At 46.8% G+C, this 115,343-nt stretch carries 98 protein-coding genes, 8 tRNA genes, 1 rRNA gene and 2 pseudogenes (2 of these 109 cut by a window edge); 93 read left to right on the forward strand and 16 right to left on the reverse strand.

All coding sequences use genetic code 11. The features are described 5' to 3' along the window. The 9 genes from NQ534_RS16935 to NQ534_RS16975 all read left to right on the forward strand — a co-directional run. A 23S ribosomal RNA gene (locus tag NQ534_RS16935) occupies positions 1-1,319 on the forward strand; it begins 1,565 nt to the left of the window's first position. 112 nt (positions 1,320-1,431) lie between these two features. After that, positions 1,432-1,503, forward strand: a tRNA-Asn gene (locus NQ534_RS16940). A gap of 62 nt (positions 1,504-1,565) precedes the next feature. Then, positions 1,566-1,637 (forward strand) — tRNA-Glu (locus NQ534_RS16945). Between the two features lie 55 nt (positions 1,638-1,692). Continuing rightward, a tRNA-Thr gene (locus tag NQ534_RS16950) sits at positions 1,693-1,765 on the forward strand. 4 nt (positions 1,766-1,769) lie between these two features. Further along, a tRNA-Ile gene (locus NQ534_RS16955) sits at positions 1,770-1,843 on the forward strand. 21 nt (positions 1,844-1,864) lie between these two features. Next, a tRNA-Asp gene (locus tag NQ534_RS16960) sits at positions 1,865-1,938 on the forward strand. 32 nt (positions 1,939-1,970) lie between these two features. After that, positions 1,971-2,043 (forward strand) — tRNA-Val (locus tag NQ534_RS16965). Between the two features lie 75 nt (positions 2,044-2,118). Next, positions 2,119-2,202: transfer RNA gene (locus NQ534_RS16970), tRNA-Leu, on the forward strand. A 113-nt stretch (positions 2,203-2,315) separates the two neighbouring features. Continuing rightward, positions 2,316-3,626, forward strand: coding sequence for a phenylacetate--CoA ligase family protein (locus NQ534_RS16975; RefSeq protein WP_006863969.1), 1,311 nt, complete (start codon positions 2,316-2,318; stop codon positions 3,624-3,626). Between the two features lie 98 nt (positions 3,627-3,724). Here the strand turns inward: NQ534_RS16975 and htpG are convergent, their stop codons facing one another. Next, complete coding sequence (htpG, locus tag NQ534_RS16980; protein WP_006863970.1) at positions 3,725-5,878, reverse strand: molecular chaperone HtpG; 2,154 nt, start codon at positions 5,876-5,878, stop codon at positions 3,725-3,727. 107 nt (positions 5,879-5,985) lie between these two features. After that, a complete protein-coding gene (locus tag NQ534_RS16985) occupies positions 5,986-6,447 on the reverse strand; it encodes a DUF5721 family protein (RefSeq protein ID WP_143115832.1) in 462 nt (153 codons plus the stop codon). A gap of 249 nt (positions 6,448-6,696) precedes the next feature. On the opposite strand from NQ534_RS16985, the gene NQ534_RS16990 reads away from it, so the two are divergent. The 5 genes from NQ534_RS16990 to NQ534_RS17010 all read left to right on the forward strand — a co-directional run bounded on the left by NQ534_RS16990 (position 6,697) and on the right by NQ534_RS17010 (position 12,242). Next, positions 6,697-7,536 (forward strand): DegV family protein, encoded by an 840-nt coding sequence (locus NQ534_RS16990; RefSeq protein WP_040785011.1) that lies wholly within the window; start codon positions 6,697-6,699, stop codon positions 7,534-7,536. A gap of 121 nt (positions 7,537-7,657) precedes the next feature. Beyond that, entirely contained in the window at positions 7,658-8,131 is a 474-nt protein-coding gene (locus NQ534_RS16995) for a hypothetical protein (RefSeq protein WP_006863973.1), read from the forward strand. A gap of 68 nt (positions 8,132-8,199) precedes the next feature. Then, positions 8,200-9,108: a leucine-rich repeat protein gene (locus NQ534_RS17000; protein WP_006863974.1), complete on the forward strand. Its 909-nt coding sequence runs from the start codon at positions 8,200-8,202 to the stop codon at positions 9,106-9,108. Positions 9,109-9,334: 226 nt separating this feature from the next. Next, positions 9,335-10,654, forward strand: coding sequence for a vWA domain-containing protein (locus NQ534_RS17005; RefSeq protein WP_040785079.1), 1,320 nt, complete (start codon positions 9,335-9,337; stop codon positions 10,652-10,654). 55 nt (positions 10,655-10,709) lie between these two features. Further along, positions 10,710-12,242 (forward strand): AAA family ATPase, encoded by a 1,533-nt coding sequence (locus NQ534_RS17010; protein ID WP_006863976.1) that lies wholly within the window; start codon positions 10,710-10,712, stop codon positions 12,240-12,242. 197 nt (positions 12,243-12,439) lie between these two features. Here the strand turns inward: NQ534_RS17010 and pyk are convergent, their stop codons facing one another. From pyk to NQ534_RS17025, 3 genes are read right to left on the reverse strand one after another with little or no spacing between them, the layout of a single operon-like run. Continuing rightward, the gene (pyk, locus tag NQ534_RS17015; RefSeq protein WP_006863977.1) at positions 12,440-13,873 is read right to left on the reverse strand and encodes a pyruvate kinase; all 1,434 of its coding nucleotides are present in this window, start codon (positions 13,871-13,873) and stop codon (positions 12,440-12,442) included. Positions 13,874-13,875: 2 nt separating this feature from the next. Further along, positions 13,876-14,709 (reverse strand): Cof-type HAD-IIB family hydrolase, encoded by an 834-nt coding sequence (locus tag NQ534_RS17020; protein WP_006863978.1) that lies wholly within the window; start codon positions 14,707-14,709, stop codon positions 13,876-13,878. Next, positions 14,706-15,554 (reverse strand): PHP domain-containing protein, encoded by an 849-nt coding sequence (locus NQ534_RS17025; RefSeq protein ID WP_040785013.1) that lies wholly within the window; start codon positions 15,552-15,554, stop codon positions 14,706-14,708. The genes NQ534_RS17020 and NQ534_RS17025 overlap by 4 nt, the downstream gene beginning before the upstream one ends. Positions 15,555-15,786: 232 nt before the next feature. On the opposite strand from NQ534_RS17025, the gene NQ534_RS17030 reads away from it, so the two are divergent. From NQ534_RS17030 to NQ534_RS17050, 5 genes are all read left to right on the forward strand, one after another. Continuing rightward, the gene (locus NQ534_RS17030) at positions 15,787-17,859 is read left to right on the forward strand and encodes a YobI family P-loop NTPase (protein ID WP_040785015.1); all 2,073 of its coding nucleotides are present in this window, start codon (positions 15,787-15,789) and stop codon (positions 17,857-17,859) included. A 60-nt stretch (positions 17,860-17,919) separates the two neighbouring features. After that, a complete protein-coding gene (locus NQ534_RS17035; protein ID WP_040785017.1) occupies positions 17,920-18,969 on the forward strand; it encodes a hypothetical protein in 1,050 nt (349 codons plus the stop codon). Continuing rightward, a complete protein-coding gene (locus tag NQ534_RS17040) occupies positions 18,966-20,549 on the forward strand; it encodes a type IV secretory system conjugative DNA transfer family protein (RefSeq protein ID WP_040785019.1) in 1,584 nt (527 codons plus the stop codon). Before NQ534_RS17035 ends, NQ534_RS17040 begins: the two co-directional genes overlap by 4 nt. Positions 20,550-20,591: 42 nt before the next feature. Then, positions 20,592-21,551 carry a tetratricopeptide repeat protein gene (locus tag NQ534_RS17045; protein WP_040785021.1) on the forward strand — a complete coding sequence of 320 codons (960 nt, stop codon included), beginning with the start codon at positions 20,592-20,594 and terminating at the stop codon, positions 21,549-21,551. Positions 21,552-21,757: 206 nt separating this feature from the next. After that, positions 21,758-22,060, forward strand: coding sequence for a hypothetical protein (locus NQ534_RS17050; protein ID WP_006863984.1), 303 nt, complete (start codon positions 21,758-21,760; stop codon positions 22,058-22,060). An 803-nt stretch (positions 22,061-22,863) separates the two neighbouring features. Here the strand turns inward: NQ534_RS17050 and NQ534_RS17055 are convergent. Further along, positions 22,864-23,289: a hypothetical protein gene (locus NQ534_RS17055; protein WP_006863987.1), complete on the reverse strand. Its 426-nt coding sequence runs from the start codon at positions 23,287-23,289 to the stop codon at positions 22,864-22,866. Between the two features lie 554 nt (positions 23,290-23,843). Between NQ534_RS17055 and NQ534_RS17060 the strand changes: the two genes are divergently transcribed. Next, positions 23,844-23,915: transfer RNA gene (locus NQ534_RS17060), tRNA-Glu, on the forward strand. A 303-nt stretch (positions 23,916-24,218) separates the two neighbouring features. Here NQ534_RS17060 and NQ534_RS17065 read toward each other — a convergent pair. Together NQ534_RS17065 and NQ534_RS17070 are read right to left on the reverse strand one after the other, a co-directional pair. Beyond that, positions 24,219-25,517, reverse strand: coding sequence for a sensor histidine kinase (locus NQ534_RS17065; protein WP_040785023.1), 1,299 nt, complete (start codon positions 25,515-25,517; stop codon positions 24,219-24,221). Next, entirely contained in the window at positions 25,510-26,190 is a 681-nt protein-coding gene (locus NQ534_RS17070) for a response regulator transcription factor (RefSeq protein WP_040785025.1), read from the reverse strand. The genes NQ534_RS17065 and NQ534_RS17070 overlap by 8 nt, the downstream gene beginning before the upstream one ends. A 172-nt stretch (positions 26,191-26,362) precedes the next feature. Between NQ534_RS17070 and NQ534_RS17075 the strand changes: the two genes are divergently transcribed. The 10 genes from NQ534_RS17075 (at position 26,363) to NQ534_RS17120 (ending at position 38,540) form a co-directional block, all read left to right on the forward strand. Then, positions 26,363-29,080, forward strand: coding sequence for an ABC transporter substrate-binding protein (locus tag NQ534_RS17075; RefSeq protein ID WP_040785027.1), 2,718 nt, complete (start codon positions 26,363-26,365; stop codon positions 29,078-29,080). Between the two features lie 4 nt (positions 29,081-29,084). Further along, entirely contained in the window at positions 29,085-29,975 is an 891-nt protein-coding gene (locus NQ534_RS17080) for a carbohydrate ABC transporter permease (protein ID WP_006863992.1), read from the forward strand. Positions 29,976-29,982: 7 nt separating this feature from the next. After that, on the forward strand, positions 29,983-30,822 hold the full coding sequence (locus tag NQ534_RS17085) for a carbohydrate ABC transporter permease (RefSeq protein ID WP_006863993.1): 840 nt from the start codon (positions 29,983-29,985) through the stop codon (positions 30,820-30,822). Positions 30,823-30,833: 11 nt separating this feature from the next. After that, complete coding sequence (locus tag NQ534_RS17090) at positions 30,834-32,975, forward strand: biotin/lipoyl-binding protein (protein ID WP_006863994.1); 2,142 nt, start codon at positions 30,834-30,836, stop codon at positions 32,973-32,975. Between the two features lies 1 nt (position 32,976). Then, on the forward strand, positions 32,977-33,966 hold the full coding sequence (locus NQ534_RS17095; RefSeq protein ID WP_006863995.1) for an ABC transporter permease: 990 nt from the start codon (positions 32,977-32,979) through the stop codon (positions 33,964-33,966). A gap of 33 nt (positions 33,967-33,999) precedes the next feature. Then, positions 34,000-34,497 carry an ATP-binding protein gene (locus NQ534_RS17100; RefSeq protein ID WP_006863996.1) on the forward strand — a complete coding sequence of 166 codons (498 nt, stop codon included), beginning with the start codon at positions 34,000-34,002 and terminating at the stop codon, positions 34,495-34,497. Between the two features lie 32 nt (positions 34,498-34,529). Beyond that, positions 34,530-35,429, forward strand: a complete 900-nt coding sequence (locus tag NQ534_RS17105; protein ID WP_006863997.1) for a helix-turn-helix domain-containing protein — start codon at positions 34,530-34,532, stop codon at positions 35,427-35,429. A gap of 106 nt (positions 35,430-35,535) precedes the next feature. Further along, positions 35,536-35,946, forward strand: coding sequence for a GlcG/HbpS family heme-binding protein (locus NQ534_RS17110; protein WP_198140205.1), 411 nt, complete (start codon positions 35,536-35,538; stop codon positions 35,944-35,946). Between the two features lie 304 nt (positions 35,947-36,250). Next, complete coding sequence (locus NQ534_RS17115) at positions 36,251-36,907, forward strand: PBECR4 domain-containing protein (protein ID WP_040785029.1); 657 nt, start codon at positions 36,251-36,253, stop codon at positions 36,905-36,907. Positions 36,908-37,400: 493 nt separating this feature from the next. Next, positions 37,401-38,540 carry a sodium ion-translocating decarboxylase subunit beta gene (locus NQ534_RS17120; protein WP_040785031.1) on the forward strand — a complete coding sequence of 380 codons (1,140 nt, stop codon included), beginning with the start codon at positions 37,401-37,403 and terminating at the stop codon, positions 38,538-38,540. A gap of 268 nt (positions 38,541-38,808) precedes the next feature. Here NQ534_RS17120 and NQ534_RS17125 read toward each other — a convergent pair whose 3' ends face one another. After that, positions 38,809-39,465 carry a GntR family transcriptional regulator gene (locus NQ534_RS17125; RefSeq protein WP_006864002.1) on the reverse strand — a complete coding sequence of 219 codons (657 nt, stop codon included), beginning with the start codon at positions 39,463-39,465 and terminating at the stop codon, positions 38,809-38,811. Positions 39,466-39,807: 342 nt separating this feature from the next. Here NQ534_RS17125 and NQ534_RS17130 point away from each other — a divergent pair, with 342 nt between their 5' ends. The 8 genes from NQ534_RS17130 (at position 39,808) to NQ534_RS17165 (ending at position 49,151) form a co-directional block, all read left to right on the forward strand. After that, the gene (locus tag NQ534_RS17130; protein WP_040785033.1) at positions 39,808-40,872 is read left to right on the forward strand and encodes a zinc-binding alcohol dehydrogenase family protein; all 1,065 of its coding nucleotides are present in this window, start codon (positions 39,808-39,810) and stop codon (positions 40,870-40,872) included. A gap of 141 nt (positions 40,873-41,013) precedes the next feature. Next, on the forward strand, positions 41,014-42,018 hold the full coding sequence (locus NQ534_RS17135) for a C4-dicarboxylate TRAP transporter substrate-binding protein (RefSeq protein WP_006864005.1): 1,005 nt from the start codon (positions 41,014-41,016) through the stop codon (positions 42,016-42,018). A 274-nt stretch (positions 42,019-42,292) separates the two neighbouring features. Beyond that, positions 42,293-42,784, forward strand: coding sequence for a TRAP transporter small permease (locus NQ534_RS17140; RefSeq protein WP_006864006.1), 492 nt, complete (start codon positions 42,293-42,295; stop codon positions 42,782-42,784). Continuing rightward, entirely contained in the window at positions 42,784-44,076 is a 1,293-nt protein-coding gene (locus tag NQ534_RS17145) for a TRAP transporter large permease (RefSeq protein WP_006864007.1), read from the forward strand. The genes NQ534_RS17140 and NQ534_RS17145 overlap by 1 nt, the downstream gene beginning before the upstream one ends. A gap of 32 nt (positions 44,077-44,108) precedes the next feature. Beyond that, complete coding sequence (locus NQ534_RS17150) at positions 44,109-45,590, forward strand: UxaA family hydrolase (RefSeq protein WP_006864008.1); 1,482 nt, start codon at positions 44,109-44,111, stop codon at positions 45,588-45,590. An 82-nt stretch (positions 45,591-45,672) separates the two neighbouring features. Then, the gene (locus NQ534_RS17155; RefSeq protein WP_006864009.1) at positions 45,673-47,160 is read left to right on the forward strand and encodes a tagaturonate reductase; all 1,488 of its coding nucleotides are present in this window, start codon (positions 45,673-45,675) and stop codon (positions 47,158-47,160) included. Positions 47,161-47,305: 145 nt separating this feature from the next. Continuing rightward, positions 47,306-47,944: a bifunctional 4-hydroxy-2-oxoglutarate aldolase/2-dehydro-3-deoxy-phosphogluconate aldolase gene (locus tag NQ534_RS17160; RefSeq protein ID WP_006864010.1), complete on the forward strand. Its 639-nt coding sequence runs from the start codon at positions 47,306-47,308 to the stop codon at positions 47,942-47,944. Positions 47,945-48,224: 280 nt separating this feature from the next. Continuing rightward, positions 48,225-49,151, forward strand: a complete 927-nt coding sequence (locus tag NQ534_RS17165) for a DMT family transporter (RefSeq protein ID WP_040785065.1) — start codon at positions 48,225-48,227, stop codon at positions 49,149-49,151. On the opposite strand, the gene NQ534_RS17170 is transcribed toward NQ534_RS17165, so the two are convergent. Continuing rightward, a complete protein-coding gene (locus NQ534_RS17170; protein WP_006864013.1) occupies positions 49,081-49,836 on the reverse strand; it encodes a hypothetical protein in 756 nt (251 codons plus the stop codon). The genes NQ534_RS17165 and NQ534_RS17170 overlap by 71 nt on opposite strands. Positions 49,837-49,981: 145 nt before the next feature. Between NQ534_RS17170 and pyrH the strand changes: the two genes are divergently transcribed. The 6 genes from pyrH (at position 49,982) to rseP (ending at position 55,053) form a co-directional block, all read left to right on the forward strand. After that, positions 49,982-50,677: a UMP kinase gene (gene pyrH / locus NQ534_RS17175; RefSeq protein ID WP_006864014.1), complete on the forward strand. Its 696-nt coding sequence runs from the start codon at positions 49,982-49,984 to the stop codon at positions 50,675-50,677. Between the two features lie 34 nt (positions 50,678-50,711). Continuing rightward, on the forward strand, positions 50,712-51,263 hold the full coding sequence (gene frr / locus NQ534_RS17180) for a ribosome recycling factor (RefSeq protein WP_006864015.1): 552 nt from the start codon (positions 50,712-50,714) through the stop codon (positions 51,261-51,263). A 4-nt stretch (positions 51,264-51,267) separates the two neighbouring features. After that, on the forward strand, positions 51,268-51,993 hold the full coding sequence (gene uppS, locus NQ534_RS17185; protein WP_006864016.1) for an undecaprenyl pyrophosphate synthase: 726 nt from the start codon (positions 51,268-51,270) through the stop codon (positions 51,991-51,993). A 15-nt stretch (positions 51,994-52,008) separates the two neighbouring features. Next, positions 52,009-52,815, forward strand: coding sequence for a phosphatidate cytidylyltransferase (locus tag NQ534_RS17190; RefSeq protein ID WP_006864017.1), 807 nt, complete (start codon positions 52,009-52,011; stop codon positions 52,813-52,815). A gap of 65 nt (positions 52,816-52,880) precedes the next feature. Beyond that, entirely contained in the window at positions 52,881-54,023 is a 1,143-nt protein-coding gene (locus NQ534_RS17195; protein WP_040785085.1) for a 1-deoxy-D-xylulose-5-phosphate reductoisomerase, read from the forward strand. Between the two features lies 1 nt (position 54,024). After that, the gene (rseP, locus tag NQ534_RS17200; protein WP_040785068.1) at positions 54,025-55,053 is read left to right on the forward strand and encodes an RIP metalloprotease RseP; all 1,029 of its coding nucleotides are present in this window, start codon (positions 54,025-54,027) and stop codon (positions 55,051-55,053) included. 286 nt (positions 55,054-55,339) lie between these two features. Here the strand turns inward: rseP and NQ534_RS17205 are convergent, their stop codons facing one another. After that, on the reverse strand, positions 55,340-56,581 hold the full coding sequence (locus NQ534_RS17205; RefSeq protein ID WP_006864021.1) for a peptidoglycan-binding protein: 1,242 nt from the start codon (positions 56,579-56,581) through the stop codon (positions 55,340-55,342). 397 nt (positions 56,582-56,978) lie between these two features. Between NQ534_RS17205 and NQ534_RS17210 the strand changes: the two genes are divergently transcribed. The 3 genes from NQ534_RS17210 to NQ534_RS17220 all read left to right on the forward strand — a co-directional run bounded on the left by NQ534_RS17210 (position 56,979) and on the right by NQ534_RS17220 (position 62,074). Next, positions 56,979-58,052 carry a carbamoyl phosphate synthase small subunit gene (locus NQ534_RS17210; protein ID WP_040785070.1) on the forward strand — a complete coding sequence of 358 codons (1,074 nt, stop codon included), beginning with the start codon at positions 56,979-56,981 and terminating at the stop codon, positions 58,050-58,052. Further along, positions 58,052-61,249 (forward strand): carbamoyl-phosphate synthase large subunit, encoded by a 3,198-nt coding sequence (gene carB, locus NQ534_RS17215; protein WP_006864023.1) that lies wholly within the window; start codon positions 58,052-58,054, stop codon positions 61,247-61,249. Before NQ534_RS17210 ends, carB begins: the two co-directional genes overlap by 1 nt. Before the next feature lie 243 nt (positions 61,250-61,492). Then, positions 61,493-62,074 (forward strand): zinc dependent phospholipase C family protein, encoded by a 582-nt coding sequence (locus NQ534_RS17220; RefSeq protein ID WP_006864025.1) that lies wholly within the window; start codon positions 61,493-61,495, stop codon positions 62,072-62,074. An 87-nt stretch (positions 62,075-62,161) separates the two neighbouring features. Here NQ534_RS17220 and NQ534_RS17225 read toward each other — a convergent pair whose 3' ends face one another. Together NQ534_RS17225 and NQ534_RS17230 are read right to left on the reverse strand one after the other, a co-directional pair. Further along, positions 62,162-63,181, reverse strand: a complete 1,020-nt coding sequence (locus NQ534_RS17225; protein WP_006864026.1) for a hypothetical protein — start codon at positions 63,179-63,181, stop codon at positions 62,162-62,164. Positions 63,182-63,516: 335 nt separating this feature from the next. Continuing rightward, entirely contained in the window at positions 63,517-65,154 is a 1,638-nt protein-coding gene (locus tag NQ534_RS17230; protein WP_006864027.1) for an ABC-F family ATP-binding cassette domain-containing protein, read from the reverse strand. 337 nt (positions 65,155-65,491) lie between these two features. Between NQ534_RS17230 and NQ534_RS17235 the strand changes: the two genes are divergently transcribed. The 27 genes from NQ534_RS17235 (at position 65,492) to NQ534_RS17370 (ending at position 93,046) form a co-directional block, all read left to right on the forward strand. Further along, positions 65,492-66,517 carry an LCP family protein gene (locus NQ534_RS17235; RefSeq protein ID WP_006864029.1) on the forward strand — a complete coding sequence of 342 codons (1,026 nt, stop codon included), beginning with the start codon at positions 65,492-65,494 and terminating at the stop codon, positions 66,515-66,517. Between the two features lie 682 nt (positions 66,518-67,199). After that, positions 67,200-67,856, forward strand: a complete 657-nt coding sequence (locus NQ534_RS17240) for a CpsB/CapC family capsule biosynthesis tyrosine phosphatase (protein WP_143115836.1) — start codon at positions 67,200-67,202, stop codon at positions 67,854-67,856. Between the two features lie 8 nt (positions 67,857-67,864). After that, positions 67,865-68,608, forward strand: a complete 744-nt coding sequence (locus tag NQ534_RS17245; RefSeq protein ID WP_006864033.1) for a YveK family protein — start codon at positions 67,865-67,867, stop codon at positions 68,606-68,608. A gap of 3 nt (positions 68,609-68,611) precedes the next feature. Then, on the forward strand, positions 68,612-69,412 hold the full coding sequence (locus tag NQ534_RS17250) for a CpsD/CapB family tyrosine-protein kinase (protein WP_006864034.1): 801 nt from the start codon (positions 68,612-68,614) through the stop codon (positions 69,410-69,412). Further along, on the forward strand, positions 69,309-70,400 hold the full coding sequence (locus tag NQ534_RS17255) for an LCP family protein (RefSeq protein ID WP_081455632.1): 1,092 nt from the start codon (positions 69,309-69,311) through the stop codon (positions 70,398-70,400). Before NQ534_RS17250 ends, NQ534_RS17255 begins: the two co-directional genes overlap by 104 nt. Before the next feature lie 78 nt (positions 70,401-70,478). Continuing rightward, on the forward strand, positions 70,479-71,093 hold the full coding sequence (locus tag NQ534_RS17260) for a hypothetical protein (protein ID WP_040785073.1): 615 nt from the start codon (positions 70,479-70,481) through the stop codon (positions 71,091-71,093). A 149-nt stretch (positions 71,094-71,242) separates the two neighbouring features. Continuing rightward, complete coding sequence (locus NQ534_RS17265; protein WP_157200762.1) at positions 71,243-71,869, forward strand: LytR C-terminal domain-containing protein; 627 nt, start codon at positions 71,243-71,245, stop codon at positions 71,867-71,869. Positions 71,870-72,053: 184 nt separating this feature from the next. Next, positions 72,054-74,201, forward strand: coding sequence for a nucleoside-diphosphate sugar epimerase/dehydratase (locus NQ534_RS17270; RefSeq protein WP_260042808.1), 2,148 nt, complete (start codon positions 72,054-72,056; stop codon positions 74,199-74,201). Positions 74,202-74,296: 95 nt separating this feature from the next. Further along, entirely contained in the window at positions 74,297-74,848 is a 552-nt protein-coding gene (gene loaP, locus NQ534_RS17275) for an antiterminator LoaP (RefSeq protein ID WP_006862459.1), read from the forward strand. Positions 74,849-75,046: 198 nt separating this feature from the next. Then, entirely contained in the window at positions 75,047-76,267 is a 1,221-nt protein-coding gene (locus tag NQ534_RS17280) for a DegT/DnrJ/EryC1/StrS family aminotransferase (protein WP_006862460.1), read from the forward strand. A gap of 12 nt (positions 76,268-76,279) precedes the next feature. Continuing rightward, entirely contained in the window at positions 76,280-77,047 is a 768-nt protein-coding gene (locus NQ534_RS17285; protein ID WP_006862461.1) for a sugar transferase, read from the forward strand. 2 nt (positions 77,048-77,049) lie between these two features. Continuing rightward, the gene (locus NQ534_RS17290) at positions 77,050-77,877 is read left to right on the forward strand and encodes a glycosyltransferase (RefSeq protein ID WP_006862462.1); all 828 of its coding nucleotides are present in this window, start codon (positions 77,050-77,052) and stop codon (positions 77,875-77,877) included. 10 nt (positions 77,878-77,887) lie between these two features. After that, positions 77,888-78,319 carry an FAD synthase family protein gene (locus NQ534_RS17295; protein WP_006862463.1) on the forward strand — a complete coding sequence of 144 codons (432 nt, stop codon included), beginning with the start codon at positions 77,888-77,890 and terminating at the stop codon, positions 78,317-78,319. A 16-nt stretch (positions 78,320-78,335) separates the two neighbouring features. Then, complete coding sequence (locus NQ534_RS17300) at positions 78,336-79,160, forward strand: polysaccharide deacetylase family protein (RefSeq protein ID WP_006862464.1); 825 nt, start codon at positions 78,336-78,338, stop codon at positions 79,158-79,160. 9 nt (positions 79,161-79,169) lie between these two features. Beyond that, complete coding sequence (locus tag NQ534_RS17305) at positions 79,170-80,267, forward strand: glycosyltransferase family 4 protein (protein WP_006862465.1); 1,098 nt, start codon at positions 79,170-79,172, stop codon at positions 80,265-80,267. Between the two features lie 19 nt (positions 80,268-80,286). Then, positions 80,287-81,114: a LicD family protein gene (locus tag NQ534_RS17310; protein WP_006862466.1), complete on the forward strand. Its 828-nt coding sequence runs from the start codon at positions 80,287-80,289 to the stop codon at positions 81,112-81,114. Positions 81,115-81,157: 43 nt separating this feature from the next. Next, entirely contained in the window at positions 81,158-82,189 is a 1,032-nt protein-coding gene (locus NQ534_RS17315; protein ID WP_006862467.1) for a glycosyltransferase, read from the forward strand. Positions 82,190-82,194: 5 nt separating this feature from the next. Continuing rightward, positions 82,195-83,904, forward strand: coding sequence for a glycosyltransferase (locus NQ534_RS21450; RefSeq protein WP_083337309.1), 1,710 nt, complete (start codon positions 82,195-82,197; stop codon positions 83,902-83,904). A 52-nt stretch (positions 83,905-83,956) separates the two neighbouring features. Beyond that, positions 83,957-85,189 carry an O-antigen ligase family protein gene (locus NQ534_RS17330; RefSeq protein WP_040783587.1) on the forward strand — a complete coding sequence of 411 codons (1,233 nt, stop codon included), beginning with the start codon at positions 83,957-83,959 and terminating at the stop codon, positions 85,187-85,189. Further along, positions 85,182-86,093: a glycosyltransferase family A protein gene (locus NQ534_RS17335; protein ID WP_006862471.1), complete on the forward strand. Its 912-nt coding sequence runs from the start codon at positions 85,182-85,184 to the stop codon at positions 86,091-86,093. Before NQ534_RS17330 ends, NQ534_RS17335 begins: the two co-directional genes overlap by 8 nt. Positions 86,094-86,117: 24 nt before the next feature. Next, entirely contained in the window at positions 86,118-87,029 is a 912-nt protein-coding gene (locus NQ534_RS17340) for an ATP-grasp fold amidoligase family protein (RefSeq protein WP_040783590.1), read from the forward strand. A 61-nt stretch (positions 87,030-87,090) separates the two neighbouring features. After that, the gene (locus tag NQ534_RS17345; RefSeq protein WP_006862473.1) at positions 87,091-88,533 is read left to right on the forward strand and encodes an oligosaccharide flippase family protein; all 1,443 of its coding nucleotides are present in this window, start codon (positions 87,091-87,093) and stop codon (positions 88,531-88,533) included. Positions 88,534-88,626: 93 nt separating this feature from the next. After that, positions 88,627-89,643 (forward strand): acyltransferase family protein, encoded by a 1,017-nt coding sequence (locus tag NQ534_RS17350; protein ID WP_006862474.1) that lies wholly within the window; start codon positions 88,627-88,629, stop codon positions 89,641-89,643. Positions 89,644-89,810: 167 nt separating this feature from the next. Beyond that, positions 89,811-90,902, forward strand: a complete 1,092-nt coding sequence (locus NQ534_RS17355; RefSeq protein WP_006862475.1) for an NAD-dependent epimerase/dehydratase family protein — start codon at positions 89,811-89,813, stop codon at positions 90,900-90,902. Positions 90,903-90,960: 58 nt separating this feature from the next. After that, a complete protein-coding gene (locus tag NQ534_RS17360; RefSeq protein ID WP_006862476.1) occupies positions 90,961-92,196 on the forward strand; it encodes a nucleotide sugar dehydrogenase in 1,236 nt (411 codons plus the stop codon). A 12-nt stretch (positions 92,197-92,208) separates the two neighbouring features. Then, positions 92,209-92,823 carry a VanZ family protein gene (locus NQ534_RS17365; protein ID WP_006862477.1) on the forward strand — a complete coding sequence of 205 codons (615 nt, stop codon included), beginning with the start codon at positions 92,209-92,211 and terminating at the stop codon, positions 92,821-92,823. Between the two features lie 19 nt (positions 92,824-92,842). After that, a complete protein-coding gene (locus tag NQ534_RS17370) occupies positions 92,843-93,046 on the forward strand; it encodes a helix-turn-helix domain-containing protein (protein ID WP_040783592.1) in 204 nt (67 codons plus the stop codon). 248 nt (positions 93,047-93,294) lie between these two features. Here NQ534_RS17370 and NQ534_RS17375 read toward each other — a convergent pair whose 3' ends face one another. From NQ534_RS17375 to istA, 3 genes and pseudogenes are all read right to left on the reverse strand, one after another. After that, positions 93,295-94,548 carry a transposase gene (locus NQ534_RS17375; RefSeq protein WP_242655364.1) on the reverse strand — a complete coding sequence of 418 codons (1,254 nt, stop codon included), beginning with the start codon at positions 94,546-94,548 and terminating at the stop codon, positions 93,295-93,297. A 243-nt stretch (positions 94,549-94,791) separates the two neighbouring features. Further along, positions 94,792-95,568, reverse strand: coding sequence for an ATP-binding protein (locus NQ534_RS17380; RefSeq protein ID WP_006862480.1), 777 nt, complete (start codon positions 95,566-95,568; stop codon positions 94,792-94,794). Between the two features lie 6 nt (positions 95,569-95,574). Then, a pseudogene (istA, locus tag NQ534_RS17385) lies at positions 95,575-97,137 on the reverse strand (IS21 family transposase). A 376-nt stretch (positions 97,138-97,513) separates the two neighbouring features. Here istA and NQ534_RS17390 point away from each other — a divergent pair. The 19 genes and pseudogenes from NQ534_RS17390 to NQ534_RS17480 all read left to right on the forward strand — a co-directional run. Beyond that, positions 97,514-97,906, forward strand: a complete 393-nt coding sequence (locus NQ534_RS17390) for a hypothetical protein (protein WP_006862484.1) — start codon at positions 97,514-97,516, stop codon at positions 97,904-97,906. A 13-nt stretch (positions 97,907-97,919) separates the two neighbouring features. Continuing rightward, positions 97,920-98,216, forward strand: coding sequence for a hypothetical protein (locus NQ534_RS17395; RefSeq protein WP_006862485.1), 297 nt, complete (start codon positions 97,920-97,922; stop codon positions 98,214-98,216). 17 nt (positions 98,217-98,233) lie between these two features. Then, positions 98,234-98,785, forward strand: a complete 552-nt coding sequence (locus NQ534_RS17400) for a hypothetical protein (RefSeq protein ID WP_006862486.1) — start codon at positions 98,234-98,236, stop codon at positions 98,783-98,785. A 611-nt stretch (positions 98,786-99,396) separates the two neighbouring features. After that, the gene (locus tag NQ534_RS17405) at positions 99,397-99,750 is read left to right on the forward strand and encodes a hypothetical protein (protein ID WP_006862488.1); all 354 of its coding nucleotides are present in this window, start codon (positions 99,397-99,399) and stop codon (positions 99,748-99,750) included. Next, positions 99,684-100,331: a hypothetical protein gene (locus NQ534_RS17410; protein ID WP_143115923.1), complete on the forward strand. Its 648-nt coding sequence runs from the start codon at positions 99,684-99,686 to the stop codon at positions 100,329-100,331. Before NQ534_RS17405 ends, NQ534_RS17410 begins: the two co-directional genes overlap by 67 nt. Positions 100,332-100,716: 385 nt before the next feature. Continuing rightward, on the forward strand, positions 100,717-103,365 hold the full coding sequence (locus tag NQ534_RS17415) for a metallophosphoesterase (RefSeq protein WP_040783596.1): 2,649 nt from the start codon (positions 100,717-100,719) through the stop codon (positions 103,363-103,365). Between the two features lie 25 nt (positions 103,366-103,390). Continuing rightward, positions 103,391-104,512 carry an ISAs1 family transposase gene (locus tag NQ534_RS17420; RefSeq protein ID WP_006860388.1) on the forward strand — a complete coding sequence of 374 codons (1,122 nt, stop codon included), beginning with the start codon at positions 103,391-103,393 and terminating at the stop codon, positions 104,510-104,512. A gap of 87 nt (positions 104,513-104,599) precedes the next feature. After that, positions 104,600-105,904, forward strand: a complete 1,305-nt coding sequence (locus NQ534_RS17425) for a WD40 repeat domain-containing protein (RefSeq protein WP_006862493.1) — start codon at positions 104,600-104,602, stop codon at positions 105,902-105,904. Positions 105,905-106,169: 265 nt separating this feature from the next. Further along, positions 106,170-106,907, forward strand: a complete 738-nt coding sequence (locus NQ534_RS17430) for a hypothetical protein (RefSeq protein ID WP_006862494.1) — start codon at positions 106,170-106,172, stop codon at positions 106,905-106,907. 455 nt (positions 106,908-107,362) lie between these two features. After that, positions 107,363-107,521: a hypothetical protein gene (locus tag NQ534_RS17435; protein WP_157200738.1), complete on the forward strand. Its 159-nt coding sequence runs from the start codon at positions 107,363-107,365 to the stop codon at positions 107,519-107,521. A 263-nt stretch (positions 107,522-107,784) separates the two neighbouring features. Then, positions 107,785-109,055: pseudogene (locus tag NQ534_RS21780) on the forward strand (IS110 family RNA-guided transposase). 527 nt (positions 109,056-109,582) lie between these two features. Further along, positions 109,583-111,439, forward strand: coding sequence for an ATP-dependent nuclease (locus tag NQ534_RS17445; RefSeq protein WP_006862500.1), 1,857 nt, complete (start codon positions 109,583-109,585; stop codon positions 111,437-111,439). 207 nt (positions 111,440-111,646) lie between these two features. Then, positions 111,647-111,862 (forward strand): hypothetical protein, encoded by a 216-nt coding sequence (locus NQ534_RS21455; protein WP_006862502.1) that lies wholly within the window; start codon positions 111,647-111,649, stop codon positions 111,860-111,862. Positions 111,863-111,916: 54 nt separating this feature from the next. Then, positions 111,917-112,408: a hypothetical protein gene (locus NQ534_RS17455; RefSeq protein ID WP_006862503.1), complete on the forward strand. Its 492-nt coding sequence runs from the start codon at positions 111,917-111,919 to the stop codon at positions 112,406-112,408. 269 nt (positions 112,409-112,677) lie between these two features. After that, positions 112,678-112,902, forward strand: coding sequence for a hypothetical protein (locus NQ534_RS17460; protein WP_006862504.1), 225 nt, complete (start codon positions 112,678-112,680; stop codon positions 112,900-112,902). Positions 112,903-113,185: 283 nt separating this feature from the next. Next, a complete protein-coding gene (locus NQ534_RS17465; protein ID WP_006862505.1) occupies positions 113,186-113,638 on the forward strand; it encodes a hypothetical protein in 453 nt (150 codons plus the stop codon). After that, positions 113,635-114,258 (forward strand): hypothetical protein, encoded by a 624-nt coding sequence (locus tag NQ534_RS17470; protein ID WP_006862506.1) that lies wholly within the window; start codon positions 113,635-113,637, stop codon positions 114,256-114,258. The genes NQ534_RS17465 and NQ534_RS17470 overlap by 4 nt, the downstream gene beginning before the upstream one ends. A 142-nt stretch (positions 114,259-114,400) precedes the next feature. Beyond that, positions 114,401-114,598: a hypothetical protein gene (locus tag NQ534_RS17475; protein ID WP_006862507.1), complete on the forward strand. Its 198-nt coding sequence runs from the start codon at positions 114,401-114,403 to the stop codon at positions 114,596-114,598. A 549-nt stretch (positions 114,599-115,147) separates the two neighbouring features. Next, positions 115,148-115,343, forward strand: partial view of a hypothetical protein gene (locus tag NQ534_RS17480; RefSeq protein WP_006862509.1) — the beginning only. It continues 857 nt past the right edge of the window; only the first 196 of its 1,053 coding nucleotides appear in the window; its start codon is at positions 115,148-115,150; its stop codon lies beyond the right edge, outside the window.

The following is a 115,343-nucleotide window of genomic DNA, read 5'->3' on the forward strand; positions in this document are numbered from 1 at the left end:
GGAAGCGTGTGTGCCATGCGTCAAGAAAAGCCGCTATTGTTCATGATGTACCCGTACCGTAAACCGACACAGGTGGATGGGGAGAGAATCCCAAGGCCGACGGAAGAAGCATTGTTAAGGAACTCGGCAAAATGACCCCGTAACTTCGGGAGAAGGGGTGCCTCTGTGAAGAGGCCGCAGAGAATTGGCCCAAGCAACTGTTTAGCAAAAACACAGGTCTGTGCAAAACCGTAAGGTGAAGTATACGGGCTGACGCCTGCCCGGTGCCGGAAGGTTAAGGGGAGAAGTTAGCGCAAGCGAAGCTTTGAACTTAAGCCCCGGTAAACGGCGGCCGTAACTATAACGGTCCTAAGGTAGCGAAATTCCTTGTCGGGTAAGTTCCGACCCGCACGAAAGGCGTAATGATTTGGGCGCTGTCTCGACAATGCATCCGGTGAAATTGAAGTACCAGTGAAGATGCTGGTTACCCGCGCCAGGACGGAAAGACCCCATGGAGCTTTACTCCAGTCTGGTACTGGGGTCCGGTACTGCACGTACAGGATAGGTGGGAGGCTGTGAAGCCGCGGCGCCAGCCGCAGCGGAGCCGCTGTTGGGATACCACCCCTGCAGTACTGGGCTTCTAACCAGCCGCCGTGAGCCGGCGGTGGGACAATGCCAGGCGGGGAGTTTGACTGGGGCGGTCGCCTCCGAAAGGGTATCGGAGGCGCCCGAAGGTTCCCTCAGGATGGTTGGAAACCATCCGCAGAGTGCAAAGGCAGAAGGGAGCTTGACTGCGACACCGACGGGTGGGGCAGGTACGAAAGTAGGGCTTAGTGATCCGGTGGCATAAAGTGGGATTGCCATCGCTCAACGGATAAAAGCTACCCTGGGGATAACAGGCTTATCACTCCCAAGAGTTCACATCGACGGAGTGGTTTGGCACCTCGATGTCGGCTCATCGCATCCTGGGGCTGTAGTAGGTCCCAAGGGTTGGGCTGTTCGCCCATTAAAGCGGTACGCGAGCTGGGTTCAGAACGTCGTGAGACAGTTCGGTCCCTATCCGGCGTGGGCGCAGGATATCTGAGAGGAGCTGTCCTCAGTACGAGAGGACCGGGATGGACTGACCTCTGGTGCACCGGTTGTCACGCCAGTGGCACGGCCGGGCAGCCAAGTCGGGAAGGGATAAACGCTGAAGGCATCTAAGCGTGAAGCCCCCCTCAAGATGAGATATCCCAGTGAAAACATAAGACCCCTTGAAGACGACGAGGTTGATAGGGCAGGGGTGGAAGTGCAGCAATGCACGGAGCTGGCTGTCACTAATAGGTCGAAAGCTTGACCAGGAAAGCCGAAAGGCGGAAGGTCCGGGTAAGAGAGAAGGATGGAGAGATTGTGGTTCCTGTGCGGTTTTGAAGGTACATGGAAAGAAACAGGGTATCAGAAAAAGGAAGATGGTCCTCGATAGCTCAATGGTAGAGCATTCGGCTGTTAACCGAAGGGTTGTTGGTTCGAGCCCAACTCGGGGAGTTAAACACCAGGTGTCAGCCGAAGGACACGGAGCTGTCATGTGGTGTTGTTTTTATAAATAAGGCTCCATGGTCAAGCGGTTAAGACATCGCCCTTTCACGGCGGTAACAGGGGTTCAAATCCCCTTGGAGTCATTTTAGTTGCCATACATCCGAAAGGAGTTGTGATGGCAGGTCCTGTAAGTGTTATGCCGATGTGGCTCAATTGGCAGAGCAGCTGATTTGTAATCAGCAGGTTATCGGTTCGAGTCCGATCATCGGCTCTTTGGACCTTTAGCTCAGTTGGTTAGAGCAACCGGCTCATAACCGGTCGGTCCTGGGTTCGAGTCCCCGAAGGTCCATTTAACAAAATAAAAAGATTTGGCCCAGTGGCTCAGTTGGTTAGAGCGTCGCCCTGTCACGGCGAAGGTCGTCGGTTCGAGTCCGATCTGGGTCGTTTGCATATATGTTATATATGCGAGAAGATATGGGATCTTAGCTCAGCTGGGAGAGCATCTGCCTTACAAGCAGAGGGTCATAGGTTCGAGCCCTATAGGTCCCATTTTCTACAGTTAAATATTCTGCAGCGGTCGTCAGAAGAATGTTGGGCATATAGCTGCAGAAAAATAATGATTTTGCGGGTATGGTGGAATAGGCAGACACAAGAGACTTAAAATCTCTCGGGGGCAACTCCGTGCCGGTTCAAGTCCGGCTACCCGCACTAAAAAACGTCCATTGGACGTTTTTGTCGTGTGCCAGGCAACGAAAAAAGCTTTGTAACCGGAGGGATTTACAAAGCTTTTTATCATATACAGGGAAGAAGAGGGAGCTTTTATGAAGCTGCATCTGCAAAAGAAACTGATTAATCTGACAACCTTTTATTATCTGCTGATACTGGAGAGGGATTTTTCCAAAAATCCGCGGAAACGAAAAAAGAAGCAGAATGAGAATGTGCACAGGCTGATGAAGGCGGCATATGAAATTCCGTTTTACCGGAAACGGTTTGAGGAGCATCACCTCACAACGGAGGACTTCCACTGTGCGGAGGATCTGGCTAAATTCCCGGTGCTCACAAAGGCGGAGCTGCGGGAATGGATGAAGGAATTATATGAAGCGAATCCTGGAAAAAGGGATAGCTGGGATGCTACCAGCACAAGCGGTTCCACCGGCGTTCCGCTTACCCTCTATCAGTCGCAGCGGGAACATGCCTGCGCAAATGCAAGCTGGATACGCATTCTGATGAGCTTTGGCTATAAACCCTTTACCGGGAAAATGGTATCTTTTGAGTCAAGCTATCGCGCAGAGAAGAAAAAGAAGGACTCTGTTCTGCAGAATCTCGGTATTCTGCGCCGGCGGATTATTTCCGAAAAACGCTGTGTGGGCGACGGGACTGCCGATGTCATCCGTGAGTTGAATGAGTATGCCCCGGATCTGATCTGTCTGCGCAAAAACTGCATTGTCCGCATTGCGCTGTATGCACAGCAGCATAAGCTGAAGGTGCAAAAGCCGAAGTGGTATATTCCTGTCAGCGAGATGGTCGATGAGGTGACGCGGCAGATTCTTGAGAAAACCTTTGGTCCGGGGCTGGTAGACTGCTATGGAAGCGATGAGACGGGCAGCTGCCTGGTAAAGCGTCCTGGAAAAGATTACTACGATTTATGCTGCGATACGCATGTGGTCAACATCTATGACAGTGAGAACCACCTGGCGGATGACGGACGGATGATCTTAACACCGCTTTATAAGACCGATTTTCCGTTGATCAATTACGATATCGGAGACACGGCATCCTCCTATATGAAGGACGGCATCCGCTATGTTACGACGATCCACGGGCGTCTGAACGATATGGTAAAGCATGAAAACGGGGAGGATACCTCTGTCCTGGAGCTGCGAAAGATTCCAAACGGGATTACCGGAATCGCCCAGTTCCGCTATGTGCAGGAGACTTACCATGATCTGCGTGTCGAGCTGGTGCGTGATCCGCAGGATAAGACGCACAGCCGGGAGGAAATAGCCGGCTTTTTCCGCAGCCGTCTGAAAGAGCTCTTTGGGGATGAATTCCGCATAGAGGTGATCTGGCTGGACGTTATCCCGCCGGATCCAAACGGAAAGCTGCGGTGTTTCGTCTGCAATGTAAAATAAGTGTAATAAAAGTAATGGAAATACCCCGTATCCGCCGCCAGCCGGAGAATATCTTCCGGCTGACAGATGGTACGGGGTATTTTTACAGGAACCAGGTATTATGCCTCTGCCTTTGTCAGCAGCATCATGATCTCATTGCTGCGCGCGATGAATTTTGTCATCGCATCCGGTGAGAGCGGAGCATGGCTGAGCATCGCGAGGTCGTAAAGCTGTTCGCACATCATCGGAACATGCTCTGAATCTTTGTTATTCAGGATGTACTGTACCAGTGCGTTGTTTGCATTTAATACCAGCGTCTCCGAACCGCCGAACATATCCGGGTCCATGCCGTACATATTGTACATCTTCATCATTTCCTGCATACGGCGTGTTTCCTCGGAGAGCGTAATCATGGAAGAAACATTTTCATTTTTCAGCTTTTCCACCTTTACCTCCAGCTTGTCTTTGCCAAGCGCCTTGCGGAAAATATCGGTAAGCGTATCCGTGGTTTCCTTCAGCTCCTCCTCAGAGGTCTCCTCCTTAAAGGAATCGGTTACGTCGGCATCGATACGCTGGAAATGCACGTTCTCTTTTTTCTGCTCCACATGCGTGATAAACGGAGAATCAATATTGTGCTTCAGAATCGCGGCATCCAGCCCCGCTTCCTTAAACATGTTGATATACTGGCTCTGCTGTACCTCATCTGTTACATAATAAAGTGTTGTCTTTGGCGGCTCTTTCTCTTCGTCATCGGCGGAAGCGTCGTCTTTTTCCGCACTGGAATCAGCGGATGTGTCAGCACTGTCTTCTGCACTGGCATCAGCGGCCTTTTCAGCATCGCTTTCCGTTGCGGTATCCGCTGCGTTTTCATCAGCCGCACTGTCTTCTGCCTTCTGGTTTTCTTTGATAAAATCGTCCAGTGTGAGATATTTGCCGTCCAGGTTCTTAACCAGGATATAATCCATCATACGGTCGCTGAACTTGCTGTCCTTCAGACAGCCATATTTGATAAACGGACTGATATCGTCCCAGTATTTTTCGTAGCTCTCGCGGTCTGTCTTGCACATGCCGCTCAGCTTGTCCGCAACCTTCTTGCTGATGTAATCAGAAATCTTCTTGACAAAACCGTCATTCTGCAGCGCGCTTCTGGAAACATTCAGCGGCAGGTCCGGGCAGTCGATAACACCCTTTAAGAGCATCAGAAACTCCGGAATGACTTCCTTGATGTTGTCAGCGATAAATACCTGGTTGTTATACAGCTTGATGGTTCCCTCTATGGAGTCGTATTCCGTGTTAATCTTCGGGAAATAAAGGATTCCTTTCAGATTGAACGGATAGTCCATGTTCAGATGGATCCAGAACAGCGGCTCCTTATAGTCCATAAATACCTTGCGGTAAAATTCCAGATACTCCTCCTTTGTACACTCATTCGGGTGCTTTGTCCAGAGCGGGGTAGTATCGCTGATGGAGACCGGACGTTTTTTAATCTTTACCTTTTCCTGGGCGGGGGAGACCTCTACGACCTCTTTCTCGCCGTTTTCATTTTCTTTTTCTTCTGTCTTTGCATCCTCGTGGATGTACTCGATTACCTCGTCATCCTCGCGCAGTTCCTCTTTCAGAATTGTCTCATACTGTGGTTCCGCGTCGGTATTCGTAAGGAAGATTTCAACCGGCATGAAGGAGCAGTATTTTTCCAGAACCTCGCGCACACGGTACTCGTTGGCAAATTCCAGACTTTCCTCGTTGAGGAACAGTGTGATCTCAGTACCGATGTCTGTCCGGCTGCCTTCACCGATGGTGTACTGTGTGCCGCCGTCGCACTCCCAGTGAACCGGAGCCGCTCCTTCTTTATAGGAGAGGGTGTCGATGTGCACCTCGTCGGCTACCATGAAAGCGGAATAGAAGCCGAGACCGAAATGACCGATAATTTCATCGCCGTTGGCGTTGTCCTTATATTTTTCCAGAAAGTCTGTTGCGCCGGAGAACGCAATCTGTGTGATATATTCTTCGACCTCGTCGGCTGTCATACCAAGACCGGTATCGATAAATTTCAGGGTTTTTTCCTTGGGATTTACAACGACGTCAATCTTGTTTTTGTAGCCGTCCGGGAATGTGAATTCGCCCATCAGAGCCAGTTTTTTCAGCTTTGTGATGGCATCGCATCCGTTGGAGACCAGCTCGCGCATAAAAATGTCGTGGTCGGAATACAGCCATTTTTTGATAATCGGGAATATGTTTTCGCTGTTAATAGAAAGATTGCCTGTTTTGCTCATATACTATCACCTCATCTAAAATTTGCAATTCTTTATGGAATTATGGATAGTATAATACCAGTCAGATAGAATGTCAAGAAAAAATTAGCACTCATTTTAGGTGAGTGCTAACAGAAAGCGATGTCCTGTTTTTGCAGGAATTTTCTGACCAGTCCGTCCCAGGTATGCTCCAGGGTTTTATCCAGCGTGAAGAACCGCAATGCGGAGCCGGTCGTGCAGGTCAGCGTCCCCTGGCAAAAATGCAGGTTCAGAAAAAGTCCGTCAATATCCGACGGATTGATTGCGAGCTGCGCCTGGGCGAGCAGCTTTTCGACATTTGCCGGGGAAAGGCGGAAAACGATTTTAAATTCCAGAGGCGTGTGTTTTCCACGGATAAGCTGCAGGCAAAAGGGACGCACCTGGCGCCAGAAGGACCAGGATTGCTGCGACAGCCCCTGTGTATCCAGCTCCTCCGAAGAATAGTAATCCTTCTGCAGGCTCCCATCAATATGGAAGGTATTAAATGTAACAAAAACGGCCTCCGATAACTGAAAGGCATCGAAGGAATCTCCCAGAAAAAGCTTATTCATAAAAGTCTTTACTTCTGTAATCTGCAGGGCAAGCATAAATATCCACCTCGTATCGGAAAAATCTGTGCGCGCAAGGGCAAAAGGCTGCCGGGGCGGCAGACCTGATTTGCGAAGCTCAGGCGTCACACCAATAGTATATAATAGAAAGTTTTAAATGGAAAGTAGAAAAAGCTTTTCAAATGGAAATATATGTGCTATGATGATGTAGTATTAAAAACTACGTTGCTTTTTTCAGGAGGTTTTGTTAGCATGAGCTATAAAGTGGTAATCGACAGTTGCGGAGAATTAACCGGTAACATGAAAAAGGACGGTCATTTTGAGAGTGTCCCGCTTACCATAAATGTGGATGATTTTGTAATTATAGATGATGAAACGTTCGACCAGGCGGATTTCCTGGCGCGCGTTGCGGCAAGTCCGGAGTGTCCGAAGTCCGCCTGTCCGTCACCGGAGGCATATAAAAATGCGTTCGACTGCGGAGCGGAGCACGTATATGCCGTCACGCTGTCTGCGGAGCTGAGCGGCTCCTACAACAGCGCGGTTCTCGGAAAGAATCTGTTCCTGGAGGAGCATCCGGATAAGAAGGCATATGTGTTTAATTCCTGCTCGGCGTCCATCGGAGAGACGCTGATTGGTCTGAAAATCCAGGAGTGCGAGGAAGCCGGGATGCCCTTCGAGGAAGTTGTAAAGACGGTGGAAGCCTACATCGCCAGGAAAAAGACGTATTTCGTTCTGGAAACACTGGAGACGCTGCGCAAGAACGGGCGTTTGAGTACAATGAAGGCGTTTCTGGCAACTGCCCTGAAGATTAAGCCGGTAATGCACGGCACACAGGAGGGCACCATCGAGCAGCTTGCGCAGGTGCGCGGAATCAACAAGGCGCTGGTAAAGATGGTGGAGATTCTGGTGCAGCAGGCGGAGCATACGGAAGAGCGGATTCTCGCCATTTCCCACTGCAACTGCCCGGAGCGGGCGCAGATGGTAAAGGATGCCATCCTGGAGAAAATTAAGGTAAAGGATACGATCGTGCTGGATACCCGCGGTATCAGCAGCATGTATGCAAGCGACGGCGGCGTCATCGTTGTATTATAAGAAAAAGATATCCTGATATTTTATAAAAAAAGACGTGTGTTTTTTGAAAAACTATGTTACACTAGTAAGCAGGATAAGCAGATGCTTACGAGAAAGAATGTAAGATAGAGGAGAATGGCATATGAGTCAGGCAAAGGTAGACCGCTATAAGCAGCAGAAGGCGAACCGTCAGAAAATCATGAAGAAAGAAAAAAGAGAGCGGATGCTCTGGAGGATTGGCGGTTATGTGGTACTGCTGGTTTTAGTGTGCTGGATTGGCGTTTCCGCCTACAACAGCTTCCACGTGGAGACAAGAAAATTCTACGATGCAGATACTACGGCTATCGATACGTATCTGAGTGATCTGACTGCGGCGGATGATACTGCAGAAGCGGCGGATGAGGATGTCGCAGCGGATGATACTGCAGAAGCGGCGGATGAGGATGTCGCAGCGGAGGACGCTGCAGAAGCGGCGGATGAGGATGTCGCGGCAGAGGATGCAGATGCGGCTGCGGAGGACGACGCATCAGCAGAGGAAGCAGACGCGGCGGCAGAGGCGGATACTGCGGCGGAGAGCGCTGCAGAGCAGGATACAGCGGAAGCTGCTACAGAATAAGAAAAAGCATATGCGCCCGGTTCTGCCGGGCGCGATTCTTTTTCTGTGGAGATTCCGGGAGGTGGCTTATGGAAATTATCAGCCGTACAGAAAATGATCAGGTGATAGTGACGCGCTGTCTGGGAACGGAGCAGCGCGTTGCTCTGCCGGAGCAGATAGACGGGCTGCCGGTGACAGCCCTGGAGGATTATGCGTTCTCTCCCGCAAAGCCCCAGGCGGATGAAGAAACGGCAATCTGCGGGGAAAAGCTGCTGGAGATACGACTTCCGCAGGAGATGCGCAGAATCGGCGGCTATGCATTTTATGGATGCCGGCGGCTGGAGCGCATGACGCTGTATCACCGGACGGAGGATATTGCGGGAGGAGCTTTTACCGGCTGCTACCGGCTGCGGGAGCTGTATGTGTATATGCAGGATGCCTGGGGATATTGTCTGAAGGATATTGTCAGCGAGCTGCGCCAGGAGCTGCGGGTAACGCTGGATTACGGGAACGGGAAAGCCGCCATGCTGCTGTTTCCGGAATATTATGAGGAAGCGGTGGAAAATACGCCGGCGCGGATTCTGGAAACGCATTTTCACGGCTCCGGCTATCATTACCGGCAGTGTTTCCGCGACGGGGAGCTGAATTTCCAGGAATATGACAGGTTATTCGGGGAAGCGGCGGCATGGGAGAGCGTTGATTTCTGTATCGAGCTGTGTCTGCTGAGGCTTCGGTACCCTTACCGGCTTTCGGAGGATGCCGGCGGAATCTACCAGGCATGGCTGATGGAGCACCGGAGAGAGGCGGCTTCGTGGTGTCTGGCATTTGAGCAACAGGAGGCGCTGGAATATCTCTGTACCTTTATCGACTGGAGCGCGCAGGAGCTGGAGGAGCTGATACGGGAGGCGAACGAAGGAAACCGTATGGAGAGCCAGAGCTTTCTGATGGATTATAAATACCGCAGCCGGAAGCGGAGCGTGCAGAGCTTTGAACTGTGACGTGCAGCATAAAGCGGTCACAAAAGCCGCAAAAGAAGCGGAATCACTCTGGTCGGTGCTAAACGGCCACCGGCACACAGCATCGCCAAATGCTCGTGCCCTGAAGGACTAGCCCTTGCAGGGCGTCGCAGGCACGGCACCTGGTTCATTGTTCGCGGGAATAAAACAGCTCCGGCGGCTGAAGGAACCGGCTGGGGAGAGGGGAGGAAAGCGTTTGCAGGATATCATGGAACGGGAGCAGGAATTCAGACGGCGTATGGAGAGCGCCGGAAGACATATTCTTGCGCAGGCAAGAGACGAGCTGTTTCTGCATATGCGTTTTCTGGACGTGGCGCTGTCTTCTTTTTCTTATGTGATGGACGGCAGTGTGGAGACGGTGGCGACAGACGGAAATTTTATTTATTACAATACAAGGTATCTGGGCGGAGAATTCAGCACAGAGCGGAAGCGGATTAACCGCATTTATCTTCATATGGTGCTGCACTGCCTGTTCGGGCATGTTTTCAGACAGCCGCAGGGAGCGCAGGAATACTGGGACCTGGCGTGCGATATCGCGATGGAATCCATCATTGATGACATGCAGATCCGCTGCGTAAAGCTGCCTGTTTCCTGGGAGCGGGAGAAGCTCTATAAGGAGCTGCGCCAGGAATTAAAGGTGCTGACGGCGGAGGGCATCTGTCATGTGCTGGAGGAGAAAAAGCCAGAGGAGGCGGAGCTTGCAAAATGGCGCCGGGAGTTCACGGTAGATGAACACAGCCGCTGGTGCCGCAGTCCGGAGCACCCCAGGGATGTGCAGACGCGGGACCGCTGGCAGGATATCCGGGAAAAAATGGAGATGGATATGGACACCTTTTCGAAGGAAGCTTCGGAGGAAAGCGGCGGACTGAAGGAGCAGCTGAAGGTGGTGCAGCGGGAGACAATGGACTACCGCACGTTCCTGAAAAAGTTTGCGGTGCTGAAGGAAGCCGTGCAGGTCGATACCGACCAGTTTGATTATGTATTTTACAGCTACGGGCTGTCGTTGTACGGCAATATGCCGCTGATAGAGCCGCAGGAGACGAAGGAGGTAAAGCGGATCGAGGAATTTGCCGTGGTGATCGATACGTCCATGTCCTGCTCCGGGGAGCTTGTGCGGGCGTTTCTGGAGGAGACTTATGCGATTCTGACAGAGCAGGAAACCTTCTTTCGCAGGATAAACCTCCATATTATCCAGTGCGATGAGCGTGTGCAGGCGGATACGAAAATATCCTCCGTGGAAGAGCTGGAGGAGTATATGGAGCACTTTGAAATCATTGGCAGCGGCGGCACGGATTTCCGGCCGGCATTTGCCTATGTGGAGCAGCTTATCCGGGAGCGGGAATTTACGAATTTAAAAGGACTGCTTTATTTTACGGACGGATTTGGCATCTATCCGAAGCGGATGCCGCCATTTGAGACGGCATTTCTGTTTGTGGAGGAGGAGCAGGCGGATACCGGCGTTCCGCCGTGGGCGATGAAGCTGGTGATCCGGCGGCAGGACCTTCAGAGGCACCGGAAAAAGGAATGAACGGTGCCTGCGGATACCGCGGGGACGTTAAAAAGAAAAAGTTGTGAGGACAGTTATGAATATTAAACGGGCAAAGGAAGAAATACGAAATTCCATTGAGGCGTATTTAAGCAGGGATGCATACGGAGAATACCGGATCCCGCCGGTGCGGCAGCGGCCTCTGCTGCTGATTGGACCGCCGGGAATCGGAAAAACACAGATCATGGAGCAGATCGCGCGCGAAAATAAGCTGGGGCTTGTCTCCTATACCATCACGCATCACACGCGGCAGAGCGCCATCGGGCTGCCCTTTATACGGGAAAAGGAGTTTGGCGGCAGGATGTATTCTGTGACAGAATATACCATGAGTGAAATCATCGCCTCTGTGTATGAGAAAATGGAGCAGACCGGATTAAAAGAGGGGATTCTCTTTATTGATGAGATTAACTGTGTGTCGGAGACGCTGGCGCCCGCCATGCTGCAGTTCCTGCAGTGCAAGACCTTCGGCAATCAGAAGGTACCGGAGGGCTGGGTGATCGTGGCGGCAGGCAACCCGCCGGAGTATAATAAATCGGTGCGCGAGTTTGACGTGGTGACACTGGACCGTATCAAGAAAATTGATGTGGAGGCAGATTTTTCTGTCTGGAAGGAGTATGCGTATGCAGCGGGGATCCACAACGCGATTATCTCGTATCTGGAGCTGAAAAAGGAAAATTTCTATAAGGTGGAGACGACGGTGGACGGCAAGCTGTTCGCCACTGCCCGCGGCTGGGAGGATCTGTCACAGCTTCTGCAGGTTTATGAATCGCTTGGCAGGACGGCGGACCGCGAGGTGATCTACCAGTATATCCAGCACTGGCGGATCGCTAAGGATTTTGCCAATTATCTGGAACTGTATAACAAATATAAAAAGGATTACCGCGTGCAGGAGATTCTGCAGGGGAGAATCAGCGATGAGGCGGTGGATAAAATCCGCCGGGCTTCCTTTGATGAAAAGCTCAGCGTAATCGGGCTGCTGCTGTCGGCGCTGCACGGGCTGTTTGCCGGGGCATATCAGATGGACCGGTATGTCACGGGACTCTTTGACAGGCTGAAGGAATATAAAAAGCTTCTGGGAGAAGATATGCAGAAGCTCTCCGGGGAGGAGGCGCAGAAACTTCTGGAGGCGGTTGTCCAGAAAGCTGCGCAGGAGCTGGAGCGCCGGAAACAGGCGGGGCATCTTACCAGGGAGGAAGCACATGTGCAGATGGAAACCGGGCAGACGCTGGAGCGCTATGTGGCTGCTCTGAAGGAGCAGAGGACAGAAAACGGGCAGCAGGCATTTGCAAAGATACGGGAGTTGTTTGCCGGGGAGCCGCCCAGGCGTGACGACGCGCTGCAGCAGGCGGACACGGCGCTGAATTACGTGTTTGATTTTCTGGAGCGCGCCTTTGGCGACAGCCAGGAAATGGTGGTGTTTATCACAGAAATGAACACGGATTATTACGCCGCATGGTTTGTGGATATCAATGGCTGTGACCGGTTTTATAAGTATAATAAAAGTCTGCTTTTCTCCGAGCGGCAGAAGGGAATCCTGCAGGAACTGGCGCAGATAGAGGATATGTTATAAAGAAGAAGCAGCCGGGGAATGCTTCTGGCTGATGTGTATTTCGGGGATACAAAGATAAAAAACGCGCTGTGAATGTATCGCATATGCGACGCATCCGCAGCGCGTTTTTGCAGGGAGACTTCCGGCTTCTTTGCATGTGCAGCGGGCCGGGCGTCATGCCTGTGTATTCATGCGGCGATTCCTGCCGGGTATTTACCTTAATACGGGTCGCCGACAATGTGTACGTTAATCAGGTTTGTTGTTCCCGACATGCCGAGCGGTACCCCGGCGGTAATCACAGTAATATCGCCGTCCTTCAGAAGACCGGCGGCAGTCGCTTCCTCCACGGAATGTTCAAACAGCTCGAAGGTATCCTGTTCCTCCTTTGTCTGGATCGGCACCACGCCCCAGCTGAGGTTGAGCTGGCGGCATACATGCGGATGCGTTGCGCAGCCGATAATCGGACATGCAGGACGGTACTTTGAAATCGTGTGGGCGGTGCCGCCGGATTTTGTGACGGTTACAATCGCCTGCGCCCGCAGATCGTGTGCGGTGGAGCAGGTGGCATAGGCAATCGCCTCTGTAATATTCTGCTGTCCGCTGCCGGTACTGATGTGATTGAAGCGGTTTACATAATCAATGTCCGCCTCCGTATGAAGCGCGATGCGCACCATCGTCTGCAGCGTTTCCACCGGATATTTTCCAGCGGCGGTCTCTCCGGAGAGCATGATAGCGCTGGTGCCGTCGTAAATGGCGTTTGCCACGTCCGTTGCCTCGGCTCTTGTGGGGCGCGGATGGGTAATCATGGAATCGAGCATCTGCGTGGCGGTGATGGAAACCTTGCCGGCCTGGATGGTCTTTTTAATCAGCTTTTTCTGGATTGCCGGAACGTCCTCCAGCGGGATTTCCACACCCATATCGCCGCGGGCAATCATGATGCCGTCGGCAACCTCCAGAATCTCGTCGATATTGTCGACCCCTTCTTTATTCTCAATTTTTGCGATAATCTGAATCGTATCACAGTTCTGTTCCTCCAGAATTTTGCGGATTTCCAGAATATCCTGTGCGGAACGTGTAAAGGATGCGGCGATAAAATCAAAGCCCATTTTGATGCCGAAAAGAATGTCGTCATGGTCTTTTTCACTGACGAACGGCATGGAGAGCGACACGTCAGGTACGTTTACGCCCTTGCGGTTGGAAACCGGACCGGAGTTGAGCACTTCGCAGATGATATCGGTATCTGTGACCTCTTTGATGGAAAGTCCGATCAGACCGTCGTCCAGCAGGATCATATTGCCGGCTTTGACATCCTTTACAAGATTGGCGTAGGTGATGGAAACGATGGAAGCGTCGCCCTCCACCTCCCGCGTGGTGAGCGTGAAGGTCTGTCCCTTCTGGAGCTGTACCTTTCCTTCTTTAAAGGTTTTCAGACGGATTTCCGGTCCCTTGGTGTCCAGCAGGGCGGCAACCGGAAGCTTTGCCTTGTTTCTTGCCTTTTTCAGCGCAACAAAACGCACGCGCTGTTCTTCATGCGTGCCGTGGGAAAAATTAAAACGCGCCACGTTCATACCGGAGTCGATCAGTGATTCCAGTACGCCGGGCTGGTCCGTGGATGGTCCGAGTGTACAGATGATTTTTGTTTTTCTCAGCATAGTCAGTTCTCTCCATTCGTTAAAATAAATTTGTAGATGATTTCTGCAACGGCATCATGATTGTTGTCATGCTCCGTTACGTAATTTCCGTGTGCGCGCATGGAAGCGTCTGCGTTTTTCATGATAGCGCTGATATGCGTCGCCTCCAGCATGGGAATATCGTTGTCGGCATCCCCCGCCGAGATTGTATTTTCCGGCGGAATATCAAACATATCGCAGAAAATCCGGACAGCGCTGCCCTTGGAGACGCCAACCGGCATATATTCCAGATAATTCGGACAGGAAAAGAAGCTGTCCGCCTTTCCTTCTGCCCAGCCTGCGAGGGATTTCTGAAAGTCGTGCAGTCTCTGCGGTTCGTCCAGATTAATGATAATCACCTTTTCCGGTTCCTCCGGCAGAGCCTGGCAGACATCCTCCACAATCAGATAATCCATCGTGGTAGCCGTCGTGTAGGAAAGCAGCTCGCGGGTATTGTGTGCGGAAAGCACGGCGCTGCGGGTGTAGGTATGCGCATACAGACCGGCTTTCTCCGCCGCTTCCAGAAGATAGCGGACAATGTCTTTTGCGAGTGTTTTCCGGTAAATGGGCTTTTGGTGACAGAGGTCATAAATGCAGGCGCCATTGTAGGTGATGGCATAGCAGCCCTCGGAAGTCAGCGACATTTTTTTCGCAAATTTCAGCGCGCTGATGGTGGCGCGTCCGCTGGTGATGACGATTTTATGTCCCTGGCGCAGCGCCTCGCGGATGGCCGCCATGTTTCCCGGCGTGATTTCCTTTTCATCATTAAGGAGCGTGCCGTCCAGGTCGAGAAATAAGATTTTTTTATCATGCATCATTGCTTTGTTCTCCTGCTTCGCAGATTTGTCAGAATATGATACGGGATACGTAAATTTCCCCGCCCCACGCCGAGGTCGATATGGGGCTTGTTGCTTCCGTGAAAGTCGGAACCGCCGGAAATCAGCAGACCGTGCCGCTTCGCAAGCTGCCGGACGAAGCTCTCATCGAAGGCGGAGTGCGTGGAGTAGATGGCTTCAATGCCAATCAGTCCCGCTTTTTTCAGGGAGGAGAGCAGAATGTCCATTTCTTCCTCCGAAAGACGGTAAAGCATCGGGTGCGCCAGGACGGGAATACCGCCCGTACTGGAAATCAGATGCACCGCCTGCACCGGGGTCACTTTTTCCCGCGGAACAAAACAGGGGCAGGCTTCTCCGATGTAGCGCTCAAATGCTTCCGGCATCTCCTTAACATAGCCGTGGTCCATAAGATAGCGCGCAAAGTGCGCCCGTGTCCACACGGCGTCCCCAAAAGCGGCTTCCATCTGCCCGTGGGAGATATCGATGCCGTTCTCCTGCATTTTTTTAATCATTTTTTCGTTGCGGATGTCGCGGGAATCCTGGAAGCGGGTGAGCTGGCTGCAGAAATCAGCGCTCCGGTAATCAATATCCAGTCCGACAATGTGAATATCTTTCCCCTTATATTCCGTGGAAAATTCAATCCCGGCAACAACTTCGAGAGCGGTGCCCTCTGCGGCGGCAAATGCTTCCGGGAGCCCGGCAACCGTGTCGTGGTCTGTCAGCGCAAAGGCTCTCAGCCCCTTCTCACAGGCATAAGAAACCAGCTCAGCGGGCGACATTGTGCCGTCCGAGCAATTAGAATGTACATGAAGATCTACCGTTTCCATCAAAGCGCCTCCCAATTCCATAAAGATGAATATTTATTAGTATACCGCAAATTACCATATCCTTGCAAGTGGTGGGAAGAAGATAAAATATTTTTTGCAATACCGGATGATTGCACATTAGTTTCCAATACCTACCGTATTTGGTAGGTGTTGTCGGATAATTAATGTTACAATTTTATATATATTTTGACATCGGATATCTGAAGATAAAGCTTAAAACAGGAGTATGCAAATGGAGAACGGGGAAAGTATCGCGAATCAGACACAGAGTGAGCTAGTGCAGGAGGAAGAAGCTGTTATTTTTCCGCTCTCCTGTAATCCGGATATAGAAGAAAGTACAGCCACACAGGTATTTTACAGACATCTGGAGAAGGCTTTTGCAGAACCAAGGATTCGGAACATTGCCATTACAGGTAGCTTTGGGGTAGGAAAAAGCAGTATGCTCCGATCTTTTGAGAAGCATTACCATGAAACATCTATTGCGCCGACGGATGTAAAACATAAATGGGGCATAAAAAAAGAGAAAATACAGAAGAATTTTCTGTATATATCACTGGGAAAGTTTTCAGAAAAAAAGAATGAGGACGAAAATGAGAACGAAAATGAGAACGAAAATGAAAATCAGATTGAACGTCGGATATTACTCCAGGTTTATGCAAGATTTCGACAGAAGGATCTGCCATCCGGCAGCTTTCGGTTGATATCGGAAAATATAAAACATCCCAAAATAACAGGGGCATTGGCAGGGGTTCTTGTTTTTGCCCTGCTTTTGCTGATATACCATGAGCCATTAGGAAATCTGGTGCTATGGACGATGAAAGGAATAGCATGGATAAGAATAGCCAAAATGTGGCTGCATCTTATTCTCTATCTTGCTGTAATGGCGGCTGTGGCAGCTTTATGTGGAATGGGCTTATACCGCCTGCTGCCCAGATTACAGCTAATGAGAATATCTTTAAAAGCAGAACAGGCGGAATTAGATTTGGAGAAGCAGGCATGTACTGATTATTTAGATTTGTACAGCATGGAACTGGTATATTGTCTGGAAAGAATAGCGGATCAGATCGATAGGACAGTGATTTTTGAGGATATAGATCGCTTCCAACCGGAAAAGTGTATTGAAATTTTTACACGGCTGCGTGAAATTAATTATCTGGTCAATCTGCGTCTGGATAAACAAAACTATATTCGTTTTGTATTTGTCATAAACGATGACGTTGTCAGTGGCATGGAGCATGCGAAATTTTTTGATTATATTCTGCCGGTTATTCCATCAATCAATAAGAAAACTTCAGAGATTATCTTTACAGACAATTTGCGAAAGGTAAACAAATCTATTGCAGGCTTTTTGAAAAATATCGGGCAAGAGCATTGTGCAGAACATCTTTCAAGATTAGACCAGTATGATACAACCGGAATCGTTCATTGTATTGCGCCGTATATAAAAGATTTTCGGCTGCAGTATGCTATTTTAAATGATTATGGATTGATGGCAGAACAGTATTTTCTGAATAACAGCAGGGGAGCAGAGCGTGACGATGCAGAACAGATCCTTGCTTTTGCTGTTTATAAGAATATATGGCCGGAAGACTACAGGAAGTTCTGGCAGGGGGAAAACAATATCCTCTTTGAAGAGGTTAAGAATGAGGGAAAAGATGATAAAGACAAAAGAAAAAAGGATGAGTTTTCCGGTCTGAGGGATATTCTTGTAGGTGGAGAGAATCCGTTTCTGAATATCCGAAGTCTATATTATGTGGGATTCAGCGAAGATAATATGATAGAAAGGCACGGAAATATTTGGTATGGAGAATACGAGATAACGGAGAAAATCAGACTGATAGAGGAAATACAGAAAGAAGACAGAAGAATTATCGATGAGCTGCGTGAATTCTGTGCATCTGAGAAACTGACAGACAGCGGCGATGAACGGCAGATCCTTGTATCAGCAATTAGGTGTATGCTCCGGTGTGAGGTAAAAGAAACGAAATGGTTCTTTGCAAAGCGTGATATAATCATGTGCCTTGAGGTGCTTTCGGAGCTGGAAGAAACGGAATATATAACATTTCTGTCATGGGCGAAAGAAGAAGCGTGGGCAAAGGATGCGGACAGAGATGGAATATTCAATGTATATAAGTGTTGCTGCGACATGGAAAATCTAATATACCGTCAGGATTTATCTATGAAGATGGTAGATGTTTTTTGCCAGGGAGTAAATGACGAAGAGCGGTATAGTAACAAGATCCTTCATGTTGAAGGTAACAGAGTTGATCTGGGAGAGAAAATAAGTAAAACTCATAAGTGCTAAACAGATTAGAAACGGATTCGGTCTGTAAAGAGAGAACAAAAGAAAGGAGATGTGCAGTATTTGTATGTTGTTGAAATATTAGAAATGGATAGTGTACAGCTCCGGTTTTCGTGCAGTGAAAAAGAGGCAGAGGGAGAAAGCATTGAACAGGCACTCAGTGAATTTTTTTCAAATTATGAGAGTGGTATACATGTAGCGGTCATCTGCCTGCAAACAGATGACGCCGTTGAACATTGGTTGTCCCAGAACGAAGTGCTGGAAGACTGGGATGATGGAGGAAGCGTTGCAGTAAAAGATCCATCGAATCCTACTAAGGAAAGAAAATTCATATATATTTGTGTGAAGAATGGAACAACGACGGCCAGTGAGTTGGTAGATGCTCTGAAAAAGATTGAGAGCATTTGTAGTTCTTATTTAGCAGGAAGAGAATGCTTTGGGTTGGTTAGCTGTATGGCTGGAATTGCATCGGCGATAGATGATATCCGGAAAATATTCACTGCTGATTATGCGCAAAAGTTATCGGATTCTCTGACAATCAATAGTGAGGATGTACCGGAAATACGAATACTGGTCTTTCTTCCGCAAGAGTGTTACGAAACGTTTAAAAATGAGGAATGCTATTTCCCGAAACAATTAGAATATGTTGTAAATGCAGCAACCTTTAGGCAAGTAGTGGAAGAAAGGAACACGCTGGAAAAGACATTAAATGAAAAAGACAGGGAAATTGAAGAACTAAAAGAAGAATTAGATAAAAAGGAGCAAGAAATAAAAAATACAAACGATGTAATTATGGAAGTAATGAATTATGTTAACAACACGAAAGAATTGTTAGAAAAAATCGAAAGAAAATTATCTTCAAGGGATAAAGAAAAGGCAACAAATATTCGTGAAGCTGCAAACGGTGGGGCAGAAAGACAGTCGAAGAGTAAAGCGGATATAGAAAAAGATGAAGAACGTCATGATTATGAACCGGAAAATCTGCCTAAGGCAGAAGCAAGAGAAGGACAGCACTATAAGCATGGGGAGCGGGGAATGAAAGGAAATCCGCATGAAGAAAAAGGATCTTCCTATGATTCAAGTTTATACAGACAGGAGGATGATGTGAGATGAGCACCACAGAGGAATTACAGCGATATACAGGACAGCGTTCCACTAGATCCATTTATGGAAATTTTATAAATTCTATGAGCGGAGTTCATGGAGGCGGCAACAAGGGACGTCTGGAAGAAAAGGCTTCTTTTCGTCAGGGGCTGTCTGCCTATAACATAAGCCGTCAGGAAATAAAGGTAGGAACAAATAATAATTGGGATACCGAAAACTATGGCGGAGTGCCCTTAGATTATGACGCGAAAACCAATACGGTATATGTAGACGGATCAGACGCACATACACTGATTATAGGGGCGACCGGATCTAAGAAAAGCCGTCTGGCAGTCATACCGGCAGTTCATACAATTTCTGCTGCAGGTGAAAATATGATTATCTGTGATCCGAAAGGAGAAATTTATAACCGGACCGCCGGGCTGTTAGAGAAAAGAGGCTATAATGTTCATGCAATTAATTTGCGCGAACCGAAAAAAGGAGATGGCTGGAATTTGCTCTCTGTGCCGTATGAAATGTTTTTGGCAGGAGACTTGGATAAAGCCTGCGAATTTATTAATGATGCTACAATTAATTTGATGCCTATATGTTCTAAAGATCCGTATTGGGATTATTCGGCGCGTGACATGCTGTTTGGTTTGATACTACTGCTGTTTGAATTGTGTAAAGAAAAACACCAGCCGCCGGAACTGGTGAGCATGCAGAGTGTGATAAAACTGAAGGAGGCATTATTTTGTTCGGTGGATAATACAATAATCCAGGACACCAGTCTCTGGAATTTTGCCAAACGCTATTCATTGATCCGGACGAGGCTCAATGGAATTGTTATATGTCCGGAACGGACGCTGGCATGTATCATAAGTACATTCGACCAGCATATGTCCTGCTTTACCTTGCAGCCTCAGATCATTGATCTGCTGTCCAGCTCAACTTTTGATCTTCAAAGTATTGGTTTTGGCAAAGATGCGTTATATTTGATTATGCCGGATGAAAAATCTACATATCATAAAGTAATTACTATTTTTATTAAACAAATATATGAGCTTCTAATTGATAACGCATTTAAGAGGACATCAGAGAACCGTTATCCAGTGAGGATCAATTTTATATTGGATGAATTTTCCTCTTTACCCGCTATATCGGATTTCCCGCAGATGATTGCTGCATCGCGGAGCAGAAATATACGATTTACACTGGTTGTCCAGTCAAAACATCAACTGAGACAGAGATATGACGAAGAGACAGCGACAATTATGTCTAACTGTGTTAACTGGATCTTTCTAACCTCAAGGGAGTTGGAACTTTTAAGAGAAATCAGTGAATTGAGTGGCATGACGGGATCCGGTTATGAAAATGTAATCAGTGTCTCAAGATTACAACATCTGGATAAGGATGCAGGAGAATGTCTGGTTTTTCATGGACGCAAATATCCATATCTTGCGATGCTGCCGGATATTGATGTATATGATGGAAAAGAATATACAATTCGTGAGATGAAGGAGCGAAAAAATAGCAAGATAGGATGGAAGGGGTACGAAAAACGTGATTTTTTTGAGCGGCTGGTGGAATTGAATATTGAGGGAAGATAGTAGCTGGGTTATTATATTTTGCAGATGAATAGGAGTGTTATTATGGATAATGAGAAGAAAAATTCATTTTATGGAATTACCGATATCGGGCAGGCAGAGGAACTATTAAATTTATTCCGAAGAGATCATCCGAATGATATCGTAGGAGCAGAAAATATGCTGCAGGAGCTTTTGGAAGTTCTGCTTGCACCAGAGACAAAATTAACAGGAACGGCAACAGATTTTCATAATTTTTCGGTTTCTATTACAAGGATTACGAACGACAACCGGAATGCTCTGGCAATCGTGAAAGAGGGATTAAAAATACATGCCTGTGATACCGATCTGCTGGCTGATGCGCTTAGATATGGATATAATTGCGGAGAAAAAGAAGAATGTGAGACATTGTATAAAAGATTGCAGTCTATTGATAAATCAAGCTGGACATGGAGAGCTTTTTCTTTTTCGATTGATTATTTGATTGGAATTTATAGTTCAGATAGAGTACATAGTTTTTCGGTAGAGGATATTCTGAAATTAGCACAGGAATATAAGGAGAATCAGCCGGATGAAGAGGATGCGTGGCTGAGCGAACAGGAAATATATGCCAAAACGAATCAGCCGGAAAAGGGAATCAAGGTACTGGAGGAGGCTATGGAAAAATTCAGTTCCTGTCCCAGATGCTGGTTACGATATGCAGATATTATGATGGATAAAGGGGAATATGAAAAGGCAGAGCCGGTCATTAAGAAAATGCGCAGGGACCCCAAAACCAGTGAAGCTATTAATTCGTCCTATATGTTTTATCTGGATGGACTTTGCAAGATGCGAAGACTGATAAATTCGGATGAATACGATGAGGGAGAAGTTGATCCGAAAGAGGTGCTGCGAGTGTATAAAGCATTCCAGTTATCGCTTGCCTCACCTGGGCTGCGGGAAAACACGAAACGGAATATAGAGGAACAGATTAATCGTCTGTCCACAGAGACAGATATTGAGTATCCACAGGAATGGAGAGTATAATTTGTAATTTCCAGTCATGTAAACAATATGAGGGATGAATGTTGTTTATGGTTGAATAGTTACGATGTTTTTTGTTAGTTTTCTGGCTATTGTCAGAACAAAACACATATGGTATTATGAAATTAAAACGGGCGGGATATTTTATGTAGATTTTTTAGGCGGATAAAGTGAAATAGATAAATTTGGAAAGAAGGTGTATTCCTAAGATGACAATGGAGGAAGTGTGGGGACAGATGATTGCATATCAGGGGTACACCTTTTATACATGCAAAGGGCTTGATTTCACTTATACGGTAAAAGGAAACGAAATTTTCTTCAGCAGAAAAGAAAAAAGCGTTACGCGGGCGTCTGTGGAAATCGGCTGGAGAAAGGCAATGGAACTGGATGGAAAGGTTTCCGGACCGAAAAAGCTGGTCTGTCATGGGAGCTCCTATCTGTATCCGGTATTTGCATATCTGGGTCTGATAGAGGCAGAAAATCTGAAAAAACCAGTGAAAAATCTTGCTTGAAAAAAATTGCTGAAGTGAAAAGTTTATTTCCATTTTGAAAAACGGAAAAATAAAAGTGGCAATTACTCTTACAAAAATGAGTGATTGCTGCTTTTTCTGTTTATTAAAGTAGAAATAAGTGCTACACTAAAGCAAGAAAGCAGCAGGCTGCTGGGAGAAGAAAGCTCTTTTTGGGCATGACAAAAAAGCGGACGTTAGTCGTTATTTTTAAGGGTGTAGGACTAAATTCCACTTGCTGTGGACGATATTTACCTTCTTTGACAGTCGCCTGTTGTTTTTGATTAAACAGTTTTCATTACTTATTTCTTTGCTTGAGCAAGTATGGCTTTAAAGTGACCTGATCTTTTTCAACCGGGTGGATGCCGAAAGCCAGTAGTTTTTCATACAGATCCGGATACAGAAATTCAGCCAGTTCCAGCGGGCTTTTATTGCCAGGCACTCCGCAAGGAGAAGAGTTCACATGGCAGAGAACCAAATTCAGATCAGACTGGCAAGTCAACCCAAGCCCATCAGATCCGTTCCTTTGGGAAGGATGTAACGCAGTTCTATATGCTTGTTTTCCAATGTACCCTTTTGCCCTGATTGCATAGGGTCACAGTAAAATACCCTTGTGCGCCTTGTGCCATCAGAGGAGGTCTCCATAGCTTCGGCCGCCGGAAACTCTGTCCCCCGGTCGGTCAGTAAGACATGGACATATTTGCGGAATACTTCTGTGCCCAGAATGGATTCCAGAATGTCGACGCCTTCTTTCATAGAAGCAGAGGTTTTCGTATCGCGGTATAAAGCGAGAAGAATACCGGCTCTTACAAATTTAAATGTCTGAAGGAAGGGCCGTTTGTCTCGTCGTTGTAGACCGTATCCATCTGAGTGATAAAGACCTCAGGATAATCCGAGAGATACGCTTGATAATCCTTATAGGTTCTGCCTTTGAGGTAGTTCCTGTCAGTACGTTTCTTATAGTTTTTTGCCTTTTTCCTGGGCAGTTTACGGGATACCTGGCGCCGCAGGTCAAGGGCAGTGATTCCTGCAATCTCATGAAAAATACCGTTTTCGATATAGTTGTAAAGAGTTTTTTCCGAAATGCCGAGTTCAGGATGGTTCGTAATGATCTGATAGGGGGACTGGCCTTGTTTTAAGAGAGGAGCAATCACATCGGCCATTTGTTTCGCCTCTTGTACGGTAAGGTTGACACCTTCCCTGGAATCGATCAAGGTAGTACGGTAATCCATATGGGCATCTTCCGGACAGTATTGGTATTTATCAAAACGGCAGTGAGACCAGTTGGAACAGCCATTGCAGGCACCGGGAGAGCGGTCGCGTCTGGAACAATGGAAAGGAGTGTAGTCCGGGCAGTCAGGGGAACACTGGCGTCCAAACACACATTTTTTATAATGACTGCATTCTAAAGGCATCTTACACTTATAGGTAAGAGACCTGTGGAGTTTGATCTCCTTACCGACGGTAGATTTGTCCTTACCAATGGTCTGGGCAATGGCAGTTTTAGGTAATGCCGGCGAGAATGATACGCCGTTTCTCTAAAGTCAAATGCGAAAAAGAGTTTTGTGTTTTCATAATAGGCACCAACCTTTCCGGCGACTGCCTAATATACAAGTGTAAGACTAAATGCAACATTTGTGGAAGTGGAAATGAGTGAAAGACTAAAATCTACTTTTGCCTATTCAAAGTGGAAATAAACTTTTCACTTCAGTCTTGAAAAAAATTTTAAAAAAATTGAAAAAAGTACTTGCATTTTAGAAAAAAGTGTTGTAGTATATTGAAGTACGGTTCGTTGGTCAAGCGGTTAAGACGCCGCCCTCTCACGGCGGAAACAGGGGTTCGATTCCCCTACGAACTGCTTTCAGAAGCTTTACAAATCCTGTATTAAAGTGGATTTGCAGAGCTTTTTTATTTTCCCTTCAAAAGATTCCCCGCTAAAAAACGGAAAGATAATCAAAAAGAGAATCTGCATATTTTGAAATATTTTCCAAAACCATGTCAGCCATTTACAGAAAGCCCGCGGCCCGCTGCCGCAATATGACTCCGTGCCGCCCGACTTTTCTGCTCGTTGCCGTAATATGGCTCCCGCTGCCCGGATTCCACGCCTTAGGAAGCGATATAACGCATCTCCACCGTCCGGTTTTATCGCCTGCGCATCACCTTATTTCCCCGTCTGCGGCAGCAGGATGGTAAATACTGCGCCTCCTTCCGGGGCGTCTGTGACAGTCAGCGTCCCCTTATGCAGCAGGACAATTTCTTTTGCGATGCATAAGCCCAGACCGAAGTGACCGCGGTTGCTGCGGGCATCGTCCGCGCGGTAGAAGCGGTCGAATATTTTTTCTTTCTGGTCGTCGGGAATGCCGGGACCGTTATCCGCAACGGAAATGGTAAAATATTTGTCGGCGGTGCCGGCGCTAAGGCAGACGGTACCGCCGGGCGGCGTATAAGAAAAGGCGTTGTCTATAAGGATGGAGAGCGTCTGCCCGATTCTTTCTTTGTCGCAGAAGCAGGGGGCGAGGGCATCCTCCGGCAGATGAATCTGCAGATGCAGCTTCTTTTCACGCGCCGTCGGTTCATATTTCTCATATGTTTCCAGAAGCAGGGTGTCCAGCTCAGTCATACCGGGACGGATGCTCCAGGTCTTATTGTCGGAGCTGGCGAGCAGCAGCATATCTTCAATGAGGCGCGCCATCCGCTGTCCTTCCGATTCGATGGAATCAAAGAAGCGCGGCTGCTCATCGGGAGAGGCGGTGCGGGCGGCGGAGAGCGCGGACAGCATAACGGTCAGCGGGGAGCGCAGCTCGTGTGAGGCGGAGGCAATAAATTCAACCTGCCGGCGGCGGCTGTTTTCAATCGGACGCAGCATACGCGCAACAAAGAACCAGGCAAGCACCGTGAGGATGATCCATGCGACTGCGGAGCCGGCGCCGAAAAACAGACGCTGCTGCCAGAGCTGTGCGGCAGGCAGCGACGCCGGGCACAGGATAACAATATCGAAATAGCCGCTCCCCCGCGGCATCAGCGACGCCATCACAAAATACTCTTTGCCGCTGTCGTCTGTCACGGAGAATGCCTCATACCGGTAAAGGACGCTGGAGCTGCGGAAGGTTTCCGGGTCCAGACCATACTCCGAGACGGCGGTAGAGCGGGCCGTTTCCAGCAGCTCCCTGTTTAAATCATGCGCATGCAGCGTGCTGTAAAGCAGCGGGGCGCCGTTATCCAGAATATCAATCATAATGCCGTAATTATGCTCCATCTGGGAAAGCCAGGTGTGTGAGAGAAGCCGCTGGTTATCAATGTAACTTAAAATACTGCTGGCATTGTTGCGGAAAACCGTTTCATTACGGCTGCGCATACTGTTTTCCGAAAAGGCGAGACAGAGGCAGGTCATAATCAGCAGAATCAGTCCCATGACCAGGGCAGAGAAAAAGGTAAGGCGAACTTGTACTTTTTTAAACATCGGTATCCTCCAGACGGTAGCCCACGCCGCGCACAGACTTAATGCTAAGGCTGCTTTTCAGGGATTTGAGCCTGCGGCGCAGAAAATAAATGTAATTGTCAAGGTTTCCATCTTCAATTTCCGCATCCGGTCCCCAGACCCTTGTCAGAATCAGCAGGCGGGGAAGCGTCTGGGCGGGATTGCGCAGAAACAGCTCCATCAGGTCGCCCTCGCGCCGGGAAAGAGAACAGGAAACATCGTACCGGGAGAGCGTTTTCTGGGCGCTGTCATAGGAGATGTCGCCGTAAGAGAGGATATGCTCGTCGGTCCAGACGAGCGGACGGCGCAGGGTGGAGCGGATGCGTGCGGTCAGCTCTTCAAAAGCGAAGGGCTTTACAATATAATCGTCTGCGCCCATGTCCAGTCCGGCTACCTTGTCCTGCAGGTCGCCGAGCGCTGTCAGCAGGATGACGGGCGTGCGCACGCCGGAAATGCGGGCGTTTTTCAGCACCGACAGACCATCCATGCCCGGAAGCATCCGGTCCAGCAGCACGCAGTCGTGCGCGCGTTCCTTCATAAGAAACAGTCCTTCTTCGCCGTCATGACAGACATCGACGGCGTAGCCCTGCTTTTCCAGCTGAAACTTCACAGACGCACACAATTTCTTATCATCTTCAATCATTAAAATCCGCATAAATGTTTTTCTCCTTCCACTGCTGCTTTCATTGATGTCCACTTGATTTAGTATAGCATGGAAATCTCTAAAGTATTTCTAAAAAGTTTTCCGGTTTTTAGAGGATATTTAGAAAAAACTCTGCTAATCTTTTAGCGTGCACAAATATGACAGCAAAACGGAGGGAAAATTTATGAGACGAAACGGAAAAAGAAGGATTGCCGCGATTCTGGCGGCAGCGGTTCTGGCGGCAGGCGTGGCCGGCTGCGGGAATACGCAGGATACAACGGATACACAACAGAATACAGTGGCTGCCGGTGCAGAGAGCGCCGGGGCAGATACGCAGGATGATGCAGAGAGTGCCGGAACGGATGCACAGGATGGCGCGGCGGATACTGCGGCGGACAAAAATCAGACAGCGCAGAGCGTGGCTGCGGAGGGCAGTACGGCGATGGGACGCTATATGGAGAGTGAGATTGCGCTTCCGGAGGAAATACGGGCTATCTATGACCAGCAGGAGCTGGAGGACGGTACGCTCCGCGTGCTTTCCGGAGGAGATACGACGGCGGTCTGGGAATCCGGGGATGGCGGCGCCTCCTGGGAGAAAAAGCTGGTGCTGAATGAACTGGAGGGGCTGGAAGATAAATTTATCTCTGCAGCAAAATTTTCGCCGGACGGAAGTATATGCTGCGCCTTTTATAAGCTTGATGCAGAGGAAACTGCACAGGGCGGCGTGGGGGCTGCCGGAGAAGATGCAGAAGCAGCAGGCGGGGATGCGGAAAGCTCCGCGGAGGCTGCCGGGGAAAATGCAGAAGCAGCAGGCGGGGATGCAGAAAGCTCCGCGGACGACGGCGTGGAAGCGGCAGTTCCGGGCGGCGTGGAGGCTGCCGGAGAAGAGGGCGCAGAGGCGGCAGACGGCGGCATGGATACAGCGGATGCGGCGGATGACGGCATAGCCGCGGGCGGCGATGCGGGCGCAGATATGCCGGACTGCATGGCGAAGATTCTGCCGGACGGTACGCTGAAAATGATTCCCGTTAAGGCACCGTTTGTGGACAGCGGATTTGGCATTATGATTATGGAAATGTCTTATATGGAAACAGGAAAGATACTGGTGAACTGCGTTGGTCAGAACCAGCTGTATCTGCTGGACGATGAGAGCGGAGAGGTGCTTGCCACATATAATGAAGAGGATGAATATTGTTTTTATTTCAAGACTGGCGGCGGCAGGATTTTCCTGTTTGGCACAGACGGCGTAACGGTTCTGGATTATGCCACCGGGGAGGAAAGCGCGGCGGATGACGCCATTAAAGAGACGCTGGAGGACAACAGCTCCAATCTGGAGATAACAAGCAGTATGACCTATCCAGTGATTATGTGCAGCGGAAGCAGGGAGGGCACGCTGTATTTTGCAAATGAAGATGGAATATACCGCTACAGTGCGGGTGGATCCGTGGTGGAGCAGATTGCGGACGGAGAGCTGAATTCCCTTGGAAAGCCGAGCATTTCCCTGTGCAGCATGGCGGTTCTGAGCGACGGTTCCTTCCTGCTGTCTGTGCTGGACGAGACGGAGCCGAAGCTTCTGCACTTTGTGTATGATGAGAGTGTTCCGACGGTGCCGGATACGGAGCTGAAGGTGTATGCGCTGGAGGATAACGCGGAGGTGCAGCAGGCAATCTCCATGTTCCAGACGCAGAATCCCAAATACTATGTGAATCTGGAAATCGGCATGTCGGGCGATGACGCGGTGACAGCCTCTGACGCGCTCCGCACCCTGAATACCGAGATCATGGCGGGCAACGGTCCGGATGTGCTGATTCTGGACGGAATGCCGATGGATTCCTATATCGAAAAGGGTGTGCTGAAAGATATCAGCGGCATTTACAATGAAATCCTGCAAAGCGATGGTCTGCAGGAAAATATTGCCGGAACCTGGCAGCGGGACGGGGCTGTTTACGCGATTCCAAGCCGTTTCCGGGTGCCGGTGCTGATGGGAGATACGGACACCATCGCACAGATAGAAAATTTAGAAGACCTTGGAAGCGTGGCGGAGCAGCTTCGCGCAGAGGACGACGGAATCGAATCCATTGTGGAGGTTTTAAGCGCTTACTGGCTGCAGAAGGTCTTTTACGGGGTCTATTCCCCGACGTTGCTGGCGGACGACGGCACGCTGGATACAGAGGCACTGACCGGTTATCTGACAGAGCTGAATACGCTGTTTCATCTGAATCACTATACGGAGGAGGAAGTGGAGCACCGTATGGTGACGGAGAACGATGACCCGTATGATTTTTCGGATTATGTATCCGTGGAGGACTGGGCGGCGGAAAAGCTGAAGCTGCAGGTAATAAGCCTCTCCTCCGGCTATAATCTGGCGACGGTTACCAGCGTCTGCGCATCGATGGAAAATATGGATTACCGGCTGGCTCCGGTGGGGGATAAAAAAGTGTTCACCCCGGCAGTGATCGTGGGCGTATCCGCGAAGAGCAGCCAGACGGAGGGTGCGGAGGAATTTGTGAAATTCATGCTCTCGGAGGCGGCACAGTCCATCAACCAGGGCGGCGGCTTCCCGGTAAATAAAAAGGCGCTGGATACGGAGCTGTTTGCAGATAAGCTGGCAGATGGGCAGCTTTCGGAGGACGAGCGGAGTCTTGGAAGTTTCTATTCCACGACAATGGATGAAGAAACCGGCATTATATCAGAATTTTCGTTTGAAACTGTGGTGCCGGAGCAGGAGGTGGTCGACCGCTTTAAGGAGCTGGTTGACAGTCTGGATACGCCGTCCCTCACCGATGCGGTGATGGAGGAGCTGGTACAGGAGCAGGCGGGCAAGTGCATTACCGGAGAAGTGACCGTGGAGGAAGCAGTCAGCAGCATCAGCCAGAAAATGAATCTGTATCTGGCGGAGTAAGGTGATGCGCGCAAAGAAAGGCGCAGACACTGCAAAACGGCGGGGGCAGGGCAGGCATAAGACGCGCAGGCAGTGGGCGGGACTATTTTTCATCCTGCCCAGCCTGGCGGGAGTGTCGGCTTTTATCCTGCTGCCGTTTCTGGATGTGATACGCCGCTCGTTTACCGAGGTGATGACCGGGAAATTTGCCGGGCTGAAAAACTACCGGACAATTTTTTCAAACAGCGCTTTTTTGCAGGCGGCGGGAAACACACTGCGTTTTACGGCGGTCTGCATCCCGCTTCTGCTTATCTGCTCGCTTGCGGCGGCGGTGCTGCTTAAGCGGCAGAAACGCATTGGCAGATTCTTAAAGAGCATGTATCTGATGCCGATGGCGATTCCGGTGGCGTCGGTGGTGCTTTTGTGGAAGCTTCTGTTTGCGCAGGGCGGAATTTTAAACGGAATACTTTCCGCTTTCGGCGTGGCGGCGGTCGACTGGATGAACTCAGACTATGCGTTCGGGGTGCTGGTGTTCAGCTATATCTGGAAAAATCTCGGCTATGACGTGATCCTCTGGCTGGCGGGGCTTTCGGGAATCCCGGAGAGCATTTACGAGGCGGCGCGGGTGGACGGCGCCGGGGAGTGGCGCTGCTTTGTCAGCATTACCATGCCGAACCTGCTGCCGTCGCTCTATACCATCGCCGTGTTATCTTTCCTGAACTCCTTTAAGGTATTCCGGGAGGCGTATCTGGTGGCGGGCGATTATCCGCATGGGAGTATTTACATGATGCAGCATTTATTTAACAACTGGTTCCGGGAGCTGTCCATCGATAAAATGTCCGCGGGCGCGGTGGTCAATGCCGCGGTGATTCTGCTGCTGGTGCTTCTTCTGCAGCGCGCGTGGGAAAGGGAGTGAGAAGCGGATGAAAAATAAAATGATTCTGCTGCCGCTCATCCTGCTGGCGGTCATCTGCTGCTATCCGGTGTTTTTTCTGCTGACGGGGGCGCTGATGGACAGTGCGGAGCTGAAAGAGCGGCTGGGTCCGGTCCTGGGGAGCAGCGGGGGATTTGTGTCCTGGACGCTGCTGCCGCAGTATCCGACGATGCAGAATTACGTGGAGCTTCTGCTGGATACGCCGGAATTTTTTGTGATGTTCTGGAATTCGGTGAAGCTGACGGCGGGCGTGCTGGCAGGGCAGCTTCTGGTCGGCGTTCCGGCGGCGTGGGGCTTTGCAAGATTTGAATTTCCGCTCAGAAGATGGCTGTATATGCTGTACGTGATTCTGATGATGATGCCGTTCCAGGTGCGGATGCTCTCGGATTATCTGGTGCTGGATTCGCTGAACCTTCTGGATACGCATCTGGGAATCATTCTGCCGGCGGTGTTTTCCACCTTTCCGGTATTTATCATGTACCGCTTTTTCCGGAGCATCCCGGAGGCGGTCATCGAGTCAGCGAAGCTGGACGGGGCGGGCAGTCTGCAGATATTTGTATATATCGGGCTGCCGCTGGGCGCGGGCGGAATTGTATCCGCTCTGGTGCTGAATTTTCTGGAATACTGGAATCTGATTGAGCAGCCGCTGACATTTCTGAAGGATAAGACGCTGTGGCCGCTGTCGCTGTTTTTGCCGAATATCGGACTGGAGCAGGCGGGAATTGCGTTTACAAGCTCGGTCGTTACGCTGATTCCGTCGGTATTTGTTTTTCTGCTCGGACAGGATTATCTGGAGCAGGGAATCGCGGCGGCAGCGGTGAAGGAATAGAGGAGGGCAACATGAAAAAAAGAGTAATCGGGGCGTTTGCCGGATTTCTGGCTGTCATGCTGGTATTTACATTTTTATCAAGGGCGGCGGACAGTCTGAGTGTCGCCAGAGTGACCGTGCAGAAAGCGGAGCGCGGAAAAATCAACCATACGGTAACGGGCACCGGCAAGGTGACGCAGAACCGGGAACAGGCGGTCTCTACGCTGGCAGGGCAGACGGTAAAGAGCATTTACGTGGAAGAGGGACAGCAGGTGAAAAAGGGAGATGTGCTGTTCGAGATAGACCTGGTAAGCCTGAAGGAGCAGATTCTGGAGCAGAAGCAGGAAATGAAAAAGGCGGACCTGCAGTCGCAGGATGCGGCGAGCAGCCGGGCGGCGCAGGCTCAGAAGAACGCCATCAGCCAGAGCAGGGCGGCGGAGGATTACAGTGTGGCGGCGTCTAAGGGAAATACCGCCGTTTCGCGCGCCGCGGCGGAGCTGAAAAAGGCGAAGCAGAAGCTGGAGACGCTGAAGCAGAGCGACGATGGCCAGACGGGCGTCGATACGGTGGAGGAAATTCTGAAGCAGACCTGCGAGGATAAGCAGGAGGAATACGAGGAAGCGGTAGCCTATAAAGAAGAGCTGGAGGACGCCATCGACGAGACGGTAAAGAAGGCTCTGGCGGACCTGGCGGCGGGAACGAAGACGGCGGCGCGGATGACGGCGGAGACGGAAATCCACTTTTCCGGGGAGACAGGGCAGGCGGACGGCAAAAGTTTCGATGCTGCCGGAGCGCTGCACGCAGCGGAGACGGAAGATGCTTCTGTATTGTCCGCCTCAGAGTCGAAAGCTGCGCTGGCGTCGTCCATAGCGGAGACGGAAGCTCCGGCAGTTCTGTCTGCACAGGAGCCGGATAACGGAAATACGGCTGATTCCGGAAACGGACAGACGGAGGGCGTTGGTCAGATGGAAGCTTTTACAGGCGGACAGACGGGCGATGCTGCAGGTGGACAGACGGACGATGCTGCAGGTGGACAGACAGATATCTACGGCGATGGGCAGCAGGATACGGCGGATACTATGCAGCCGGTTACGCCGGATACCACACAGCCGGTTACGCCGGATGCCGGAATGTCATCCGCACCCGGCGCAGATGATGAAGACGGTGAGCAGATTATCGACGGGGAGACGGAAGGCGCAACAGAGGACCCCTGGCTGCTGGAGCAGCGCATCCGCCAGGAAAACCAGTATCTTCTGGATGCGGCGCAGGTGCAGATTGATATAAAGGAGCAGGAAAAAGCGGAGGCTGATGCGGCGCTCGCTTCTTATCAGCAGGAAAAAGCGGCAGGCACGCAGACCAGTGCGGAGGAGATGAAGGCACAGCTTGAGGAGGAAATCGAGGCGAAGCAGCAGGCGTATGAGGACGCGGTCACTTCGGCAAACGATAGCCTGCGCAGTGCGGGGAGGGCAATCGAGGATGCAAGTGCGCCGCAGGGGAGTGACAGCACCGGGGAGATTGACGCCATCACCCGTGAGCAGGAGGAGCTGAAGCTGGAAAAGCTGGAGACACTTCTGGAGGCGGAGGGAAAGGTGACGGCGCCGATTGACGCGACCGTCACAAAGATTAATCTGATGACCGGGGAAAAAACACCGGACGGCACGGCGATGCTTCTTTCTGACACGGAAGCCGGCAATAAGCTGGTGGTGCAGGTGGATGAGAGCCAGGAAAAATATATTGCCAAAGGGGACGACGCCCAGGTGAAGGCGAACAATAAAAACGGCGATACGCTGGAGAATCTGACGGTGGATTCTGTGCGCACCAACGAGGAGGATGCAGACCTTCTGGATGTGACGGTGCAGCTTCCGCAGGATTCGCTGGAGGCGGGCACATCGGCAACGCTGGAATCGACGCGCATTTCGGAGACGTATGACTGCTGTGTGCCGATACAGGCGCTTTACGAGGACAATGGCAGATACTATGTTTATGTGCTCTCGGAGAGCAGCACGGTGCTTGGGACAGAGCTGACGGTCACCCGTCTGGATGTGAATGTGCTGGATAAAAATGAGACGAATGCGGCGCTGCAGCCGGGAACGCTCGCGTCGGACCAGCAGGTAATCGTATCGTCGGATAAGTCGATTTCTGCGGGAAGCCGCGTGCGGCTGGTTGAGGAGTGATATGAAAAAGTATGTAAGAGGAGCCCTCCGGGCAGTCTGTCTGCTTGCCGTACTGTTTTTGTATGTGTCCGCGCAGCAGCAGGCGGAAAAGCTGGCGGCGTGCAATCGGACGGCGCTGATTCTGATGGAGCGCAGCCCGCTGACGGGCAGCCGCGTGGAGGAAATGCAGAAGGCGGAGGAAGAGCAGGAGCAGCCGCGTGAATTTACCGCCTGGAGCCAGAAAAACGGGGTGGAGATAAAAAATGAAAACCTTGCGCGCTCGCATACGGTGGCGGCGGTGGCGGTCTGCGGACGCTCGGATCTGGTTCTTGAAGGGACGGCGCGGCTGGACGGGGACGACCGGGAGGGCTGTCTGATCGATGAAAACACGGCGGAAAAGCTTTTCGGAAATACGAATGTAACCGGGCTGCCGGTGGAGATTGCGGGGGAGGAGAAGATTATCCGCGGCATTTTGTATGATGCGGAGGATACGGTGCTGTACGAAGCCGACAAAGAAGAGGAATTTCCTTATCTGACGGTGACGACAGACGGCAGCACATCTTATGAAAAGCTGCGGCAGGACTTTATGGCCCGTCACGCGCTGGAGGGAAGCTTTGTCCGCATGGACACGCTAGGAAGAATCCTGGGGCTGCTCGTTCTGCTGATCCCGCTGATCGTCGTCTGCCGCGCGGGAGGGCACTGCCTGCGGCAGGCGTGGGAATACCGACGGGAATGGGCGGGAGCGCTCCTGCTTGCGGCTGCGGTCCTCTGTATGGTGTGCTTTTGTGTGCTGGCGGTCGGGCAGATTCAGATTCCGGCGGACATGATTCCCACCAAATGGTCAGATTCTGGCTTCTGGTCTGATTTCGTGGAAAAAGAACGCCAGTCTCTGCTGCTTCTTCTGCTCACCGAAAAGCAGAAGCCGCTGCAGAGCTTCGTCGAGGGCTTCTATCTGGGGGCAGGGGAAAGCCTTACAGCGGTAATACTGGCGCTGAAAATCAAAATACTGTAGCACCGGAACGGGGTTTCGTGTTATATTGGATACATGAAAAATATTTATTTAATAGGCGGAACGATGGGCGTGGGAAAAACCGCCACCTGCCGGATTTTAAAAGAGAAGCTCCCGGACTGTGTTTTTCTTGACGGGGACTGGTGCTGGGACATGCATCCTTTCCGGGTGACGCCGGAAACCAGAAAAATGGTAATGGAGAATATCTGTTTTCTGCTGAATCAGTTTCTCTGTTGCAGTGCATATAAAAATATCATATTCTGCTGGGTGATGCATGAACAGGCAATCATTGACGGGATTCTGGGAAAAATTGAAACCGGGGATTGCCGGATACATACTATTTCGCTGGTGTGTGATGAGGAGGAACTAAGAAGGCGTCTGCGGAAGGATGTGGACGCCGGTATCCGGTCGGCGGATGTGATACAAAGAAGTATTGCAAGGCTTGAACTCTATGAAAAGCTGGATACCGAAAAGGTGGATGTTTCCAATATCACTGCAGAGCAGGCGGCGGAAAGGCTACTGCGGATAAAATAGAAAAATGATGGGATGGGCGTGGTGGAAAACAGATGGAAACAGCTATCCGGACAATGCAAAAGGATATCAGAAAGCTATCTCTGAAAGAAGGGGAAAATCAGACCGGGATACCCGGTGTGACGGTGTATTGTTTTGAAGAAGAAAAAATCCGGATGCCTTCTGTTGATAATCCATATTTGTATATCGTGCTCGACGGAATGCTCCGGCTGCATACGCCGTCCGGGATTATGGATTACATGGCGGGGCAGTATTCGGTATCCAGAATCGATACGCCGCTCATGGGAACAGTTTTAAAGTTTTCAGAGCAGCGGGATTTTCTGGCGATGTCTGTGGAATTTACCGTAAATGACGTCATAACAACTGTTTTGGGGCTGGATAATGATTTGACAGAAAAGATTATGAAGGAGCAGTTGGACCGGAACCGGATGGCGTTGTCGGATGAGGCGGTAATAGAGTCGGTTGATAAATTGTTTTCCGGAATTTACAGAGCGGTTCCGTCGGAATTTATGAGAAAAAATATTCTGCGGGAAATGATTTATGCTGTACTTTGCGGCTCCTGCGGCAGGCAATTTATACAAAGCGTCGTAAATACCCGCCCGGCGGAGGAAATATACGAAGCTAACAGTTGGATCAAAGAGAACTTCCGGGATTCTTTTACAGTGGAAAGCCTGGCGGAGCAAAGGAATATGAGCGTATCTTTATTTCATCAGAAATTCAGAAGCGCCGTAGGAATGGGACCGCTGCAGTGTCAGAAGCGGCTGCGCCTCACGGAGGCGAGAAGGCTGATGCTGGATGAACGGAAAAACGTAACGGAGGCGTCTGTTGAGGTCGGCTATGAGAGCGTATCGCAGTTTATCCGGGATTACCGGAAAATGTTTGGCTCCGCTCCCAAAGAGGATATTCTGAATATGAAAAAGCATCTGGAGAAATGAGCAATTTTTTTGCAGAAACAGGCAAGCGCGGCGGGATGTTCTCCTGTTATACTGTTTTTGATGCAAAAATGTGTTTGCATTGAAAATGGATATGGAGGTTTTTCAGATGGTTTTAACAGATGAAATATGCGACAGACTGTGTGATGCCGCAAAAGAAAAAAGCAGGGAGCTTGGTGTGGATATCAGCTTTGCGATAAGTGATGAACATGGTCTGCCCAGAGCGTACCGGAGATATGGGGAGGCACTGGTGCTGAGTATCACGCTTGTGCCCGGAAAAACGTATACATCCGCCGTTACACAATGCAAAACAAAGGATGTCGCGGCTGCCGCCGCAGAGGGGGCTTCCCTCATGGCAATCCAGACAAATGACCCGCGGATCACCCTTGTTGCGGGAGGTTACCCGCTGTTTGCAGACGGAAAAATCGCTGGCGGAATCGGCGTCGGAGGCGGAACGGAAGAACAGGACTGCCGGATAGCGGAATATGTAGTATCGGTATTTGAAAAAATTGCCTGCTGACAGGGCAGAGCCGGAAAAATTTCTGAACAGATTATTGTCAGGCAAAAATGCATTGACATAAAATCGTTGATTTCGTATAATAATAGTAGAAGATACAGCGTGCTGTATCTGGTGGGCTAACACCTGAATCCGATATTCTTACCGGACGGATGTGCCGGTTGTTGGCAGGCAACGCAAAAACCTGAAATTCCTGCCGGACGGATGTGCCGGTCGTTGGCGGACAACACAAAAATTAGCCAGAAAAGAGAGTTGGTAATGCTGCGGTATTATAACTCTCTTTTTTTAGTTGGACAAGGAGAAGGGCATGAAGCGTACATATACGAAGAAAGAAGCTTTGCGGATAATTATTGCGTCTGCGAAAGAATACGATAAAAGGCTGGAAGGGCTGAATTATTTATTCATATACCGTAATCGAGTGAAAAATGAAATAGAGTATTTTGAAGCTGCATTTCTTTCAAGAAATTTTCAGCATTTAACAGGAGTTGATTTCCTGGATGCAGAGGGAAATTTACGGAAAAATTCTGTGTTTTTCTATCATAAATGCCTTGATAATACGCTCACAGAGGACGAGATTCGGTTTAAAGAGGATGGAACCACTCCATTAAAACTAGAAGCATTACCGAAACTGGTTCAATTTTTGCGGTTTTCAAAAATGACTGCATTATATAATGGAATAAGACCAAAGCTGGCGGTCGAACGTGTTGCAGGAACGGTAAATTATTGTCTGGGTTTTATAAAAAGCGGGGATTATTATGTGCCAGGTTCCTGCCTGTTGGAGGATATTCGTAAGCTGGGAGATAGCCCTTCTCGGATATTGGCAATTATGTCAAAAAAGGCAAATAAAACAGAACCCATTTATAAAGAAATACGTTATGTGGCAAAAGGCGTTCCGCTGGATAAGCTGAAAATGCCTGAAGAACTGGCGCAGCTTATTTCTTTAGAGAAATATACTGGCAAATAACGGTTCTCTGAAATTTTCCGGTTGACATTTCCTTATTGCTGGGGTATAAAGATAGTATAAAAGGGAGTAGCGGCATAGGTTCTATGTATCTTTGGTCGTCAGTACAATAACGGACGTTATTCGTCAAAGATTGAAACAGCGAGACTTTTACTGCAGGAAACTGCGGTAGGAGTCTCTTTTTTTGCGAAAGCAATGAGCCGTGCTAAGCCATCGGCAGAACCGGCCGTGCGTGCTTGCACGCAAACGGCTAGAGCTGCCGATGGCTTAATAGGGCGAAGCCCACGACCGAGTGCGCAGAGCGCACGAGGTGCACGGCGGAAAAGAGGCGCGGGGGAGGCAGCGGCCGTGCGTGCTTGCACGCAAACGGCTAGAGCTGCCGATGGCTTAATAGGGCGAAGCTCGCGACCGGGTGCGCAGGGCGCACGAGGTAGCACGGTGGTGGAGCGCCGCGCAGGGCAATGGAACCGCCGCTGCCGGGAAGAAGGAGGAAAAAATGGAATTTTTACTGGATGGAATTCAGATGCTGACATGGCAGCAGGTGGTCATGTACGGTATCGGCGCGCTGCTTATCTGGCTGGCGATTAAGAAGGGCTACGAGCCGGCGCTGCTGCTGCCGATGGGATTCGGCGCGATTCTGGTGAACCTGCCGGAGAGCGGTGTGCTCAACCAGGTACTGCCGGGTGTGGGAGAAACGCAGGGAATCATCGAATGGCTGTTTGAGGTGGGGATTGAGGCGTCCGAGGCGATGCCGATTCTGCTGTTTATCGGCATCGGTGCGATGATTGATTTCGGACCGCTGCTGTCCAACCCAAAGATGTTTCTGTTTGGTGCGGGTGCACAGTTCGGCATTTTCGCCGCCATACTGCTGGCGGTCATTCTCGGCTTTGATTTAAAGGATGCGGCGTCCATCGGCATTATCGGCGCGGCGGACGGTCCCACCTCCATTCTGGTATCGCAGATTTTAAAATCCGACTATATCGGAGCAATTGCGGTGGCGGCGTATTCCTACATGGCGCTCGTTCCGGTTATCCAGCCCTTTGCGATTAAGCTGGTGACAACCAAAAAAGAGCGTCAGATCCGCATGAATTACAACCCGGCTTCCGTAAGCCGTCTGACAAGAATCATTTTCCCGATAGCAGTTACCATCGTAGTGGGACTGGTGGCGCCGTCCTCTGTCGCGCTGGTCGGTTTTCTGATGTTTGGCAATCTGATTCGCGAGTGCGGCGTTCTCGGAACTATGTCGGATACAGCGCAGAATAATCTCTCCAATCTGATTACGCTGCTGCTCGGCATCACGATTTCCTTTAGTATGAAGGCGGAGCAGTTTGTCACCGTCGATACGCTGCTGATTCTGGTGATTGGTGTGTTCGCTTTTGTGGCGGATACCATCGGCGGGGTGCTGCTCGCCAAATTCATGAACCTGTTTACGAAAGAAAAAATCAATCCGATGATTGGCGGCGCGGGCATTTCCGCGTTCCCGATGTCCTCTCGTGTGGTACAGAAGATGGCGATGGAGGAGGACCCTGGCAACGTGCTGCTGATGCACGCGGCGGGTGCAAACGTTTCCGGTCAGATTGCTTCGGTTGTGGCGGGCGGTCTGGTAATCAATCTGGTGACAGGATTTTTGGGATAAGAAAGGAAGGTCTGGATGAACGATATATTAATTGCACTGGAAATTATGTGGAAGGGCATGGCGGGAATTTTTGTCGTAGCGCTGATTATCATGGCGATTGTCTGGCTGCTCGGCAAGGTCGGGAAAAAATAGGGGAGGGGCAGAATTCCCGCGAGCAATGAGCCAAGTGCCGTGCCTGCGACGCCCTGCAAGGGCTAGTCCTTTAGGGCACGAGCATTTGGCGAATGCCGCGAGGATAAAATCCCCCGCTGCTTTGCTGCGGGGGATTTTATCCTCTGCCCTCTGTCTGTTTCAGAATATAATCAAACATAACGGTTTTCGATTTGGAAAGATGCAGCTGCATGGCGCCTGCGGCATCCTTCCAGTCGTTTTTCAGCGCCGCTTCCACGATCGCAATGTGCTCGCGGATTGTTTCGTGCAGACGGTCTGCGGAGGTCTGACCGGAGAGAATGCGGGTGCGGCGGATCTGATTGCCGATGGTGGAATACAGATTTATAAAATAAGAATTTTCGCACGCGTCAATAAATAGCTGGTGAAAGCTCTCATCCATGCCGGAGTAGGAATATTCCGGCATTTTTCCGTCCAGATAATCCGAATAGAGACGGTAATAATGCATGTAGGTCTCCAGCGGAATGCGGTTTCCGTAGTTTTTGACAACATAAGGCTCCAGAAGATTGCGGGTCTCATATACCATATTGATTTCCCGGACGGTAATTTTGGAGATTTCAATTCCCTTTTTGGGGAGAATTTTTACAAGCCCTTCCTGCTCCAGACGGCTGAGTGCGTCACGGATAGGCGTGCGGCTGGCTGCGACTTCCTCGCGGATGCGCTCCTCGTTAATCACGGTTCCCGGCGCATAAACGCAGTTTACAATATTATCTTTAATAATCTGATATGCCTGGTGTTTTAAAGGTTCTTTACTCATTTTAAATTCTTATTATCCTCTTTAAGCTGAAATAGAAAGTCTGCCTCCAGTATAGCAGAAAATCGGAGGGACAGCAACCATCATTCTGATGCGTCTGGTTGTATACAACAAAAGAGAAAAATGAAAAATAATGGCAAAAATTCAATGAAAAACAAAAAAACAGGACGGTGATACGACCGCAATGAGAGAAAAAATAATGTGAAAAATGCACAAAAATAGAAATACGAAATTGTGAATAAAGTGGAAAATAACAGCAAAAGGGCAAAAATAGGCGGGAAGCAGTTGACAAAAATGGTGGAATGAGATATGTTGTATACAACAGAAAACAAGGGAGGAGAAAAAATGAAAACAATTCTCATTCACGAGCCGGGAAAGGTGGAAATTGTGGAAACCGAAAAACCGGCTGCAAAGGAGGGCGAAGCCCTTCTCAGGGTTCTCTATGGCGGCATCTGCGGAAGCGATCTGGGGACCTACCGCGGCACTTTTGCCTACGCGGATTATCCGAGAATTCCGGGACATGAATTCTCAGCGCAGATTGTTGAAATCGGCGAGAACGACAGAGGCTTAAAGCCAGGCATGATCGTTACCTGCAATCCGTATTTCAACTGTACGCACTGCTATTCCTGCGAGCGCGGACTGGTAAACTGCTGCGAGTCTAATGAGACGCTCGGCGCCCAGAGAGACGGCGCGTTCTCGGAATACATCACCATGCCGGTGGAGCGTATCTATGACGGCAGAGGACTTTCGCCGAAGCAGCTTGCGCTGATAGAGCCCTTCTGCATCAGTTATCACGGCGTATCCAGGGCGGATGTAAAGCCGGGCGATAAGGTCCTGGTGGTCGGAGCGGGCACCATCGGCGTGCTGGCGGCAATCGCGGCAAAAGCGAAGGGCGGCGAGGTATATATCGCGGATGTTGCGCCGGCAAAGCTGCAGTACGCATATGAGACTTTCGGGCTGGCGGGCATGATTCTGAACGACGATCCGGATACCTTCATGGACAAGGTGAATGCGGTAACAGGAGAGCATCATGGCTTTGACGTGGCGATTGAGGCGGTCGGACTTCCCTCCACCTTCCAGAACTGTATTGATGCGGCGACCTTCGGGGCTCGCGTGGTACTGATCGGCGTTGGCAAACAGAATCTGGACTTTAATTTCACGATGATCCAGAAGAAGGAGCTGAATATTTTCGGTTCCAGAAATGCCCTGAAAAAGGATTTCCTGGAGCTGATTGACCTGGTGAAAACAGGAGAGGTGGATCTGGAGAAAATTGTGATGAATCCGGACGCGGCGGAGCCGGAAAAGCGCTCCGAATACGAGCTTGATGAAGCAGCGGCGGCGTTTGAGGAATTCAGCAGATTCGGCGGCAGCAAATTGAAAGTGGTTATCCACTTTGCAGACCCGCAGTAAAACGGACGGACTGTCCGAAAAGAAATGCGGCTTGCCGGATGGCACCGGGTGCTACAGCAAATGCCGCCATATCACTCAGAGAACGTTACTCCGTGGTGTGCGGAGACGTAAATAAAAAAGAAGAGAAAAGGAGACAGACAAATGAAAGGTAAAATGTTAATCGCAGGTACGGCAATCGCAGCTATGATGCTTTCCGCAGGTGTATCCGCAGCGGATGCGGAGGTAGTTCTTCAGATTGGATTTGAAAATTCCATCTCCGAGCCGATTGGACAGGCTCTGGAAAAATGGCAGCAGCTTGTAGAAGAGCAGGGCGACGGAAGTCTGAAAATCGAGCTGTTCCCGGACAGCCAGCTTGGCGCAAAAAATGAGCTGATAGACGGCATGACGCTGGGCGAGCCGTATATCACACTGGCGGACGGCGCTTTCTATGCGGATTACGGCGTGGCAGATTTCGGTATTGTGTTCGGACCGTTCCTGTTTGACGACTGGGATCAGTGCTGGACGCTGATCGAGAGCGACTGGTATGCAGAGCAGTGCGCAGAACTGGAAACAAAAGGTCTGAAAATTGTTACCTCCAACTGGAAATACGGCGAGCGTCACACACTGACCACGAAGCAGGTGACGACCGTTGACGACCTGGCAGGTCTGAAAATCCGTGTGCCGAGCAACCAGATTCAGTCCATCGGCTTTGATGTACTCGGCGCAACCTCCACGGGCATGGCACTTGACGAGGTATACCAGGCTCTGCAGACCGGAACCATCGACGGCGCGGAAAACCCGCTGGCAACACTGTACGGCAGAAAGCTTCACGAAGTTGCAAAATATCTCATTCTCGACGGACACGTAAAGAACTTCACCACCTGGGTAATGAGCGCGGACCTCTTCAACAGCTTAACACCGGAACAGCAGGAGCTGCTTGTATCCACAGGCGAAGAAGCCGGTCTCTACAACAACGAGCTGGTAGACGCATCCGAAGAAGAATACCTTCAGATGATGATTGACGAGGGCGTGACCGTAACAGAATTAACCGACGAAACATTGGCAGGCTTCAAAGAAAAAGCACAGGCATTCTACGAGCAGGGTTCCACCTTCGGCTGGAGCGATGGTCTCTACGACACAGTACGTAAGGCGATGGGCGCGGAATAAGTGAGTGATGCGAAAACAGGAAATGGCAAAACGACCGCTTGCGGGCGATTTTGCCAGAGACTGTTTTCATAGCACGAATGTGCGCGCACGAGCGAACTAAGTTCGCGAGTCGGCGCATCACGAACGTCAATATAATGGGTTCGCGAGTCGGCGCACGGCGGAATAGTGTAAAGTAAAGTTCGCGAGTCGGCGCATCACGAACGCCAATATAATGGGTTCGCGCGCCGGCGCGCCGGACATTCCGTTATGTAAAGATGGAGAAGGAGAAGTTTAGATGAAAAAAGAGAGTACGGTGAAAACGATTCTCAAAAATCTGGATATCGCGGTAGCAAGTATTGCGCTGATTGTTCTGATTATTCTCACTTTCAGCGGCGTTATCATGCGGTACATTGTCGGAAAGCCATATACATGGCTGGAGGAAGTCCAGATTTTCTGTATGGTGTGGATTGTATTTGGAGCGGGCGGGGCGGCGTTCCGCACGGGAAGCCACGTTGCGATCGAGATGGTAGTCGAAATGTTTCCGGAGCGTGTCCAGAAAGTGCTTGGTTACATCGTTGATATCGTGGTGCTGGCGGTAATCGCCTATCTGTTCTGGAACAGCATCGGTTTCATTCAGATGTTTTTAAAGAGCGGAAGAAGTACCAGCATGTTAAAAATTCCGCTTGCCCTCCAGTATGCGATTGCCCCGGTTTCCTACATATTAATGATTATCAGCTACTTTTACGCAAAATATATTGACAAAAGCACAAAAGGGGGAGAAGATTAATGTCGAGTTCAACAATTATCGCGCTTGCGGCCATCGTCATGCTGGTGCTGCTGTTTATGAAAGTGCCGGTTTACATTGCAGTGCTGGGCGGCTCCGCTGTTTATTTTGTGCTGAATCCAAGTGCGAATCCGATTATCTTCGCGCAGCAGGCAATCACCGGTGTGGAGAGCATTTCTCTTCTGGCAATTCCGTTCTTTGTCTGTGCGGGAATTGTCATGAACTACACAGGTGTTACGTCCAGAATCATGGATTTCTGTTCCGTGCTCACCGGGCGCATGACCGGCGGTCTGGCACAGGTAAACATCCTGCTTTCCACGCTGATGGGCGGTCTGTCCGGTTCCAACATTGCGGACGCGGCGATGGAAGCAAAAATGATGGTTCCGGAAATGGAAAAGGCGGGCTTCTCCAAATCCTTTTCCACGGTCGTTACGGCGGTCTCTTCCATGATCACACCGCTGATTCCGCCCGGAATCGCCATGATTCTGTACGGATGCATCGCAAACGTATCAATCGGTAAGCTGTTTATTTCCGGTATCGGTGTGGGCGCCATTCTCTGTATCGCAGAAATGCTTCTCACCAGCTTTATATCCAAGAAACGCGGCTATGTACCGCTGCGCACGGAGAAAATTTCCGGAAAGGAATTTGCAAAAGCCGCAAAACCGGCGATTCTTCCGCTGTGTCTGCCGATTATTATCATCGGCGGTATCCGCCTCGGTATCTTCACGGCAACCGAAGCCGGTGCTGTCGCTATTGTTTATGCAGCGGTTCTCGGTCTGATTTACCGTGAGCTGAAGGCAAAGGATATGGCGACTGCTTTTAAGGAAACAGTTACAACGACGGCATCCATCATGCTGATCGTATCCGCGGCGGCTGTGTTCTCCTGGATCCTCACCAAGGAGCGCATCCCGCAGCAGCTCACCGAGTGGATGATGACGGCGATCCACAGCAAGTATGTGTTCCTTATTGTTGTGAACATTTTCCTTATCATCGTAGGAATGTTTATTGAAGGAAATGCCTCCATGATTATTCTGGTTCCGCTGCTGGCTCCGATTGCCAAGAGCTACGGCATCGACGAAATCCAGTTTGCGATGGTTTACATCTTCAACAATGCAATCGGAGCATTTTCTCCGCCTATGGGAACACTGATGTTTGTTACCTGCGGTATTACAGGCTGCAAGACGAAAGACTTTATCAAAGAAGCAGTTCCGTACTATATCCTTCTGGTCATAGTTCTTCTGCTGCTGACCTATGTGCCGATCTGCACGACCGGTCTGGTAAGCCTGTTCTATTAATGTTTTACGAAACCTGATATTGGGGGAGCGATATGAGAGAGTATATAAAAATCCATCCGAAGGACGTTGTCGCGGTAGCTTTAAGTCCTCTGGAAAAAGGGAAGACGGTGGAGCTTGACGGAAATACTGTCACCCTGCTGGAGGACATTCCCCAGGGGCATAAGTTTGCCCTTGCGGATATCCCGGCAGGAGCGCCGGTGATAAAATACGGCTGCTCCATCGGCAACGCAAAAGAGGACATTCCATGCGGAGCGTGGGTGCATACGCATAATGTGAAAACAGGGCTCGGCGATTTGCTGACGTATACCTACAACAGGCAGGATACCCATCTGGAGGCGGCAGAGCCTTCTTATTTCCAGGGCTACCGCAGACCGGACGGAAAAGTGGGCGTGCGCAATGAAATCTGGATTATTCCGACGGTCGGCTGTGTAAACAATGTGGCGGAGGCCATCGAGAAGCAGGCGCAGAAATTTGTCGGCGGTTCTGTGGAGGAGGTCGTCTCCTTTACGCATCCCTACGGCTGTTCCCAGATGGGGGATGACCAGGACAACACCCGGCGGATTCTGGCGGATTTCGTCAATCATCCGAACGCGGGCGGCGTGCTGGTGCTCGGTCTTGGCTGCGAGAACAGCAATATTGACGAGCTAAAGAAATTTATCGGGGAATACGATGAAAAACGTGTAAAGTTCCTGGTGGCGCAGGAATGTGAGGATGAAATCGAAGAGGCGCTGAAGCTGGTTGCAGAGCTGGCAGAGTACGCAGGCAGCTTCCAGAGAGAACCGGTGCCGGTAAGCAAGCTGGTTATCGGCATGAAATGCGGCGGCTCGGACGGGCTTTCGGGCATCACGGCAAATCCGGCGGTTGGGCAGTTCTCGGATATGCTGATTTCCCAGGGAGGAACGACGATTCTGACAGAGGTGCCGGAAATGTTCGGGGCGGAAACGCTGCTGATGAACCGCTGTGAGACGCCGGAGCTGTTTGAAAAGACGGTGGCGCTGATTAATGACTTCAAAAATTATTTTACATCCCATAATCAGACGATTTATGAAAATCCTTCTCCGGGCAACAAAAAGGGCGGCATTACCACACTGGAGGACAAATCGCTCGGATGTACGCAGAAGTCGGGGAGCGCGCCTGTGCGCGGCGTTCTGAAATATGGCGAGCCGGTGAGCAGGAAGGGGCTGAATCTTCTGAGCGCTCCGGGAAATGACCTGGTGGCCTCCACAGCGCTGGCGGCGAGCGGCGCGCAGATCGTGCTGTTTACCACCGGGCGGGGAACGCCGTTCGCGTCTCCGGTCCCGACAGTGAAAATCTCCACCAATACCGGGCTTTCGCAGAAGAAAAACAACTGGATCGATTTCAACTGCGGCGTGATGGTAGAGGATACGAATCTGGAGGAAATGGGAAGACAGCTTTTTGATTATGTGCTGGAGGTGGCTTCCGGCAGGAAGGTGAAAGCGGAAGAAAAGGGCTTCCACGACATGGCGATTTTCAAACAGGGTGTGACGCTGTAGGCGTCTGTCTGATGCGGAAAACGTATGATACGGAAAAACGGGAGACATCATCATTCTGAAATTTGGAGAGGAAGGATATATCATGAAAAAGTTAAGCTATGCAACATTGGAGAAAATGGGGTATGAGGGCTACCTGCTGAAGGATGCGCCGGAGCGGGTACTGCAGTTTGGCGAGGGAAATTTCCTGCGCGCTTTTGTGGAGTGCTGGATTGATAAAATGAACGAGAAGGCGGGCTTCAACTCGAAGGTGGTCCTGTGCCAGCCAATCGCTCCGGGACTTGCGGACATGATAAATGAACAGGAAGGACTTTACACGCTGCTTCTGCGCGGAAATGAAAACGGAAAGAAGGTCGACGACCGCCGCGTGATTTCCTGCGTGAGCAGATGTCTGAATCCGTATAAGGACTACGATGCGGTGCTTGCTTATGCGGAGAGCGAGGATATCCGTTTTGTGGTCTGCAACACCACCGAGGCTGGCATCCAGTATGACCCGTCCTGCCAGTTCGCGGACGTGCCGGCGGCAAGCTATCCGGGCAAGCTGACACAGTGGCTGTACCGCCGTTTTCAGAAATTCGGGCAGGAAAAGGGCAAAGGCATCATCATTCTTTCCTGCGAGCTGATTGATAACAACGGAAAAGAGCTGGAAAAATGTGTAAACCAGTATGCCGATCAGTGGGAGCTTGGCGGGGAATTTAAAAACTGGCTGAAGGAAGAGTGCGTATTCTGCTCAACGCTGGTGGACCGCATCGTTCCGGGTTATCCGAGAGCGGACGCCGCGGCAATCTGCGAAGAGCTGGGCTATGAGGACAACCTGCTGGATGTCGGCGAGGTGTTTGGTCTCTGGGTGATTGAGGGCCCGCAATGGCTGAAAAAGGAGCTTCCGTTTGAGGAGGCAGGCCTTCCGGTCATCATCTGCGACGACCACAAGCCGTACAAGCAGAGAAAGGTCCGCATCCTGAACGGCGCGCACACCTCGATGGTGCTCGGCGCTTACCTGGCGGGGCAGGATATTGTCCGCGACTGCATGAAGGATGAAGTAATCAACGGCTTTATGAATAAGACCATCTACGAGGAGATTATTCCGACACTGACGCTGCCGGAGGAGGAGCTGAAGGAATTTGCGGCTTCCGTGACAGACCGTTTCAACAATCCGTTTGTGGACCATGCGCTGCTGTCGATTTCGCTGAATTCCACATCCAAGTGGAAGGCGCGCGTGATGCCGAGCCTGAAGGGGTATGTCGCAAAATTCGGCAGCCTGCCGAAATGCATTACGGCTTCCTTTGCTTTCTATATTGCGTTCTATCACGGGCAGAAGCTGACGGACGAGGGACTGGTCGGAAGCAGGAAGAAAAATGAATATACGATTCACGATGACAGGAATATCCTGGAGTTTTATGCGTCGCATAAGGATGACACGGCGCAGGAGCTGGCTCATGCGGTCTGCACGAACAAGGATTTCTGGGGCGAGGATTTAAGCGAAATCGCGGGCTTTGAGGCGGCGGTCGCGGACTATCTGGAGCAGATTGAAAAAGAGGGCACTTACGAAGTAATGAAGCGTGTATTGGCATAGTTTTGGCGCAATCTGATGTAATCTTCTGCTGACAGACGGAAAATTATCTGATATAATGATGCCAGAGGCAAAAAGTCATGTGTAAAAAACGTGATTCGGCAGCCTGAAAGAATTATTCTGGCAAAAACTCAGGGAGGAATTTATCATGAAATCAATGGAAGAACAGTTTAAAGAAGTTGGCGTTGTGCCGGTAGTCGTTCTGAATGACGCAAAGGATGCGCTTCCGCTTGCAGACGCGCTGGTTGAGGGCGGTCTGCCGTGCGCGGAGGTAACGTTCCGCACAGATGCCGCAGAGGAATCCATCCGTCTGATGGCAGAAAAGTATCCGGACATGCTGGTGGGAGCAGGTACAGTCCTGACGGTAGACCAGGTGGACCGCGCAGTGGGCGCAGGCGCAAAATTCATCGTAAGTCCGGGCTTTGATCCGGAAATCGTTGACTATTGCATCAGCAAGGAAATTCCGGTATTTCCGGGCTGCATCACTCCGTCCGAGGTAGCGCAGGCTGTAAAACGCGGTCTGAAGGTCGTGAAATTTTTCCCGGCGGAGCAGGCGGGCGGCATTGCGATGATTAAGGCGATGGCGGCACCGTACACAATGGTGAAATTTATGCCGACCGGCGGCATCAGCGCGAAGAATCTGCGCAGCTATCTGGAGTGCGACAAGATTCTCTGCTGCGGCGGAAGCTGGATGGTAAAGGGCGACCTCATCAAAGCTGGTGAATTTGACAAGATTCGCGAAATGACAAAGGAAGCGGTTGCTCTGGCTGCCGAAATCAGAGGTTAAAAACGGCATCCGGTAAATGCCGGATAACAGACGGTGCGCGCATATCCGTGCGCTGCACGTTTCCCGTTCTTTCGTAAAAAAGACGACTCGAAGAATATCCCCGCCTGTCGGACAGAAATGTTCGCCATGCAGGGATATTTTTTCGAATCGTCTTTCCGACGAAAAAGAGGTAGACTTTTCTGATGATGTCCGCTAAAATGGAGCAGGAGCTTCCGCTGGACGGGCAGTGATGCAGGCGGGAGAATGCGTATGGGAAAAGAAGGACAGGAGATGTGTTAGTATGAAAAATTTACAGGTAAGAAATTCGCTGATTCTTTTGCTGACGGCGCTGATATGGGGCGTTGCCTTTGTGGCGCAGAGCGTCGGCATGGATTATGTGGGACCCTTTACATTTAACTGCGTGCGTTTTCTGATTGGCGGCATCGTGCTGCTGCCGTGCATGGCGCTGCTGAAGAAGCTGAATCCGCCGGAGAAAAGAGCGGACGGTTCCGGCAAAGAGAAAAAAAATCTGATTCTCGGAGGCGTCTGCTGCGGCGTGGCGCTGTGCGTGGCAAGCTGCCTGCAGCAGCTTGGGATTATGTATACGTCAGTTGGAAAGGCTGGTTTTATCACGGCTTTTTATATTATCATTGTGCCGGTCATCGGACTTTTTTTCAGAAAGAAATGCGGGATTACGGTCTGGATCGGCGTGCTGCTGGCGCTTGCCGGACTGTATTTTCTGTGTATTACGGAGGACCTGACCATCGGCAGGGGAGACGTGCTGGTATTTCTGGGAGCGCTGATGTTCGCTGTACATATCATGGTAATCGACCATTTTTCGCCGCTGGCGGACGGGGTCGCCATGTCCTGCATCCAGTTCTTTGTCAGCGGCGGTCTTTGCGCGGTGCCGATGCTGCTGTTTGAAAAGCCGCAGATCGGGCAGCTTCTGGCGGCATGGCAGCCCATTCTTTATGCGGGCGTGCTTTCCTGCGGAGTTGCCTACACCCTGCAGATTATCGGACAAAAAGGGATGAACCCGACGGTTGCATCCCTTATACTGAGCCTGGAATCCGTGATTTCGGTGCTGGCGGGTATGGTGATTCTTCACCAGGAGCTCTCCGGCAGGGAAATCCTCGGCTGTATTCTTATGTTTGCCGCTATTCTGCTTGCGCAGCTTCCGCCTCTTCCACGGAAGACGGGGAAAGCAGGTACTCAAGAAAACGGATAACGTTATCTGTGTGTTCTGTGTTGGAAACAACGCAGAGAATCGCTTTCTCTCCGACACCGCCGTAAGCCTGGTAGACTTCGTTATCGGCAATATCAATGCCGTGCGGCGCGGCGGGGTAGGTCTGCAGTACCGTCGTCCCGTCGGTATCGGTCTCCACCTCGCTGGACTCGATAATCTGGTCCTCAAACTGCGCGTACAGATCCGCCGGAAGCAGCTCGGAGAGGTCTGCGAGATAACCAAGCTCCGAATACTGGTCAAACTGCTCCTGCGGGCAGACCAGGATATCGATGGACTGGGCGGCAATCAGTGTGGTAAGCTTCATCTGGTCGCCATATTCCTCCAGATTGTAATTCGTGCAGTCCAGCAGTTCGTCATCGCTTGTCAGCTCGTAGTAGTCGCGCAGGTTGTCCGTCAGCAAATCTGCGTCAGCCATCCACGCATCGTTGATAAATGCCACCGACAGGACATTGACCTGGTGGCGGAAAAACATGGTGTAGATGAGCGAGGCAGCTATGATCAGAACTACGATAACAATGATGACCGTCCGCAGGTAGTAATCCTTAAAATAACCTGCCTTCTGCGTACGGTTCAGATTCGAAATATCTTTTTTCTTCAGGGAATCATCGCGCTTCTGATAAAGGAGCGAATCATCATCCAGTGCTGTTTTTTTGTCGTCAATATTCATTTGTGTATCCCTTTCCAAAAATCTGATAATAGTGTATCACGGTTTGAAAAAAAAGTGTATTAAATCTTTGTAAAGTATGTTATACTGTTCCAAATGGGTGGTCAACGCTGACGCCCGAAAAAGATTTTGAAACGGAGAGTATGGTATGAAGCGTGTATTATTGAAGTTAAGCGGTGAGGCGCTTGCAGGGGAGAAGCACACGGGCTTCGACGAGCCGACGGTTGCGCGTGTGGCAGGGCAGGTGAAGCAGCTTGTGGATGCCGGCACACAGGTCGGCGTGGTGATTGGCGGCGGAAATTTCTGGCGCGGACGTTCCAGCGAGAATATTGACCGCACAAAGGCGGACCAGATAGGAATGCTGGCGACGGTGATGAACTGCATTTACGTATCCGAGATTTTCCGCTCGGCGGGCATGAAAACGCAGATTTTTACTCCGTTTTCCTGCGGCGCATTTACAGAGCTGTTCTCCAAGGACCGGGTAAACGAGTGCTTTGAAAAGGGTATGGTGACGTTTTTTGCAGGCGGTACGGGTCATCCGTATTTTTCCACGGATACGACCACAGTGCTGCGCGCGGTTGAGATTGAGGCGGAGGTCATCCTGCTTGCCAAGTCGATCGACGGCGTTTATGACAGCGACCCGAAGACGAATCCGGAGGCGGTAAAATACGACGAAATTACGATTCAGGAGGTCATCGACCGGCGGCTCGGTGTGGTTGACCTGGCGGCTTCCATTCTCTGCATGGAGAATAAAATGCCGATGCTGGTGTTCGGGCTGAACGAAGAAAACAGTATCGTGAACACGGTGAGCGGCAATTTCAGCGGCACGAAGGTGACGGTATAATAAATAAAAACAGAAAAACCAGGAGGAAGAAGACATGGATGAAAGAATGAAGGTATATGACGAAAAAATGACAAAGACATACAACAACCTGCTCGCGGAGTTTGGAGCTATCCGTGCGGGGCGTGCAAACCCGCATGTGCTGGACCGCATTATGGTTGACTATTACGGAACGCCCACGCCGATCCAGCAGGTCGGCAATGTAAACGTGCCGGAGGCGCGCATGATTCAGATACAGCCGTGGGATACCAGTATGCTGAAGGCGATCACCAAAGCGATCCAGACCTCAGACCTCGGCATCAACCCGACGAACGACGGCAGGGTCATCCGTCTCGTATTCCCGGAGCTTACCGAGGAGCGCAGAAAGGACCTGGTGAAAGAGGTTAAGAAAAAAGGCGAGGGAGCCAAGGTTGCCGTGCGCAATATCCGCCGCGACGCCAACGATGCCTTCAAGAAGCTGAAGGGCACGGATGTATCGGAGGATACCATCAAAGAGCTGGAGAATGCCATGCAGAAGCTGACGGATAAATATATGAAGGATATCGACAGTGCAGTCGAGGAAAAATCGAAAGAGATCATGACGGTGTAGCGCGATGGACAGAGAACAGCTTACCATACCGCGCCATGTCGCCATTATTCTGGACGGCAACGGACGCTGGGCGAAAAGTAAGGGAATGCCGCGCAACTATGGTCACTCCAGAGGCGCAAAGAATCTGGAGGTAATCTGTGAGGACGCCTGGAACATAGGAATTAAGTATCTTACGGTTTATCTGTTTTCCACGGAAAACTGGAAGCGTTCGCCGGAAGAAGTGGACGGGCTGATGCGTCTGTTCCGCAGCTATACGAAGACCTGCATCAAAACGGCGCAGAAAAATAACATGAAGGTGCGCGTTCTTGGGGACCCGACGGCGCTTGCGGAGGATCTGCAGGAGAGTCTGCGCAACCTGGTGGAGAGCTCGAAGAATAATACCGGGCTGAATTTCCAGATAGCGATCAATTACGGAAGCAGGGATGAGATCGTGCGCGCCATCCGCAGAATTTCGGCGGACTGCGTGGACGGAAAGGTGAAGCCGGAGGATATCACGGAGGATTTATTTGCGGGGTATCTGGATACACGTGAGGTGCCGGACCCGGATCTTCTTATCCGCACCAGCGGCGAGCTGCGGCTTTCGAATTATCTGATGTGGCAGCTTGCGTACAGCGAATTTTATTTCACGGATGTTCCGTGGCCGGCGTTTACAAAAGAGAATCTCTGGCAGGCGATTGAAAAATATAATCAGAGGGAGCGGCGCTACGGCGGCGTTCTGAATGAGCAGTAAAAGAGGGAAATAATCATGTTTGCAGTTAGATTGAGAAGCAGTATCATCATTATGGCAGTTGCACTGCTCACGATTATCCCCGGAGGCTATGTTTTGTGGGGGACAGCGCTGACTGTCTCCCTCATTGGTCTTGGGGAGCTGTACCGTGCGGTCGGTGTATGGAAGAAAAATGACATGGGTCTGGCGTTGACAGGCATTCTGGCGGCGGCGTTCTATTATGTGCTGCTGCTTCTGGGGCTGGAGGAGTACAGCACCATTTATCTGGTATTTGCGATGGCGGCGATACTTGCCGTCTATGTATTCACGTTCCCCAGATACCGCGCGGAGCAGGCGATGGCGGCGTTTTTTGGCATCGTTTATGTATGCGTGATGCTTTCCTATATTTATCTTACCAGAAGGATGGAGGACGGCGCTTTTCTGGTATGGCTGATTTTCATCTGCTCATGGGGATGCGATACCTGCGCGTACTGCGTGGGAATCCTGATTGGAAAGCACAAGATGTCGCCGGTCCTCAGTCCGAAGAAATCCGTTGAGGGGGCAGTGGGCGGCGTGCTGGGCGCGGCGCTGCTGGGCGCCATATATGCCGCTATTGTGGGCGCGCATCTGGAGGCGGAAAACCCGGTAATCTCCTATGCGGTAATCTGTGCTGCCGGTGCCCTGATTTCCATGATTGGCGATCTGGCGGCGTCGGCTATTAAACGGAACCATGACATTAAGGATTACGGGACCCTGATTCCCGGACATGGAGGAATCCTCGACCGGTTTGACAGCGTGATTTTTACCGCGCCGGTGATTTACTTCCTGTCGAATCTGATGATATAAGTCATTGATTTTGAAGGTGCGCAGCACGGAATTTGATTACAGGAAAGTATAAGAAAGGAAAGCTTATGAAAACGATTGCGGTTCTGGGAGCTACCGGTTCCATCGGCACGCAGACGCTGGAGGTAGCAAGAGCAAATAAGGATATCCGGATCGCCGCGCTGGCAGCGGGGCGCAATATCAGGCTGCTGGAGGAGCAGATACGGGAATTTCTGCCGCGCGTGGCGGCAGTCTGGGAGGAAGCGGACGCGCAGAAGCTGCGGACGGCGGTGCGTGACCTGGATGTAAAAATCGTCTCCGGGATGGAGGGACTTCTGGAAATCTGCACGCTGCCGGAGGTGGAAACCGTTGTCACGGCGATCGTGGGCATGATAGGCATCCGTCCGACCATTGCGGCGATTCAGGCGGGCAAGGATATCGCGCTTGCCAACAAGGAAACGCTGGTGACAGCCGGACACATTATCATGCCGCTGGCAGAGCAGTGCGGTGTGAAGATTCTGCCGGTCGACAGCGAACACAGCGCGATTTTCCAGTCCTTAAACGGGGAAAATCCGCGTCAGATACACAAGCTTCTGATTACGGCGTCCGGCGGACCGTTCCGCGGACGGAAACGGGAGCAGCTTGCGGATGTGCGGGTGGAGGATGCGCTGAAGCATCCCAACTGGAGCATGGGACAGAAGATTACCATTGATTCCGCCACTCTGGTCAATAAAGGGCTGGAGGTGATGGAAGCAAGGTGGCTGTTCGGCATGGATCTGGACCGGATACAGGTTGTAGTACAACCACAGAGCGTCATACATTCTATGGTAGAGTTTGTGGACGGAGCCATTATCGCGCAGCTCGGCACGCCGGATATGAAGCTCCCCATCCAGTATGCGCTTTATTATCCGGAGCGCAGATTCCTGGCGGGCGACCGTCTGGATTTCGCGCGCCTGTCGCAGATCACCTTTGAGGAGCCGGATACGGAAACCTTCCTGGGACTGCCTCTTGCGTACCGCGCCGCGCGGGCGGGAGGCTCCATGCCGACCGTGTTTAACGCGGCAAATGAGAGGGCGGTCAGCAAATTTCTGTCCAGGAAAATCGGATTTACGGATATTTATGAAATCATCACAGAATGTATGGAGGCACATAAGGTAAGGCAGAATCCTTCTGTGGAAGAGATTCTGGAGACGGAACAGGAAACCTATGAGATGATTGAAAGCAGGTGGTAGATTGAACATTGTCTGGGCGTTGATTTTATTCAGCCTGATTATTTTGTTCCATGAATTCGGGCATTTTCTGCTGGCGAAGAAAAACGGCGTGACGGTCGTGGAGTTTTCGCTGGGTATGGGACCGCGCATCCTGAGCCGGGAATGGCACGGTACGCGTTATTCCTGGAAGCTGCTGCCTTTTGGCGGCTCCTGCATGATGCTCGGCGAGGATGAAGAGGAGAGCGGGGAGGGCTCGTTTGGCAGCAAGTCCGTGTGGGCACGGATTTCCATAATTGCGGCGGGACCGGTTTTTAATTTTATTCTGGCGTTTCTGCTGTCGCTGATTATTGTCGGTCTGTACGGATACGACCCGGCGGTGATACGGGGCGTGGAGGAAGGCTCTCCGGCGCAGGAAGCCGGGCTGCAGGAGGGCGACATCGTCACGAAGATGAACGGTAAGCGCATCTATCTGGCGCGTGAGGTCAGCAACTATATTTCCCTGCATCAGGGCGAGGATATTACGCTGACTTATAAGCACGACGGGGAAACCAATACGGTACACATTGTTCCGGTGCAGGATGAGGACGGCTATTACCGGATGGGCGTTTCCGTCAATGTAAGCTATGTAAAGGGCAATCTCCTGCAGGTGATAAAATACAGCGCCTGCGAGGTGCGCTACTGGATCGATTTGTCGATTGAGAGCGTGCGGATGCTGGTGACCGGAAAAGCCGGCATTAAGGATATGTCCGGTCCGGTGGGCGTCGTCAGCATGATTGGGGAGACTTATACAGAGAGTGCCAAGGTCAGCATGTTTGCCGTTGTGATAAATATGCTGAATATGGGAATCTTCCTGTCGGCAACGCTCGGCGTCATGAATCTGCTGCCGCTTCCGGCGCTGGACGGCGGACGTCTCGTCTTCCTGATTATAGAGGCAATCCGCGGAAAGCGCGTCAATCCGGACAAAGAGGCGATGGTGCATTTTGTGGGACTGATGGCACTGATGGTGCTGATGGTCGTGGTAATGTATAACGATGTGGCGAGACTGCTGTAGCGAGAATGCTGCAGCGAGACTGATGTGGCGCACAGCGGGGCAGCAGGAGAAAATCCTGGATGTTCTGAAGAAGAGCAGCATGAAAAGAGCGATATGAAACCAGCAGGCTCCCGGAAACGGGAGCCTGTTCTGATGAAATGGGGGACTGCCACCGCTGCCGCTGGTTGTTCTGTGATGAAGGAAGAACGTGCGGCTGTCTGTGTCTTTAGCTGTTTTTACGTAAAGGGGAAAGGTCAACCTGCCACTTTGCACGGCACGGAAGCTGGCAAACGGGAACCTGCGTGCTTTACGGGTACAGCTCTGCGATGCGCGTGACGGCGACGTAAATATCCTGGATACGGTACCAGGTGCGCCGCCCGACAATGCCGTCCTGCGTCAGCCCGAAGACGCTCTGGAATACCTTCACCGCGTTTTCTGTCGCCGGACCGAAGATGCCGTCCACGGCGATTTTCGGAATCAGCGGATAGTTGTTGGAGATAGCGTTGAGCTGCTCCTGAATCTGGCGCACGGCGTCGCCGGAGGAACCGATGCGCAGGGCATAACCGGGATAGGAGGAGGGAATGCCGGAAACCTCCTCCGCTGTATTGATGTACATGGAATCCCCGTAATAATAGCGGAGAATCTCAATATCGGAATAGCCCTGGTCGGCAAGGTTTTTCGAACCCCATTGACTCATCCAGTTCGGGCAGATGACGCGGTTTCCGTCACAGTATTGTGTCAGAATCGGCTGCTTCACATTCGGGCGGGAGAGATAGGCATCAAAAATCTCATCCACCACCTCCGAAATGCTCTCGTAGATATTGCGCCCGTAGATCCACTTGTGGTCGAAGGCGGTGGAGGAGGTGATGGTAAAATTAAAGCCCTTGTTGCGGTACCACTCCGTATAAACGCGGTTCAGCGTAAACGACATAATGGCGAGAATATTTGCGCGCAGCGCCGCCTGCGGCCAGGTGGAATAAATTTCGCTGGAAGCGACATTTTTGATGTAATCCTTGTAGCGCACGTAATAGTCGGTGGCGGTGGTGTCGCGCGGGGAGCCATCGTGCACGACGACAAATTCCGGGACGACAACACGGGAGAGAACGATTTCACCGGTCTGACTGACAGGCTTTACCTCGGCTTCGGCGATTTTCGGCGGATAATTACCGTAAAGCGTATGTGCCGGGATGACGACCACATCCGGTGTTTCGCGTTCTTCGATCGGACGCAGGCGGATGGTCTGCAGAGAAAGCTGTCCGGAAAGAATCTCGGAGCCGGAGACCGTGATTTTTTCATAGCCCTCCGCAGACACCGAGAAGGTATATTCGGAATAGGGCTGCGCCTCTCCAGGGGTCAGACTGTATTCCAGAGGAGGCGCTTCCAGAGACAGCGTCTCTGTGCGTCCGCTGCTGTCTGTGCGCACCTCCTCGATAACATTCTCCGGGTCGCCGGAATACGAAATGTCAATCACGGCATCCTCCACAGGCGTGCTGCGAAGCGCGGATTCCACATTAATGCGCAGCATACCGGTATCCGTTGTCTGCTGCATAGCTCTTATGCGAGAATAGGACATAATAACCTCACACATAAATGGTTATAATTATTATATGAAGAAGAAAGTAATCTGCCTCTTGCCAAACGGTTATTTTTGTGCTATCATTTTAGCAATTTGGGGTGTGGATTCGATGGGGAAGAGACGGGCGTTTTATTCCCTTTTTTTGCGCGATAGTAATAAGCCGGGCGGGAACGCTTGCGTTCCCGGCGTCCGTACAATTCACCGGGAGGGAATGCTCGCATTCCCAGGCGGTGAATTGTATGCGCGCAGAGGGAAGGGTAACTTCCCATCCGGCGCGTGTCGCGGCAACGAACGCGTGAGCGTGAGTCTGAGAATTCACCGGGCGGGATGCGCACCGCACACCAATACATCAGGAAAGGCAGGATGGACAATGAAAGCATTTCTTATTCTGGAAGACGGAACTGTTTTTACCGGGCAGAGCATCGGGGCGGACCGGGAAGTCATCAGCGAAATCGTTTTTAACACGTCGATGACCGGTTATCTCGAAGTCCTCACCGATCCCTCTTATGCGGGACAGGCAGTTGTGATGACATATCCGTTAATTGGCAATTATGGTATCTGCACGAAGGACATGGAGTCGGAGAGACCGTGGCCGGACGCATACATTGTAAGAGAACTATCTCGTATTCCCAGTAACTTCCGTTCGGAAGGGACAATTCAGGATTTTCTGTTAAAATATAATATCCCCGGAATCTCCGGAATAGACACCAGGGCGCTGACGAAAATACTTCGTGAAAAGGGCACCATGAACGGTATGCTTACGACCAACGAAAAGTTCTGTCTGGAAGAAGTGCTGCCGCAAATTGCCGCTTACCGCACCGGCAAAGTGGTGGAGAAGGTGACCTGCGCAGAAAAATACGTGCTGGAGGGTGACGGTCCGAAGGTGGCGCTGCTGGATCTGGGAGCGAAGCGCAACATCGCCCGCAGCCTGAACGCGCGCGGCTGCCAGGTAACGGTTTATCCGGCGCTGACGAAGGCGGAGGAGATTATCGCGGATGCGCCGGACGGCATCATGCTTTCCAACGGACCGGGCGACCCGAAGGAATGCGTTTCTATTATAGAAGAAATCCGCAAATTATATCAGACGGATATTCCGATTTTTGCCATCTGTCTGGGACATCAGCTTATGGCGCTGGCGAACGGTGCGGACACCTATAAAATGAAGTACGGGCACCGTGGCGGCAATCATCCGGTGAAGGACTTAAAAACGGGCAGAGTGTACATTTCCTCGCAGAACCACGGCTATGTGGTGGATACGAAAAATCTGGACGCATCGGTGGCGGTTCCGGCATTTACCAATGTCAATGACGGAACAAATGAAGGACTTGCCTATACGGGAAAGAATATTTTTACGGTACAGTTTCACCCGGAAGCGTGTCCGGGACCGCAGGATTCCGGTTACCTGTTTGACCGGTTTATGAAAATGATGGAGGTGGACAGATAATGCCGAAGAATCCGGAAATCAAAAAGGTACTTGTGATTGGTTCGGGACCGATCGTAATCGGGCAGGCGGCGGAGTTCGACTACGCCGGAACGCAGGCGTGCCGCTCTCTGAAGGAGGAGGGCATCGAGGTCGTCCTTCTGAATTCAAACCCGGCGACCATTATGACAGATAAAGACATTGCTGACCGCGTGTACATTGAGCCGCTGACGGTGGAAGTGGTGGAACAGCTTATATTAAAAGAAAAGCCGGACAGCGTGCTGCCGACGCTTGGCGGACAGGCGGGCTTAAACCTCGCTATGGAGCTGGAGGAGCGCGGCTTTTTAAAGGAAAACAATGTGCGGCTTATCGGCACCACTGCGGAGACGATAAAAAAGGCGGAGGACCGCCAGGAATTTAAAAACACGATGGAGAAAATCGGGGAGCCGATTGCAGCTTCAAAAGTCGTGGAAACGATAGAAGAGGGCGTTGCGTTTACAAACACCATCGGCTATCCGGTCGTGCTGCGCCCGGCGTACACGCTTGGAGGAAGCGGCGGCGGCATCGCCCACAATTACGAGGAGCTGACGGAAATTCTGGCAAACGGGCTGCGTCTGTCACGCGTGGGGCAGGTGCTGGTGGAGCGCTGCATTGCCGGCTGGAAGGAAATCGAGTACGAGGTGATGCGCGACAGCGCAGGCAACTGCATTACCGTCTGCAACATGGAAAATATTGACCCGGTCGGCGTGCATACCGGCGACAGCATCGTGGTAGCGCCGTCCCAGACACTCGGCGACAAGGAATACCAGATGCTGCGTACCTCGGCGCTGAATATCATCAGCGAGCTGAACATCACTGGCGGCTGCAACGTGCAGTATGCCCTGAACCCGGACAGCTTTGAATACTGCGTGATCGAGGTAAATCCGCGTGTGAGCCGTTCTTCGGCGCTCGCCTCCAAGGCGACCGGCTATCCGATTGCGAAGGTGGCGGCGAAAATCGCGCTCGGTTATACTCTCGATGAAATCAAAAACGCCATTACGGGCAAAACGTACGCCAGCTTCGAGCCGATGCTGGACTACTGCGTGGTGAAAATCCCGCGCCTGCCATTTGACAAATTCATCAGCGCAAAGCGTACCCTCACCACACAGATGAAGGCGACCGGAGAGGTAATGAGCATCTGCGACAACTTTGAGGGTGCGATGATGAAGGCAATCCGTTCTCTGGAGCAGCATGTGGACAGTCTGCTGTCGTATGATTTTTCGCATCTGGATGACGAGCAGCTTATGAAGCAGCTCGCAAAGGTAGACGACCGCCGCATCTGGGTGATTGCGGAGGCGCTGCGCCGCGGCGTTTCCTATGAGGTTATTCACGATATTACAAAAATAGATATCTGGTTTATTGATAAGCTTGCGATTCTGGTGGAGATGGAGCAGGCGCTGCAGACGCAGGAGCTGACTGTGGAGCTGCTGAAAGAGGCGAAACGCATTGAGTTCCCGGACAACGTGATTGCCCGTCTGACCGGAAAGACAGAGGACGAAATTAAGGCGATGCGCTATGAGAACGGCATCACGGCGGCATACAAGATGGTGGATACCTGCGCGGCGGAATTTGAGGCGACTACGCCGTACTATTATTCTGTGTTTGGAAGTGAGAATGAAGCGCAGGAGACCCATGACCGCAAAAAGGTGCTGGTGCTCGGCTCCGGACCTATCCGCATCGGGCAGGGAATTGAATTTGATTTCTGCTCTGTCCACTGCACCTGGGCGTTTGCGAAGGAAGGCTACGAAACAATTATTATCAATAACAACCCGGAGACGGTCAGCACCGACTTCGATATCGCGGACAAGCTGTATTTCGAGCCGCTGACGCCGGAGGATGTGGAGAATATCGTCCGCCTGGAGAAGCCGGACGGTGCCGTGGTGCAGTTTGGCGGACAGACCGCTATCAAGCTGACGGAAAGCCTTATGAAAATGGGTGTGCCGATTCTGGGAACTTCCGCGGAAAACGTGGACGCTGCCGAGGACCGCGAGCTGTTTGACGGCATTCTGGAGAAATGCGGCATTCCGCGCCCGGCAGGTCACACCGTATTTACCGCTGAGGAAGCGAAAAAGGCGGCAAACGAGCTCGGCTATCCGGTGCTGGTGCGTCCGTCCTATGTGCTCGGCGGACAGGGAATGCAGATTGCCATCAGCGATGAGGATGTGGATGAATTTATCGGCATCATCAACCGCATCGCGCAGGAGCATCCGATTCTGGTCGATAAATATCTGGTCGGCAAGGAAATTGAGGTCGACGCGGTATGCGATGGCACCGATATTCTGATTCCGGGTATCATGGAGCATATCGAGCGCGCGGGCATTCATTCGGGAGACAGTATTTCTGTTTATCCGGCGCAGAGCATCGACGCAAAGGTAAAGGCGACGATAGAGGATTACACAAGAAAGCTGGCGCAGTCGCTGCATGTTATTGGTCTGATTAACATCCAGTTCATTGTCTGCGGCGAGGAAGTATATGTGATTGAGGTAAATCCGCGCTCCAGCCGCACCGTACCGTACATCAGCAAGGTGACGGGCATCCCGATTGTGCCGCTTGCGACAAAGGTAATCCTCGGCGCGAAAATAAAGGACCTTGGCTACACACCGGGACTGCAGCCGGAGGCGGATTATTTTGCCATTAAGATGCCGGTGTTCTCCTTCGAGAAAATCCGCGGTGCTGATATCAGCCTCGGACCGGAAATGAAATCCACCGGCGAGTGCCTTGGTATTGCAAAAACCTTTAACGAAGCGCTCTACAAGGCGTTTCTTGGAGCGGGTATTAACCTGCCGAAGCACAAAAACATGATTATGACGGTGCGCGATGAGGACAAAGAGGAGGCGGCAAAGCTCGCAAAGCGTTTTGAAGCGCTCGGCTACAACATTTTTGCCACCAAGGGCACGGCGAAAGCGCTGATGGACGCCGATGTGCAGGTGCGCATGACGCGCAAGGTGGAGCAGGAGTCGCCGAACATTCTTGACTTGATTCTCGGACATAAGATAGATCTGGTAATCGATACCCCTTCCCAGGGAATCGAGCATTCAAAGGATGGTTTTGTCATCCGCCGCAATGCCATCGAGACCGGCGTCAATGTCCTGACATCTCTGGACACGGCGGGCGCGCTGATTTCCAGTCTGGAAAATACGGATGTGAAAAAGCTGACGCTGATTGATATTGCAAAAATATAGCCTGCGTGAGCAGAAGTTCTGTGGTCTGCATGGCATAATATCAGGTTGAATGACAATGGAACTGCGTGATGTTACATGGTATGTAATAAATTTCCGCTTGCGTTTTTTAAAAAAGTGGCGTATGGTAGAAAAGGAGCTGATTTGCAGCAGGGTTTTGCGCCGGATGGATCGCGGCGTGAGGGGATTCCGTATGGCGGAGCTGCATTTGTGTGAAAGTGTCCCATCGGGGAAAAGGAGAAATGCATGAGAAAAAAATCACATATTTCGCTGGCGAGGTTTCTGGTCTCACAGATGGGGGCGGATAAGCTGCAGCAGCACAGAAAGGCATTTTATCTTGGCTCTATCCTTCCGGACTGCAAGCCTTCCTTTCTTACGGAACGCCACGAGTTTTACGGAACCTTTGACAAGGTTTCCGACAATATAAGAAGTCTGCTGAAAATGGATTACACCGATGCGCAGGACGGCATGGCGTTCTGGCGGCATCTGGGAGAAATCATCCATTATATTGCCGATTACTTTACTTTTCCGCATAACCGCACCTACACCGGGACAATCCGCCAGCATTGCGCATATGAAAAGGAAATGCGTGATTATCTGAGAGAATATATTGACAGCGGCAGGGCGGCGCTGCAGAAGGTTGGAGAAAAGGTGTTTGAGAACGTGGAGGCGCTTCTGGAATATATCCGGAAAACACATGAGGAATACACCAGAGGACGTCATACGATTGAAACAGATGTGCGCTACATCGTGCAGCTTTGTCAACAGGTTGTATGCGCAGTCGTGCAGTTTGCAGGCGCCGGGGCGATGGAGCTCCTGGCGGCATAATTGATGAAAGTAAAATCCGGAGCGCGGGCAGTATAAAACTGTCTGGCTCCGGATTTTTACTTTCCATAAAAATTTACACACTTACTCTTATGTGGTGGCAGAACATTCACGCAGCGCCTCCAGAATCTTGTCAGATGCAATACCGGTCTGGGCAGCAATCTCCTCCGGCGGATAGGTCTGGGAAAGCAGCAGAATCAGTTTCTGCTGTTCACTCTCCAGGCTCTGCTTTTCGCTTTCCAGGTTTTGTTTTTCGCTTTCCAGACTCTGCTTTTCACATTCCAGGTTTTGTTTTTCGCTTTCCAGATGCTTGTTTTTCTTTTCCAGCTTTTCTATTTCGTATTCCAGGATATCGACATCAAAAATTAATGCATCTTCTGTCATCTGATTCACTCCCTCTTTTTTCAGCTCGTCATATTGCTCATAGATATGGCGGTAGAGATACAGAATCATCCGCGAAAGCTTCAGCGCTTCTGTGGGAGTAATATTTCCGACCTCTACATTTCGGTTTAGTGAGTTTAGTATATCATGAGTGATTAAATTTTTCAATGCTTCTATATTTTCTTTTGTACGTTTTTGCTCAATGGTCCGGCGCAGTTTTAAAAGCTGGAAGGGAAGGAGCATGATGAGCTTTTTACGGTCCAGCTCTTCCAGAGAGTGCTTTAAATATTTAAATACAGGTACTCTATATAAAAAGCTTCCCTGCTCCCCGAAGCTGATTTTCAGAATATATTCATCTGGAAAGCTTTCATCATCGTAAAGGTATACGATAAGAGGCTCCGGAAAGCAGATGGTATCCTGATTATCGGCTGTGCGGATGGCGTGATGGAAGCCATATTCCAGAACACGCAAGAGAATATCGCCGTCTTTGGTCATCTGAAATTCAACATGGTAGCTGCTGGAATGATTAATCGTAACAATGGTATCTGCCAGTGTCTTTTTCAGACTGTCATCCGTATTTTCTGTCCAGTGGTAGTCTACATCGCTGTCGGGAGGATAGTCCGTACCAAAAAGACCGTTAATGAGGAAAACGGTACAGCGGGTGGAAAGAGAGAGACAGCGCTTGGCAATGCGGTCATAGATGTCGTGATATTCATATGCTTCGTTCATAAAACCTCCTTGTTTTAATATGTGTAAATTATTTGTGCGGATTAAAATTTAATATTTTAAAAGATGAGTTTATTATATGTTATAAAACAGAAAAAGTCAATAAAAATAATATATAATTAAAAAGTGAATTAAAAAGGATGAAATTATGATTATAAAGAACTGAGTGAATATCCTGAGCATAAAAATGGAGCCATTGCTCTATAAATGATTACTCATTTATTTTGCAACGACTCCTCTGGAAACGTGTGTTACAGGAAACAGCAGCCGGAGAAGCATAACGCCTGGTTATCCGCCAGCGGGTGTGGGGCCTGGTTATCCGTTAGTTTGTATGCCGCTTAGTTATCCTCCAGCTTGTTATCCATTGTATAAATCTGGCGTTTTCTTGCCATCTCATCGCTTGCCAGATATTCGTCGTAGGTGGTGATTTTATCAATCATGATACCGTTCGGCAGAATTTCCATAATGCGGTTGGCGGTTGTCTCCACGAGCTGGTGGTCGTGTGAGGCAAACAGGATAACGCCGGGGAATTTCACCATACCGGTATTTAAAGAGGAGATAGACTCCATATCCAGATGGTTGGTCGGCTCATCGAAAATGAGCACATTCGCACCGGAAATCATCATTTTGGATAAGAGACATCTGACCTTTTCTCCTCCGGAGAGCACCTTTACTTTTTTTACGCCGTCGTCGCCGGCAAACAGCATACGACCGAGGAAACCGCGCACATAGGTGACATCTTTGATTTCGGAATATTGCGTTAGCCAGTCTACGATAATCAAATCGTTGTCAAATTCCTTTGTGCTATCCTTCGGAAAATATGCCTGTGAGGTCGTCACACCCCATTTGTAGCTTCCGGAATCCGGTTCCATTTCGCCCATCAGAATCTGGAAGAGTACCGTCTTGGCAAATTCGTTGCCGCCTACAAACGCCACCTTGTCATCGTGATTCAGCGTGAAGGTGAGATTATCCAGTACTTTTACGCCGTCAATGGTTTTGCACAGGTTCTCTACGGAAAGCACTTCATTTCCGATTTCGCGGTTAGGGCGGAAGTCGATATACGGATATTTACGGCTGGACGGCTTGATGGTATCCAGCTCGATTTTCTCCAGCGCACGCTTTCTGGAAGTAGCCTGTTTGGACTTGGAAGCGTTGGCGCTGAAACGGGAAATGAATTCCTGCAGCTCTTTGATTTTCTCTTCTTTCTTTTTGTTCGCTTCCTTCATCTGCTTGATCATGAGCTGACTGGATTCGTACCAGAAATCGTAGTTTCCGGCGTAAAGCTGAATCTTGCCGTAGTCGATGTCCGCGATGTGCGTACATACTTTATTAAGGAAGTAACGGTCGTGTGAGACGACGATAACGGTATTTGGAAAGTCGATTAAAAATTCCTCCAGCCATTCGATGGCAGCCAGATCCAGATGGTTGGTCGGCTCGTCCAGAAGCAGAATGTCCGGATTTCCGAACAGAGCTCTTGCCAGAAGCACTTTCACCTTTTCGCTGCCGTTTAAATCCTTCATCATTGTATAATGCAGGTCTGGCTCAATGCCAAGACCATTCAGAAGCTGCGCGGCATCGGATTCCGCTTCCCAGCCGTTCATTTCGGCAAATTCGCCCTCCAGCTCACTGGCGCGGATGCCGTCCGCCTCGGAAAAATCTTCTTTGGCATAAATGGCTTCTTTTTCTTTCATGATATCATACAGGCGCTGATTGCCCATGATGACGGTGTCCAGCACCGGAAAATCATCATATTTAAAATGGTCCTGCTCCAGGACGGAGAGACGCTGTCCGGGCGTAATGGAGACATCGCCCTTGGTGGTTTCCAGCTCGCCGGAGAGAATCTTCAGAAAGGTGGATTTCCCGGCACCGTTGGCGCCGATCAGACCGTAGCAGTTGCCCTCGGTAAATTTAATATTTACGTCCTCGAACAGCGCTTTCTTGCCTATCCGAAGTGTTACATTGTTTGCACTAATCATCTTAAATCCTCACTTTAAAAATTAATAAGGGCATGCGCCCTATGAAACCGGCGCCGTATGAGCCCGGCTACATGCAAGCATGCACGGACTTCCGGGACCGGTTTCTGCTGCTGACGCAGTGCGATGCTCGGAAATCAGTGATTTCCTCACTAAGGGCATGCGCCCTATGAAACCACTGCTTCGTACGTCCGATTGCATGCAAGCATGCACGGACTTCCGAATCACTGGTTTCGCACTGCTTATTGCTGTCATTATATTAAGATATTGTGAAAAAAGCAAGTGTTTCTTGTGGATTGGAGGCTTTTGTGTTATGCTACGATGGAAAGGGGAGATTTAGATGGCACGAAGAAAGAAAAAAATACACTGGATAAGGTTTATTCTTGAGGTACTGGTTCTTCTGATTCTGGCGGCGGGACTTTTTGTAGCGGCAAAGTTTGTGAAAATCAACCGGGGAAGCCTGGAGATGGAGAACATAGTGAAGAATGAGAGCATTTCATCGGATGAGCTGAGCGCGATGGACGGCTACAAGGATATTGCTTTTTTCGGCGTGGATTCCAGGGAAGGGGCGCTGGATTCCGGTACGAACAGCGATACTATCATGATTTGCAGCATCAACCAGAAAACATATGAGATAAAGCTTGTATCTGTGTACCGGGATACGTACCTGGATACGATAGATAACGGCTACAGTAAATGCAATTCGTCATACGCGGTCGGCGGAGCGGAGACGGCAATCAGTATGCTCAATAAAAATCTGGATCTGAATATCACGGATTATGTGACCGTAAATTTTGAGGCGGTCGTAGAGCTGGTGGATCTGTTTGGCGGCGTGGATATCAATCTGACAGAGGGAGAGGTGCAGCTTCTGAACGGGTATCTGGTGGAAGGACGCGAGGTACTTGGAAGAGAGTGCGAGGATGTTCCGGGACCGGGACTTCAGCACCTGAATGGTATGCAGGCGCTTGCCTACAGCCGCATCCGCTACATCGGCCTGGATTATGAGCGCACAGAGCGTCAGAGAACGGTTCTGGAGCAGGTTCTGGAAAAGGTAAAGAGCAGCGATATATTTACGCTGAATGAGGCGATTGATACGCTGCTTCCTAAAATATCGACCAGCCTTTCCGTAACGGAGCTGTTAAAACTGGCGGCCGGAGCAGGAAAAATGAATTTAACTGAGACAACAGGCTTTCCGTTCGATAAAACAACGATGGATATCTCGGCGGGCGACTGTGTGATACCGGTCAATCTGGCAGCAAACGTTACGCAGCTCCATGAATTTTTGTATGGTTCTACAGGCTATACGCCATCCGCAACCGTGCAGGAAATCAGCAATAACATATCGGCGGAGACCGGAATTTACTAAAACTCATAAATGAAAATGTTGAATTTGGGGTAGAAAAATCCGGCAGAATATGCTAAGATACTATTGAATCACATTCGACGCAGAAAGATACGGAAAGTAATCCTTACAAAAGATAAAGCTGCGTTGGGTGTGATTTCTTTATTCTGGAGAAGAATCCTTTAAATTTTTAATTTCAGGGGTAGAAAATTCTGGAAGAGTGTGTTAGAATAACCGGGAAATCACATTTGATGCAGAGAGAATATAAAATATTCCTACAAAAGATAAAGCTGCATTGGATGTGATTTCTTTTCATTATGTCACATCTTGCTATGGATTCTGAAAAAATAATCTTAAATATGTCAAAATAGCCTGCATTTTTTTGCGAAAATCCAGATTTAAAGGAAGATATTGGAGACGTTATCGGATATGGTTGCAAAAAAGAGGGTGTTTTATGCCAAAACAGCTATACAAATATCACAAAAAATCCCGAAAATCAAATATAATATGTGTTTTTTGTTGACAGAAAAAAATGAAAAAGTTATAATCTAAGAGATGAAGTCGGTAATATCAATGAAGGTACCGGGGAACGTATTGGATTCCGGTATAATTGTGCGCAATACAGGGTGGAGGGTGATGCGGGTTGCCTGGAATAACGGATATGCATTGTCATATTCTGCCGGGGCTGGATGATGGATGCCAGAGCATGGATGAAACAATACAGACGCTCCGGGAAGCAGAGCGGCAGCAGATTCGTCAGATGATTGTTACGCCGCATTATTATCCGGGCAGATATATGGTATCTGCGATTCAGGTAAGAAAAACGCTGGACGAAGTACGCAGGCAATGTGAGAAGCAGGGGATAAACATCACACTTTATCCGGGACAGGAATGCTTTTACTATTCCGGGCTGACAGAGCTGCTTAATTCCGGCAGTGTGCTTACTCTCGCGGAAAGCCGCTACGTACTGGTAGAGTTTTCGCCGGATTGTCTGTTTACCTATCTTTTAAGTGGATTGCGGGATTTACGACAGAACGGATACATTCCGATACTTGCTCATTTTGAACGCTACCGCTGTCTGCAGAAAGAAGGACATCTGGAGATGCTGAAAGAGCAGGAATATCTGCTTCAGATGAATTTTGATACGCTGCTGCAAAAAGACGGCTGGTTCCGGAAAAATCCCTGGCGGGCAGTTGTGAAAAACGGAGCGGTGGATTTTCTGGGAAGCGATTGTCATGGGACAGATTTCCGCCCGCTGCGTGTGGCGGAGGTTTACGAATGGCTGGGTGTACATTTAAATTCCCGGCAAAGAAAACAGATATTAACGGATAATATCCAAAAAATACTACAAAATATATATTAGAGGATGATATGGAAAAAACAACAGAACAAAATCAAATGGAACTAAAAGAAAGAAGGATTGCGGAGGAAGAAGACGTCATTGATTTAAAAGAAGTCTTTTATGTGCTCCTTGGCGGATGGAAAGCAATTTTTCTGGCAATGCTGATCGGGGCTGCCGCGTTTGGCGCTTATCACCACTTTATGATAACGCCATCCTATCAGGCGGACGCCATGATTTATATTACAAACACGGATTCTGTGATTACTTTTTCGGATTTGCAGCTCAGTTCCGCACTTACGGAGGACTACACGAATATTATTAAGAGCCGTACCGTGCTGAACCGTGTTATTGACGAACTGGATCTGGACATAAATTATAAGCAGCTTGGGAATCTGGTGAGTGTGGAAAATCCGGAATCCACGCACATTATACATATTTATGTTACAACAGATGATCTGGAACTCAGCAGGAACATTGCAAACGCGCTGCTGAATGTCAGCGTCAGCCAGATTTATCAGATTATCGGAAGCAGCGAGCCGACGATCATTGATTACGCGGAAGCGGAGGCTGTGGAAAATGTAACGCCGGGACTGACAAGATATATGGCAATGGGAGCGCTGCTTGGAGCGGTGGTTGTCTGCGCTGTTCTTATTATCCGGATGCTGATGAATACCACGATGAAAACAGAAGAAGATATTGATAAGTACCTGCATCTGCCGGTGCTTGCGGCGGTGCCGTATTACAATGAACACACCACAAGGAAAGGAAAATAAAAAATGGAACAGCAGCAATATTGGCAGCCGGCAATGCAGCCGCAGGGAACGCCGGTCCGGAGGGTGGTGCAGCCACAGATAGAACCGTTACCGTTTCAGGCGAGAGAGGCAATCAACGTACTTCGCGGAAATATCCAGCTGAGCGGATACGATTTAAAAACGATTGCGATTACCAGCGCGGTGGCGCATGAAGGAAAATCCTCCATTGCTTTCCGCCTTGCAAAAAGTATGGCGGCGCTTGGAAAAAAGACGCTTTATCTGGACTGCGATATCCGTAATTCGATGACCATGAGTTATTATAATATCCAGATCAAGACGGTAGGGCTCACAGAGTATCTGTGCGGCAGAGAATCGATGGCAAACATCGTATACAAGACGGACGACCAGTGGATGGATATGATTTTTACGGGCGCATCGGCGCCAAGTCCCAGTGAACTGATTTCGGGACCGTTATTTGAACAGCTGATTAAGTGGACACGCGAAAACTACGATTATGTTATTGTGGATACGCCGCCGGTAAATGCTGTTATTGATGGCGCACTTATAGCGAAGAGGTGTGATGGAAGTATTCTGGTTATTGAGAGCGGGCTTACCGAGCGCAAGCAGGCAATTCAGGCAAAGAGACAGCTGGAATATGCCGGCATCAGAATACTGGGGACCGTTCTGAATAAGATTGGAACAAAGAAGAGCGGTTACGGCTATGGTTATGGTTACGGATACGGTTATGGCTATGGCTACGGTTACGGAGAAGACAGGAAGAGCAAGAAGAATGCCGGGACGAAAAAGAAGAAGAAAGCAAAATAAAAAAGTCTTTTTATACAGCGCGGCCGTAGTAATTATACTGGCGGTGGGGCTGGGTATCTGGGCGTACCAGATACAGAAGCGGCAGCAAAGTCTTCATGTTACTGCCGGGAATTCCGTGGATATGAAAGCGGGATACCGCAATATCACATATAATGGAAAAGAATATCAGTATAATTCGCTTATTACGACTGTCCTGTATGCCGGCGTCGACTCCGAAGGAGAGATGAAAGAAAATGAAAGCTATACAGGCGCGGCAAGGGCGGACAGCATTTCGGTGGCGGTGCTGGATAAGAAGCATGAAAAAATGACGATTATTGCACTGAGCCGCGATACGATGACAGATGTCCGCAGATATTCCATGTCGGGCAGGGACCGCGGAACCTACGAGACGCATCTCGGTTTTGCCTATGCTTACGGGGACGGCGGCGAGGTCAGCTGCGAGAATCTGCGTGAGGCAGTATCCAATCTGCTCTGCGGAATCCCGATAGACGAATATGTGGTGACAAATCAGTCCTCCATGACCCATATAAACGATCTGGTGGGCGGGGTGACTGTCACGGTGCCGAATAACGATCTGGCGGCTGAATATCCGCAGCTTACAGAAGGTGCAGTGGTAAAGCTGGACGACACAAACGTGGGTGCTTATTTACAGTACCGTGATACAGAAACCGATCTGAGTAATGAAGGGCGTATCGAACGCCAGCAATCATATGTAACCGCATATGTCGGACAATTAAAACAGGTTCTGCAGGAAGACCTGGAGGGTACCTGGAACAGACTGGAAGAGATGGATACGTATCTTCAGACGAGTATCACAAAAAATAAATACCTCAGTCTGGCGAAGCTTCTGGAAAAAACAGATTTTTCATTTGACAGCTATTATCGTCCGGAGGGCGAAAATGTAGTTGGCGAGGAACATGACGAATTCTACGTGGATGAGGAAGCGCTTCAGGAAAAGATAATCGAGCTTTTCTATGAAGAAATTTAAGTTGGTTTGAACTTTGAAAAAAGTTTGAACATAGATTGGTCAGAGACCAAAATAGTGAAGAAAGGAGGAAGACGTGTTATGAAAAAGTTTGCGGCAATCCTGTGCACAGCAGCGATAACCCTGGGAACCGTGTGCACTGCTTTTGCAAATCCGAGTATCAGCTATGTTACCATTGAACCGCAGGATGCGACGGTAGCAGAGGAAAGCGCGGCGCTTATCCCGGAAGGAATGAAGCTGATCGTTGCGGAGGCAGAACCGGACAACTACGAAAACGAAGTAGTGGCGGAAATCGTGACCAGACTGAATGATCCGGAACAGATGATTGAGATGGAAGAAATTCTGGAAATGCTGGAAGTGGATCTCACAGAAGAGATAAAAACGGAAAGCGGTAACGTAATCGACCCGCTGGAGTATGAGCCGATTTCGGAATTCGACGATCTGGTACTTTCCGACGATATGGATGTTTATTATGATTTCGACGGGGAAGTAAAGAAAGTAAAAGCAACGATTGAAGTAGAAGCATTAAAAGAAGTGGAAGATATCAAAAATAATCTTCTGATGCAGCTCGATCAAAAAGAAGGAAAGGTATACTTTATCGAGATCGAAGAGGAAGATTATGTACCGGAGACCGGAGAAATTACAGTGACCTTCCCTTGCCTGGGACCGTTCTGTGTTCTGGAAAAAGCAGAGTAACAGCAGACTGTTGCTCCGTCAGTATATAGCGGAAAAAGTTATGGAATAACCATCCCTTTTTCCGTTTATACTGATAAAAATTATTGACGAGAGGCTATGAAGAAATGGCGAGACGAAACAGATATGGACAGGAAAAAAATCCACTGAGAATGGTTTTATATATAATCGCGGTTCTGGCGATGATAGGCTGTATCGGATATCTGGTATACAGCTCCCGCATAAGCAGCCAGGAGTATCAGGAAGAGGTACGGCGGGCTGCCGCGGAAGAAGTGGAATTTGAGACGGAAGCGCGCGAAACACGTGGTGAGACAGAAACTGAGACGGAAAAACAGCAGGACAACACAAAGGATGAGACGGAACAGGGGGCTGGAACGGAAACAGAAACAGACGGAGAACAGGGAAATACGGAAGAAACAGACAATGAGTCTGAAACTGATACCAAAGAAGCAGCGGCAGGCGCGGCGGATAAGGATATGTCCATTCTGGTGCTGAACGGCACCGGAAGACCGGGCGTTGCCGGATACTGGAAGTCACAGCTTGAAGAAGCAGGATATACGGATGTCACACCGGCAACGTATACGGAGACGGTTGGTGAAAAGACGGTCATCTATGCAGCGACCACCGAAGAAGCGGAGATTTTTAAAGAGCAGTTTCCGGATGCAGAGGTGGAAGTTGGCACCGTGGAGACAGGGCTGGAGGCGGCGGAAGGAATTCCGCTGCCGGAAAAATGCGATGTTTACATAATAGTAGGAAGCAGCGACGCCAGGAGCGAGTAAGATATTTGTGTGATATTCCAGAGACTGGAACATATAGCGAAATGGAATAATTGAAACATTGCGGCTATAACAGATGTCTACCGAAAATATTCGGTTATCAGGTCCTGCGGCGGACGGGAAGCCGCACACGGGCAGGATTATACAGGGAGTTTATGAAAAAATCAAAATATTGTTGGGAAAAGCTATGAGAGAAGAACAGAAAAACGGGAAACAGGTATCAGGACAGACGAAAGAAAAAAAACACAGGTTCCAGCACTGGGAAGTGATCGCGCTTTATCTTGTGCTGTATGATGTGGTCGCGGCGTGTGCATCCTATTTTTTTGCGCTGCTGCTGCGTTTCGACATGCACGTATCACAGATCCCTCCGGAATATCTGGATGCTTTTGTGGGATTCATGCCGTTTTATGCAGTATTCATGGTGGCAGTGTTTTACGCCCTGCGGCTCTACAGCAGCATATGGCAGTTTGCAAGCTTCAGCGAGCTCAACCGCATCACGGTGGCATCCCTTGCCACGGCGGTGTTCCATACAGCAGGGATCACGCTTTTCCTGCAGCGGATGCCGGTATCGTATTACATCATCGGTGCGGTCATGCAGTACTGCCTCGTGATCGCGGTGCGCTTTTCCTACCGCTACATCACGATGGAGCGCGCACGCCGGAGACAGGACGGACGTGCAGTCCGCAATGCAATGATCATCGGGGCCGGGGCAGCCGGGCAGGTGATCATCCGCGAGCTGAAAAATTCCGGGGAGGCAGAGGCACGCCCCTGCTGCGTGATCGACGACAATCCCAATAAATGGGGCAGGCTGATGGAAGGCATCCCGGTCGCGGGCGGCAGGGACTCCATCCCGGAGAATGTCCGGAAATATAAGATCGACCAGATCCTGTTCGCCATCCCGACCGCATCCGCGGAGGACCGGAGGGCCATCCTTGACATCTGCAAGGAGACGGGGTGCGAGCTGAAGAGCCTGCCGGGCGTCTACCAGCTGGCAAACGGGGAGGTGTCCCTGAGCAGGATGAAGCCGGTGGCGGTGGAGGAGCTGCTGGGCAGGGACCCGATAAAAGTCAACATGGAGGAGATCTTCCGGTACATAAAGGGAAAAACGATCCTGGTAACGGGCGGCGGCGGGTCCATCGGCAGCGAGCTCTGCAGGCAGATCGCCGGGCATGAGCCGGGACAGCTGGTCATTTTCGACATCTATGAAAACAATGCCTACGACATCGAGCAGGAGCTGCGCCGGAAATACCCGGACCTGAAGCTGTCAGTGCTGATCGGTTCCGTGCGTGACAGCCGGAGGATCAACCAGGTATTTGAGACCTATAAGCCGGATATCGTCTACCACGCGGCGGCGCACAAGCATGTCCCGCTGATGGAGACAAGCCCGAACGAGGCGATCAAGAATAACGTGGTCGGCACCTACAAGACAGCCTATGCGGCGCTGAAGAACGGCACGCAGCGGTTCGTGCTGATCAGCACGGACAAGGCGGTGAACCCGACCAACATCATGGGCGCCAGCAAGCGCCTGTGCGAGATGGTCATCCAGAGCATGGACGCCATCAGCAAGGCGGGGAGGATGGACCTGCTCCCGTTCCTGCACGCGCACATGGACAAACAGATAGACGGGCAGATAGCGCACGACCCGGAGGACCACATGGCGGTGGACGGCATGGACGGGAAGCATCCCGGTCTGAATATGGAGAGTGTGAAAAACGGGGAGCATCCGGGGACGCAGTTTGTGGCGGTGCGTTTCGGGAATGTGCTCGGCAGCAACGGCTCCGTGATCCCGCTTTTCAAAAAGCAGATAGAGGCGGGCGGACCGGTGACTGTCACCCATCCGGATATCATCCGCTACTTCATGACCATCCCGGAGGCGGTCAGCCTGGTGCTGCAGGCAGGGACTTACGCATGGGGCGGGGAGATATTTGTGCTGGACATGGGAGAGCCGGTGAAGATCGACACGCTGGCGCGGAACCTGATAAAGCTTTCCGGATACAAGCCGGATGAAGATATCAAGATCGTCTATACCGGGCTGCGGCCGGGTGAAAAGCTTTTCGAGGAAAAGCTGATGGCTGAGGAAGGTCTGAAAAAGACAGACAATGACCTGATCCATATCGGCAAACCGGTCCCGTTCGATGTGGAGAAGTTCCTGCGGCAGCTGGAAGAGCTTGCAAAGGCAAGTTATGAGAACAGCGGGGATATCGTGGGGATGGTCGAACAGATGGTGACGACCTTTCATCCGGCGGGAAAGCATCCGGAAAAGATCATTGCAGGACCGCACCCTGCAGCAGACAGTGCACTGGATGAGGTTGCCGCAGCAAAAGAGATGGCGTAAGAAAAAATCCAGGGAAACAGCAGATCGTCGCTTCGCCGCGTTTGCTGACCCTGAATGTCAGAAAGTGAGAAAAAATCTGCCTGAAACAGGACAGAATGGCGAAGCATACGCAATTCAGGAAACAGAAGGAAGAGACAGAAGTGTGGTATGTGATGCAGGTGCAGACGGGGATGGAAGAGCGGATATGTGCGCAGTGCAGAAGAAAAATATCCGAGACGGTGCTGGAGCAGTGCTTCATCCCGCGTTATGAGGTGAAAAAGCATATCCAGGGTGTGTGGAAGACACAGAAGCAGATCCTGTTCCCGGGATATGTATTTGTAGTAACATCCGATATCCAGAATCTGCACGAAGAATTAAAAAAGGTTATTGGTCTGACAAAGCTCATTGGGACAGGCAGGGAAATTGTTCCGATTTCTGAAAATGAAAAAGAATTCCTCCTGGGCTTTGGCGGGAAGGAACAGGTTGTACAGATGTCTGAGGGCATCATCACCGGAAGCCGGGTAGTCATCCACTCCGGACCGCTGAAAGGAAAAGAAGGATATATCAGAAAGATAGACAGGCACAAGAGGAAGGCATGGCTGGAGCTTCCGCTTCTGGGCGGGATGCAGAATGTACAGGTCGGGCTGGAGATTGTGTGTAAGAAATAGGGTGTTTGGATAGAGACAGGGTGGCTGGCCAGACAGTTAAAAGCTGATGAGAAACCTGAATATAGGTTTTGAAAATAAAGGGACGGAGATGCTCTGTCTGCATTGTGATTTACACAGTAAAGGAGGAAAGAAGACGTGTTTGTTAGAACAGAAGATATAAAGCCTTTCAAATCAAAAGTGTGGCTGGCTTCTCCGACTATGCACGGCGAGGAAATTAAGTATATCACTGAGGCGTATGAGACGAACTGGATGTCCACAGTTGGTGCAAATATTAATGAAGTAGAGCGTATTGCAGCGGAAAAAGCAGGAGTCAGATATGCAGTTGCACTGTCCTGCTGTACTGCCGCATTGCATCTTTGCGTGAAGTTCGCCGGAGAAAAGCTGTATGGCAAGCCGCCCATCGGTCACGGAGCTGTGGAAGGCAGGCGGGTTTTCTGTTCTGACATGACATTTGATGCCACTTTGAACCCTGTTGTGTATGAAGGGGGCATTCCGGTGTTTATCGACACCGAACGTGATACCTGGAATATGGACCCGGCCGCACTGGAGAAGGCTTTTGAGATTTATCCGGAAGTAAGGCTTGTTGTAGCAGCACATCTTTATGGTTTTCCTGGGAAAATAGATGAGCTGAGAGCCGTGTGTGACAGGCATGGTGCCCTGCTGATCGAGGATGCGGCTGAATCTATGGGCGCTACATATAAGGGAAAGCAGACAGGTTCTTTCGGCGATTATGCAGCAATCTCCTATAATGGCAACAAAATAATAACCGGGAGCTCCGGGGGATGCCTGTTAACTAATGAACTGGAGGTTGCAAACAAAGCACGCAAGTGGTCCACACAGGCCCGTGAAAACGCAGCATGGTATCAGCATGAAGAGGTTGGCTATAACTACCGCATGAGCAATGTCATCGCTGGCGTTGTCCGTGGCCAGTATCCGTATCTGGAAGAGCATATCGCCCAGAAGAAGGCAGTCTGGGAGAGATACAGGGAAGGACTAAAGGGGCTGCCAGTATCTATGAATCCATTTGAGGAAGATAAGTCTGTTCCGAATTACTGGCTTTCTGCAATGATCATTGACAAAGAGGCAATGTGTAAGCAGGTGCGTGATGATAATACAGCAATGTATCAGCCGGAGCATGGTAAGAGCTGTCCTACCGAGATTCTGGAAGCCATCGCCAGTATTAATGCGGAAGGACGTCCAATCTGGAAGCCGATGCATATGCAGCCGATGTACAGAATGAATGCGTTTATCACAGTTGCCGGGAATGGCAGGGCAAGAACCAATGCTTACATAGCTGGCGGTGTGGAAGACGTTGGGGCAGATATCTTTGAAAGAGGTCTGTGCCTGCCGAGTGATAACAAGATGACCAAGGAGCAGCAGGATGTTGTGATTGAGATTATTAGAAAGTGCTTTGAGTGATGGGGGAGAAGGATGCAGCAGCCACAATTAAATGGAATCAAGACTCATAGCCGATTGGAAAGAAAGTATGGGTTTTACGAATTATACGTTAAGCGGCTAATGGATATTATCTGTTCATTGGCAGCAATCATCGTGTTCAGTTGGCTTTACCTCATCATTGCAGTTCTGGTTCGAGTGAAGCTCGGTTCGCCAGTGCTGTTTAAGCAGCCCCGTCCTGGTAAGATTGATCCCAAAACAGGACGGGAGAAAATCTTTTTTATGTACAAATTCCGTTCCATGTCTAATGAGAGGGATGAGAACGGAAATCTTTTGCCGGATGATATTCGTTTGGGCAAATTTGGTAGGGCACTCAGGGCAACCTCTTTGGATGAATTACCGGAAGCTTTCAATATCCTAAAAGGGGATATGAGTATAATCGGTCCCAGACCCCAGCTTGTACGGGATATGGTCTTTATGACGGATGAACAGAGAATGCGCCATACTGCGAAACCTGGATTGAGTGGTCTGGCGCAGACCAGAGGAAGAAACGCACTGTCTTGGGACGCAAAATTGGCTACTGATCTTGAATATATAGAGAACATATCCTTTCTTGGTGATGTGAAGATAATCATTAATACTGTCAAACAGGTTTTCTTCAAAGAGAGAGGCATAGAGGGTGGAACGGTTGATGAGGTTGATATCACGGATGACCTTGGAGATTACCTGTTGAAAGTTGGCCGGGTCAGTAAGAAAGAATATGATGCGAAGCAGGCTGAGGCTAGAGAGCTATTGGGGGTGTGAGAATGCTTGAAGATATAAAGTTTTCTGTCTCCATGTGTGTATATGGCGGAGACAATGCACAGTGGTTTAAGACAGCGGTAGAAAGTGTTCTTAATCAGACTTTGGTGCCAAACGAGATAGTTCTTGTCGTTGATGGTCCCGTCCCGGATGATTTGAATGCTGTAATACTTAAACTTGAAGAAAATGACACTTTCAAAGTCATTCGTTTGAAGAAAAATCATGGACACGGAATTGCAAGAAAGACGGGTCTTGATAATTGTTCCAATGAGCTTGTGGCTATTATGGATGCAGATGATATAAGCGCCCGTAATCGATTTGCAAGGCAAATTGAAGCTTTCCGCAATTATCCGGATTCAGACATAGTTGGTGGAATGATTACAGAGTTCATTGACACCCCAGAAAATGTTGTTGGTAAGAGAATCGTTCCATTGGAAGATAGTGCAATAAAAGAGTACATGCAGTGCCGTTGCCCGATGAACTTAGTAACAGTTATGTTCAAAAGGTCATCAATTGAAAAAGTGGGTGGTTTCATCGACTGGTATTGCGAAGAGGATTACTATCTTTGGCTGAGAATGGCTCTTGCGAATATGAAATTCAGAAATGTTGATAATGTGCTGGTAAATGTTCGTGTTGGAAAAGAGATGTACCAGCGCCGAGGTGGGGTTAAGTACTTCAAGAGCGAGGTAAAGCTTCAAAAGTACATGCTTGATAACAAGATAATCGGCTACTCACGCTATTTGCTTAATGTTACTGAGAGGTTAATTTTGCAAGTGCTCATGCCAAATAAAATGAGGAGTTTTATCTTTCAGAAGTTAGCAAGAAGTAAATGAGGAAATATAGATGAAAAAATACAAAATTGGCTATACAACTGGAGTATTTGATATGTTTCATATTGGTCATTTAAATATATTGAAGAGAGCTAAGGAACAGTGCGATTTTCTGATTGTTGGCGTGACCAGCGATAAGCTTTGCTTCAAGAGAAAGCAGAAATATCCTATCATCTGTGAGTCCGACCGTATGGCTATTGTGGCAGAGCTTCGGTGCGTTGACCAGGTAGTTCCACAAGAAAACATGGATAAGCTGGAAGCAGTTAAGAAGTACGGAGCAGATGCTGTATTTGTTGGTTCCGATTGGAAGGGAACAGAGACTTGGAATCAATATGAAAAAGAATTTACTGAGGTAGGATGCACTGTTGTGTATTTGAATCATACCGATGGCATTTCCTCAACGATACTTAGAGATAGATTAAATGCCGGTGAGAAAGCTTTATAATGTGAGGTAGGATAAGATGATTTTTGTGTATAAATACTGGGATCAGTTTTGTAGAGAATTGAAAGAAAAAGGGATTGTCAGCATTCCTGCTAAAGAAGTTAAGGAAACAATGGCATCATTTCTGGTGTTGAAACACGATATTGAAAATACAGTACCTAAAGCATATAAGCTTGCTGAAATTGAAAACAAATATGGCCATAGAGGTGCATATTACACACATGCCTATCTGCTGGATGACCCAAAGAATATTGAACTTTTACGAAAAATGCAAGCCATGGGGCATGAAATATCCTATCACTATGATGTGATGGATAGTAATCACGGAAATATAAATGAAGCCATCAAAGAATTTGAAGATAACCGTAAACGGTTTGAGGCCTTGGGATTCCCTATCATCACAGTTTGCCAGCATGGCAATCCTGTTGTTGAACGCGTGGGATATACCTCTAATCGAGATTTCTTTCGTAGTTCTCAGGTACAGGCTATGTATCCTAATATCGCAGATATTATGGTTGATTATAAAGATAAATACCATACTGAATACTCCTATTTCTCAGATGCAGGACGTAAATTCAAATTTATTTTTGATCCTATCAATAACGACCTTGTAAACAGTGATGATAAGAATATTCCATATGAAGATTTGAATGCTCTTATTGAGGCTTTGCCATCAAAGGCTATTATCAGTACGCATCCACATCGTTGGGCAGATTCAGTTGCTTCCTACATTGTGAAGGATAAGGTATTTAAGATTGTAAAAGGCACAGCAAAGCTGGCTATGAAGGTGCCTGGAGTAAAGAAAATTATGTGCAGATATTATTATCTGGCCAAGAAGATATAAGGTGGAATTATGAACATATTATTGATGGCAAGAATCATTGCAAAAACCGGTGTTGGCAACCATGTGAAGCAATTGAGTGAAGAATTGGTTAATCAAGGTCACAAAGTTTGGGTCATTGCAAGCACAAATGAAATGGCTATTGGTCAAACCGGGGGGGTATTGTTTGAACAAGTAGAATTACGTTCGAAGAAGCCCATTACAATCATTAAAACGCTGAAAAGAATACATCAAATTATTGTCGACAATCAAATTGAGATTGTCCACTGCCATCATAGAATGGCGGGTTTATATATGAAATGGTACAATCTGCACTGGTCTATACCTTATATCTGGACGTTGCATTTAGCTCCAATACCATGTGATCCAATTCATAGAATGATGACCAGCTACGGAAAACGTGCAATTGCTATTTCCTATGAGGTTGGAGAATTTCTGAAAGATGATCTCAAGATACCCCAGAAGGATATTAGATATGTGCTGAATGGGGTTGACGAGAAAACTCTACTCCCTGTGACTAAAGAAGAAAAAAAGCAGCTCCGAAAGCAGATGGGTATTCCGGTCGATAAGACTGTGGTTGCATTACATTCAAGAATTGATCCAGTTAAGAACCATGAAGCAGTCGTTGAAGCGGTTGGGATGCTTACACCTGACGATAGAGAAAAACTTATAGTTCTCTGCTCTGGAGAGAAGTCTGGTGCTTATTATGAAATGCTTCAAAAACGAATCTGCGAATTAAGTATCAGTGATTGTTTTCATTTTTGCGGTTGGGTAAAAGCTGAAACAATTATAGGTGCATCGGATGCGCTTATGCTTCCCAGTTTGAAAGAAGGTTTTGGCCTTAACTGCATAGAGGCGATGTTCATGAGAGTTCCGGTATTCCGAACCAAAACCTGTGGCTATCGGGATATGCAAGATTATTGTGTTGGGATGGAAGATGTTGCAGCACAGACTGTTTTAAAACATCTTCGCGGAATACTATCAGGAGAATTTCTGGACGAGGATCGTATAAATTTTGCAGAAGCGTTTGTTCGGAAGAAGTGCACTGTAAAGGCAATGACAGAACATACAGTAGCAGTCTACGAGGATGTGCTTAGAGAAATAGTGTAAAAGAGAGGTAAGATGAAATATGGACGCATCACAGAGTGTTAAACAGGTACAGAAGAAGATTCTTGAAGTTATGAAATATATAGATAAGTTATGCCGTGACAATGGGATTGTCTACTATATCATGGGTGGTACAGCTCTTGGTGCAATCAGACACGGTGGTTTTATTCCTTGGGATGATGATTTGGATATCTTTATGACTCCTTCGGAATATGAAAAATTCAAGAAAGTATTCGAAGCAGAGAATAGTTCAACGTTTGTCTTACAGGAGTGGCGCACCACTCCAGACTACCTTGAATACGCCAAGGTACGTATGAATGGGACAACTTTCATTGAGGAGGCCTTCAGAGATAGAAAAGATCTTCACCAAGGCATATATGTAGATATCATGATTCTGCATAAAGTTCCGGAGAACAAGTTCATTCAGAAGCTGGTATATTACGAATCCAAGTTTGTGACGCTTTATGCGTTGTCGCAGAGAAATTGGAAGCCGAAGAGTACAAGCAAGAAACTGGTGCTTAAATCCCTGAAGTTTATGCCGTGTAAATTGATGGCAAAATGCTTCTACCGAAGAATCTACAAGTATGATGATACGAAGACGAACTTTAAATACTGCTATTGGATTACACCGGTAAAATTCAGAAGTGGATTGTTTGATTCATCGTTCTTCTCTGATCCTGTGGATATTCCGTTTGAGGATACGATTTTACTGGGGTCTAAAAAGATTAAGGAATATCTGGAATACCGCTATGGAGATTATATGAAGCTTCCGTCCAAGGAGGCGCAGCAGGCAGCGGTACATGCCATGCTTTTCGATGTTAATCGAGACTATAAGGAATATGTAAAATAGAAGGTGATACAATCTTTCACCTTATTGGGAGTGGTAAAAATAAATGTTGGTATGTGTTGTAGGTAACTTTGGAGATAAGAGTATACTGACTGATGGACAGGGGATAAAGACGCTTGAACTTTACAATTCGTTGGTTAAAACCTACGGTCAGAAAGAAGTCAGCAAAGTTAATCTCCATAGTAAGAATAGAATAGTTTTGGCGTTTCAACTACTTGCAAATGTGATTAGATGCAAGAATATTATCGTTTTGGTTTCAAAGAATGGTAGGAAAACCGTAATTCCACTTTTGGTTGCATATAATAGGATTTTCCACAAAAAGATTTTCCATTCTTTGATAGGAAGCACAACACATCAAACATTAGAAGAGAACCCCAAATTAATTGAATGCTATAACCGTTTAGCGGGAAATTGGTCTGAAACTAACACAGAAAAAAGACTCCTTGAAGAACTGGGACTGACGAATGTGACAGTGGTAAAAAACTTTAAGAACCTGAGAGTCTTGAAAACAGATGAGTTAATTTATATTACGAATGAGCCTTTCCCGTTATGTACTTTTTCAAGAGTAGAGGAACTTAAGGGAATTCCTAATATAGTTCGTGCAGTAAATAAAGTTAATGAACTTTGTGGAAGAACCGTATGTACGCTAGATATATATGGCAAGGTTATGGAACGATACGAGGATGACTTTGAGAAATTGATGCCTGAGTTTGGTGAAAATATACAATATAAAGGTATCGTTGACTTTGACAAGAGCGTTGAAACACTGAAAAACTATTATATGGTGGTGTTCCCAACGAGGTATTACACTGAAGGAATTCCAGGAACTCTATTGGACTCATTTGCTGCTGGTGTGCCGGTGTTAAGCGCAGAGTGGGAATCTTGCTATGATATTATGAACGAGCATGTTGGTGTAACTTATACATTCAACGATGACGATGCTCTAGTTAATACATTGCTATATGTTTTGAGAAACTCTTCAGAAATAAATAAGATGAAAAAGGAATGCCTTCTTGAAGTAAGCAAATACTCATCTGAAGAAATTATAAAAACAATAGGTACATATCTTGAAGGATAACGATAATGAATATTGGATTATTAATTTATGATTTGAGATCCGGTGGAGCAGAAAGAGTTCTGTGTAAATGGTCCGACCTTCTCAGTGAAGAAAACAATATAACAATTTACACGTTTGATGGACAAGCTGATCCGGAGTACAGTTATTCTGGCAAACTTTCGGTACTGGATTTGCCAAGTAGAGGAAAAAATAAAGTTAAGCAAATGCTTACTTTGGTCAAACGCTATTTGAGACTCAGAAAGCAAATCAAGCAAGATAACATTGACTTATTAGTTAGTTTTTGCTCTACCGCAAACTTTCCGGCAATGTTCCAAAGTGTTCCAAGAATAGCGTCGATCAGGCTGTACTCGGAGTATTTCTCCTATCGAAAAATATATCGCTTTTTAATTAAACACACTCATACTACCTTAGCAGTACAAACAAACAGACTGAAAAATGATATTTTGTTGGATGTAGGAGAAAAGTATTCGTCCAAAATTCATGTTATTGGCAACCCTCTGGATACAGAATTAATCAAAGAAAAGATGAAGGAAGAGCCGGAGGAGGATTTTTTAGAAAGAATCAGAGGAAAAAAGGTAATCTGTTTTACAGCTTCCTTCAAAACAGCCAAGAATCATTGGAACTTGATTAAGAGTTTTAACTTATTACATAAAGAAATGCCGGAAACAGTTCTGGTCCTAATTGGTGGACAAGGAGAATTGGAAGAAAAAACACGCAGAATGGTTGATGACTCCCCAATTAAAGATTCAGTAGTTTTTATTGGGAAGACTACAAATCCATTTAAATATGAGAAATATGCAGATGTTTTTGTGTTGCCGTCGATAACTGAAGGAATTCCTAATGTGCTGATTGAAGCAATGACCGTCGGGCTTCCGGTCATCTCTACAGACTGTCCATCTGGACCGCGAGAGATTCTTTTAGAGAATCCAGATATGAACGTGACGACAGAAGGTATCGAACGTGCAGAATATGGATTATTAGTTGAGCCATTTCCGAATGTACTCGACTTCGATATAAACCACATTGCAAAACAAAATACTGTACTATATACTGCTATGAAAGCTTTACTATCTGATAAGAAATTGAACGATTATTATCGACATCAAGCAAATTATCGGACTCAAAAATATGATATGACAGCATACAAAAAGGAGCTATATGGTTTGATAAAAAATGAGAAAATCTTAGGAGAAGATACTGTTTGGACGAAGAAAAAAAAAATACTTTATTCAATATACTTTATGTGCGCTTCATGGTTCCCCATCAGTTCGCATTCCAAGATTGCCCAAAAATGGCGTTACTTTTGGGCAAGTAGGATTGTAGGGAAATGCGGAAAAAATGTTAACTTTGAGCGCTTTTGTTCTTTTACGCCGGGACTATCTGTTGGAGATAATTCTGGAATCGGAATTAGAGCATGTATAAATGGCCCTGTAACGATTGGTACTGACGTAATGATGGGGCAAGATGTAATTATCTACACGACCCGTCATAATGACGACCGTATTGATATTCCGATGAGAGAACAGGGAATGGCAGACGTAATGCCTGTGTCTATTGGGAACGATGTTTGGATAGGTGGAAGAGTTATCATTCTTCCGGGTGTTACGATAGGTGATGGATGCATCATAGGCGCAGGAGCTGTGGTTACGAAGGATATTCCACCATATAGTGTCGCAGTAGGTGTGCCAGCAAAAGTTGTACGTGAACGAAAATAAAATAATTCCTTTGGATATAGACATATTTTTTGTATTAATACGGGAGGCATTAATGAGAGAAGAGAATACTACATCAGACGAAATCATATGTGCATTAATCTCTTTTATGATTATGTCTTTTTATATATTTGAAACAGCTTCTTGGGGTAGATATGTTATTTTCGGTATTACAATTCTAGTAACATTAATATATGCCGCAAATAACGGCTTTAAGATTCCATTAGTACTTAATCGGCCATTTCATGTTCATGTTGCTGCATTTGCTATTTTTTGTTTTGCTTCTTCAATTTGGGCGTGGAATTCAGTTGCAGCGATTTCAAAGGGCATTACAATTTTTTCCATATTGATATGTTACTCATTGATATATCCTTATTTTCAACAAAAAGGAAATATTGATATACTATTGGATGCTTTTATGTTTTCGGGATATGGGATAGCTCTATATACCGTTGTATATTATGGAACAAGTGGTATTGTATCAATGCTTAGCGGAAATGTACGTTTGGGTAATGATTTTACGAATGCCAACTCTATCGGGCTTATTGCAGCAACATCATGCATAATTCAGTTTTCTTATTTATTAAAAAGGAAAAAAAGAAAGTTTGCTATTTTTCTGATTCCGTGCATCATAGTACTCGCAATTTCTCAATCTCGTAAAGCTATGATTATGCTTGTTGTCGGAATTGCCTTTTTAATTATGACCAAAGAAAGTGACCGTGCTTCAATATTCAAGAAGGCTTTTAATCTTGTACTTGGAGTACTAGCGGTTTTTTTTCTGATATATGTAATGTCACGATTAGATATTTTTTCTGGTGTATTTAGAAGGTTTGAGACTTTATTTGAATCAATTAATGGTACAAGAGCAGAAGATATAAGATCCATATATAGGCGAATTGGAATGCAGCAATTCTATAAAACACCTATATTGGGTATAGGAATAGGAAATTCATTGGACTTACTCGAAAGTGTAGGTCATAGGAGAACTTATTTACACTGTAATTTTGTAGAAATACTTTCAAGTGGGGGAATCGTTGGTTTTATTATATATTATTCGATTTATATTAAGTTGATTGTCGGTCTTTGGAAATACAGGAGATATCGTTCCACGACAACCAACTTATGTATAGTTCTATTGTTTTTGATGCTCATCATGGATTATGGAATGGTAACATATTATGATAAACAACAATACCTATATTTTATGTGTTTTTTCCTTCAACTGGAACTTATAAAAAAAGATTATTATGCAATAGAAGAATCAGAAAGGTACGAAAACAATGTATGAATTGACAGTATTTACACCAGCTTATAATAGAGCAAATACTTTAGAGAGAGCCTATAGAAGCCTAGAAAACCAAACATCTAAAGAGTTTATTTGGCTAGTAATTGATGATGGATCTACTGATAACACTTCAGAATTAGTGGCTCAAATCAAAGAAAACGCTTCGTTTCCTATTGAATATTATAGAAAAGAAAACGGGGGAAGACACACAGCAGTTAATTATTCTTATCAATTTCTAAAAACCAAATATGTTGTTACATTGGATTCCGATGATGAGTTGTTGCCTGATGCAGTTGAAAAAATGTTAAGAACGTGGAATGGCATTCCGAAAGGCGAGTATGACCGTTTTTGGTGTATATCGGGACGAGAAATGTATGCTGATAGTGGAGAAATGGTGGGTAAGCCATATCCAGAAGGAATCAACCAGTTAAGGGGGAAAAAACAAAGAAGAGAAATAATGAAGTATCCTGGAGAGAAACATTGTTGCAGAAAAGTGGCAATTCATGTACAGTATCCTTTCCCTGAATTTCCAGATACAAAATTCATTACCGAAAATGTTGTGTGGCAAAAGATTAATAGGAAATATGATCAATACTGTGTTAATGATATATATGGAAAATATTACACAAATACTGAGGGCAGCTTAATGACAGATAGTCCCCATCAGAAATCGAAACATCGTTCAGCATTTTACAGGGATATAATTTATGTAAATGAGTATTTTGATGACTTATGTTATAGCAAAGGTATTGCATATTTTATTGCAGACATATCGAGAAGGGCTATATTGACAGGAGAACCATATAAAAGCGTAGTGAATAGATTGAATACACCCATAAAAAAAATACTTGTCACTCTATGCTATCCAATAGGGTTTCTTGTTGCGAAATTAAAGGATAAAGCATAAGTACAAATGCAAGGAGAGTCAATAATGATAGGAAGAGTGAAAGAAATACTTAGCTCACCGGCAGAGTTTGGATATTGGCTATCTGGTAGAAGGTTTTGCCGACTTATTCCGGATGAGCTTTATATTAAATTTAAATATAAATGTATCTTGGGAAGATGGCCAAACTTGGATGATCCGAAGTATCTAAGTGAAGAAATACAATGGTTAAAACTGTATGATAGAAATCCTTTATACATCAAATTAGTTGATAAATATGCAGTGCGTAGCTATATAGAAGAGAAAATAGGAAAAGAGTATTTGGTGCCATTACTTGGGGTGTGGGATTCACCTATGGATATTGATTGGGATGCACTTCCTAATAGGTTTGTATTAAAAACTGTAAACGGTTCACACACCAATATAATTTGTACAGAAAAAGCCCAGTTAAATAAGAAAAAAACAATAAGTACATTGCTGAGATGGCAGAAAAGCAATCAAACCTTTTATTATGGAAGGGAGTGGCCATACAAATATGTGAAGCCACGTATCATAGCTGAAGAGTATATTGATTCAACTGCCCCAGGCGGACTTATTGATTATAAATTCATGTGTTTTAATGGTATTGCAGATAATGTAATGGTGTGTTCTGATAGGCAAACAGGGAAAACGAGGTTTGATCATTTTGACAAAAAATGGAATTTTCTAAGGTATCAATATGTCGATGCAAACAAGCCAGAAGATTATTCGATTCCTAAGCCTAATCTAATGGATGAGATGTTTAATATTGCGGAATTCCTAGCAAAACCGTTTCCGTATGTTAGAGTAGATCTTTATTGTGAAAACAATAGGATTTATTTCGGCGAATTAACATTTTATCCTCAGTCCGGCTTTGATACAGATTATACAGAAGAAACTGATTTATATTTTGGAACGAAATTAGATATACATAAATTTTAGCTTGTCTAGAAAATTAGGATGTAAAAGCGGGAAAATAAATACTTGGGTATGGAGAAAGTAAATGGAAAATGGTTTTGGTAACAAGATAATAAACGCTACAAAGTGGTCTGTTGTATCGGAAATAACGGCCAAGATTGCAGCTCCAGTTATAAATATAATTCTTGCTCGATTACTTTCCCCAAGCGAATTTGGGGTTGTTGCATCAATTACTATAATTACCAGTTTCGCCGATATTTTTACAGATGCTGGATTTCAGAAGTTTGTTATACAGCATGAGTTTGACAATGATGATACATTGAATAAGTACTCTGATGTTGCATTCACATCAAATGCTGTCCTGTCGGTAATAATCTATTGTATTATTTTTGGATGGAGACGTAGTTTAGCTTCAGCAATAGGATGCCCTGAGGCTTATAACGGATTGGCAACAGCTGCACTTACTGTATTATGTACTTCTTTTTCAAGTATATCTATTGCAAGATTTCGTAGAGAGTTAAACTTTAAACCACTCTTTTTTATTAGATTAGCGAGTTCACTGATCCCTTTGTTCGTTACTGTTCCGTTAGCATTCGCATTGAGATCATACTGGGCTATTGTCATAGGTACTGTATTTCAGCAATTATTTATTGCAATTATGTCGGTTGGATTGTCGAAGTATAAACCCAGAATCAGAATGAACGTCAAGATATTCTCGGATATGGTTTCATTTTGTTTGTGGAATTTAATGGAAACTTTGTCGATTTGGTTTGCCGGTCAAGCAAATATTTTTATTGTTGCAAGCGTATTGGATTCGTATTATTTGGGATTGTATAAAACAGGAATGTCTACGATTAATTCGTATATGGCAATTATCACGTCTGCAATAACTTCTGTATTCTTTTCAGCGTTATCTCGCATGCAGAACGATAAAGACGCCTATAAAAGAACCTTTGACAAGTTCCAAAAAATAATAGCAGTTATTGTTTTGCCTATGGGAGCTGGGATCTTTTTGTACAGGGATTTGGCTGTTCAACTTTTACTGGGATCACAATGGGCTGAAATTTCGGATTTTATGGGATTATGGGCATTAATGAGTGCGCTTACGATAGCATTCAGCAATACTGCTTGCGAGGTTTATAGAAGCATGGGGAAACCCCAAATATCATTTATACTACAGATGGTTTACTTGGTTTTTTATATCCCTGTTATCTTCTTCTCTGCACATAAGAGCTTTGTTATATTATGCTACGCTAGTTGTTTTATTAGGATCGTTCCAATTTTCTTAGACTTTATTACGCTGAAAACAAAATTTGGATTTCCATTTAAAAGTATTATAAAAAATACATATATTCAATTTATAGCAGTTTCATTAATGACTGTCGTTGCGATTTTATGTCAAAGAATATCAGACGGAATGGTATGGCAAATCATATCGATTCTTATATGCGCGGCATTTTATTTTGCTATCATGCTGTTATTTCCGAGCATGAGAAAAGAAATATCTTCAATTAAGAATATGATATAGCACATAAAAGGTACTGAATAGAATTAAGAAATGATATTAAATTAGCAAACTTCATTTAAGGTTTTCAGACAGTAAACAGAAATAGGAGAAGTAATGGAAGATAGACTTAAAATAAACGACAATATAAAGACGGCGATGATGCTTGCTGTTGTGCTTTATCACTGCTGTATGTTTTTTACCGGCAGTTGGTTTGATAGATCAACTCCAGTTTTCTCTGCAAACTATCTTTCAGTTTTTGCGAGATACCTGAATACATTCCATGTTCAGACATTTGCTATGGCATCCGGTTTCCTGTTCTATGCGTTAAAAAAGGAATATGGAAAATACAGTGGTAACTTTAGAGTGGATATAGGAAAAAGAACAAAGCGATTACTTCTTCCATATGCAATCACAAACATTGTGTGGGTACTTCCTTTTTATATTGTGTTCAGTGGTTTTGATGTCAAAGCTATTGTATACAAATATGTTTTTGGTTGCGCACCATCACAATTATGGTTCCTTCCTATGTTGTTCTGGCTGTTCCTGCTTGCCTATGTTGTTTTCAGAAAGCACAGACCATCAGAAGTTGGATTAATCGCAAGCGTCCTGATTTCAATCGGGGGGGGGTATATCCTAAGTACAATTGGGGTAAAAAATGTGCTTCAGATTGTAACTGCAGTAAGATATGCCATGTATTATTACTTTGGAACGTATCTCTATGAAAAAGAAATAAAACCAAGTACTAGCTTAACGGTAATGAGTGTGATTTTCTCGGTAGGTGGATTTGCATTATCAAGTCAACTTGCTGGCAGCAATCTTTTTGTATTAAAGGCAGTGAATATACTTGTCAGTAGTTTTACTTCTTTTGCGGGTATATTTATGGTCTATGGGTTTGCAAATCTGATTGGATGTAAAGAAGATAATAGGATATGGAGAGGGCTAAAGAAGAATAGCTTTGGTGTGTATCTGTTTCATCAGCAATTGATATACCCATGTATTATGTTGCTGAACGGAAGAGTAAACCCTGTTATACAGGTTGTCATTTGCTTTATGGTACTGGGTTTCATATCAAGTGGTATTACTGAGTTCCTTCGCAAATGGAAGGCTACTAAGGTTATGTTTGGACTGTGATCAAAGCAAAGGTCACACTTATGTGTGGTGAATATGAAAATCCAGAGGAAACTGAAATTACATTTGTTTGTGAGTGATTGAAGCGGAGAAATCAATGACTGTATAAGGAAATGGCAATAGGCTAAGATTATAGAACATAAACGAAAAGACTGAGAGGAAGATATTCAATGAAACCAATCAACGTACAGCTAACTAACAAAACTATCTTAATTACCGGAGCGGCAGGCTTCATCGGGGCGAATCTTGTTCTCACCCTGTTGTCTGATAATACCATTCACACCCGTCTAATCGGTGTGGATAATATGAACGATTATTACGATGTAAGTATAAAGGAGTGGCGGCTGAAGGAGATTCAGACTGTTGCGGAGAAGTCCACATCATCATGGACATTCATCAAAGGTTCTATAGCAGATAAGGAACTGATCAACTCAATAATCAACACTTACCATCCGGACATTGTAGTAAACCTTGCAGCGCAGGCAGGTGTACGTTACAGCATTACTAATTCGGATGTGTACATAGAATCAAATCTGATTGGTTTTTATAATATTCTGGAAGCTTGTCGTCATTCTTATGATAATGGAGAAAAAAGAGTAGAACATCTGGTATATGCATCCTCATCATCTGTATATGGAGCAAATAAGAAAGTGCCGTATTCAACAGACGACAAGGTAGACAACCCGGTGTCCCTGTACGCAGCGACTAAGAAATCGAATGAACTCTTAGCTCATGCATATTCCAAGCTTTATAATATTCCGTCCACCGGTCTGCGGTTCTTTACCGTTTACGGTCCCGCAGGGCGTCCGGATATGGCTTATTTTGGATTTACGAACAAGTTGCTAAAGGGAGAGAAGATTCAGATTTTTAATTATGGAAACTGCAAACGTGATTTCACCTATGTAGATGACATTGTGGAAGGCGTTAAACGTGTGATGATGGGGGCGCCGGAGAGAAGGATTGGTGAAGACGGGCTTCCGGTTCCTCCATATGCCATCTATAACATCGGCAACAGTCAGCCGGAGAACCTGCTGGACTTCGTACAGATACTAAGCGAGGAACTGGTGAGGGCAGAGGTCCTGCCGGAGGATTACGATTTTGAAGCTCATAAAGAGCTTGTGCCGATGCAGCCGGGAGATGTACCGGTAACGTATGCTGATACCAGCGCACTGGAGCGTGACTTCGGCTTCAAGCCAAGTACCGATTTAAGGACAGGAATTCGCCGGTTTGCGGAATGGTACAAGGAGTTTTACCGGGTTTAAGAAGAAAACCAGTATGGGAGAATCATAACGGAAGCATTGCAGTAAGGAGAGAAGCAGAATGAACAGAAAAATCGCAGTTGCAGGAACCGGCTATGTTGGTCTGTCCATTGCAACACTTTTAGCACAGCATAATCATGTAACAGCAGTAGACATTATCCCGGAAAAGGTGGAGATGATTAATAACAGGAAGTCTCCCATCCAGGACGAATACATTGAAAAATATCTGGCGGAAAAGGAGCTGGATTTAACTGCCACGCTGGACGGCGAATCCGCATACCGGGACGCGGAGTTTGTGGTCATTGCTGCCCCGACCAATTATGACAGCAAGAAGAACTATTTCGATACTTCTGCCGTGGAAGCAGTTATCAGGCTGGTGATGAACGTCAATCCGGATGCCATCATGGTCATCAAGTCCACGATTCCGGTCGGCTATACGGCAGGCATCCGCAAGAAGATGGGCAGTGATAACATTATCTTCAGCCCGGAATTTCTGCGGGAATCCAAAGCCCTGTACGACAACCTTTATCCGTCCCGTATTATTGTTTCCACAGATGGAAGCGAACGGCTGAATGCAGTGGCAGGGATCTTTGCGGGGCTTCTGCAGGAAGGCGCTGTCAAAGAAAACATTGACACCCTTTTCATGGGATTCACCGAAGCAGAAGCGGTCAAGCTGTTTGCGAATACGTATCTTGCACTCCGCGTGTCCTATTTCAATGAGCTTGACACTTATGCGGAGATGAAGGGACTGAATACGAAAGACATTATCAACGGCGTGTGCCTTGACCCGCGTATTGGCAGTCATTACAATAATCCGTCTTTTGGATATGGCGGTTACTGTCTGCCAAAAGATACGAAACAGCTTCTTGCCAATTATCAGGATGTGCCGGAAAATCTGATCGAGGCAATCGTAGAGAGCAACCGGACAAGAAAGGATTTTATTGCGGAACGTGTACTGGAAATTGCAGGGGCGTATGAAGCCAATGATACCTACGATTCAGCAAAAGAGGGCGAGGTAATCATAGGAGTTTACCGTCTGACGATGAAATCAAACTCAGACAATTTCCGTCAGTCATCGATCCAGGGCGTGATGAAACGCATTAAGGCGAAAGGGGCGACGGTAATCATTTATGAGCCGACGCTGGAGGATGGATCCACATTTTTCGGAAGCCGGGTTGTTAATGATATTGACCGGTTTAAAAAGCAGTCCCAGGCGATCATCGCAAACAGATATGATACCTGTCTGGATGATGTGAAAGACAAGGTCTATACAAGGGATCTGTATGGCCGGGATTAGAAATGTGACAGTATGGATATTTACCAGATTTTTTTAACGCACAACCGTCCCTGGTCTGCAGGGGAACTGGTCTGTTTCGGGATTGTCGCTGTGATAGCAGCGACTATTCTTGGCAGATGTGTCCGGTATAAAAAGATAAAAAAGACGCAGGCGGTGTCCATATTCGGACTGCTTGTATTTCTGGGCATTGTTTTTGGCTCCACAGTGTTTACCAGGGAACCGACGGTGCGGAGATATGAACTGGTTCCCTTCTGGTCATGGAGGGAAGTGATAGCCTCACACGACTGGCAGCTGCTTCAGGAAAATCTTCTGAACTGTATTCTGCTTTTTCCAATGGGGATGCTGCTTCCGCTGGCTTTTGACCGGCGTGTACGGGTGAGGAATTCCTTTATAGCCGGTTTTGCTGTGTCAGCAGTGATAGAACTATGCCAGCTTGTTTTTATGCGGGGATTATTTGAATGGGATGATATGATACACAATGGACTGGGGTGCATGGCGGGTAGCTTATTTATGAATAAACTGATAGAAAAATATGATAACCCGGACAAAGGTGATAAAGAATACCCGGAACTGCACCGGAACAGAAAAAAAGATGATATGGAGGAAATACCGACAGACGATGTATGATCCAGATGAGGCATGCCAAATGATGGCCGCGTCGATAAAGAGAATATGCAGACAGAGAGGAATATCACCGTATGTCCTTGCAAAGAAAGCCGGGATTTCCACTTCCTCCATCAGTTATCTGCTGAACGGGCGGACAAGACCGCAGGTATATACGGTACTGCTGATCTGCAATGCGCTGGGAGTAACGATAGGAGAGCTGTTTGACGGGGAAAACAGGAAATGACGCAGTTGATAATCGGGGGTATGTTTGTATCTGGAGCAATCCAACTTTACATTATCGCATGTGAATTTCCTAGGAGCCAAGTGTAAAAATACTTGAGTTTCCGCAAACTGTAATTAAAAAGTAAATGTGTCTGCCTAAAGTACCAATCTGCCGTTTTTTGAAAGGTATCAAATGGCAGTTCTGTGAATAGAGGTACTTTAATAAGCCCCGCCGGAACCGGACTTTGGGAGACATATTCTTTTATCTATTCAAACAGCCAGCTTAAGGCAGAGTTGACGGTATACAGGACGCCTTGTCCGGAACCAGAGCCTGATGCCCTCTTTTGCATACGACAGTATGCCGGAGATACCTTTGGCCAGCCGATAATAGCAAAACGCTGTCTTTTCTTTTATCGGATTTGCGGTATGTATAATTGCAGTTTTAAGGGCATTTGTTTCTGCCTTCATAGAAATATGGGCAAGAAATGCCATGCATAAAGTAGTATAAAAGTTTAAAGCATTGATTGCCTTAAGCCTGCGTACCCGGAAATTTTCAAACTGGAACATCTGTTTTTTGCAGCGGAAATATTCCTCGATCTTCCATCTGGAAAAGTAAAGCTTTGCAACCTTTATTACATCTTCTTTCGATTTGATTGCCTTATTTGCTGCCAGCATCATGGGATGCTCTGTAATTCCGTAAACAAGGACGGGATACATATCTTTTCTGGATGCGGTAATCTGAACTTTTACATGGGAAAGATACGCTTCATGTTTCTTTCCTTTGTAAAACAGTGGAAGCTTTACTTTCCCTTTTCTGCGGTTACGCAGCTCCGTGGCCAGGGTCCATTTATTATGGTATAACAGTCTGCGCTTTGCAGTCAGCCGGATTACATAATCCTGTTTCATGGAATCCAGTTTCAGGAACATCTTATTATCATCATAGCCGCGATCCATGACAAAGGTTGCTTTTCCGAAAAGAGCTTTTGCCCGTTCCATAGCGGAGAAGGTCACATCATTGATGGAAGTAAAATCTTTTTCCACGGAAGAATGAATTTCTGAAAAAATGCTGACAGGATGGTTGCTGGTTGTAAGGACGGTGGCTTCTGTGACATGATATCCTTTTTTATAAACATTCTTTGTTTTTGTGCTTTCAGAACCATCCCGGACCCATCCGGGGGCTTCAAATTGGTAACCGTCAGGCTTCACAACATCACTGTCATCGATATGGATAACCGGCTGATCAGGGCACCATTTTTTTACTTGTTTCAGATAAGCTTTCAGAGCATCTTTCGGAGTGCCCTTTGCGAGATGCCTGGAAAGGCGGTCAACGGTATTGATTTTTCTGGACGTTTCATGTAACTGGTCAGCGATGTCGGTGAGAAGACAGCTTCCGGAAGCAAGCATACCATAATTCATATCCGCCATAAATTTACGTTCCGGTTTGGAAAGATTTCTGGAAATTTTATTTGAAAAAGATAAAATTTCCCGTTTCATTTGATAGGTATTTGATGTAAAATTAGCCATAAGGAATCCTTTCATTTTTGTTTAGTGGATTATTGTTGTGGTGACTTAATTTTACAACAAAAAAGGAAGAGATTCCTTATATTTTTGGCATTTTTTGAAAGTTGTGTATAATCAGCATCGCCAATTGAATATTCTTGTGCGGGAGTACCTCTGTTCCGGAGGAACGGAAACCGCTAATCCGGCGGTAGGAAACCGTTAAACCGGAACAGGGATACCGCACTTAATTGCTTGTTACTTGCGAGTTTACTCGCTTAATGCAGGATCTAATCCATATACTTCCCGCATAGATCTGTAATTCGCCGGATCTGTCGGGATGATGTTGATCTTGTATGCATCATGCTTGATGCGATCCAAAATCGCTTCCGAGAGGGGACTGTCATCACCTCCCAACTGATCGTACCAGCCATTGGAATCATACTGGGAACAGAAGATGGTGGATGACTTCCTGCGTCTCCTATGGAGGAGTTCTAAAATATCATGCTGTTCGGATTCAGTAGGCTTCAACAAGAGCCATTCATCGATGATCAGTAGAACAGGATTGGCATACTTCCCTTGAAATTTCTTGTATGTACCGTCATTACGTGCCATCTCCAGTTCAAGGAGCAGATCTGGAAGGCGGACATATTTTGTCTTGTAGCGCTGCTTACATGCTTCCATTCCGAACGCGCAGGCCAGATACGTTTTTCCACTCCCGGTAGCCCCGGTGATAAAGAGATTTTTGTGTTCTGCGATATATTCACAGGTTGCAAGCCGCTCGATCAAAGAACGATTCAGCTTGCGTCCGGAAGTATAGTTGATATCGCCAATGTATGCATCCGGCTGGTCAAACCCGGCATTGCGGATCAGGCGTTTCAGGCTGTTGCTCTTACGGTTGCTGTATTCGATGTCCACCAGCATCCCGAATCGGTCCTCAAAAGGGATTTCCTTCATCTTGGGGTCCTCCATCTGGGTGCGAAATGCATCTGACATGGAAGTCAGGCGCATTTCAATGAGTTTATCTATGGTGCTTTGGGTAGTCATGGTTCCTTACCTCCTGTAGTAATCAGCGCCTCTTGTAAGCGCATGGCTGTTCTTTCCTGACTCTGTATAGCTGTCTGCTGTCGGTCTTTTATCCGGGTTCTCCATCTGGTCGCTTCCGGTATCAAGGATGTTCTTGATACTCTTATAACTGGGAGTGGCCGTAAAGGAAAGTGCTTTCCGACAGGCGGCTTCCAACCGGTCAACGGAATACTTGTCAGCCAGTTTCAAAAGCCCCATACAGCTGCGGTAGGACTGTTGTTCTACACGTTTAGAGGTAAGGATTGCATCTACTACCTGATAGGTACTGGAGCCGATCCGCTCCGCCCATTTGCGGAAGCGGTCGCCGTTCCATTCCAGATACTGCTGATGGGAAGCGGGCATGTGCTCTGTAATCGTGCTGTGTTGTCCCTTGCGGCCATAAAGACGGTGGTGGGACGCAATCCGGTTATGATTATAAAAAATCTCAATTGTTTTATCTGTAACCCTCACATCAACTTTGCGTTTTATATATTCATAAGGAACTGAGTATAGCATTCCGGCAAAGGATATGTGATAATTAAACTGAACGGTGGCTTGTTTCCATTCCGCCAGTTCATATGGGGTGGCAGGTAAAGGTGTCAGCAATGGCAGTTCTTCGTCGCGGAAGATCTCATACCGGCTGCCTTCTTTCTTTTGGAAAGGACGATGGCTGAAGTCTTCCAATTTCTGACGGATTGCCCGGTTTAACTCACTGAGTGAGAAGAACTGCTCATTACGCAGGGCTGCAGTGATCCAGGTGGAAATATTACCCACACTGCCCTCGGCATTTGGCTTATCCTTAGGGGCCCGGACACGGGCTGGAATAATCGCAGTGCCATAGTGTTCTGCCATTTCCTGATAGACGGCATTGATCCGCTGATCTTTCCAGCCTTTATTGTGATCCACAGCAGTACGACAGTTGTCCGGCACGAGAATCCTGGCAACACCACCAAAGTACTCGTACATATGAACATGTGCAGCGATCCATGACGGTTGCTTTTCATCCATGAATGCCTCTACGTATGGGTACTGGCTATAGGTCATAACTCCTACGAAAATGTGAGCATCCAGAATCTCACCGGTATCCGGATCCATGATATGTGACGGATCTCCAGCCCAGTCTACCTCAACTTGCTCCGCTGGCTTGCGGTTGATATGCATGGTAGCACGGCGTTTCTGCTCATCCTGCTGGATATAATAGCAGAACTGAGAGTACATAAGCGGTTCATCCCCGGCAAGACGGCATTCCTCAAGGTACTCTGTCCAAAGAAGCTTTTTGTTTACTCCGTTGCGGAGTAGCTCCTTCCGGATATGAGCATAATCCGGCATCCGCCTGTTTGATTGAGACTGCTGCGTAGTCTCCTTTGGAAACAGCAGTTGCTCAATCACCGTATCGGTCTGGTTTTGATCCAGTGGTCAAGAGACACCTTTTTCCTTGGCAGCTTTTAAAACCTTATTGACCGTTTTCTTGGAAACACCGCAGCTGAGGGCGATGTTCGTTTGGCTGAGGTTCAGGCTGGCAAGCCTGATGATCTCACGATATTTGGTCATATCAACTGACCTCCTTAAAATGTATTTACGTCAAAAGACGCATAAATACATTATAAGGGAAGAATTCGCGGTTTCCATGCTTGCGGAATGCCGGTTTCCTTTACAGCGGAATCGCGGTTTCCTTTATACTGGAACAGCGGTTTCCAGCCTCCGGAATTGCGGTGTAAAACCGTCCGGAATACTCACCAATCAGCGGCTTTGTGGATAGAACTGCGGAAACTCAAGTAAAAATACACTTGTGTAAGGTAGAGAATAGTGGTAAAATTATTAAGATTGAACATAGGTAAAACGGATGTGACAGTTTTGACCTGTGGAGGGAGACATATGTAGAACTGTTTTTATTGAAAGCTTTAATTTTGGGAGAATTGGTAGGATAATGTCAACAAAAAAACGAAAGAATATGGTATGGTCATTACGAGAACTTGTAATTAAAATCGCAGTAATGGCTGTGACCATTAGCATCGGTTTATGGTGTGGATGGACTGATTCGTATAGTGCATTTTATATTGCAGTGTTGGTGCAATCGATAAATAATTTATATGATTCAACAGCTTTTCTTGAAGGTTATACAAGGTTTATTACCATATTTCAACTGTTATCATTTTTAGGAGCGTTGGGTGCAGGTATTTTGTCGATTGTACATTTTACAAGTAAGGGAAGTGTTGTCGATACACCAGGGTTTGTTATTGGAATAGCGATAGCACTGAGTGTTTCGGTGGTACATTTTGGAATAGAAGTTTATAGTATGATACGACAGAATAGGTATTAGTGGGGTATATATTATGATTATAGGAATTTGGATTTTAGTAGTTACCTGTTTGGTGATTACTATAGGTGAAATTAAATACCGTTGCTTTGATAAAAAAGAAGTGTTAAGGGAAAATAAAGCTGTATCTAAAGAATGGAAAGATAATGTTGACACTGATATGGATAAATTTATGATGAAACATACGAATGATGAATTCGTTTCATCAAAAGCATTAGCGATGAGAGGTTCCTGGAGATTAGCACAGAATCAGATAATGGGTGCACAAACCTTTAGTGTACTTCGCACAGATGAATATGCTAAGATGTTATAAAAAAATTGGGAGAAGATATGGAGCAGAAAGACATATTTGCTATTCTGAGCAAGCCGGATATATGCCATTATTTTGATGAAATGAGTCAGGTTCATATGTATACAAAACATTATTTGCTTATTTCTGAAGAAATTTCAGAAGAAGGAATTACCTTTTTGCAACCATTAAAGGAACATAGGGATGCATATGATCATTTAATGCGGGTGTTTGCCCTCCCAATGAAGGAGCGTAAAGGCAATGATGCAGAAAAATATGTATTGGATAATGTGAAAAAAGCATTTGGACATGAGTATAGGGCTTTTTTTGATACGGCAGACTGGTTTACTTATATCTGCAGAAAATATATAAGAGAAGAATTATCTTTTAGTGCTAAAAAGAAAAGATATGAAAAGGTATATACAGATTTTGAAGAAGTAAAATCGTTTATTAATAAAGTTCCTTTTTTGATATCAAAGTATCGGGAGGAAAAGGATGTAAGTAATCATGAAACTATTTTGAGGGAGGTATTAGATTACAAAGAAACAATGGATAAGTTGTTAGAAATATATCAAAAGGTAAAAGCATTGTAAAAGGGATGGAATTCAATTATGCCCTTTATTTCTGTTGTATGTTCGTGCTTTGCAGTCACAGGTATACATTGGGCAAAATCCTCTGGTATTCATGAGGAGTGCCACAGCAAACTCAAAAAGACAGTTGGATTCCCAGGGTAAATCTCTGGGATTTTTTATTTTGTAAGCAGGTATCTGATAATGGACAGAACCAAAGAGATTGGGTGTAAAGCGTATGGGGAAAGAAAAATCCAGTATTTTAAAAAGTTCCGTAGCAGAGAATGCAACATTGATATTGTTTCAATGTCACATCGGCGGAGGAGATTGAGAAATAAAATATAATATAACGGATCTGGATAATTTTCTGTTTCGCTGTACATAGCCAAGTGTGTTTAATGATTCTTTTTGCCGAGTACTTTATTTATGAGCTTGATTATGTGTGGTAAGTATGAAGCGGCTTGAATGAAGAGATTACAGATTATAAGGAATTGTACCGATAAAAGCAGGGCTGACAGACGGTAAAATAATTTATGTATATCTGTGGAGAAATCATTGCTTACGTCAGCAGTACCGAAAATAGGTAGCTGCAATAAAATTAAAACAGAGGACAATGAAAATTGTGATGAGGGTCTATGATAATTAAATATTCAAAATGGAAGCGTGGTTTACAGGTCGAATATGGCATCAAGAAAAAGCCCTTGGGAAAACCGACGAAGCGTATTTATAAGGAGAAGGATCGACGAAAATATCGGATGAGTTTTTTAACGGTCGTATGCCTTCTGACTCTTGTGATGGAACAGGCTATGACTCGAAGCTATGAGTGGGTAACATCTTCTGAAAACATGGACAGGACTTTTGTAATTGCGCTAGGTGCTGGAAGCTCTCTTTTTCTATTTTGGCGGTTCTGGCAGGTTCTGTCTTGGCAGCTGTTATTTTTTACTATGCGGGTTGTTATTATGATGCAAAAAAGGAAATTAGCGAATTGACCTATGCCTATAAGATTGTTTCAATGATGTTGTTCCATCTCAGAGACTTGGTCACAAAGTCTGATTATTTTAAGGAGTATCGGATGAACCAGAACGCGACGGATCGATGGATTCCACATGATCACAGTGTGATGCAGGTAACCGATTGGTTTGTGAACGCCTACAAGGAAATGTACTGGCAGCAGGGAAGAGAAACGAAAACCAGAAATCCTTTGCCGTTCATTCCTTTTGAAACAGATCCAGAGCAGATGGATTTTGGAAAAGGTGTATATAGGGAAATCCGAAAGCAACTGTTCGGGAGCTTTTATGGTGCATGGAAGGAAGATATTAATTGGGGGTATGAGGTCTTTTTGGGGAGTGTCAAACGAGTGTTGGAGATATCGGAAGGTCTCAAGGAGATACAGGTTAGGTATGGATATCTCGGAATTGAGGAGGATCTGGAGCTGTTGCTTCAGTGCCGTAATATGCTGGAAGAGGACATCAAAGATTTGCTCGAACTGACAGAAGTTGACGAATGGTGTCTGCCAAAACCCAGACCGGCGGAAGTGACACCGCGGGATATCCTGCAGAGATTCTATTAGCCCTATATTTTTTTCGTTGCATGTTGTTGAGTTTCATAATCTATGGTAAACTAAAGATGGTAGTTTTTGTTAATGTTTAAAGGTGCGTCTGGTGACTCTGCAATACAACATAAATTCAAAAACTGCTATCTTTTTTGAAAAATCTTGAAAAAAGTGATTGTAATATGTATCTACGCAGGCTATCGCGCAGCGATTTGGTACAATAAAAGAGAAGGACATAGTCGCTTGGGCGAAAATAAATATGAAAATATTATGTGGGAAACACACGGTCGCCAAAAGGCATTGTTTACCGACGTATTCATATTCGATAAGTATTAGGAAATGGAACATCGAAAACGAATTAAGTGGAAACAATTGTAGGATCAAAACGAAGGAGGCGATGAATATGCAGAAGATTAGCTGGATTCATGTTTCTGATTTGCATTTGGGCAATGATAGCGCGGTGGATACCTGCTTGATGCGAAGAAAACTGCCGCAATATATCTCTGGTCTGAACCAGACGTTCGATTATGTATTTTGCACAGGTGATGTGAAAGAGTGGGATACGGACTATCTAAAAGCCGCGGACTATCTCCGCTCTTTGTGTACTTCCAGTAAAACAACGTTGGATCATCTCTTTGTTGTTCCTGGAAACCATGATGTGGATATCGGCGGGGATGAGCGGGAAAAGGTGATAAGCCGTCTGACCAACTGGCAGATGGATGACTACAAATCTAACGTAGGCATTATTTCAAAGACAGATCTTGCCTTGCTCAAGTCGGGAGAAGATAATTTTCGCTCTTTTGTTGATGACCTGTTTGGAGCAGATCGTGCGGGTCAATACAAACGATTACACTTTGTGGTCACCACAGAGCATTTTAATATTGTACATCTTGATACGACCATAACCTATGGCAAAGGGCATGATCGGGATTTTATTGTCGGTACACGTGCGCTTATGGATACACTGGATGCATGTGATGCGTCAAAGCCAATCATCATTCTGACCCATTACTCCTTTGATTTTCTGGCGCAGGATGAGCGGAATCAAGTGGAAGCTTTACTCTCTTCCTATAATGTCCAGCTATGGTTTGCCGGTCATGAGCATGAAAATTTGATTCGATGGCAGAGGGAGAAATTCTTAGAATGTCAGTGTGGGAATCTCGTCCTTCAAAAGGGAGCAAGATCATGTTTTCTGACTGGAGAATTGGATGTGGATACCTTGGATGGCAGGATAAGTGTCCACGCCTGGTATGAAGGAAAAGGTTGGGAAGAATATCCTTTTGCCAGAGTTGGTTCTGAGAACGATCGTGTCTTCCCTTTTCGATTAAGGCTTCAGGGCGATAGACAGATTGCGGGCGTATCCGAAGAATTATCCAACGCCTGTGAGACCTATGGTTGTTTATCCATCGCCGGCGGTATATTTGCTGGTGTACAGCTTAACACAGCTATTTTGACGGATTTGGATTGCAACGGAAAACTCTTTGTAAATGAAGGTACATCCTATCCGCTTGCACGAGCTATGGAAACACTTTGGTTGACTAAGCGGAGTCATCCGGAATTATCCTGTAATGCGTTAATTCTTGGGGATGGTGGTTTCGGAAAAAGCACAATGATGTATCACCAGTGCGGAGAATTGCTGTTCAAGCAATACCTTGCTGTGTATATTTCCTTGCAAGCCAGAGAAGGGGCGAATAATGAGAGTATTTTTGATTATGTCCTTCGTTGTCTGTATAGATCTACGGATTATAGGGCGAGAGATAAATTCGTGCATTTAACGACGGCTGTGCATACACATCCGGATCTTGTCTTGTTTATTGATGGTTTTAATGAACTGTCCGGAATGGGCGCACAAAGGTATGTGGCAGAGATAAAGGCTTTATCGCGGTACCCAGGGGTGCAGATTATTGTTTCCTCTCGTTTGGATTTTCTTAGGGATTATGGCTTGAGTTGCTTTCATATGATCCGGACATGTGGATTACGGGAAAAACAGATAAAGCAGTTATTTGAGGAAAGACCGGATGACTGGGAAAATGTTGAAGCACAGAAAAATTTGCGCATTCTCTTGAAAAATCCCATGATGGCGTTGCTCTATGCAAGTACCTGCCCGATTTTGGAAAAATACGCAGGTCTGGATTATCTGGCATGGATTAGACCGATATCAAATGCGTCGGATCTGCTGCATGATTATTATTTATCTCAGATTGCAATTTTAGTGGAGCGAGAAATGGTCGACGGGGAACGAATATTTGACAGTATGATTGTGATAAACCGTATTCTTCCAGTGCTTGCATATCTGACGGAACGGAGGAACACAACGTCATGGAGGGAGGCGGAGTTCAAAGAGGAATTGAAAGCTGCTGTTGCTGAGGTGAACAAAAGCTGTTTCGGGGATTCTATGCCGGAAAGCCTTTGGAGGGTTAGGAGAAAGTTTAGGGTTTATACGGATAAGGTGAAGTTGGATACTGCCTATGATTTGATGATTTCCGAGATGGTTCTCCTAAAGTCCGGCAATGGAATCGTGTTTTTTGCACATCAGATTTTCCGAGACTATCTTGCCGCTGTGTACCTGCATAACTGCCTGCTGGAGCATTATTCTGTGGAAAGGCTTTGGCATAAAGAAAAAATCCATAAAGGCGTTGTCCAATACATTAGATATCTTGAAAGTGAAAATGCTTGGGGAGTGGACGGGAAGGTCAACCAGCTGCTTTTACCATATCGCGGGAAGGAGGCGGAAGAGGGTAACTGGTTTGTCCGGAATGTGCTTCATTGCTGGCTCTCGGTTGGCGATGGCGAAAGAGATCTGTCATTTCTGGATCTGCGGCGTGTTTCTTTATCGGATCATCTGAAAGAGCAGTTCACTGGTACGATTAATATTGATTATGCCTGGATATCGAAGGAAACGCTAATCAACGATAGGCACCATGACAGGATTATTGGAATCTGTTTTTCACATGACAACAGGACGCTGGCAGCCATATCTGTCAATGGTCTGGTGTCGATCCACGACAAACGCATGAGTAAACAAATTGTGAACACGCCTCTTTTCTGTTAAAATAAAAGAAAAGGGGAGTGAAGATATGCAGGAATTATTAGAATGGATGGAATATATTGAAGACAGCCGCCAGCAAAGCAAAGTCCGGCATACGTTAAAGGATATCCTGGTAATTGTGCTGTTTGCGACTCTTGCAAATGCAGATGACTGGGTAGAAATGGCCCTGTTTGCTGAGGATTATCAGGATTATTTGCGTAAGTACATTGAACTGAAAAATGGTCCGCCATCGCATGATACCCTGCGGCGGGTTATGGGAATGGTGTCACCGGAGATCCTGCAGCAGCTTTATGGGAAATGGCAGGAGCGGTTAAACAGGAACGAAGGGGAACTGCTGAAAAAAATCATATGTATTGATGGTAAAACCATGCGTTCCAATAAGAGGAATGGAGAGAAACCCGGCCATATTGTTTCCGCGTGGAGTAAGGAAGACGGGTACTGCCTTGGGCAGAAGGCTGTCGGGGAAAAGAGCAATGAGATAACAGCCATTCCTGAGTTACTGGAGAAAATACAGGTAAAAGGGCAGATTGTAACCATAGATGCAATGGGGACCCAGACAGCGATAGCAGAAAAGATAAGGAATAAGAGGGCAGATTATGTTCTTTCGTTAAAAGCAAACCAGGGAACATTATATGAGGATGTAAGAGAATATTTTGAAGACCCGGAGTTCCGGAAGGAGATAAAGGAAAGGGGAATTTATAAGAAAACACAGGAAAAAGCACATGGACAGATTGAAACAAGGGAGTATTACCAGACGGAAAAAATAAAATGGCTAAGCCAGAAGAAAGCCTGGAAAGGTCTGAAAAGTATCATAATGGAACGGAAGACATTGGAAAAAGAAGGGAAGCGGCTGATAGAATACCGGTATTTTATCAGCAGTCTGAAGGAAGAAATAGAAACAGTAAGCCGGGCGGTAAGAGGTCATTGGAGTATAGAGAGTATGCACTGGCATTTGGATGTGACATTCCGGGAAGATGCAAACACAACGATTGATAAGATGGCGGCACAGAACCTGAATATTATCAGGAAATGGAGTTTAAGTATACTGAAGACAGCAGAGGTGTCAAGACATAAATTATCCATGAGAAAAAAGAGATATGTAATTGGATTGCGTCCAATCAAGCATTTGGAAGAAGTATTGGAATCTTAAAAAAATAAGAAAAACAGAAATTGGACGATAGGAATCATTCATGCGTTTGTCGTGGTGTCGATCACAAATCTATTGACACAAAGTCAGATGATTGTGGGACAGCTTCAACAAGGAAAAGAGAGTGTAATCGGTTTTGACGCAGATGATTATTTGATTGTAAAAAATGAGCATGGTACTTATAAATGGTCGACAATCGCTTATGACAAGATAGAATTAGGGAATGCTAAAGAAATCATGACGCTCCCGGTTTCGGATGAAGAACAGAAAATTTCTGCTTTAGAGAAACGTCTCAGAGAGTCTGATTTGGGTGGCGTTTGCAGGAGAGCTTCGGAGAATGGAAGATATTATGCGGTTGGATTTGAAAGCGGATATATCCAGGTTTGGGACGTCTATACACAAGACTGCATTGCAAATCTGTCTTTGAGTGACAGCCAAATTGCTACAGTAGCGTTCACGCGGGATGGGAAACTTGCGGCTCTTGGTTCTGGTGGAAAACTTGTTCAGATATGGAATGTAGAGCATGGCAAATGTATTAGGACAATCCACTTGTTATATCGGGTGAGTAGAGTGAAACTTCCGGTAGATGGCAACACACTTGAATGTCAATTCTCGGATGGGACATATTACAGGATGGATCTGAAAACAGGTGAAAAGGGTGAGATGAAACGGACAAACACCAAGCCATTTGTTTCAAAGTCCCTTCTGAAACGAATCAAGTCCATGAAGGTAAAAGATATTCAGTTCACATCGAAGGGAAATGCAATCGTTCTGACTGAGAAGGGAGATGCGTTTACTTGGGATGAGAAGTTGAAGCGGCTGAATGGTTGCCCTGGGCATAACAGTCCGGTGACAGCCATTGCTGTGTGTTCTGCAGATGAGCGCTTCGCCGCAAGTTATTCGCCGGAGAAATACCATGCGGATAGAAATGACCGAAAAAGGAGGGATTTGTTGGATAACCAGAAACTGGTGCGGGTCAGAATCATCAAAACCGGACAGTGCCAGTGGCGATTGCCAACGAAAGGGCGGTCAATCACGAAACTGCAGTTTTTTACCAGTAATCGAATTATTCTGGCAGGATATGCGTCTAATGGCGATATTCTTCTCTGGGAACTGATCAATGAGCAAAAGTATGGACGAGAAATAGGTCATTGGGAATCGGTTGAGATTGTGCGGAACAATCAAGCTGAACCATTAGAGTGTGCTTTTCCGGAAAAAAAGAAGACTTTTATAAGTGCATATGCGGATGGAACGATTCTGATTCGATCATTTTCAAGCAGCAGAGATCAGCGGATTATTGCAACGATTCCAGGCATAGATGCAGGTGTCTTCCGGTGGAAGAACTTATACTGTGACGAAGACTTGCTGAAGATGCTGGAAGGTTATCCACATTAAAAATGAAGATACTATATGTCGCATGCGGGTATTCCAGGGTTTTAAACGTAGAAGCAATCGTGAAGAATTCTCTGGAAAGTGGTGAAAACGGATTGGTTTTGATGGGAGAGCCTTATCTTCTTGAAATTTTATCCCTCAAGCACTTGGAATCATCATTAACATTGAGTTAGTAGTTGAAAAGCCGTTGAAGTGAAAAGCTTATTTCCATTTTGAAAAACGGAAAAATAAAAGTGACAATTACTTTTACAAAAATGAGTGATCTAAAATGAATACACAAAAAGGGATAGAAAAAACAATATGTTTAACAACTTTTTTGAGAAGGAGTATAGTAGAGATGGGTAGTGGAACACTTGCAAATTTTCTTTTAGATGAACGAGTTGCGTCTATAGTTGCTGTAATTCTAACTGCAACATTGTCATACGTTTTTACAAAAAGGTCAGAAAACAAAAAACATAATGTGGAAATTTATATGCAACAATTAGAAAAAGTATTTTTACCTTTATATCTGCTGGTTTTTGATAAAAATATAGAAGATATAGATTTTCAAAATCTTTTGCAGAATATGAAAACCAAAAAGCGAAAATACTTTTTGTATCTTTCCTGTGATTTCTTAAAAATTATTATGGAGTTAGAAAAGGAAATTACACAAGGAAATATCACCCGAAATACAAAAAGACTATGCAAAAAATACATAGAATTTGAGTATTTGAGATTGAAACGAATTTTAGGCTTTCCACATAAAATTGAAGAATATTTCGGTTCTTATTTCAGATACATTGTATTTAGGAATGTAATCTATTTTGCGCAAATAGCTTTATTATTTTCGATTACATTTCTTTCTATCTTTGGCAGTGAACTATATCACAATTATAGTAATGCGTATCAGATATTATGTAATTTAATTGGAATACTCTTTTTATTCAACATCTTACTACTATTTGCTGCCATAATGTATTATCTATATTGGTTTTTCTATTTGAGAAAAAATAAACTTATAAATTGAGGTGAGGCAGTTATCAGATAGCCACTGCGCCCTGGTTTTCTTATGGGTGCAGAGATTAGATTGTTGCGCAATAGAATGGCATTTCCGGGGGCAAAGGTTATAAATCCCATGCTGCCTTATTTTCCCGCCTGGAAAACCGCATAAATCAAGGCTTATTTTGCCCCATCGCGTCACATTCACCTGCATTTTTCTTATGCGTTCGGCGGTCTGTCTGCGGGTGATATGTTTTCGGCAGCCCAGACAGCGTTGTGGGATATAGCTTTTGGGCTGTGTGTAAGGTAGGGGGAAGTATATTTCCAATCAGCTTTCATATAGGTAGCTCTAAGAACAAGAGGACTGTTTTGAAGATAATTTATCCGAATTATTTGCAAGAAAATTTCAAATAACTAATACAGTCGTGGATTTGACAGCTTCAGATGCCAGCGGTCACTGGAAACTTGTATGGTGCCGGTTTTATGGGAAATCTTTGCCAGAGATCAGCCGGAAATATCGGGACTTCGGCGGGCAGCCTGCTTTCCTGCCGGAAGCGTCTTCATTTTATTAAAGAGATTATGGAGAGGCTGTATACGCTGGCGGATTTTTCCGATGACATTCGGGATATGCGAATCAACTAGGAGTTAAACGGTCTTTTTACATTGCTGATGGAAGAACCTGGCTATCAAAGGGATATGGCGGTGCCAAAAAGCTCAGAGATCGAGAAAGAGCAGCCATGCGCTTACAAGAGGCACTGATTACTACAAGAGCTTCTTGTATAATTCAAATATAAGGAATTCCGAGAAAGAAGGTTGAGAAAAAATACCTCAGAGTAAAATAAGATTACTGACTTTTGGGCAGTTAGTAAAAATCTTATTGAACAGAGAGGTATCTGAAATGAGTTATAACACAGAACACAAAAATTGCATCTATTACAGAAAAACTTTAATCGTTGGTATCGATGTTGGAAGCGAAACCCATTATGCAAGGGCTTTCGACTGGCGAAATTATGAGTATTCAATAAAGCTGTTTGCTTTCAACAACGATGAATCCGGGTTTGCTGTATTTAAGACATGGATGGAAGACAAACATGGGAAAGCAACGGTAATTTTAGGAATGGAACCCTACCGGCTACTACTGGCTGAACCTTGGAGCGTACCTGCAGGGACAGGGGATGAAGCCGGTACATGTGAATCTGCATCATTTAAAGAAGTCTAAAGAGCTGGATGATAATAACCCGAACAAAAATGACCGTAAGGATCCCAAAACGATCAAGGGTCTGGTAAATGGAGGAGGGTTTTCGTATCCATATATTCCTACAGGGATTTATGCAGAGAACAGAAACCTGTCAAATCTCCGCATTCAGATACAGGAAGAGATCACCAGAATAAAAAAACGGATTGCCCGATGGTTCAGCATTTATTTTCCGGAAATGAAAGACGTTTATAAAAAAAGAATGCCATAAGCGGGATCATGGTGATCAAAAAGGCTCCGCTGCCATGTGATATCAAAGAACTTGGCGTGGGTGGTATGAACGGGGATGGAGGGATGCAAAGCTGGGAGGCGCCGGCTTAGAGAGGGCAAAGACCCTGGTATCAGCAGCGGAGCACAGTATTGGGAGTACGGAAGCACCAGGAAGTGCCAGGATATAGATCCGAAACCTGCTGAATGATTATGAAGTATATAAAAACAGAATGGATGAACTGATACAGGAGATAGAAGCGAAACTTTCGGAGATTCCTTACATTGACGAAATGATGGGGATCAATGGGATTGGTTTAAAAACCGTAAGCTGTTTTATTGCAGAGGTGGGTGACATCCGTCGTTTTGATAATCCAAAGCAGCTGCAGAAACTGGCAGGATATGCGATTGTTGCAGACAGTTCCGGCCAGGCACAAGGGAGAAAGCTGCATCAGCCATAGAGGAAGAAAACGCTTGAGATATGCGTTGTATGAAGCTGCGGTATTTGTGATAGGAAAGAATAAAGAATTCAAGGAAATCCATGACTATTACAGGACACGGAAGGAGAATCCATTGAAGAAGATGCAGTCGGTGATAGCAATTGTGTGTAAGCCGATCAAGATTTTTTATACGGTACTGACAAAAGGTATCGATTATGCCGGTCAGAAGATGCTGGGTGATATCGTAAGGCCGGAAGCTGCAATAGCAGCATAAAAGGAACGAAAAACAGTATATCGTGGCTGATTTGAGTACTTAAGGAAAGACAGCTCGAATGCTGAAACCAGCCACGGCAGCTGGAAGTAACAAAAAAGAAAGCAACAGGAAAACGTCCACTGAAAAGTGCTGTTGCAGACCGAATGAAAGTCAGTAATAAAAGATACAAAAAATGAGCCAGTAGTCGGCAGGAATACTTTCCATAGGGTAAGATTATGATTAGGAGCTGGGCTGACACCCTGGTTATGGACGGGCGGGACGAGAGAAGTTAGGACTCAGCTTATGCGGGTTGATAATCCTGGTAGACACGGGAGGAACGCTGACGTAGATGGATGGGTATACACAAGGCCATGTAGAACGATGAGCAAGACGTTTTACTTTGTATACCTAGAATCCACTATTTTCGTACCAGATACAGAGAAATGTCCATTCCTATGGCTCCTTCTTCTGAGATATTTATTGATGGTATATTGAAAAAATCCTTGATTTTAAGGAAAAAAGACTTGACTAAATAGGGAGAAAGAATTATGTATATCTCAAAAATAACATTAAAGGATTTCAAGGCGTATGCTGATACGGTTATAATAGAAGTAAATAGGCAATTTAATGTAATAATCGGAGAGAATAATATAGGAAAATCAACTATTTTTGAGGCACTTTTTCTCTGGAAAAAATGTTATGATGAAACTTTAACGAGTAATAAGAGAGATTTTTACAGCCAATCGGTTCAGTTGTACATTAGTTTTGACGAACTTTATTTTTTGAGAATAACAAAAGATGAAGATTTGTTCTACGGCACTAAGAGAACATGTGAAATTGAAATAGAATTCAAAGAAGACAATGAAAGTGCAAGTTATTCTTTGGGATTCATATTAACCAAGCCATCCATAGAGAATTCTTATATTCGCCTTTCAAGAAATAATTCAGAAGAATTCCAGCGTTTTAAAGCAGGCTTAGGGAGTCAAGGTATTAAGCTGGTAGACTTTTTGTTTATACAACAGACGGAACCGGTTGCAAAAGTTCTTTCAAAAGAGCCTTATATGTATCCAGGGCAAGTCAAGAAGAAGATTGAAAAGGGTAAGTCCCACGAGGTGCTCCGAAATAAGATTATAGCTTGCGATTTAGAACTTCTGACGCGTAGAATGAAAGAAGTCCTTGGAACAGACTTTGCATTTAGAACCCCACCGAGAACAGAAAGAGAGAGAGTAGAGTATATTAATTTATTAGTTGAACAAAATGGAAAAAGACTGGATGTTGGTTTGCAGGGAAGTGGATTTTTGCAGGTTGCAGAGATCTTTTCATCAATTGCGATAATGGATAATGCACTTAATGTGCTGCTTATTGATGAACCAGATTCACACATAAGCCCAAGAATTCAAAATAATCTGTTAAAATGTATCAAGGGAATTGAAAAGGTTCAAGTTTTCGTAATATCGCATAATGATAACTTCGTGTCAGAAGTTAAACCCAATGAAGTGATTTTTGTAAACGCAGAAAACAAAAGAAATGGAACGATTAAGGCACTGAACGATGTAAATATAGATGCTTTGCACACTGCATTGGGAGGAGTTATTACTGGATTGACTCGATTGCAGAAAAGCAAACGTGTGATATTTGTTGAAGGCGACGATGATATCAGCTATTTGAAATCAATGAATGATACATTGAGGAGAGTGGAGAGCGATAAGTGTATCGATTTTTCAAGGGTGTCTTTTTGGTACATACGCGGAAAAGATAGTCTGAATTTGAAAGTGATGGCAAATAAAAATCTTTTATCTCAAATTGTTCCAAATTGTAAATATGCGGCAATTTTTGATAAGGACTTTTCTACCGCAGCTGAAAATGCTCGCTTTATTGATAGTAATGTTCTGCATAGACTTGGAAATGGAGCGTGGGTACACACACATGATGGATATTGTATAGAATCAGTTCTCTTTTCAGACAAGGAGAAGCTTATAAACTATTTGCTCAAGCTGACCGGAACCGAGAATGAACAAGAAATTCGGGACTATGTAAATATGTTCTACAGTAAGGTTGAGGCGGATTTGAGAAATGTAAGAAGCGAACTCTATGGTAATATGAAGGGAAAGTTTGCATCACAGAAAAAGCCTACTCGTCCAGAGTTGGAACGTGTTGAGTTTGATGACTATGCAGGTGAAGCATCTGAGAAAGTGCAATATGCCATGCTTAAAGACAATATAAAAAAATTTGTTCTTGAATTAGAAGGGAGACTTGGAAAGAAGATTATAGAGAGAGAGGATGACGAAAGTGAAACTATTTCTTCAAAAATGTTAAATACATATTTGGAAACAGCAGAAATATTAGATGATATATATGAGAATTACCTTTGCTTGTTTTCGAAGATAAAATCGTTTGTCGAATAAATATGGTATAAAATTGTTTTTATAGTTTTATTAGAACATGGATTATCCTATGCCCAGAACCAAAGGAAGCAAGAATCTCCCAAGTCCGATATCTCATCACAAATCGTTGAGAAGCAGTTTATTATCAGCTCTCTCAGCGATGAGATTACTTCTATCTTTGCCAACATCGATGCTCTGAAGGCTGACCTAAAAGCTAAAAAATCAGCTTTGAAGTCCGCTGAGAAAGAAGTAGCCAAGTTCGAAGCAAAGAAGGCCAAAGCGGATCAGAAAGCAGCCGAAGAAGCAAAAAAGGCAGAAGCTGAGACTGTGCTGAAGAAAATGTTGGCCGACGGTATGAGTGCTGACGAACTCGGCCTCAATCCCATCAATGTACGCAAACTGTTAATCACTGTTGGCGTGTATCAGCCGGAGATTGTCGATTAGGTTAATAAACACAGAACCTCTGGCAGACCGTACACAGAAGCCATCGCAGCGACGATGAAAGAAATGAATCTCTCCAAAGCCTCTGTTACCTCATATCTTCCTTATGAGAAGGGCGTGTATTTCCCAGCCGAAACGGACAGTAATAATCTCAGCGTCGGAGCAGAGCGCATCCGCCGGATGTGGAAACGGAACGAAATTCTGGAGAAGCTGAGAATAGAACAGAGCGCGGAGACTTTGTGGGCAGTGGGGATTGAGTTCCAGGGATATAAGTTCCGTACCTATTCCGGGTTGGTATTCTCGTACAGTTTGAAGAAAGGGAGAGGAGATACCTACACGAAGGAGCTGTTCATCGACCGGCGAGAGAACAGCAAGAATCTGTGGGAATATTGTTCCCATCAATACCGGGAGGTAAAGCACATTGGCGTTTTATATATCTCTGATTTCCACGATTTTCTGGCTTCTTTTCATGACTTCCCTGTCCCATTAGGACAGGGAACACACTGGAAGGGCAAGCCGGGAGCTGGCAGAGCATCTCCGATTTCTTGATGCCGATTCAATGACCTAAATGGAAAGCTGTGGAGAGCGGCGTACATTGTCGTGTTCGCTGTGTTTATGTTCCTGCTGGGTCTGACGTTTAAGATTGGCGGTGTTTTTTGGGGCAATGATCTGGATCATATACTATAGTGTATGATCGTATTCCATAAAGAACAATCCATCTTTCTCTTACAGCTTGCTATGTACTTTCCCAAGAGTTAAGATTTACCATAACCTTAGGTAGGAAAAGAAGTGGCTGTTCTTCCGGGGAGAAAAAACATTTGTTTGAATCGGAGGCAGAATACCAGCAGAGAGCTGGCAGGAAAGCTCTGGAGAACCAGTCGGGTACCAGAAAGAAATTGCTGGAATCAGAACAAGAGTTTAAAGAACGGGCAGAAACGAAGATATATCGAAATGCGGGAATTAAGCGTAAAATGTTTGAATCTCAGGAGGAGTATGAAAACAGAGCTAAAAAAGAGCTGTCCCTGCGGATTTCAAAAAAATAGGATGATGGGTCAAGGATTGTTTATTGACTGCCGGGAGAACAGTAAAAGTTCTGGCTTGAGTTTCGTGAGGATTGTGTTTAAAAGGGCGGTAGAGAATCCCGATACTGTTTTTCCCTGCCCCCAAGGAGATAGGAGATCAGGAGGCATAGAACTCTGAGCGGGGTTTGCTTCTACAGATAATCATAAACGTTTTCATCTATGGTTTAATAGGAGTCATAAGTAGTTCAAAGTTGTGACATATAAAAACAAATGAAAGCAAAAATATTAGGAGAACTTACAATTAATGGATTATACTTTTAGTTTTCAATGTTTAGCGAATATACGCCCCGTTTCTTATTGGGGGTCAGACACTCTGGATGAATCAGCGCCAGAATATACTGCGCTGGACTGTGGAAATGACTTGATAGATAAGTTTAAAGAATATTATGAATTGGGTTATAAAAGAGAGATTCCGCGACCTCACCTATTTGTCATTAATAACTCAGATGTAAATGCTTTTGCTGTGTATGAAAAAGAGCTGAGTGAATATTCACATATATTGAATGGTCATGTCGATAAAGATGGAGAGGGACACTTCGAGTTTGCAGATGAAGCGTTTTCGGAGGATGAGAGTCTGTTTCAGCAGATGAAGGAGTTTGATGCAGATGAGACAGCGATGAATATCCTTTGCTATATGGCTCGCAGTAGTTCTGAATCCGGGTATCGTAGCAGAGTGATAGGATCAATCAGGCATTGAGTGATAACAGTCAGCGACTGAAGCAGGTGGGCATTCCTGAAAGACTGATTAATATGGAAGCTCAGCGTTATGCTGACAGAATGAGTCTGGCATTCAATGAAAAAATCACAAATATTCGTCGTGATTTTAAATATCTGATGCTTGGTGTAAATGTGGTATTTCTTGTATTGGATGAGCGCCGGGCAAGGAACCTTAGTAGTATTGCAGATAAACAGGGAATTACACAAGAAGAGCGCACACGGTTCTATTTTACTTTAGGGTTACAACTTATTCGCTCTGTAGATCATCCAATTCCGGCTCTTCGCTTGGATGCGGTTATTCGTATTATGGATGAGTATATAGAAAGTATCGAAGGGATGGAAAAAGCCGATGAAATTTGTAAAGAGGTAGCTGCCTATGTGTGGGAAGTGGAATTTCTTCGTTGTGATTACGACGTGAGTAAACTATATGTTCATATTGCACACACTCCAGCAGCACAAGATTTTATTCGGGAGATTGAGGCATTGTGGAAGAGGGAAAAGCATAAATTTAGACCATACATAGACCAGTTAGAACGATTATTCTATGAAAACAGGATTGTTGATATGAGCAATGATGGAATACTTTTAAATTCAGTATGAGCTGACATTTCATTAAAAAAACCAGCCTGTAAACTTTCTGAAAAATTTTTCTCCGGTCGCTTGTAATGCGTTAAATTCAATGGTAGAATTACTGTAGAAGAGAATATAGAGGTGCATAAAAGAGAAAGAAGGCTGGGACGAAATGTGTGAAGTCAGCGAAAAATGGTATAAAGAAGGCGAAGCGGCTGGAGAAGCCAGAGGCGAGATGAAAGCAAAGCGGGAAACGGCTTTTGAACTTGCTGACATGGGTCTTCCGGCAGAAAAGATAGCAAAGGCTGTGAAAGTCAATCTGGAGACGGTGAAGGGATGGCTTTCCGGAACGCCGTCTTTGACAAGATAAGAAGAGGAGTAAATGGTAGAAATGTAGATTCCCCTGTGAAGCAGATACACATAGCGTGAGGCTGAATATCTGGGACACAGGGGGTATCTTATGTAGTAAGCGTTTAATTCTTGGGTAGATAGACATTTTTCTATTTCAAGCTCATAATGATGATAGTAAATAGACTTTTACTCCACTTCATGGATAGGAGATAGAAATTTACTGCATTTGGAGGAAAAAGCCACATGAGGATAAACAATAAAGAATTTAGAGAATGGACTGCGGATGATCTTCAAGTCCTTCTCCATAAATGATGCCTATCGAGAGAACAATTTTATTGATTATAAAGTGAATTTTGCACTACTTGTAGATAAGAGCAATAAGAAGGAAAAACAAAGGCGAAGCTTCTGCTCCGGACTACATATATGGTAAAGAAAGATGTAAAAAAAGAAATGAACAAAAATCCGTTGATAAATTTGGAAGAAATAGAGCTGGGAAAGTTTGCTGAGTAGTACAAAGAATTTTACTGTGGATAATTCCGTACTATACCCGTAAATGTAAGAGGTAGTTATGTTAAGCGAAAAAGAGAAATTTCTCACAAATAAAAGACAGTGTGTCGACAGGCGTGGAAGAATAGGCATTAACAATCATAGTCCATTTAAACAAATACTTAAGGTTACAGGAGTAATTATTCTCATTTGGTTAGCTATTGCCGTGATTATTTCATATGTTTCTGTATTAAAGATGGAACCATACCTTGATTCTT

The sequence above is a fragment of the Marvinbryantia formatexigens DSM 14469 genome (genome assembly GCF_025148285.1).
GTDB lineage: Bacteria > Bacillota > Clostridia > Lachnospirales > Lachnospiraceae > Marvinbryantia > Marvinbryantia formatexigens.

Coding starts and splice junctions, on each gene's coding strand:
- htpG (WP_006863970.1), bottom strand. CDS start 5,878: ATGAGCAAAACAGGCAATCTTTCTATTAACAGCGAAAACATATTCCCG.
- NQ534_RS17070 (WP_040785025.1), bottom strand. CDS start 26,190: ATGCGGATTTTAATGATTGAAGATGATAAGAAATTGTGTGCGTCTGTG.
- NQ534_RS17165 (WP_040785065.1), top strand. CDS start 48,225: ATGAAAAATTTACAGGTAAGAAATTCGCTGATTCTTTTGCTGACGGCG.
- NQ534_RS17155 (WP_006864009.1), top strand. CDS start 45,673: ATGAAAAAGTTAAGCTATGCAACATTGGAGAAAATGGGGTATGAGGGC.
- NQ534_RS17260 (WP_040785073.1), top strand. CDS start 70,479: ATGAAAAAGTTTGCGGCAATCCTGTGCACAGCAGCGATAACCCTGGGA.
- NQ534_RS17405 (WP_006862488.1), top strand. CDS start 99,397: ATGATAATTAAATATTCAAAATGGAAGCGTGGTTTACAGGTCGAATAT.
- NQ534_RS17090 (WP_006863994.1), top strand. CDS start 30,834: ATGAAAAAAAGAGTAATCGGGGCGTTTGCCGGATTTCTGGCTGTCATG.
- NQ534_RS17295 (WP_006862463.1), top strand. CDS start 77,888: ATGAAAAAATACAAAATTGGCTATACAACTGGAGTATTTGATATGTTT.
- NQ534_RS17300 (WP_006862464.1), top strand. CDS start 78,336: ATGATTTTTGTGTATAAATACTGGGATCAGTTTTGTAGAGAATTGAAA.
- NQ534_RS17085 (WP_006863993.1), top strand. CDS start 29,983: ATGAAAAATAAAATGATTCTGCTGCCGCTCATCCTGCTGGCGGTCATC.
- NQ534_RS17270 (WP_260042808.1), top strand. CDS start 72,054: ATGAGAGAAGAACAGAAAAACGGGAAACAGGTATCAGGACAGACGAAA.
- NQ534_RS17190 (WP_006864017.1), top strand. CDS start 52,009: ATGTTTGCAGTTAGATTGAGAAGCAGTATCATCATTATGGCAGTTGCA.
- NQ534_RS17025 (WP_040785013.1), bottom strand. CDS start 15,554: ATGGAAACGGTAGATCTTCATGTACATTCTAATTGCTCGGACGGCACA.
- NQ534_RS17415 (WP_040783596.1), top strand. CDS start 100,717: ATGCAGAAGATTAGCTGGATTCATGTTTCTGATTTGCATTTGGGCAAT.
- NQ534_RS17310 (WP_006862466.1), top strand. CDS start 80,287: ATGGACGCATCACAGAGTGTTAAACAGGTACAGAAGAAGATTCTTGAA.
- NQ534_RS17280 (WP_006862460.1), top strand. CDS start 75,047: ATGCACGGCGAGGAAATTAAGTATATCACTGAGGCGTATGAGACGAAC.
- NQ534_RS17265 (WP_157200762.1), top strand. CDS start 71,243: ATGGTTTTATATATAATCGCGGTTCTGGCGATGATAGGCTGTATCGGA.
- NQ534_RS17220 (WP_006864025.1), top strand. CDS start 61,493: ATGAGAAAAAAATCACATATTTCGCTGGCGAGGTTTCTGGTCTCACAG.
- NQ534_RS17435 (WP_157200738.1), top strand. CDS start 107,363: ATGGGAAATCTTTGCCAGAGATCAGCCGGAAATATCGGGACTTCGGCG.
- pyk (WP_006863977.1), bottom strand. CDS start 13,873: ATGCTGAGAAAAACAAAAATCATCTGTACACTCGGACCATCCACGGAC.
- NQ534_RS17355 (WP_006862475.1), top strand. CDS start 89,811: ATGAAACCAATCAACGTACAGCTAACTAACAAAACTATCTTAATTACC.
- frr (WP_006864015.1), top strand. CDS start 50,712: ATGGATGAAAGAATGAAGGTATATGACGAAAAAATGACAAAGACATAC.
- NQ534_RS17050 (WP_006863984.1), top strand. CDS start 21,758: ATGACAATGGAGGAAGTGTGGGGACAGATGATTGCATATCAGGGGTAC.
- NQ534_RS17465 (WP_006862505.1), top strand. CDS start 113,186: ATGGATTATACTTTTAGTTTTCAATGTTTAGCGAATATACGCCCCGTT.
- NQ534_RS16990 (WP_040785011.1), top strand. CDS start 6,697: ATGAGCTATAAAGTGGTAATCGACAGTTGCGGAGAATTAACCGGTAAC.
- NQ534_RS17230 (WP_006864027.1), bottom strand. CDS start 65,154: ATGATTAGTGCAAACAATGTAACACTTCGGATAGGCAAGAAAGCGCTG.
- NQ534_RS17285 (WP_006862461.1), top strand. CDS start 76,280: ATGCAGCAGCCACAATTAAATGGAATCAAGACTCATAGCCGATTGGAA.
- NQ534_RS17110 (WP_198140205.1), top strand. CDS start 35,536: ATGGTTTTAACAGATGAAATATGCGACAGACTGTGTGATGCCGCAAAA.
- uppS (WP_006864016.1), top strand. CDS start 51,268: ATGGACAGAGAACAGCTTACCATACCGCGCCATGTCGCCATTATTCTG.
- NQ534_RS17140 (WP_006864006.1), top strand. CDS start 42,293: ATGAAAAAAGAGAGTACGGTGAAAACGATTCTCAAAAATCTGGATATC.
- NQ534_RS17010 (WP_006863976.1), top strand. CDS start 10,710: ATGAATATTAAACGGGCAAAGGAAGAAATACGAAATTCCATTGAGGCG.
- NQ534_RS17045 (WP_040785021.1), top strand. CDS start 20,592: ATGGATAATGAGAAGAAAAATTCATTTTATGGAATTACCGATATCGGG.
- loaP (WP_006862459.1), top strand. CDS start 74,297: ATGGCGAAGCATACGCAATTCAGGAAACAGAAGGAAGAGACAGAAGTG.
- NQ534_RS17375 (WP_242655364.1), bottom strand. CDS start 94,548: ATGGCTAATTTTACATCAAATACCTATCAAATGAAACGGGAAATTTTA.
- NQ534_RS17445 (WP_006862500.1), top strand. CDS start 109,583: ATGTATATCTCAAAAATAACATTAAAGGATTTCAAGGCGTATGCTGAT.
- NQ534_RS17235 (WP_006864029.1), top strand. CDS start 65,492: ATGGCACGAAGAAAGAAAAAAATACACTGGATAAGGTTTATTCTTGAG.
- NQ534_RS17400 (WP_006862486.1), top strand. CDS start 98,234: ATGGAGCAGAAAGACATATTTGCTATTCTGAGCAAGCCGGATATATGC.
- NQ534_RS17055 (WP_006863987.1), bottom strand. CDS start 23,289: ATGGATTACCGTACTACCTTGATCGATTCCAGGGAAGGTGTCAACCTT.
- NQ534_RS17225 (WP_006864026.1), bottom strand. CDS start 63,181: ATGAACGAAGCATATGAATATCACGACATCTATGACCGCATTGCCAAG.
- NQ534_RS17340 (WP_040783590.1), top strand. CDS start 86,118: ATGATAGGAAGAGTGAAAGAAATACTTAGCTCACCGGCAGAGTTTGGA.
- NQ534_RS17245 (WP_006864033.1), top strand. CDS start 67,865: ATGGAAAAAACAACAGAACAAAATCAAATGGAACTAAAAGAAAGAAGG.
- NQ534_RS17370 (WP_040783592.1), top strand. CDS start 92,843: ATGATGGCCGCGTCGATAAAGAGAATATGCAGACAGAGAGGAATATCA.
- NQ534_RS17170 (WP_006864013.1), bottom strand. CDS start 49,836: ATGAATATTGACGACAAAAAAACAGCACTGGATGATGATTCGCTCCTT.
- NQ534_RS17020 (WP_006863978.1), bottom strand. CDS start 14,709: ATGATGCATGATAAAAAAATCTTATTTCTCGACCTGGACGGCACGCTC.
- NQ534_RS17205 (WP_006864021.1), bottom strand. CDS start 56,581: ATGCAGCAGACAACGGATACCGGTATGCTGCGCATTAATGTGGAATCC.
- NQ534_RS17350 (WP_006862474.1), top strand. CDS start 88,627: ATGGAAGATAGACTTAAAATAAACGACAATATAAAGACGGCGATGATG.
- NQ534_RS17030 (WP_040785015.1), top strand. CDS start 15,787: ATGGAGAACGGGGAAAGTATCGCGAATCAGACACAGAGTGAGCTAGTG.
- NQ534_RS17315 (WP_006862467.1), top strand. CDS start 81,158: ATGTTGGTATGTGTTGTAGGTAACTTTGGAGATAAGAGTATACTGACT.
- NQ534_RS17330 (WP_040783587.1), top strand. CDS start 83,957: ATGAGAGAAGAGAATACTACATCAGACGAAATCATATGTGCATTAATC.
- NQ534_RS17335 (WP_006862471.1), top strand. CDS start 85,182: ATGTATGAATTGACAGTATTTACACCAGCTTATAATAGAGCAAATACT.
- NQ534_RS17195 (WP_040785085.1), top strand. CDS start 52,881: ATGAAAACGATTGCGGTTCTGGGAGCTACCGGTTCCATCGGCACGCAG.
- NQ534_RS17360 (WP_006862476.1), top strand. CDS start 90,961: ATGAACAGAAAAATCGCAGTTGCAGGAACCGGCTATGTTGGTCTGTCC.
- NQ534_RS17240 (WP_143115836.1), top strand. CDS start 67,200: ATGGATGAAACAATACAGACGCTCCGGGAAGCAGAGCGGCAGCAGATT.
- NQ534_RS17065 (WP_040785023.1), bottom strand. CDS start 25,517: ATGTTTAAAAAAGTACAAGTTCGCCTTACCTTTTTCTCTGCCCTGGTC.
- NQ534_RS17345 (WP_006862473.1), top strand. CDS start 87,091: ATGGAAAATGGTTTTGGTAACAAGATAATAAACGCTACAAAGTGGTCT.
- NQ534_RS17380 (WP_006862480.1), bottom strand. CDS start 95,568: ATGACTACCCAAAGCACCATAGATAAACTCATTGAAATGCGCCTGACT.
- NQ534_RS17210 (WP_040785070.1), top strand. CDS start 56,979: ATGAAAGCATTTCTTATTCTGGAAGACGGAACTGTTTTTACCGGGCAG.
- NQ534_RS17455 (WP_006862503.1), top strand. CDS start 111,917: ATGAAAGAAATGAATCTCTCCAAAGCCTCTGTTACCTCATATCTTCCT.
- NQ534_RS17080 (WP_006863992.1), top strand. CDS start 29,085: ATGCGCGCAAAGAAAGGCGCAGACACTGCAAAACGGCGGGGGCAGGGC.
- NQ534_RS17040 (WP_040785019.1), top strand. CDS start 18,966: ATGAGCACCACAGAGGAATTACAGCGATATACAGGACAGCGTTCCACT.
- NQ534_RS17290 (WP_006862462.1), top strand. CDS start 77,050: ATGCTTGAAGATATAAAGTTTTCTGTCTCCATGTGTGTATATGGCGGA.
- NQ534_RS17125 (WP_006864002.1), bottom strand. CDS start 39,465: ATGAGTAAAGAACCTTTAAAACACCAGGCATATCAGATTATTAAAGAT.
- NQ534_RS17160 (WP_006864010.1), top strand. CDS start 47,306: ATGAAATCAATGGAAGAACAGTTTAAAGAAGTTGGCGTTGTGCCGGTA.
- NQ534_RS17130 (WP_040785033.1), top strand. CDS start 39,808: ATGAAAACAATTCTCATTCACGAGCCGGGAAAGGTGGAAATTGTGGAA.
- NQ534_RS17120 (WP_040785031.1), top strand. CDS start 37,401: ATGGAATTTTTACTGGATGGAATTCAGATGCTGACATGGCAGCAGGTG.
- NQ534_RS21450 (WP_083337309.1), top strand. CDS start 82,195: ATGAATATTGGATTATTAATTTATGATTTGAGATCCGGTGGAGCAGAA.
- NQ534_RS16995 (WP_006863973.1), top strand. CDS start 7,658: ATGAGTCAGGCAAAGGTAGACCGCTATAAGCAGCAGAAGGCGAACCGT.
- NQ534_RS16985 (WP_143115832.1), bottom strand. CDS start 6,447: ATGAATAAGCTTTTTCTGGGAGATTCCTTCGATGCCTTTCAGTTATCG.
- NQ534_RS17365 (WP_006862477.1), top strand. CDS start 92,209: ATGGATATTTACCAGATTTTTTTAACGCACAACCGTCCCTGGTCTGCA.
- NQ534_RS17430 (WP_006862494.1), top strand. CDS start 106,170: ATGAATACACAAAAAGGGATAGAAAAAACAATATGTTTAACAACTTTT.
- carB (WP_006864023.1), top strand. CDS start 58,052: ATGCCGAAGAATCCGGAAATCAAAAAGGTACTTGTGATTGGTTCGGGA.
- NQ534_RS17100 (WP_006863996.1), top strand. CDS start 34,000: ATGAAAAATATTTATTTAATAGGCGGAACGATGGGCGTGGGAAAAACC.
- pyrH (WP_006864014.1), top strand. CDS start 49,982: ATGAAGCGTGTATTATTGAAGTTAAGCGGTGAGGCGCTTGCAGGGGAG.
- NQ534_RS17305 (WP_006862465.1), top strand. CDS start 79,170: ATGAACATATTATTGATGGCAAGAATCATTGCAAAAACCGGTGTTGGC.
- NQ534_RS17145 (WP_006864007.1), top strand. CDS start 42,784: ATGTCGAGTTCAACAATTATCGCGCTTGCGGCCATCGTCATGCTGGTG.
- NQ534_RS17000 (WP_006863974.1), top strand. CDS start 8,200: ATGGAAATTATCAGCCGTACAGAAAATGATCAGGTGATAGTGACGCGC.
- NQ534_RS17250 (WP_006864034.1), top strand. CDS start 68,612: ATGGAACAGCAGCAATATTGGCAGCCGGCAATGCAGCCGCAGGGAACG.
- NQ534_RS17425 (WP_006862493.1), top strand. CDS start 104,600: ATGATTGTGGGACAGCTTCAACAAGGAAAAGAGAGTGTAATCGGTTTT.
- NQ534_RS17390 (WP_006862484.1), top strand. CDS start 97,514: ATGTCAACAAAAAAACGAAAGAATATGGTATGGTCATTACGAGAACTT.
- NQ534_RS17115 (WP_040785029.1), top strand. CDS start 36,251: ATGAAGCGTACATATACGAAGAAAGAAGCTTTGCGGATAATTATTGCG.
- NQ534_RS17420 (WP_006860388.1), top strand. CDS start 103,391: ATGCAGGAATTATTAGAATGGATGGAATATATTGAAGACAGCCGCCAG.
- NQ534_RS17135 (WP_006864005.1), top strand. CDS start 41,014: ATGAAAGGTAAAATGTTAATCGCAGGTACGGCAATCGCAGCTATGATG.
- NQ534_RS17150 (WP_006864008.1), top strand. CDS start 44,109: ATGAGAGAGTATATAAAAATCCATCCGAAGGACGTTGTCGCGGTAGCT.
- NQ534_RS16975 (WP_006863969.1), top strand. CDS start 2,316: ATGAAGCTGCATCTGCAAAAGAAACTGATTAATCTGACAACCTTTTAT.
- NQ534_RS17395 (WP_006862485.1), top strand. CDS start 97,920: ATGATTATAGGAATTTGGATTTTAGTAGTTACCTGTTTGGTGATTACT.
- NQ534_RS17255 (WP_081455632.1), top strand. CDS start 69,309: ATGGTTATGGTTACGGATACGGTTATGGCTATGGCTACGGTTACGGAG.
- NQ534_RS17475 (WP_006862507.1), top strand. CDS start 114,401: ATGTGTGAAGTCAGCGAAAAATGGTATAAAGAAGGCGAAGCGGCTGGA.
- NQ534_RS17105 (WP_006863997.1), top strand. CDS start 34,530: ATGGAAACAGCTATCCGGACAATGCAAAAGGATATCAGAAAGCTATCT.
- NQ534_RS17005 (WP_040785079.1), top strand. CDS start 9,335: ATGGAACGGGAGCAGGAATTCAGACGGCGTATGGAGAGCGCCGGAAGA.
- NQ534_RS17095 (WP_006863995.1), top strand. CDS start 32,977: ATGAAAAAGTATGTAAGAGGAGCCCTCCGGGCAGTCTGTCTGCTTGCC.
- NQ534_RS17075 (WP_040785027.1), top strand. CDS start 26,363: ATGAGACGAAACGGAAAAAGAAGGATTGCCGCGATTCTGGCGGCAGCG.